This window comes from Pseudomonas sp. NFX15 (genome assembly GCF_049132105.1).
Taxonomy (GTDB): Bacteria; Pseudomonadota; Gammaproteobacteria; order Pseudomonadales; family Pseudomonadaceae; genus Aquipseudomonas.
Window position 1 is genome coordinate 1 of record NZ_JAFMPV010000022.1, and the last position, 101,468, is coordinate 101,468.

Annotated in this window: 84 protein-coding genes, 3 tRNA genes and 1 other RNA gene; 35 read left to right on the forward strand and 53 right to left on the reverse strand. The window is 59.8% G+C overall.

The annotated features are described in order from the left end of the window. The first annotated feature begins 138 nt into the window (after positions 1–138). From J1D76_RS20735 to J1D76_RS20745, 3 genes are read left to right on the forward strand one after another with little or no spacing between them, the layout of a single operon-like run. Entirely contained in the window at positions 139–513 is a 375-nt protein-coding gene (locus tag J1D76_RS20735) for a septal ring lytic transglycosylase RlpA family protein (RefSeq protein WP_421140228.1), read from the forward strand. A gap of 50 nt (positions 514–563) precedes the next feature. Next, a complete protein-coding gene (locus tag J1D76_RS20740) occupies positions 564–1,625 on the forward strand; it encodes a calcium/sodium antiporter (RefSeq protein WP_421140230.1) in 1,062 nt (353 codons plus the stop codon). Continuing rightward, on the forward strand, positions 1,622–2,002 hold the full coding sequence (locus J1D76_RS20745; protein ID WP_421140232.1) for a carboxymuconolactone decarboxylase family protein: 381 nt from the start codon (positions 1,622–1,624) through the stop codon (positions 2,000–2,002). Before J1D76_RS20740 ends, J1D76_RS20745 begins: the two co-directional genes overlap by 4 nt. 109 nt (positions 2,003–2,111) lie before the next feature. Here the strand turns inward: J1D76_RS20745 and J1D76_RS20750 are convergent, their stop codons facing one another. From J1D76_RS20750 to J1D76_RS20790, 9 genes are all read right to left on the reverse strand, one after another. Beyond that, positions 2,112–3,053 carry an AEC family transporter gene (locus tag J1D76_RS20750; RefSeq protein ID WP_421140233.1) on the reverse strand — a complete coding sequence of 314 codons (942 nt, stop codon included), beginning with the start codon at positions 3,051–3,053 and terminating at the stop codon, positions 2,112–2,114. Between the two features lie 160 nt (positions 3,054–3,213). After that, positions 3,214–4,767 (reverse strand): galactarate dehydratase, encoded by a 1,554-nt coding sequence (garD, locus tag J1D76_RS20755; RefSeq protein ID WP_421140234.1) that lies wholly within the window; start codon positions 4,765–4,767, stop codon positions 3,214–3,216. Between the two features lie 11 nt (positions 4,768–4,778). Next, the gene (locus tag J1D76_RS20760) at positions 4,779–6,140 is read right to left on the reverse strand and encodes an MFS transporter (protein WP_421140235.1); all 1,362 of its coding nucleotides are present in this window, start codon (positions 6,138–6,140) and stop codon (positions 4,779–4,781) included. A gap of 180 nt (positions 6,141–6,320) precedes the next feature. Beyond that, positions 6,321–7,766 carry an aldehyde dehydrogenase family protein gene (locus tag J1D76_RS20765; RefSeq protein ID WP_421140237.1) on the reverse strand — a complete coding sequence of 482 codons (1,446 nt, stop codon included), beginning with the start codon at positions 7,764–7,766 and terminating at the stop codon, positions 6,321–6,323. A 59-nt stretch (positions 7,767–7,825) separates the two neighbouring features. Beyond that, positions 7,826–8,737 carry a 5-dehydro-4-deoxyglucarate dehydratase gene (kdgD, locus tag J1D76_RS20770; RefSeq protein ID WP_421140238.1) on the reverse strand — a complete coding sequence of 304 codons (912 nt, stop codon included), beginning with the start codon at positions 8,735–8,737 and terminating at the stop codon, positions 7,826–7,828. Between the two features lie 376 nt (positions 8,738–9,113). Then, a complete protein-coding gene (locus J1D76_RS20775) occupies positions 9,114–9,863 on the reverse strand; it encodes a FadR/GntR family transcriptional regulator (RefSeq protein WP_421140239.1) in 750 nt (249 codons plus the stop codon). 175 nt (positions 9,864–10,038) lie between these two features. After that, a complete protein-coding gene (locus J1D76_RS20780; RefSeq protein WP_421140240.1) occupies positions 10,039–11,766 on the reverse strand; it encodes an ABC transporter ATP-binding protein/permease in 1,728 nt (575 codons plus the stop codon). A 97-nt stretch (positions 11,767–11,863) separates the two neighbouring features. Continuing rightward, positions 11,864–12,424 (reverse strand): response regulator transcription factor, encoded by a 561-nt coding sequence (locus J1D76_RS20785; RefSeq protein ID WP_093226751.1) that lies wholly within the window; start codon positions 12,422–12,424, stop codon positions 11,864–11,866. Beyond that, complete coding sequence (locus J1D76_RS20790) at positions 12,417–13,679, reverse strand: ATP-binding protein (RefSeq protein ID WP_421140241.1); 1,263 nt, start codon at positions 13,677–13,679, stop codon at positions 12,417–12,419. Before J1D76_RS20790 ends, J1D76_RS20785 begins: the two co-directional genes overlap by 8 nt. 450 nt (positions 13,680–14,129) lie before the next feature. Here J1D76_RS20790 and J1D76_RS20795 point away from each other — a divergent pair, with 450 nt between their 5' ends. The 9 genes from J1D76_RS20795 to J1D76_RS20835 all read left to right on the forward strand — a co-directional run bounded on the left by J1D76_RS20795 (position 14,130) and on the right by J1D76_RS20835 (position 26,049). Further along, on the forward strand, positions 14,130–14,846 hold the full coding sequence (locus J1D76_RS20795; protein ID WP_421140242.1) for an SIMPL domain-containing protein: 717 nt from the start codon (positions 14,130–14,132) through the stop codon (positions 14,844–14,846). 446 nt (positions 14,847–15,292) lie between these two features. Then, entirely contained in the window at positions 15,293–16,918 is a 1,626-nt protein-coding gene (locus J1D76_RS20800) for an ABC transporter substrate-binding protein (protein ID WP_421140243.1), read from the forward strand. A gap of 302 nt (positions 16,919–17,220) precedes the next feature. Beyond that, on the forward strand, positions 17,221–18,822 hold the full coding sequence (locus J1D76_RS20805; protein ID WP_421140245.1) for an ABC transporter substrate-binding protein: 1,602 nt from the start codon (positions 17,221–17,223) through the stop codon (positions 18,820–18,822). Between the two features lie 174 nt (positions 18,823–18,996). After that, positions 18,997–20,409, forward strand: coding sequence for an OprD family porin (locus tag J1D76_RS20810; RefSeq protein WP_421140246.1), 1,413 nt, complete (start codon positions 18,997–18,999; stop codon positions 20,407–20,409). A gap of 78 nt (positions 20,410–20,487) precedes the next feature. Beyond that, the gene (locus tag J1D76_RS20815; protein ID WP_421140247.1) at positions 20,488–22,083 is read left to right on the forward strand and encodes an ABC transporter substrate-binding protein; all 1,596 of its coding nucleotides are present in this window, start codon (positions 20,488–20,490) and stop codon (positions 22,081–22,083) included. Between the two features lie 74 nt (positions 22,084–22,157). Further along, positions 22,158–23,168, forward strand: a complete 1,011-nt coding sequence (locus J1D76_RS20820) for an ABC transporter permease subunit (protein ID WP_421140248.1) — start codon at positions 22,158–22,160, stop codon at positions 23,166–23,168. Positions 23,169–23,178: 10 nt separating this feature from the next. Further along, positions 23,179–24,090, forward strand: coding sequence for an ABC transporter permease subunit (locus J1D76_RS20825; RefSeq protein WP_421140249.1), 912 nt, complete (start codon positions 23,179–23,181; stop codon positions 24,088–24,090). 10 nt (positions 24,091–24,100) lie between these two features. Beyond that, positions 24,101–25,069, forward strand: coding sequence for an ABC transporter ATP-binding protein (locus tag J1D76_RS20830; protein ID WP_421140250.1), 969 nt, complete (start codon positions 24,101–24,103; stop codon positions 25,067–25,069). Beyond that, a complete protein-coding gene (locus tag J1D76_RS20835; protein WP_421140251.1) occupies positions 25,069–26,049 on the forward strand; it encodes a peptide ABC transporter ATP-binding protein in 981 nt (326 codons plus the stop codon). Before J1D76_RS20830 ends, J1D76_RS20835 begins: the two co-directional genes overlap by 1 nt. A 191-nt stretch (positions 26,050–26,240) precedes the next feature. On the opposite strand, the gene J1D76_RS20840 is transcribed toward J1D76_RS20835, so the two are convergent. Both J1D76_RS20840 and J1D76_RS20845 read right to left on the reverse strand, forming a co-directional pair. Further along, positions 26,241–26,498 (reverse strand): hypothetical protein, encoded by a 258-nt coding sequence (locus J1D76_RS20840; protein WP_421140252.1) that lies wholly within the window; start codon positions 26,496–26,498, stop codon positions 26,241–26,243. A 326-nt stretch (positions 26,499–26,824) separates the two neighbouring features. Then, on the reverse strand, positions 26,825–28,408 hold the full coding sequence (locus tag J1D76_RS20845; RefSeq protein WP_421140253.1) for a peptide chain release factor 3: 1,584 nt from the start codon (positions 28,406–28,408) through the stop codon (positions 26,825–26,827). 356 nt (positions 28,409–28,764) lie between these two features. Between J1D76_RS20845 and J1D76_RS20850 the strand changes: the two genes are divergently transcribed. The 5 genes from J1D76_RS20850 (at position 28,765) to J1D76_RS20870 (ending at position 33,994) form a co-directional block, all read left to right on the forward strand. Continuing rightward, positions 28,765–29,454, forward strand: coding sequence for an ABC transporter permease (locus tag J1D76_RS20850; RefSeq protein WP_421140303.1), 690 nt, complete (start codon positions 28,765–28,767; stop codon positions 29,452–29,454). A gap of 20 nt (positions 29,455–29,474) precedes the next feature. After that, entirely contained in the window at positions 29,475–30,368 is an 894-nt protein-coding gene (locus tag J1D76_RS20855) for a glycine betaine ABC transporter substrate-binding protein (protein WP_421140254.1), read from the forward strand. Between the two features lie 12 nt (positions 30,369–30,380). Further along, complete coding sequence (locus J1D76_RS20860) at positions 30,381–31,034, forward strand: ABC transporter permease (RefSeq protein WP_421140255.1); 654 nt, start codon at positions 30,381–30,383, stop codon at positions 31,032–31,034. After that, complete coding sequence (locus tag J1D76_RS20865) at positions 31,031–32,188, forward strand: betaine/proline/choline family ABC transporter ATP-binding protein (RefSeq protein ID WP_421140256.1); 1,158 nt, start codon at positions 31,031–31,033, stop codon at positions 32,186–32,188. Before J1D76_RS20860 ends, J1D76_RS20865 begins: the two co-directional genes overlap by 4 nt. A gap of 642 nt (positions 32,189–32,830) precedes the next feature. Further along, entirely contained in the window at positions 32,831–33,994 is a 1,164-nt protein-coding gene (locus J1D76_RS20870) for a type III PLP-dependent enzyme (RefSeq protein WP_421140257.1), read from the forward strand. 174 nt (positions 33,995–34,168) lie between these two features. Here J1D76_RS20870 and J1D76_RS20875 read toward each other — a convergent pair whose 3' ends face one another. Together J1D76_RS20875 and J1D76_RS20880 are read right to left on the reverse strand one after the other, a co-directional pair. Continuing rightward, positions 34,169–34,939, reverse strand: a complete 771-nt coding sequence (locus J1D76_RS20875; RefSeq protein WP_421140258.1) for a tetratricopeptide repeat protein — start codon at positions 34,937–34,939, stop codon at positions 34,169–34,171. Next, entirely contained in the window at positions 34,940–35,620 is a 681-nt protein-coding gene (locus tag J1D76_RS20880; protein WP_421140259.1) for a Fe2+-dependent dioxygenase, read from the reverse strand. A gap of 208 nt (positions 35,621–35,828) precedes the next feature. Between J1D76_RS20880 and J1D76_RS20885 the strand changes: the two genes are divergently transcribed. Both J1D76_RS20885 and J1D76_RS20890 read left to right on the forward strand, forming a co-directional pair. Continuing rightward, on the forward strand, positions 35,829–38,156 hold the full coding sequence (locus J1D76_RS20885) for a TonB-dependent receptor (RefSeq protein WP_421140260.1): 2,328 nt from the start codon (positions 35,829–35,831) through the stop codon (positions 38,154–38,156). 241 nt (positions 38,157–38,397) lie between these two features. After that, positions 38,398–40,926 carry a PepSY domain-containing protein gene (locus J1D76_RS20890; RefSeq protein WP_421140261.1) on the forward strand — a complete coding sequence of 843 codons (2,529 nt, stop codon included), beginning with the start codon at positions 38,398–38,400 and terminating at the stop codon, positions 40,924–40,926. Positions 40,927–41,133: 207 nt separating this feature from the next. Here J1D76_RS20890 and J1D76_RS20895 read toward each other — a convergent pair whose 3' ends face one another. Genes J1D76_RS20895 through ptsP form a run of 3 tightly spaced genes read right to left on the reverse strand, consistent with a single transcriptional unit; the run spans position 41,134 to position 46,687 of the window. Beyond that, on the reverse strand, positions 41,134–42,873 hold the full coding sequence (locus J1D76_RS20895; RefSeq protein ID WP_421140262.1) for a PTS fructose-like transporter subunit IIB: 1,740 nt from the start codon (positions 42,871–42,873) through the stop codon (positions 41,134–41,136). A gap of 11 nt (positions 42,874–42,884) precedes the next feature. Continuing rightward, positions 42,885–43,826, reverse strand: coding sequence for a 1-phosphofructokinase (pfkB, locus tag J1D76_RS20900; RefSeq protein WP_421140263.1), 942 nt, complete (start codon positions 43,824–43,826; stop codon positions 42,885–42,887). After that, positions 43,826–46,687 (reverse strand): phosphoenolpyruvate--protein phosphotransferase, encoded by a 2,862-nt coding sequence (gene ptsP, locus J1D76_RS20905; protein ID WP_421140264.1) that lies wholly within the window; start codon positions 46,685–46,687, stop codon positions 43,826–43,828. The genes pfkB and ptsP overlap by 1 nt, the downstream gene beginning before the upstream one ends. A 289-nt stretch (positions 46,688–46,976) precedes the next feature. On the opposite strand from ptsP, the gene cra reads away from it, so the two are divergent. Beyond that, a complete protein-coding gene (gene cra / locus J1D76_RS20910; protein WP_421140265.1) occupies positions 46,977–47,972 on the forward strand; it encodes a catabolite repressor/activator in 996 nt (331 codons plus the stop codon). Between the two features lie 3 nt (positions 47,973–47,975). Then, entirely contained in the window at positions 47,976–48,752 is a 777-nt protein-coding gene (locus tag J1D76_RS20915) for a TatD family hydrolase (protein ID WP_421140266.1), read from the forward strand. On the opposite strand, the gene J1D76_RS20920 is transcribed toward J1D76_RS20915, so the two are convergent. From J1D76_RS20920 to ampD, 4 genes are all read right to left on the reverse strand, one after another. After that, positions 48,753–49,142, reverse strand: a complete 390-nt coding sequence (locus J1D76_RS20920) for a hypothetical protein (protein WP_421140267.1) — start codon at positions 49,140–49,142, stop codon at positions 48,753–48,755. A gap of 244 nt (positions 49,143–49,386) precedes the next feature. Then, a complete protein-coding gene (locus tag J1D76_RS20925) occupies positions 49,387–51,417 on the reverse strand; it encodes a methyl-accepting chemotaxis protein (protein WP_421140268.1) in 2,031 nt (676 codons plus the stop codon). A gap of 221 nt (positions 51,418–51,638) precedes the next feature. Further along, positions 51,639–52,475, reverse strand: a complete 837-nt coding sequence (gene ampE, locus J1D76_RS20930; protein ID WP_421140269.1) for a regulatory signaling modulator protein AmpE — start codon at positions 52,473–52,475, stop codon at positions 51,639–51,641. Beyond that, a complete protein-coding gene (ampD, locus tag J1D76_RS20935; RefSeq protein WP_421140270.1) occupies positions 52,472–53,032 on the reverse strand; it encodes a 1,6-anhydro-N-acetylmuramyl-L-alanine amidase AmpD in 561 nt (186 codons plus the stop codon). The genes ampE and ampD overlap by 4 nt, the downstream gene beginning before the upstream one ends. A 191-nt stretch (positions 53,033–53,223) precedes the next feature. On the opposite strand from ampD, the gene nadC reads away from it, so the two are divergent. After that, on the forward strand, positions 53,224–54,072 hold the full coding sequence (gene nadC, locus J1D76_RS20940; protein WP_421140271.1) for a carboxylating nicotinate-nucleotide diphosphorylase: 849 nt from the start codon (positions 53,224–53,226) through the stop codon (positions 54,070–54,072). Between the two features lie 91 nt (positions 54,073–54,163). Here nadC and J1D76_RS20945 read toward each other — a convergent pair whose 3' ends face one another. The 17 genes from J1D76_RS20945 to rlmE all read right to left on the reverse strand — a co-directional run bounded on the left by J1D76_RS20945 (position 54,164) and on the right by rlmE (position 70,166). Further along, a complete protein-coding gene (locus tag J1D76_RS20945) occupies positions 54,164–54,469 on the reverse strand; it encodes a DUF6388 family protein (protein WP_421140272.1) in 306 nt (101 codons plus the stop codon). 134 nt (positions 54,470–54,603) lie between these two features. Continuing rightward, positions 54,604–54,679: transfer RNA gene (locus J1D76_RS20950), tRNA-Thr, on the reverse strand. Positions 54,680–54,818: 139 nt separating this feature from the next. Then, on the reverse strand, positions 54,819–56,924 hold the full coding sequence (pnp, locus tag J1D76_RS20955; RefSeq protein WP_016986494.1) for a polyribonucleotide nucleotidyltransferase: 2,106 nt from the start codon (positions 56,922–56,924) through the stop codon (positions 54,819–54,821). Between the two features lie 205 nt (positions 56,925–57,129). Continuing rightward, on the reverse strand, positions 57,130–57,399 hold the full coding sequence (rpsO, locus tag J1D76_RS20960) for a 30S ribosomal protein S15 (protein ID WP_011332409.1): 270 nt from the start codon (positions 57,397–57,399) through the stop codon (positions 57,130–57,132). 142 nt (positions 57,400–57,541) lie between these two features. Then, positions 57,542–58,459 (reverse strand): tRNA pseudouridine(55) synthase TruB, encoded by a 918-nt coding sequence (truB, locus tag J1D76_RS20965; RefSeq protein ID WP_421140273.1) that lies wholly within the window; start codon positions 58,457–58,459, stop codon positions 57,542–57,544. Positions 58,460–58,462: 3 nt separating this feature from the next. Further along, complete coding sequence (rbfA, locus tag J1D76_RS20970; RefSeq protein ID WP_421140274.1) at positions 58,463–58,864, reverse strand: 30S ribosome-binding factor RbfA; 402 nt, start codon at positions 58,862–58,864, stop codon at positions 58,463–58,465. 159 nt (positions 58,865–59,023) lie between these two features. Next, complete coding sequence (gene infB, locus J1D76_RS20975) at positions 59,024–61,552, reverse strand: translation initiation factor IF-2 (protein WP_421140275.1); 2,529 nt, start codon at positions 61,550–61,552, stop codon at positions 59,024–59,026. Between the two features lie 27 nt (positions 61,553–61,579). Continuing rightward, positions 61,580–63,061 carry a transcription termination factor NusA gene (gene nusA, locus J1D76_RS20980; protein ID WP_007933547.1) on the reverse strand — a complete coding sequence of 494 codons (1,482 nt, stop codon included), beginning with the start codon at positions 63,059–63,061 and terminating at the stop codon, positions 61,580–61,582. Positions 63,062–63,120: 59 nt separating this feature from the next. Next, complete coding sequence (gene rimP / locus J1D76_RS20985; protein ID WP_007973115.1) at positions 63,121–63,579, reverse strand: ribosome maturation factor RimP; 459 nt, start codon at positions 63,577–63,579, stop codon at positions 63,121–63,123. Positions 63,580–63,717: 138 nt separating this feature from the next. Continuing rightward, positions 63,718–63,794 (reverse strand) — tRNA-Met (locus tag J1D76_RS20990). A gap of 97 nt (positions 63,795–63,891) precedes the next feature. After that, positions 63,892–63,977 (reverse strand) — tRNA-Leu (locus J1D76_RS20995). Between the two features lie 22 nt (positions 63,978–63,999). Continuing rightward, a complete protein-coding gene (gene secG / locus J1D76_RS21000) occupies positions 64,000–64,383 on the reverse strand; it encodes a preprotein translocase subunit SecG (protein WP_017336473.1) in 384 nt (127 codons plus the stop codon). Between the two features lie 4 nt (positions 64,384–64,387). Further along, entirely contained in the window at positions 64,388–65,143 is a 756-nt protein-coding gene (gene tpiA / locus J1D76_RS21005; RefSeq protein ID WP_421140276.1) for a triose-phosphate isomerase, read from the reverse strand. 66 nt (positions 65,144–65,209) lie between these two features. Further along, entirely contained in the window at positions 65,210–66,547 is a 1,338-nt protein-coding gene (gene glmM, locus J1D76_RS21010; RefSeq protein ID WP_421140277.1) for a phosphoglucosamine mutase, read from the reverse strand. 16 nt (positions 66,548–66,563) lie between these two features. Then, positions 66,564–67,415 (reverse strand): dihydropteroate synthase, encoded by an 852-nt coding sequence (folP, locus tag J1D76_RS21015; protein ID WP_421140278.1) that lies wholly within the window; start codon positions 67,413–67,415, stop codon positions 66,564–66,566. A gap of 8 nt (positions 67,416–67,423) precedes the next feature. Then, the gene (gene ftsH / locus J1D76_RS21020; protein WP_093226796.1) at positions 67,424–69,334 is read right to left on the reverse strand and encodes an ATP-dependent zinc metalloprotease FtsH; all 1,911 of its coding nucleotides are present in this window, start codon (positions 69,332–69,334) and stop codon (positions 67,424–67,426) included. Positions 69,335–69,536: 202 nt separating this feature from the next. Continuing rightward, a complete protein-coding gene (gene rlmE, locus J1D76_RS21025) occupies positions 69,537–70,166 on the reverse strand; it encodes a 23S rRNA (uridine(2552)-2'-O)-methyltransferase RlmE (RefSeq protein ID WP_421140279.1) in 630 nt (209 codons plus the stop codon). A 101-nt stretch (positions 70,167–70,267) separates the two neighbouring features. Between rlmE and J1D76_RS21030 the strand changes: the two genes are divergently transcribed. Beyond that, complete coding sequence (locus J1D76_RS21030; RefSeq protein WP_421140280.1) at positions 70,268–70,576, forward strand: YhbY family RNA-binding protein; 309 nt, start codon at positions 70,268–70,270, stop codon at positions 70,574–70,576. A 9-nt stretch (positions 70,577–70,585) separates the two neighbouring features. On the opposite strand, the gene J1D76_RS21035 is transcribed toward J1D76_RS21030, so the two are convergent. The 8 genes from J1D76_RS21035 to grpE all read right to left on the reverse strand — a co-directional run bounded on the left by J1D76_RS21035 (position 70,586) and on the right by grpE (position 81,053). Then, a complete protein-coding gene (locus J1D76_RS21035; RefSeq protein WP_421140304.1) occupies positions 70,586–70,990 on the reverse strand; it encodes an MFS transporter in 405 nt (134 codons plus the stop codon). Between the two features lie 28 nt (positions 70,991–71,018). Continuing rightward, on the reverse strand, positions 71,019–71,495 hold the full coding sequence (gene greA / locus J1D76_RS21040) for a transcription elongation factor GreA (RefSeq protein WP_034148383.1): 477 nt from the start codon (positions 71,493–71,495) through the stop codon (positions 71,019–71,021). 2 nt (positions 71,496–71,497) lie between these two features. Further along, positions 71,498–74,719, reverse strand: coding sequence for a carbamoyl-phosphate synthase large subunit (carB, locus tag J1D76_RS21045; protein WP_421140281.1), 3,222 nt, complete (start codon positions 74,717–74,719; stop codon positions 71,498–71,500). Between the two features lie 118 nt (positions 74,720–74,837). Then, a complete protein-coding gene (carA, locus tag J1D76_RS21050) occupies positions 74,838–75,974 on the reverse strand; it encodes a glutamine-hydrolyzing carbamoyl-phosphate synthase small subunit (RefSeq protein ID WP_007988689.1) in 1,137 nt (378 codons plus the stop codon). Positions 75,975–76,233: 259 nt separating this feature from the next. Beyond that, positions 76,234–77,037 (reverse strand): 4-hydroxy-tetrahydrodipicolinate reductase, encoded by an 804-nt coding sequence (gene dapB, locus J1D76_RS21055; RefSeq protein WP_421140282.1) that lies wholly within the window; start codon positions 77,035–77,037, stop codon positions 76,234–76,236. A 10-nt stretch (positions 77,038–77,047) separates the two neighbouring features. Continuing rightward, positions 77,048–78,172: a molecular chaperone DnaJ gene (gene dnaJ, locus J1D76_RS21060; protein WP_421140283.1), complete on the reverse strand. Its 1,125-nt coding sequence runs from the start codon at positions 78,170–78,172 to the stop codon at positions 77,048–77,050. Positions 78,173–78,467: 295 nt separating this feature from the next. Beyond that, positions 78,468–80,384: a molecular chaperone DnaK gene (gene dnaK / locus J1D76_RS21065; RefSeq protein WP_421140284.1), complete on the reverse strand. Its 1,917-nt coding sequence runs from the start codon at positions 80,382–80,384 to the stop codon at positions 78,468–78,470. Positions 80,385–80,486: 102 nt separating this feature from the next. Then, a complete protein-coding gene (gene grpE, locus J1D76_RS21070) occupies positions 80,487–81,053 on the reverse strand; it encodes a nucleotide exchange factor GrpE (RefSeq protein WP_421140285.1) in 567 nt (188 codons plus the stop codon). 240 nt (positions 81,054–81,293) lie between these two features. Between grpE and recN the strand changes: the two genes are divergently transcribed. Continuing rightward, complete coding sequence (gene recN, locus J1D76_RS21075; protein WP_421140286.1) at positions 81,294–82,967, forward strand: DNA repair protein RecN; 1,674 nt, start codon at positions 81,294–81,296, stop codon at positions 82,965–82,967. A gap of 75 nt (positions 82,968–83,042) precedes the next feature. On the opposite strand, the gene fur is transcribed toward recN, so the two are convergent. Then, on the reverse strand, positions 83,043–83,447 hold the full coding sequence (fur, locus tag J1D76_RS21080) for a ferric iron uptake transcriptional regulator (protein WP_003197684.1): 405 nt from the start codon (positions 83,445–83,447) through the stop codon (positions 83,043–83,045). Positions 83,448–83,544: 97 nt separating this feature from the next. Here fur and J1D76_RS21085 point away from each other — a divergent pair, with 97 nt between their 5' ends. Further along, a complete protein-coding gene (locus J1D76_RS21085; RefSeq protein ID WP_421140287.1) occupies positions 83,545–84,072 on the forward strand; it encodes an outer membrane protein assembly factor BamE in 528 nt (175 codons plus the stop codon). Positions 84,073–84,133: 61 nt separating this feature from the next. Here J1D76_RS21085 and J1D76_RS21090 read toward each other — a convergent pair whose 3' ends face one another. From J1D76_RS21090 to J1D76_RS21100, 3 genes are read right to left on the reverse strand one after another with little or no spacing between them, the layout of a single operon-like run. Continuing rightward, the gene (locus tag J1D76_RS21090) at positions 84,134–84,448 is read right to left on the reverse strand and encodes an RnfH family protein (RefSeq protein ID WP_421140288.1); all 315 of its coding nucleotides are present in this window, start codon (positions 84,446–84,448) and stop codon (positions 84,134–84,136) included. After that, entirely contained in the window at positions 84,441–84,875 is a 435-nt protein-coding gene (locus tag J1D76_RS21095; protein ID WP_421140289.1) for a type II toxin-antitoxin system RatA family toxin, read from the reverse strand. The genes J1D76_RS21090 and J1D76_RS21095 overlap by 8 nt, the downstream gene beginning before the upstream one ends. Positions 84,876–84,882: 7 nt before the next feature. Beyond that, positions 84,883–86,286, reverse strand: coding sequence for a sodium-dependent transporter (locus J1D76_RS21100; RefSeq protein ID WP_421140290.1), 1,404 nt, complete (start codon positions 86,284–86,286; stop codon positions 84,883–84,885). A gap of 118 nt (positions 86,287–86,404) precedes the next feature. On the opposite strand from J1D76_RS21100, the gene smpB reads away from it, so the two are divergent. Then, positions 86,405–86,887, forward strand: coding sequence for an SsrA-binding protein SmpB (gene smpB / locus J1D76_RS21105; RefSeq protein WP_007993569.1), 483 nt, complete (start codon positions 86,405–86,407; stop codon positions 86,885–86,887). 143 nt (positions 86,888–87,030) lie between these two features. Here the strand turns inward: smpB and J1D76_RS21110 are convergent, their stop codons facing one another. Next, positions 87,031–87,798: an FCD domain-containing protein gene (locus tag J1D76_RS21110; RefSeq protein ID WP_421140291.1), complete on the reverse strand. Its 768-nt coding sequence runs from the start codon at positions 87,796–87,798 to the stop codon at positions 87,031–87,033. 262 nt (positions 87,799–88,060) lie between these two features. Between J1D76_RS21110 and J1D76_RS21115 the strand changes: the two genes are divergently transcribed. From J1D76_RS21115 to ssrA, 8 genes are all read left to right on the forward strand, one after another. Further along, the gene (locus J1D76_RS21115; protein ID WP_421140292.1) at positions 88,061–89,755 is read left to right on the forward strand and encodes a lactate permease LctP family transporter; all 1,695 of its coding nucleotides are present in this window, start codon (positions 88,061–88,063) and stop codon (positions 89,753–89,755) included. Between the two features lie 151 nt (positions 89,756–89,906). After that, positions 89,907–90,731: a (Fe-S)-binding protein gene (locus J1D76_RS21120; protein WP_421140293.1), complete on the forward strand. Its 825-nt coding sequence runs from the start codon at positions 89,907–89,909 to the stop codon at positions 90,729–90,731. Next, positions 90,728–92,182, forward strand: coding sequence for a LutB/LldF family L-lactate oxidation iron-sulfur protein (locus J1D76_RS21125; RefSeq protein ID WP_421140294.1), 1,455 nt, complete (start codon positions 90,728–90,730; stop codon positions 92,180–92,182). Before J1D76_RS21120 ends, J1D76_RS21125 begins: the two co-directional genes overlap by 4 nt. Beyond that, positions 92,182–92,853, forward strand: a complete 672-nt coding sequence (locus tag J1D76_RS21130; RefSeq protein WP_421140295.1) for a LutC/YkgG family protein — start codon at positions 92,182–92,184, stop codon at positions 92,851–92,853. Before J1D76_RS21125 ends, J1D76_RS21130 begins: the two co-directional genes overlap by 1 nt. Next, positions 92,850–95,660 (forward strand): FAD-binding and (Fe-S)-binding domain-containing protein, encoded by a 2,811-nt coding sequence (locus J1D76_RS21135; RefSeq protein ID WP_421140296.1) that lies wholly within the window; start codon positions 92,850–92,852, stop codon positions 95,658–95,660. Before J1D76_RS21130 ends, J1D76_RS21135 begins: the two co-directional genes overlap by 4 nt. A gap of 202 nt (positions 95,661–95,862) precedes the next feature. After that, complete coding sequence (locus J1D76_RS21140) at positions 95,863–96,138, forward strand: hypothetical protein (protein ID WP_421140297.1); 276 nt, start codon at positions 95,863–95,865, stop codon at positions 96,136–96,138. Between the two features lie 241 nt (positions 96,139–96,379). Then, a complete protein-coding gene (locus J1D76_RS21145; RefSeq protein WP_421140298.1) occupies positions 96,380–96,658 on the forward strand; it encodes a hypothetical protein in 279 nt (92 codons plus the stop codon). Positions 96,659–96,752: 94 nt separating this feature from the next. Beyond that, positions 96,753–97,149, forward strand: a transfer-messenger RNA (tmRNA) gene (gene ssrA / locus J1D76_RS21150). A gap of 92 nt (positions 97,150–97,241) precedes the next feature. On the opposite strand, the gene J1D76_RS21155 is transcribed toward ssrA, so the two are convergent. Genes J1D76_RS21155 through J1D76_RS21165 form a run of 3 tightly spaced genes read right to left on the reverse strand, consistent with a single transcriptional unit; the run spans position 97,242 to position 99,657 of the window. Then, a complete protein-coding gene (locus J1D76_RS21155; protein WP_421140299.1) occupies positions 97,242–98,441 on the reverse strand; it encodes a type II toxin-antitoxin system HipA family toxin in 1,200 nt (399 codons plus the stop codon). Next, positions 98,438–98,689, reverse strand: a complete 252-nt coding sequence (locus J1D76_RS21160; protein WP_421140300.1) for a helix-turn-helix domain-containing protein — start codon at positions 98,687–98,689, stop codon at positions 98,438–98,440. Before J1D76_RS21160 ends, J1D76_RS21155 begins: the two co-directional genes overlap by 4 nt. 47 nt (positions 98,690–98,736) lie before the next feature. Next, positions 98,737–99,657, reverse strand: a complete 921-nt coding sequence (locus J1D76_RS21165; RefSeq protein ID WP_421140301.1) for a YeeE/YedE thiosulfate transporter family protein — start codon at positions 99,655–99,657, stop codon at positions 98,737–98,739. A gap of 141 nt (positions 99,658–99,798) precedes the next feature. Between J1D76_RS21165 and J1D76_RS21170 the strand changes: the two genes are divergently transcribed. Continuing rightward, positions 99,799–101,205: a DUF2252 domain-containing protein gene (locus J1D76_RS21170; RefSeq protein ID WP_421140302.1), complete on the forward strand. Its 1,407-nt coding sequence runs from the start codon at positions 99,799–99,801 to the stop codon at positions 101,203–101,205. Positions 101,206–101,468: the final 263 nt, after the last annotated feature.

The following is a 101,468-nucleotide window of genomic DNA, read 5'->3' on the forward strand; positions in this document are numbered from 1 at the left end:
AATGGAGCCGGTTTTTAAGCCTGGCTCAAAACCTTGTAGGAGCGAGCCTTCTCGCGATGGAGTGTCAGTCGACATCGGTGCAGCTGACACACCATCGCGAGCAGGCTCGCTCCTATAGTTGTTTCGGGAAACCTTCGAATGAAACGTCTGCTCGGCGCCTGCGCCCTCCTCTCGCTGCTCGCCGGTTGTGCCAGCAACGACACCGTCGATCCGCAGGGTTACGACAAAACCGGCATTGCCTCGTATTACGGCGCCAAACACCAAGGCAAACGCACCGCCAGTGGCGAGCGTTTCGACAAGAATTCCATGACCGCCGCCCACCGCCAGCTACCCTTTGGTACACGGGTGAAAGTCACCAACCTCAATAACGACAAATCCTGCGTGGTGCGCATCAATGATCGCGGGCCGCACACCCGTGGCCGCCTGATCGACCTGTCCCACGAAGCGGCCGCCCGCCTGGGCATGCTCGGTAGCGGTACTGCGCGCGTGCGCGTCCAGGCCCTCGACGACTGACCGATGGAGCCCCGACCATTTTCGGATTAGCCGATATACCCCTGATCAGCGTGATCGAGCTGCTCAGCGGATTGTTCCTGCTGATTATCGGCGCCGAATTGATGGTGCGCGCCGCCGTGCGCATTGCCGCGCGATTGCACATACGACCGCTGATCATCGGCCTGACCATCGTCGCCCTCGGCAGTAGCGCCCCGCAAATGGCGGTCAGCCTGCAAGCGACCCTGGCACACAACGCCGACATCGCCGTCGGCAGCGTCATCGGCGGCAGCATTTTCAACATCCTCGTCACCCTCGGCTTGTCCGCGCTGATCATTCCCTTGCGGGTGTCGCGGCAACTGGTGCGCCTGGACATTCCGTTGATGATCGGTGCCAGCCTGCTGGTGTTCGTCCTCGCCTGGAACGAAGAACTGACCCGTGTCGATGGCGTGTTGTTGCTGACGGCACTGGCGGTTTACCTGGGGTTGTTGCTGCGCCAGTCACGGCATTCCGCGCGTCCGCTATCGAGCCATGGCCACCACGCGCAATCGCCCTGGTTCACCAGCCTGCTGATGATCGTTGCCGGGCTGGCGATGTTGGTGTATGCCGGGCACTTGCTCTTGGGCGCGGCCGTCGCCGTGGCCACTGACCTTGGGCTGTCGGAACGCATCATCGGCCTGACCATCGTCGCCGTCGGTACCTCGCTGCCAGAACTCGCCACCTCCTTGATTGCAGCCCTGCGCGGTGAACGCGATATCGCCGTGGGCAACGTGATCGGCAGCAACCTGTTCAATCTCCTGGGTGTGCTCGGCTTTACCGCGCTGGTGGCGCCATCGCCACTGTCGGTGTCGCCCAACGCGCTGGATTTCGACCTGCCGGTGATGCTCGGTGTCGCCGCGTTGTGCCTGCCGGTGTTCTACTCCGGCTACCGCGTGACCCGCGCCGAAGGCTTGCTGTTTCTGGGTTTGTACGTGGCCTATGGGTTGCACATGGTGTCGTTCACCACCGGCATGCCGCTGGCCGGCAAGCTCGAACACGTGATGCTGTTTTTTGTCCTGCCACCGCTGCTGGCGTTTTTGCTGTTCACGTCGCTGCGCGCCTGGCGTCGCCAACACCATAAGAGGGAAGTGCCATGACCGAGAATAAAAAACCCGGCGTTGAAGTTCGTCGCCAAGTGATGGGCGATGCCTTTGTCGACCGCGCATTGGGCAACGCCACCGAGTTCACCCAGCCGTTGCAGGCGTTCGTCAACGAGCACGCCTGGGGCGCCGTGTGGAATCGCGAAGGCCTGCCACTGAAAACCCGCAGCCTGATCACCCTCGCCGCACTGACCGCGCTCAAGTGCCCGCAGGAATTGAAAGGTCATGTACGCGGTGCGCTGAACAACGGCTGCACGGTCGATGAGATTCGCGAGGCGCTGCTGCATTGCGCGGTGTATGCCGGCGTGCCGGCGGCGATCGATGCGTTTCGGGCGGCGCAGGAAGTGATCGACACTTACCAGAAGCCTGAGTGACTGATCAGACGCTTTCGCGAGCAGGCTCGCTCCTACAGGTAGATGCATTTCGAATGTAGGAGCGAGCCTGCTCGCGATGAGGCCCGACGGGGCACCACAACCCCAGAGGTCAGATCCACCCGCCCCACTGCAAAAAGAAGATCCCGATGTTGGTGGTGATCGCCGCCATCAGCGTGGTGATCACAATGATCGCCGCCGCCAGTTCATGATTACCCTCAGCCTGTCGCGCCATGACGAAACTGGCCGCCGCCGTCGGACTGCCGAAGTACAGGAACAGAATCCCCAGTTCAGCTCCGCGAAAGCCCCACAGCCACGCGCCCAGCGTCGCCAGCACCGGCAGGCCGATCATCTTCACCAGGCTGGAACTGAGCGCCATGCTGCCGCTTTTGCGCAGCGCTGCCAGCGACAGCGTACCGCCGATGCAAATCAGCGCCAGCGGCAAGGTGGTTTGCGCCAGGTACTGGCCAGAGGTCTCCAGCCAGCCCGGCAAGCCGATCTTGAAATAAGCGAACGGCGCCGCCGCAATCACGCTGATGATCAGCGGGTTGCTGAATACGCTTTTGCAGATGCTCCACGGATCGGACTTGATCACCGGGCTGTACACCGCCAGGACGATGGTCGACAGCGTGTTGTAGAACAGGATCACCAGCGCCGCGAGGATCGCCCCGAGGGAAATCCCGTAGTCGCCGTACATGCTGGCCGCCAGTGCCAGGCCGATCACCCCGTTGTTACCGCGAAAGGCGCCCTGGGTGTAGATCCCACGGTCTGCCCGCGGGCACTTGAAGATCGCCCAGCCCCAGGCGATGGCAAAACACACCAGCGTCGCTACAGAGAAGTAGATCAGCAGCGCCGGCTGCAACGCCGCGTGCAGGTCGGCATGCAGGATGCCCAGGAACAGCAGCGCCGGCATGGTGACGTTGAACACCAGGGCCGAGGCCGTGTGAATGAAGTTGTCGTTGATCCAGTCGATGCGCTTGAGCAACACCCCCAGAAATAGCATGGCAAACACCGGCGCGGTGATGTTCAGGGTTTCGAGGAAAATTGCCAGCATGCCGGGAGGACCTTGGGGGTGGGCGTCGTTAGGGGGCTAATGATAAGCCACTGGACACTTTGGCGCCTGCTGGATCGCCTTGGCTGGCAAGCCAGCTCCTACAAGGGATTGCGCTTAACCTGTAGGAGCTGGCTTGCCAGCGAAGAACGATAACGCGGCCTCAGGTGATGGGCGCCGGGTTGAATAGGGTGATGTCGTTGTGCAGCTTGTGCTGCTCGGCCCACGTCTGTTTCTTGCCGCTGGCCACGTCCAGGTAGTAGTGGAACAACTCCCAGCCCAACTCCTCGATCGAAGCACGCCCGGTAGCAATGCGCCCGGCGTCGATGTCGATCAGGTCCGGCCAGCGCTGCGCCAGTTCGGTCCGGGTCGAGACCTTCACCACCGGCGCCATGGCCAAACCATAAGGCGTGCCGCGACCGGTGGTGAACACATGCAGGTTCATCCCCGCCGCCAGCTGCAAGGTGCCGCAGACAAAGTCACTGGCCGGGGTCGCGCAGAAGATCAGGCCTTTGCGCTTGAAGCGCTCGCCAGGGCCGAGCACGCCATTGATCGCGCTGCTGCCAGACTTGACGATCGAGCCCAACGACTTCTCGACAATGTTCGACAACCCGCCCTTCTTGTTGCCCGGCGTGGTGTTGGCGCTGCGGTCCGCTTCGCCCTTGGCCAGGTATCGGTCGTACCAGTCCATTTCGCGCACCAGTTCCTGGGCGACGTCTTGGTTTTCCGCTCGGGAGGTCAGCAGGTAAATGGCATCGCGCACTTCGGTGACTTCGGAAAACATCACCGTCGCACCGGCCCGCAGCAACAGGTCCGAGGCATAACCGAGCGCCGGGTTAGCGGTAATGCCGGAGAACGCATCGCTGCCGCCGCATTGCATGCCAAGGATCAGTTCGGACGCCGGCACGGTTTCCCGGCGACGCTGATCGAGCTTCTTCAGGCGAGTTTCGGCCAGCGCCATGATCTGCTCGATCATCTCGGTAAAACCGTGGCTGGAGTCCTGCAAGCGATACAACCAGGGCTCGCTCAAATCCACCGAACTGTCGTTCTCGTGCATCACCTGCCCGGCCTGCAATTTCTCGCAGCCCAGGCTGATCACCAGCGCTTCGCCACCCAGGTTCGGGTTGCGCGCCAGGTTGCGCACGGTGCGGATCGGGATGTACGCGTCGGTGGCGGTGATGGCGACGCCACAGCCGTAGCTGTGGGTCAGCGCCACCACGTCATCGACGTGCGGGTACTTGGGCAGCAACTCATCCTTGATGCGCTTGACCGCGTGGTCGAGCACGCCGGTCACGCATTGCACGGTGGTGGTGATGCCGAGAATGTTGCGCGTACCGACGGTGCCGTCGGCGTTGCGATAACCCTCGAAGGTGAAGCCTTCCAGCGGTGCTTGCGCGGCTGGCACGTCGGTGGACAACGGCAGGCTGTCCAGCGGTGGCGCGGTCGGCATGCGCAGTTGATCTTCCTTGACCCAGCTGCCACGGGGAATCGGCTGCAAGGCGTAGCCAATGACCTGGCCGTAACGAATCACCTCGCCACCCTCGGGAATGTCTTGCAGGGTGACCTTGTGGCTCTGTGGCACGAAATCCACGGTGACCAGGCCATCGGCGAATTCGGTACCGGCCGGTACGCCCTGATCATTGACCACGACCACTACGTTATCCCGCTCGTTAAGGCGGATGTAGCGCGGCGAGTCGGAATGTTCAATCAACTGCATGACGCCGCTCCTCAGGAATGCGCTTGAGAGTATTTGTTGTTGATTTCAGCACCGCCAACAGGCGGCTCTTTGAGTACCACACGCTTGATCGGACCGACGATCACCAGGTAACTGAACACCGCGACCAGCGCGTTGCAACCGACGAACACCAGCGCCCATTTGAACGAACCGGTGGAACTGATGATGTAGCCGATCACGATCGGCGTGGTGATCGAGGCAATGTTGCCGAACATGTTGAACAGGCCGCCACTCAAACCGGCGATCTGCTTCGGCGAAGTGTCGGACACCACCGCCCAGCCCAGCGCGCCCACGCCTTTGCCGAAGAACGCCAGGGCCATGAAGCCCACGACCATCCATTCGATATCGACATAATTGCAGGCGACGATGCTGCTGGATACCAGCAGGCCGGCAATGATCGGTGCCTTGCGGGCAAACGTCAGCGAGTGGCCCTTGCGCAGCAAGTAGTCGGAAATCACCCCGCCCAACACACCGCCGATGAAACCGCAGATTGCCGGCAAGGACGCGATGAAACCGGCCTTGAGGATGGTCATGCCGCGCTCCTGCACCAGGTACACCGGGAACCAGGTCAGGAAGAAATAGGTGATGGCGTTGATGCAATACTGGCTCAGGTACACGCCGAGCATCATGCGGTTGGTCAGCAACTGGCGGATGTAATCCCATTTCGGGCCATCGACCTTTTTGCCTTTGCCCTGATCCAGGTCGACCATGCCGCCGTTGTCGGCAATGAACTGCACTTCGGCCTCGTTGGCCATCGGGTGTTGACGCGGGCTGTGGATAACCTTCAGCCAGACCAGCGAGAACACAATGCCGAACAGGCCCATGACGATGAACACGTGCTGCCAGCCGAACGTGTAGACGATCCAGCCCATCAGCGGTGCGAACAACACTGTGGCGAAATATTGAGCGGAGTTGAAAATCGCCGATGCGGTGCCGCGTTCAGCGGTGGGGAACCAGGCCGCGACGATACGTGCGTTACCCGGGAAGGAAGGCGCTTCGGCCAGGCCCACCAAAAAGCGCAGCATGAACAGCGCCACGATGGCCGTCGACACGCCAAACTCGCCGACGTAGCCCTGCAGCACGGTGAACAGCGACCAGGTGAAGATGCTCAGTGCGTAGACTTTTTTCGAACCAAAACGGTCGAGCAGCCAGCCACCGGGAATTTGCCCGGCCACGTAGGCCCAACCGAATGCGGAGAAGATGTAGCCGAGGGTGACGGCGTCGATGCCCAGGTCTTTTTGCAGGCTGGAACCGGCAATGGCGATGGTCGCGCGGTCGGCGTAGTTGATCGTGGTCACCAGGAACAGCATGAGCAGGATCAAATAGCGGACGTGAGTCGGCTTGGTCGATGGCATGTAGATGTACTCCCACTGATTATTTTTATGCGGGTAATAACGGTGTACTGCAGGCGCTGGTTTTTTGTGGGAGCCGGGCTTGCCCGCGATGCAGGCACCGTGGTGTGTCAGTCACACCGCGGGGATGCATTCGCTGGCAAGCCAGCAGCCACAGGGGGTGGCGCCTACGGGTGTTACGTTTTACGAACCGATGTAGCTGGTTTTCACCACGGTGTAGAACTCTTGCGCATAGCGACCTTGCTCACGTGATCCATAGGATGAACCTTTACGCCCACCGAACGGAACGTGGTAATCCACACCGGCGGTCGGCAGGTTGACCATCACCATCCCGGCCTGGGAGTGGCGCTTGAAGTGGTTGGCGTATTTGAGCGAGGTGGTGGCAATGCCTGCCGACAGACCGAACTCGGTGTCGTTGGCCATGGTCAGTGCGGCCTCGTAATCGGCTACGCGCACGATGTTGGCCACCGGGCCGAAGATCTCTTCGCGGCTGATGCGCATCGATGCTTCACTGTCGGCAAACAGTGTTGGCGCGAGGAAGTAGCCTTCGGTGTCACAAGTCACCAGGCCACCGCCGCTGACCAGGCGCGCACCTTCGGACTGGCCGATGTCGATGTACTTCATGTCCTGCTCAAGCTGAGCCTGGGACACCACCGGACCGATGTCGGTACCGGCCTTCAACGCGTGGCCGACCTTGATCGACTTCATGCGCTCGGCCATGGCTTCGACGAACCGGTCGTGGATGCCGGCGGTGACGATGAAACGGCTGGAAGCGGTGCAACGCTGGCCAGTGGAGTAGAAAGCGCTCTGTACCGACAGTTCGACCGCTTGCTTGAGGTCGGCGTCGTCGAGAATGATCTGCGGGTTCTTGCCGCCCATTTCCAGTTGGACCTTGGCCTGGCGCGATACGCAATTGATTGCGATCTGACGGCCGACACCCACCGAACCGGTGAAGCTGATGCCGTCGACTTTCGGGCTCTGCACCAGCGCATCGCCAACCACACGACCGCTGCCCATCACCAGGTTGAACACACCGGCCGGGAAGCCTGCGCGAGAGATGATTTCGGCCAGGGCCCAGGCGCAGCCCGGTACCAGGTCCGCAGGTTTCAACACCACGCAGTTGCCGTAGGCCAGGGCCGGGGCAATTTTCCAGGCCGGGATGGCAATCGGGAAGTTCCACGGGGTGATCAGACCGACCACGCCCAAGGCTTCGCGAGTCACTTCGACGTTGACGCCAGGACGCACCGACGGCAGATAGTCGCCGGACAGGCGCAGGCATTCACCGGCGAAGAACTTGAAGATGTTACCGGCGCGGGTCACTTCGCCGATGGCTTCGGGCAGGGTCTTGCCCTCTTCCCGGGCCAGCAGGGTGCCGAGCTCTTCGCGACGGGCGAGGATTTCAGTACCGACTTTATCCAGGGAGTCGTGACGCGCCTGAATGCCGGACGTGGACCAGGCCGGGAATGCGGCGCGGGCGGCGTCGATGGCAGCGTGAACCTGACCCAGGTCAGCCTTGGCGTAGTCGCCGATGGCGTCGGTCAGTTCGGACGGGTTGATGTTGGTCGAATAGTCGCCGCCAGCAACCCACTCGCCGTTGATGTAGTTATCAAAACGCTTTGAATCAGCCACTGAAATCTCTCCTCACGCAAAAAGCCGCCGATCGCTCAGCGGCCTTGGTTTGTCGGGTGTTATTGAGCGCCCTGCTTGTCGATCAGCGCGGCGAGCATTTCGTACTCTTCGCCGGTCAGGTCGGTCAGCGGTGCACGCACGGGACCGGCGTCGTAGCCGGCAATTTTTGCCCCGGCCTTGACGATGCTCACCGCGTAACCGGATTTGCGGTTACGGATGTCCAGGTACGGCAGGAAGAAGTCGTCGATAATCTTGCCAACGGTGGCGTGATCTTCACGGGCGATGGCGTGGTAGAAGTCCATCGCGGTTTTCGGGATGAAGTTGAACACCGCCGAGGAGTAGACCGGCACGCCTAGCGCCTTGTAGGCCGCGGCGTAGACTTCGGCGGTCGGCAGACCACCCAGGTAGCTGAAGCGATCACCGAGGCGGCGACGGATCGACACCATCAACTCGATATCGCCCAGGCCATCCTTGTAGCCGATCAGGTTCGGGCAGCGCTCGGCCAGACGTTCCAGCAGCGGCGCGTTCAGGCGGCAGACGTTGCGGTTGTAGACCACCACGCCGATGTTGACCGATTTGCACACGGCTTCAACGTGGGCGGCAACGCCGTCCTGGCTGGCTTCGGTCAGGTAGTGCGGCAGCAGCAGCAGGCCCTTGGCACCTAGGCGCTCGGCTTCCTGTGCGTATTCGATGGCCTGGCGGGTCGAACCGCCCACGCCGGCCAGGATTGGTACGCTGGAAGCGCAGGTGTCGACGGCAGTCTTGATGATTTCCGAGTATTCGCTGGCCGCCAGGGAGAAGAACTCACCGGTGCCGCCCGCGGCGAACAAAGCCGAGGCGCCGTAGGGGGCCAGCCATTCGAGACGCTTGATGTAGCCCGCGCGATGGAAGTCGCCCTGAGCATTGAAATCGGTGACCGGGAAAGACAGCAGACCGGCAGAAAGGATGGACTTCAGTTCTTGTGGATTCATTATTCGAACACCCTGGGTAGCGACGTTGTGTGAGTAAACGGTTCAGCCTGCGCCGAAGTTGTAGGTCATCGTACAACTTAAAATACAACCGTCAACTGCATTTCATCGCGGCGGGGGGAAATTGTTCGACAGGAATGGGGTGAGCCCCTGGTTTATTGGGCTTTGGCGTGGGAAACGGGTGATGTGACCGCTGGATAAACGGTGTTCAGGAGATACGTTGTCGGAGGAGGACTGAACATTTTTTGGCGTGGCAAGCGTCCTCTTCGCGGGCAAGCCCGCTCCTACAGGGGATGTGCCTCGTACACAAATCAACTGTAGGAGCGGGCTCGCCCGCGAAGGCAATCTGTCACCCCACACAGCATGGCAATCAGAACCCTCAGCCCCGCTGCGCCTCAGCCTCTTCATGCGCATGGCGCAACCGCTCACGGCTGTTGGTCAGGTGCAAACGCATCGCCGCCCGCGCTGCATCGGAATCCTGGCGGGCAATGGCGTCGTAGATTTCTTCGTGCTCACGGCTCAGGCGACTCATGTAGTGCTGCTGATCGTCGTGGGCCAGGCGCGCAGAGTTCAGCCGGGTACGCGGAATGATGCTGGTGCCCAGGTGGGTCATGATGTCGGTGAAGTAGCGGTTGCCGGTGGACAGCGCGATTTCCAGGTGGAAGGCGAAGTCCGAGGCCACGGCATCGCTGGCGTGCGCGGCGCTTTCATTCAAGGCATCGAGGGCCGCGCGCATGGTCGCCAGTTGCTCGGGGCTACGGCGTTGCGCCGCCAGGCCGGCCGATTCCACTTCAAGGCTGATGCGCAGTTCGAGAATGGCCAGCACGTCGCGCAAGGTCACCACGGTCGCCGGGTCGATACGAAAACCGCTCGGGCTCGGCGTATCCAGCACGAAAGTGCCGATGCCGTGGCGGGTTTCCACCTGGCCGGCCGCCTGCAAGCGGGAAATCGCCTCACGCACCACGGTGCGGCTGACCCCGTGGGCATCCATGATCGCCGACTCGGTGGGCAACTTGTCACCACGCTTGAGTTGACCATCGCGGATCTGCTCGGACAGCACCGTCACCAGTTCCTGAGCGAGGCTGCGCCGCTTGCGTGGGAGACGTGGTGCGTCGTTCGGGTTTTCCATGGTGAACATCTGTCTCGAAAATTCGGCTGAAACCGCATAATAGCGCAACGCGGTTGTACGATCACCACACCTCCTGTAGGAGTGAGCCTGCTCGCGATGGCCACGACGCGGTTTGTCTGGAAAACCGCGTAATCGTTCATCGCGAGCAGGCTCACTCCTACAGGATTTGTGGTGTTCAGGCGGTCACGCCCTGGTCCACCAGATGGCCGTTCTCGATGCGAATGTGCCTTGGGTGGAACCGCTTGAGACTGCTGCGATGGCCGACGCTGACAATGCTTAGCCCCGGCAATTCATCGATCAGCGCCTGATACAGCAAGGCCTCGTCTTCTTCGTCCATCGCCGACGTCGCTTCGTCCATGTACAGCCATTGCGGTGAATAAAGCAGCGCACGGGCAAAGGCCAGGCGTTGTTGCTCACCGGGCGAGAGCATGCGCTGCCAGTGATTGGCTTCGTCGAGACGGGCAATCAGGTGCGGCAAACGGCAGGTTTCCAGTACGTGCACGTAGCGCTCAGGCGGGTAGGTATCGCCGGCCTGTGGATAACTGAGCACATCACGCAGGGTGCCAATCGGCAGATAGGGTTTTTGCGGCAGGAACAGGTAACGCGCCGATGGCAAACGAATACTGCCGTGACCCCTAGGCCACAGATGCCCCATCGCCCGCAGCAAGGTCGACTTGCCGCTGCCGGAACGACCGCTGAGCATTACCCGCTCGCCCTCCTCCACGGTCATGTCGGCGTTGGTCAGCAGGTGGCGACCCTCAGCCAGGTCGAGGCCGAGGTTGTGCACTTTCAGGGCCGAGCCCGAATTCTGTACGTCGATGGCCGGCGCGCGCTCTTCGTTGTCACGCATGGCCTGGTGGAAACTCAACAGACGGTCGCACGTGGCGCGCCAGGACGCGAGGCTCTGGTACGCACTGATGAACCAGCTGAAGCTTTCCTGCACATTGCCGAACGCCGAGCTGATCTGCATCAGCTCGCCCAGTTCGATCTTGCCGGCGAGGTAACGCGGCGAGGCGACGATGAACGGGAAGATGATGGCCGCCTGGCTGTAACCGGCAGTGAAGAAGGTCAGGCGCTTGGACACCTTCATGATGTCCCAGAAGTTATGCCAGACCATCCCGAAGCGACTGCTCAAACGGCGATTTTCGTTCGGTTCGCCGTTGTACAACGCGATGCTTTCGGCATTTTCGCGAATCCGCACCATGGAGAAACGCAGGTCGGCTTCGAAGCGTTGTTGTTGGTTGTTCAGGCCGATCAAGCGACGACCGATCAAGTGCGTCAGCCAACTGCCAACCACGGCGTACACCAGCACGCACCAGAACATGTAGCCGGGAATGGTGATGCCGAACACTTCAATGCTGCCCGACACGCCCCACAGAATGATCGAGAACGACACCAGGCTGACAATATTACGCAACAGCCCGATACCCAGTTCGAGGGTGTTGGAAGTGAAGTTATTGAGGTCTTCGGAAATCCGCTGGTCCGGGTTATCGGTGTAGCCACCCTGCTCCAGCTGGTAGTAGTTCTTGTCGGCGAGCCAGCGCGCAAAGTGCTTTTCGGTCAGCCATGCCCGCCAGCGGATGGTCAGCATCTGGGTCAGGTAGAGCCGGTACACCGCACCGACAATCGCCACCGCGGCAATCGCGCAGAAGTACAGGATCAGTTGCCAGAACGCAGCCTCGTCCTTCTTTTGCAGGGCGTTGTAGAAATCCTTGTACCAGGTGTTGAACCATACCGAGATCCCTACGCTGATCAGCGACAGCGCGATCACCGCGATCAACAGGGTCCAGGCCTTGCCCTTCTCTTCACTGCGCCAGTAAGGCGTGATCATCGCCCACACTTTGCGAAAAAACTGCCCGCGCACGGCGTCATTGACCGCGCAGTACTCAGCGTTCTGATTCATGGATAAGGCTCGATAAAGAAAAGAACACGCACGAACCGATCATAGATGATCGGTTCGGTTTGTCGCGAGAGGCGGCCCGCATTCGTTCAGCGCGGGTTCAGCGGCGAACGGGACGCTTCTGCAGTTTGCGCTGCAGGGTGCGCCGGTGCATGCCCAGGGCGCGGGCCGTGGCGGAGATGTTGCCTTCGTGCTCGGTCAACACGCGCTGGATGTGTTCCCACTGCAGGCGGTCCACGGACATCGGGTTTTCCGGCACCAGGCTGTCGAGGTCGGCGTGTTCGGACAGCAGCGCCGCCAGCACGTCATCGGCGTCCGCCGGTTTGCACAGGTAGTTGCACGCGCCGCGCTTGATCGCCTCGACCGCGGTAGCAATGCTCGAATAGCCGGTGAGGATCACCACGCGCATTTCCGGGTCCAGCTCCAGCAGCTTGGGCAGCAGCACCAGGCCCGAATCGCCGTCCATTTTCAGGTCCAGGGCGGCGTAGTCCGGCAGGTCGGCCTGGGCGATGACCAGGCCTTCCTCGGCGGAACCGGCGGTGCTGACCCGGAAACCGCGGCGGGCCATGGCGCGGGCCATGACGCGGGTGAAGGTGGCGTCGTCATCGACCAGCAGCAAATGCGGCAGTTCTTCGCCTTCGACTTGGATCTCGTCACTCATGTTCGTCTCCTCGTGCGCCATGGGGCAGGCGCAGCTCGGTGAGCGTGCCGCCTTCCTCATGACTGTAGAGTTTCACTGAGCCGCCGGCGCGTGTCACGCTGGCCTTGCTCAAAAACAGGCCCAGGCCGAAGCCTTTGCCTTTGGTGGTAAAAAATGGCTTGCCGATTTGTTCGGCAATCGCCAACGGCACACCCGCGCCATGGTCGCGAATGCTGATGGTGAGGTTTTCCCAGTCCCAATCCAGCGTCACTTGCAGCCCCTCGGGGCAGGCGTCGGCGGCGTTGTTCAACAGGTTCAGCAACGCCTGGGTCAAATCCGGCGGCGGCGCCATGCGCGGTACTGGGCCCTGGCCCAGGCGCTGGAAGCGATAACTGGCTTCCGGTCGCATCAAGTGCCAGCGATTGAGGGCTTCGTCGAGCCAGTCGGTGACGTCCTGCATCTCCACGGCCAGCCGGCGATTGGCCTCGGCGGCGCGCACCAGATGTTGCAAGGTCTCTTTGCACAGCTTGACTTGGTCCTGCAGCACGCTCAGGTCATCCTGCAACAGCGGGTCGAGATGATCCTGGCGCATTTCCTTGAGCAATACGCTCATGGTCGCCAGCGGTGTGCCCAGTTCATGGGCCGCACCGGCTGCCTGGGTGGCGACTGCCAGCAGTTGCTGATCACGCAGGCCTTCTTCGCGGCGAATGGCGCGCAGTTCTTCCTGACGGCGCAGTTCTTCAGCCATGCGCGCGGCGAAAAAGGTAATCACCGCCGCGGCGAGGGCAAAGCTCAGCCACATCCCGTAGACCTGCAGGTTTTCCCGGGCGATGGGGAAGGTTTGCAGCGGATAGAACTGCGCCAGCAGCAGGGTGTACATCGCCAACGCGATGCCCGACAGAATCACCGAATAGCGCCAGGGCAGCGTCACCGCGGCAATGGTCAGCGGCACCAGGTAATAAGAGACGAAGGGGTTGGTCGAGCCGCCAGAGAAATACAGCAGGGCACTGTGGATAAACAGGTCGCAGGCCAGTTGCACGGCGTATTCGAGCTCAGTCACCGGCCATGAGGTGCGCAGGCGAATCGCCGTGAACGCACACAGCAGCATCGAGCAACCGAGGGTCGCGGCCAATTGAAACCAGGGCAGCGGCAACAATTCGAACCAGTAGGCCAGGCCGACGGAACCGGCCTGGGCGGCCAGCACCAGGGTGCGGATGAACGTCAGCCGCCAGAGGTTCTGGCGAGTGGCGGAAGTGATTTGAACGGGGGCGAGCATGAGCTCTCCTGATGAGCGCTCCAGGCGGATCGCACGGAGTATAACCAAGCGCGGGGGCCGACAGGCAAAAGTGCGGCAAACCGCCACACGCCAAGCGACCCTTGTAGGAGCTGGCTTGCCAGCGAAAGCGGTGGAACATCTAACATGTGCGTTAACTGACACACCGCCTTCGCTGGCAAGCCAGCGCCTACAAGGGATCGAGGGTGTACACCGATGTGTGTCTGGCAAAAATCAACTGTAGGAGCTGGCTTGCCAGCGAAGGGGCCGGCACATTCAACATCGATGTCGGCTGACCGGGCGCTTTCGCTGGCAAGCCAGCGCCTACAAGGGCCAGTGCACAATGCCATCTGTATAGAAGTTGTAACTGGGCGAACCGGATCATGAACGCTACAGTCTGATGGGTTCACGCAGGCTCGGACCATCACCCTGCGCACCTTTCAAGGAGCTTTCATGCACACATTTCGCCGCAGCGCCGCCCTCCTCGCCCTGAGCGTTGGCACCGTTGCCAGTCTCCCGGCCCTGGCCGCCGACGAGCTGCATTACAACCAGATTTCCCTGCGCGCCGAAGTCAGCCAGGAAGTGGCCCGCGACCTGATGATCGTGACCCTCTACACCGAAGAACAGAACAGCGACCCGGCCAAACTCGCCGCCGACATCAGCACCACCCTGAACAAGGCACTGGCCCAGGCCAAGCAAGTCAAGGACATCACCTTGCGCCAGGGCAGTCGCAACAGCTACCCGATCTACGACACCAAGGGCCAGAAAATAACCGGCTGGCGTGAACGCGCCGAACTGCGCCTGGAAAGCTCGGACTTCGCCGCCCTGTCGAAACTCACCGGCGAGTTACTCAACGACCTGAAGATGGGCGGCATGGACTTCGCTATCGCCACGCCGACCCGCAAGGCCAGCGAAGACGCCCTGCTCAAGGATGCCGTGGCGGCCTTCAAGGCCCGTGCCCAACTGGCCACCGACGCCTTGGGTGGCAAGAGCTACAAAATCGTCAACCTGAACCTCAACAGCAACGGTTATCCACAGCCGTACCTGCGCGCGCCGATGATGATGAAAGCCGCCGCCATGGACGCCGCGCCCGTGACGCCTGAGGTTGAGGCCGGTACCAGCCAGGTCAGCATGAGCGCCGATGGTTCGATTGAAGTGTTGATGCCTTGATTTGATAGCGGCTGAAAAAAAACGGCGATTTCCACAGGGATCGCCGTTTTTTTGCCGCTGTTTTTGGGCGTGAGCTATAAATGAATAGGCACGGGTTGAATGTCACGGGTTGCACCTTATGACGCTCACCAATAACCAGTCGCAATCAGGCCATACTCACCCGCCGATCAAGGGTTTATATAAGTAACACCCGCCCCAGACGGGAGCAGGAATTGCCGGGTAACGCACCAAAAAAGGGCGCAACTTGCACTGCAAAACCCCTGCGCAAACGATCAAATGCGTCAACTTTTATACAAATGCGACATTAAGGTACGTTCGTGCCACCGTTTAAGACCTGTAGTCGCTCAAGATCTTGCATTGGGTATGCCCCCTGCATAAGTATCCGCAGGCACGACTCACGAGGTCGTCCTCAAAATCAAAAAATGACAACAAATCATGAGGCCACCATGCTTAAACACGCGGTCATTCCGTTTTTAGTTGGCGCAAGCTTGTTAGCCAGCGCACCGTTCGCCCAAGCAGCGACTAACCTGGTGTTCTGCTCCGAAGGGAGCCCGGCCGGTTTCGATCCAGGTCAATACACCACCGGAACCGACTTCGACGCCTCTGCCGAAACCATGTTCAACCGCCTGACGCAGTTCGAGCGCGGCGGCACCGCCGTGATTCCTGGCCTGGCGACCAGCTGGGACGTCTCCGATGACGGCCTGACCTACACCTTCCACCTGCGTGAAGGCGTCAAGTTCCACACCACCCCGTACTTCAAGCCGACTCGTGAGTTCAACGCCGACGACGTGCTGTTCACCTTTAATCGCATGATTAACAAGGATGACCCGTTCCGCAAAGCGTACCCGACCGAATTCCCGTACTTTACCGACATGGGGATGGACACCAACATCACCAAGATCGACAAAGTCGACGACAAGACCGTCAAGTTCACTTTGAAAGAAGTTGATGCTGCGTTCATCCAGAACATGGCCATGAGCTTCGCCTCGGTCCAGTCCGCCGAGTACGCTGCCCAGCTGCTCAAGGAAGGCAAGGCCGCCGACATCAACCAGAAGCCGGTCGGCACTGGTCCGTTCGTGTTCAAGAGCTACCAGAAAGACTCCAACATCCGCTACACCGGGAACAAGGACTACTGGAAGCCTGACGACGTCAAGATCGACAACCTGATCTTCGCCATCACCACCGACCCGTCGGTACGTATCCAGAAGCTGAAGAAGAACGAGTGCCAGGTCACCCTGTTCCCTCGTCCAGCCGACCTGAAAGCACTGAAAGAAGACAAATCACTGAAAGTGCCTGACCAGGCTGGTTTCAACCTGGGCTACATCGCCTATAACGTGATGGACAAGGTCAAGGGCAGCAACGAACCAAACCCGCTGGCGCAACTGAAAGTGCGTCAGGCACTGGACATGGCGGTCAACAAGCAACAGATCATCGACTCTGTGTACCAGGGCGCGGGCCAACTGGCCGTCAACGCCATGCCACCGACCCAGTGGTCCTATGACACCACCATCAAGGACGCCAAGTACGACCCTGAGAAAGCCAAGGAGCTGCTCAAGGAAGCCGGCGTCAAGGAAGGTACAGAAATCGTTCTGTGGGCGATGCCGGTACAGCGTCCTTACAACCCGAACGCCAAGCTGATGGCAGAAATGCTGCAGTCTGACTGGGCCAAGATCGGTCTCAAGGTCAAGATCGTCAGCTACGAATGGGGCGAGTACATCAAGCGGTCCAAAGGCGGCGAGAACCAGGCCATGCTGATTGGCTGGAGCGGTGACAATGGTGATCCCGATAACTGGCTGAACGTGCTGTTCGGCTGCGACTCGCTGGAAGGCAACAACTTCTCCAAGTGGTGCGACAAGAAGTTCGACGGCATCGTAAAAGAAGCCAAGCGTACAACCGACCAGGCCAAGCGCACCGAACTGTACAAGCAGGCGCAACACGTCCTCAAAGATGCAGTTCCCATGACACCTATCGCTCACTCGACGGTGTTCCAGCCTATGCGCGACAACGTGCAGGACTTCAAGATCAGCCCATTTGGCTTGAACTCCTTCTACGGCGTCAGCATCAGCAAGTAAGGTGTTGCAACGGCGGCGTCCCAGACGTCGCCGTTGCTTTATCTACCGAGAAAGCAGGAATTTGCCTACATCCAAATCCGCGGCTGGCTACAGCATCGGGTTAGGACGCGTCGCCATTTCCTACGAGTCTTTAGGACTCTACGTATTTACTGCCGGACCCGCGGCTCATACCGTCGGGATCCGACCAGTGCATGCGTGGGTCATCGGTTATTGCTGCACGCATGGATTGAAATCAATGATGCCTCGACCTCACGGACGAGACGGCGGCGCATTGACAACACTTTGAGAGGAAAGGGAGCGTTATGCGCCATACCTTGGTTTTATCCGCATTGCTGGGCACCGGCCTGCTGGCCGCCACCTCCATCAGCCAGGCCGCCAACAACAGCCTGGTGTTCTGCTCCGAAGGCAGCCCCGCCGGTTTCGACACGGCGCAGTACACCACTGCGACCGACAACGACGCCGCCGAGCCGCTGTACAACCGGTTGGCAGAGTTCGAGAAAGGCGCGACCAACGTCGTACCAGGCCTGGCTACGCGCTGGGATATTTCCGAGGACGGCCTCACGTACACCTTCCACCTGCGCGAAGGGGTGAAGTTTCACACTACCCAGTACTTCACGCCGACCCGCGACTTCAACGCCGATGACGTGCTGTTCACATTCAATCGCATGCTCGACCCGCAACAACCTTTCCGTAAGGCTTATCCGACCGAGTTCCCCTATTTCAACGGCATGAGCCTGAACAAGAACATCGCCAAGGTCGAAAAGACCGGGCCGCTGACCGTGGTCTTCACGCTCAACAGCGTCGACGCCGCGTTCATCCAGAACATCGCCATGAGCTTCGCGGCCATCCTGTCCGCTGAGTACGCCGACAAACTGCTGGCCGAAGGCAAGCCAAGCGACATCAACCAGAAGCCGATCGGCACCGGGCCGTTCGTGTTCAAGAGCTACCAGAAAGACTCGAACATCCGCTACACCGGCAACAAGCACTACTGGGACCCGAGCCGGGTCAAGCTCGACAACCTGATCTTCGCCATCAACACCGACGCTTCGGTGCGCGTGCAGAAACTCAAGGCCAACGAGTGCCAGATCACCCTGCACCCACGCCCGGCCGATGTCGCCGCGCTGAAGAACGACCCGGCGCTCAAGCTCATCGAGAAGCCCGGCTTCAACCTCGGCTACATCGCCTACAACGTGCGCCACAAGCCGTTCGACCAGCTTGAAGTGCGCCAGGCGCTGGACATGGCGGTGAACAAACAAAGCATCCTCAACGCCGTGTACCAGGGCGCAGGGCAACTGGCGGTCAACGCCATGCCGCCGACCCAATGGTCCTACGACGACACGATCAAGGACGCCGCCTACAACCCGGAAAAAGCCAAGCAATTGCTCAAGGCCGCCGGCGTCAAGGAAGGCACCGAAATCACCCTCTGGGCCATGCCGGTCCAGCGTCCGTACAACCCCAATGCCAAGTTGATGGCCGAGATGCTCCAGGCTGACTGGGCGAAGATCGGCCTCAAGGTCAAGATCGTCAGCTATGAGTGGGGCGAGTACATCAAGCGCACCAAGAATGGCGAGCACGACATCAGCCTGATCGGCTGGACCGGTGACAACGGTGATCCGGACAACTGGCTGGGCACGCTGTACAGCTGCGATGCCATTGGTGGCAACAACTACTCCATGTGGTGTGATCCGGCTTACGACAAGCTGATCAAGCAGGCCAAGGTCGTCACTGACCGTGACCAGCGCACCCAGCTCTACAAACAGGCGCAGCAGTTGCTCAAGCAGCAAGTGCCGATCACGCCCGTCGCCCACTCAACGGTCAACCAGCCGCTGAGCGCCAAAATCGAAGGGTTCAAGGTGAGCCCGTTCGGCCGCAATGTGTTCTCGGGTGTCAGCATAGAAAAATAACCGATTAGCCAGAAATGCCGGGGGGCGGATTTTCCGCCCTCACGCAGACGCTTTGCCGTTATTCGCCAATTTGGCGGACAGCAAACGTTTGCGATGCCGTGAATGAGTTCTACACCAATAGCCGGATCACAAAAAAAGACCGGCATAAAAAAAAGAAAGTAAGGAGCTTTACCCATGAAACTGAGCAATTCCGCGTTATTGGCCCTGGCCATCAGCAGCGTAACCGCCACGGCTTACGCAGAAACCCAAAGCCAGGCGTTCACCCCGGTGACCGTCAACGAAAAAAGCGCTCAAAGCGAAGCCACCGGCTTCGTCGAAGGCCAATCGATCACCGGCACCACGCGTAACTGGTACGCCAACGAGCAACTCAAACGCGGTGGCAAGTTCACTTACCGCAAAGACGGTGTAGCGACCCCGACTGATCGTCGAATCAACTGGGTCCAGGGCACCATCGTCAAGTACAACTCAGGCTTCACCGAAGGCACTGTCGGCTTCAGCACTGAAGTGGCCGCCTACAACGCCGTCGCGCTGGAACGTGATCGCGAGAACCTGGCCTCCAACAACGGTGGCGCACCGGGCTCTCGTCCAGGCGCGGGCAACAACCGGACCCTGACCAAAGAAGGCGGCGACGCCCAGGGCCAGTGGAGCAAACTGGGTCTGGCCAACGTCAAGGCCCGTGTCTCCAACACCACCCTGACCGCCGGCCGCATGAACTTCAGCAGCCCGCAAGTCGATGTCATCGGCAACCGTGCCCTGCCTTCGAGCTTCCAGGGCGTCGCGGTCCACAGCGAAGAGCTGAACAACCTGGCTTTCGACCTGGGGACCTTTGACCGCGTTTCGCCGCGTACCGAAGAAAGCCTGAGCAAGTTCCGCTCCGAGTACGGCAACAGCAGCGCCGAGGCCGATCACGTGAACACCGCCGGTATCACCTACCAGCCGTTCGCCAGCCTGACCACCAGCCTCTGGGGCACCCAGGCCGAAGACCTGTGGAACCAGTACTACTTCGGCGCCAGCCACGTGTTGGGTGACAGTTCGGTACTGAGCCTGACCACCGGCCTGAACTACTACAAGACCGTCGACGAAGGTAAGAGACTGCTGGGCGAAATCGACAACCAGGCCGGTTCCCTGTCGTTTGGCCTGACTCACCAGGCTCACACCCTGACCTTCTCGTACCAGGAAATTAACGGTAACGAGTACTTCGACTACCTGCACGAAACCAACGGCATCTACCTGGCCAACTCCCTGCTGTCGGACTTCAACGGCCCGAACGAGAAATCCTTCCAGATCGCCTACGGCCTGAACATGGCTGAATACGGCGTGCCAGGCCTGAAGTTCAACATCTACCAGGCGCGTGGCTGGGGCATCGACGGTACTCACTACACCGGTACCGCCTATGACGTGAAAAACATGGACGGCGAAACCCACTACGAATACGGCATCGGTTCGACGTACGCCATTCAGAGCGGCCCACTCAAGGCCACCACTGTTCGCGCGACCTACACCGCTCACCGCGCCAGTGAAAACCAGGGCGATGGCAGCATCAACGAGTTCCGTCTCGTGACCACCATTCCGTTCAACATCCTGTAATGCCCGTGCCGAACGGCTGATTCAATGACGAATCGGCCGTTCGGTTTTTGTCCTTCAACTGATTGCAGAGGGTTCTTGATGAAAATGCTTCCCCTACGTGCGGCCATCGCGGCCGCGTTGCTCAGTGTCGCTGTCGGTGTCTCGGCCAAGCCCCTGGTGGTGTGTACCGAAAACAGTCCGGAAGGCTTCGATACAGCCCTGTACACGACTGCAGTCACCGCCGACGCCGCGGCTGAAACCATCTTCAACCGCCTGGCCGACTTCAAGCCCGGCACCACCGAAGTGATTCCGGCGCTGGCCGAGTCCTGGGACATCAGTGACGACGGCTTGAGCTACACGTTCCACCTGCGCAAAGGCGTCAAGTTCCACACCACCGAATACTTCAAGCCGACCCGCGACATGAATGCCGACGACGTGGTCTGGAGCTTCCAGCGTCAGCTGGACCCGAATCATCCGTGGCACAAGCTGTCGAGCGTGGGCTTCCCGTACTTTGAAAGCATGGGCTTCAAGGAACTGCTGAAAAGCGTCGAGAAAGTCGACGACCACACGGTCAAGTTCACCCTGACCCGTCGTGAAGCGCCGTTCCTGGCCGACATCGCCATGGCTTTCTCATCGATCTACTCCGCCGAATACGCCGACCAGTTGCTCAAGGCCAACAAGACCGGTGATCTGAACAACAAACCGGTCGGCACCGGCCCGTTCGTGTTCCAGCGCTACAACAAGGACGCCCAGGTTCGCTTCAAGGCCAACCCGGACTACTTCCGCGGCAAGCCGCCGGCTGACGCACTGATCCTGGCCATCGCCACCGACAACAACGTGCGCCTGCAAAAGCTCAAGGCCAACGAGTGCCAGGTCGCGCTGTACCCCAAACCCGATGACATTCCGAGCATCAAAAAAGACTCGAACCTGAAAGTCGACGAGATGAACGCGATGACGGTTTCGTACATCGCCATGAACACGTCACACAAGTACATGAGTGACGTGCGGGTGCGCAAAGCCATCGACATCGCCTTCGACAAGGAAGCGGCGGTCAACGCGCTGTTTGGCAAGGGCAACGCCACCGTGGCGGTCAACCCGTACCCTGACACCCTGCTGGGCTACAACCACAGCCTGAAAAACCCGGCCCACGACCTCGACAAAGCCCGCGCCCTGCTCAAGGAAGCCGGCGTGCCGGAAGGCACCGTGTTTACCCTGTTCACCCGCAACGGTGGCGGTGCGACCAACCCGAACCCGATGCTCGCTGCACAAATGATGCAAGCCGACCTGGCCAAGGTCGGGATCAAGCTCGACATCCGCGTGATGGAGTGGGGTGAGATGCTCAAGCGGGCGAAAAACGGTGAACACGACATGGTGGCCGCCGGATGGGCGGGCGATAACGGTGATCCGGATAACTTCCTGACGCCTATGCTCAGTTGTGAAGCGGCCAAGAACGGGGAAAACTACGCACGCTGGTGCAATGACAAGTTCCAGGCACTGCTTGACCAGGCCCGCGAGAAGACCGACCCGGCCGAGCGAGCGGCGCTTTATGAGCAGGCACAGGTTATTTTTAACCAGGACCAGCCATGGATCAGCCTCGCACACACTAGAATGTTTACCGCAATGCGCAACAACGTAGAGGGCTATCACATTAGCCCCCTCACCACGAATAACTTCGCCACCACCCAGGTGAAGTAGATAAGAAAACTCCCGGCATTCCTGAACACAGAAATGCCGGGCACGCCTAACCGGCTGATGAGGTACACCTTACGATGTTTAGTTTTATTGCCCGCCGACTGGGATTACTGATCCCCACGTTTTTCGGCATCACCTTGCTGACATTCGCGTTGATTCGCATGATCCCTGGCGACCCCGTGGAAGTCATGATGGGCGAACGCAGAGTCGACCCCGAAATGCACGCTCAGGCAATGGAACGCCTAGGTCTGAACAAACCCCTGTATGCCCAGTACCTGGATTACATCGGCAAACTGGCCCACGGCGACCTCGGGGAATCCCTGCGTACCCGTGAAAGCGTCTGGACCGAATTCACCTCCCTGTTCCCCGCGACCCTGGAACTGTCCATGGCCGCCCTGTTGTTCGCCGGCGTCCTGGGACTGTTGGCCGGGGTGATCGCGGCACTCAAGCGAGGGTCCCTGTTCGATCATGGGGTCATGGGTATCTCACTCGCGGGATACTCGATGCCGATCTTCTGGTGGGGCCTGATCCTGATCATGTTCTTCTCGGTAGGCCTGGGCTGGACGCCAGTGTCCGGGCGCATCGACCTGCTCTACGACATCGAGCCGCGCACCGGCTTCATGCTGATCGACACGCTGCTGGCCGATGACGTCGGCGCGTTCTTCGACGCCCTGCATCACCTGATCCTTCCGGCCATCGTGCTGGGTACCATCCCGCTGGCGGTGATCGCCCGGATGACCCGCTCGTCGATGCTCGAAGTGCTGCGTGAAGACTACATCCGCACCGCCAAGGCCAAGGGCCTGTCACCTTCGCGCGTGGTGTTCGTGCACGGTTTGCGTAACGCGCTGATTCCGGTACTGACCGTGGTCGGCCTGCAAGTCGGCACCCTGCTGGCCGGTGCGGTCCTGACCGAAACCATTTTCTCGTGGCCCGGCATCGGCAAATGGCTGATCGAAGCCATTGGCGCCCGAGACTATCCCGTCGTGCAAAACGGCATCCTGTTAATCGCCTGCCTGGTGATCCTGGTGAACTTCGTCGTGGACATCCTCTACGGCTTTGCCAACCCACGCATCCGTCATCAGCGCTGAGATCATGACCATGACCACTCCAATTCCATCGGTAGCAGTCGATCAAAGCCTGCTGTACCCGTCCCCGTACAAAGAATTCTGGCAAGCGTTCTCCAAGAACAAAGGCGCCGTCGCCGGCCTGATGTTCATGTTGCTGGTGATTTTCTGCGCCATCTTCGCCCCGTGGGTCGCCCCGCACGATCCAAGCGAGCAGTACCGCGACTTCCTGCTGACGCCGCCAGCCTGGCTGGAAGGCGGGCAACTGCAATTCCTGCTCGGTACTGACGAACTGGGCCGCGACTTGCTGTCGCGCCTGATCCAGGGTTCGCGTTTGTCGCTGCTGATCGGCTTGTCGTCAGTGGTGATGTCGCTGATCCCGGGCATCCTGCTGGGCCTGTTCGCCGGCTTCTACCCGCGCGTGCTCGGCCCGACCATCATGCGCCTGATGGACATCATGCTGGCCCTGCCATCGCTGCTGCTGGCGGTGGCGATTGTCGCCATCCTCGGCCCTGGCCTGATCAACACCATCATTGCTATCGCCGTGGTGTCCCTGCCGTCCTACGTTCGTCTGACCCGCGCGGCGGTGATGGGCGAGCTGAACCGCGACTACGTGACCGCTGCGCGCCTGGCCGGTGCCGGCCTGCCGCGCCTGATGTTCGTCACCGTGCTGCCCAACTGCATGGCGCCGCTGATCGTTCAGGCCACCCTGAGCTTCTCCTCGGCGATCCTCGATGCCGCCGCCCTGGGCTTCCTCGGCCTTGGCGTACAACCGCCAACCCCTGAGTGGGGCACCATGCTGGCTTCGGCCCGCGACTACATCGAACGCGCCTGGTGGGTGGTGAGCCTGCCTGGCCTGACCATTTTGCTCAGCGTGCTGGCAATCAACTTGATGGGTGACGGCCTGCGCGATGCGCTGGACCCGAAACTCAAGAACGCCGCCTGAGGAGATTCCCATGTCACTGTTAGAAATCAAGAATCTCAACGTTCGCTTCGGCGACAAGAACGCCACGCCAGTGGTCGACGGCCTCGACCTGAAAGTCGACAAGGGCGAAGTCCTGGCCATCGTTGGCGAGTCCGGTTCCGGCAAGTCCGTGACCATGATGGCGCTGATGGGCCTGATCGAGCACCCCGGCATCGTTACCGCCGACGCGCTCAGCTTTGACGGCAAGGACATGCTCAAGCTGAACAATCGCCAGCGGCGGCAGATTGTCGGCAAAGACCTGTCGATGGTCTTCCAGGACCCGATGACCGCGCTGAACCCGAGCTACACCGTCGGTTTCCAGATCGAGGAAGTGCTGCGCCTGCACCTGAAGATGTCCGGCAAGGCCGCCCGCAAGCGCGCCATCGAACTGCTGGAAAAAGTTGAAATCCCGGGCGCGGCCAGCCGCATGGACGCCTACCCGCATCAGCTCTCCGGCGGTATGAGCCAGCGTGTCGCCATCGCCATGGCGATTGCCGGCGAGCCGAAACTGCTGATCGCCGACGAACCGACCACGGCACTGGACGTGACGATTCAAGCGCAGATCATGGACCTGCTGCTGGCGTTGCAGAAAGAGCAGAACATGGGCCTGGTGCTGATCACCCACGACCTCGCGGTCGTGGCCGAAACCGCCCAGCGCGTGTGCGTGATGTACGCCGGCCAAGCGGTCGAAGTCGGTCAGGTGCCACAACTGTTCGACATTCCCGCGCACCCGTACAGCGAAGCGCTGCTCAAGGCGATTCCGGAACACAGCCTCGGTGCCTCGCGCCTGTCGACTCTGCCCGGCATCGTGCCCGGTCGCTACGACCGTCCGCAGGGTTGCCTGCTGTCGCCGCGCTGCCCGTACGTCAAAGACAATTGCCGCCAGCAACGCCCGGCCCTTGACCCGAAAAGCAACAGCCTCGCCCGCTGCTTCTACCCGCTGAACCAGGAGGTGGCGTAATGGCCGTCGTTCTTACCGCCCGCGACCTGACCCGTCACTACGAAGTGTCCCGCGGCATGTTCAAGGGCCACGCCACCGTGCGCGCCCTCAACGGCGTGTCGTTCGAACTGGAGGCCGGCAAGACCCTCGCCGTCGTCGGTGAGTCGGGCTGCGGCAAATCCACCCTGGCCCGCGCCCTGACGCTGATCGAAGAGCCGTCCTCCGGCTCCTTGAAAATCGCAGGACAAGAAGTCGCCGGTGCCGACAAGGCCCAGCGCAAGCAACTGCGCAAAGACGTGCAGATGGTGTTCCAGAGCCCGTACGCGTCGTTGAACCCGCGGCAGAAAGTCGGTGACCAACTGGCTGAACCGCTGCTGATCAACACCAACCTTTCCGCCGCCGAACGTCGCGAAAAAGTCCAGGCGATGATGAAGCAGGTGGGCTTGCGTCCTGAGCACTACCAGCGTTATCCGCACATGTTCTCTGGCGGTCAGCGCCAGCGGATCGCCCTGGCCCGGGCGATGATGCTGCAACCGAAAGTGCTGGTGGCGGACGAACCGACCTCGGCACTCGACGTGTCGATCCAGGCGCAGGTGCTGAACCTGTTCATGGACCTGCAGCAAGAGTTCAACACCGCCTACGTGTTCATCTCGCACAACCTGGCGGTGGTGCAGCACGTGGCTGATGATGTGATGGTGATGTACCTCGGCCGCCCGGTGGAAATGGGTCCGAAGAACGACATCTACGAGCGCCCCCTGCATCCGTATACCCAGGCGCTGCTGTCGGCCACACCGACCATTCACCCGGACCCGAACAAGCCGAAGATCAAGATCGTCGGCGAGTTGCCAAACCCGTTGAACCCGCCACCGGGCTGCGCATTCCACAAGCGCTGTCCGTACGCCACCGAGCGTTGCAGCACTGAAGAACCGGCCCTGCGCCTGCTCGACAACCGGCAGGTGGCTTGCCACTACGCCGAGCAATTCCTCGACGGCGCGGCATAAAAACTGTGGGAGCGAGCCTGCTCGCGAAAAACGTCCAGACGACGCGGACATCCATAGGTCCCGCGTTATCGTTGACGTCCATCGCGAGCAGGCTCGCTCCCACAGGGTTACTTAAGCGTTAACCAACCCCTTCCCACCCGGCTGCGCATCAGTCAGGTAGAAGGGGTTTTCTTTGCTCCGCAATTGAGCGACTACGACTGGCTGTCGCCGTCGTCTTCATCATCGGAATCGGGCTCGTCGGTGGTCGAATCATCACCGTTGTCGGAACCACCCTGCCCCTGATCTCCAGGTTCGGATTCAGACTTGGCAAGCATCAGCCCCGCGTAACCCGCCTGCCCGCTCGACGCCTGCTCCCCATGCTGGGTGCACTCGGCCCACGCCATCGAGGATCCGAGCGAGAGCATCACCAACACCTTCAACAGCAGTAAAACGCGAAACAACCTGTTCATAGCCGATTCCTTCCTTTCGTGAAGTGCCTGTCTGGCGCTGAATGAAATCTAGTTCCGATCAGCCGGGTTCTCCAGATTGGACGCTATCGAGTTGGGAAAAATGCGTTGGGCTGGGAGATTGGTTTGGAATAAGGGTTATTCACGATTCCACTAACTGTAGGCGCGAGCCTGCTCGCGATAGACGCTAACGATGACGCGCTCCGTCTGGATTAACGCAGCGCGGCTGGAATCATCGCGAGCAGGCTCGCTCCTACAGAGAATTGCGCCAGGTAATAAACAACCCCGCAGCTTTCGCAACGGGGCTTTTGGGTATTTCAACTCAGCGCTTAATGGTGCTCACGCGTCGCACGGAATTTCACGTCCGGCCAGCGCTCTTCCATCAGGGCCAGGTTGACACGCGTTGGCGCGAGGTAGGTCAGGTGACCGCCGCCGTCCAGTGCCAGGTTTTCCACGGCCTTGTTGGAGAATTCCTCGAGCTTCTTCTTGTCGCTGCATTCGATCCAGCGTGCCGAGTAAACGGTGATTGGCTCGTACGAGCACTCGACCTTGTATTCCTCTTTCAAGCGGCTGGCGACCACATCGAACTGCAGCACACCGACGGCGCCGAGGATGATGTCGTTGCTGCGTTCCGGGAAGAACACCTGGGTCGCGCCTTCTTCGGCCAGTTGTTGCAGGCCTTGGCGCAGTTGCTTGGATTTCAGCGGATCTTTCAGGCGTACGCGACGGAACAGTTCCGGGGCGAAGTGCGGGATGCCGGTGAAACCCAGGACTTCGCCTTCGCTGAAGGTGTCGCCGATCTGGATGGTGCCGTGGTTGTGCAGACCGATGATGTCGCCGGCAAACGCTTCTTCCAGTTGCTCACGCTCCGAGGAGAAGAAGGTCAGCGCGTCGCCGATCCGTACGTCCTTGCCGGTACGCACGTGGCGCATCTTCATGCCTTTCTCGTACTTGCCGGAGCAGATACGCATGAAGGCGATGCGGTCGCGGTGTTTGGGGTCCATGTTCGCCTGGATCTTGAAGATGAAGCCCGAGAACTTCTCTTCCACCGGCTCCACGGTGCGCTCGTTGGCCACCCGGGCCAGTGGGCGTGGTGCCCAATCGACGACGGCGTCGAGCACGTGGTCGACTCCGAAGTTGCCCAGCGCGGTACCGAAGAACACCGGGGTCAGTTGACCGTCGAGGAACTCCTGCTGGTTGAATGCGTGGCAGGCGCCCTGCACCAGCTCCAGCTGCTCGATGAAGCGCTCGTATTCGTCACCCAGGTGCGCGCGCGCCTCGTCGGAGTCGAGTTTCTCGATGATTTTGGTTTCAGTGCGTTCGTGGCCGTGACCGGCGGTGTACACGATGATGTAGTCATCGGCGAGGTGGTACACGCCTTTGAAGTCACGGTAGCAACCAATCGGCCAGGTGATCGGCGCAGCCTTGATCTTCAAGACCGCTTCGATTTCGTCGAGCAGTTCGATCGGGTCGCGGATGTCACGGTCGAGTTTGTTGATGAAGCTGACGATCGGCGTGTCACGCAGACGGCAGACGTCCATCAGGGCGATGGTCCGTGGCTCTACACCTTTACCGCCGTCAAGGACCATCAGTGCCGAGTCGACCGCGGTCAGGGTGCGGTAGGTGTCTTCGGAGAAGTCTTCGTGGCCCGGGGTGTCGAGCAGGTTGATCATGTGCTCGCGATACGGGAACTGCATGACCGACGTGGTAATGGAAATACCCCGTTGTTTTTCCATTTCCATCCAGTCGGAGGTGGCATGGCGGTCGGACTTACGCGACTTCACCGTACCGGCTACCGCAATCGCCTTGCCCATCAGCAGGAGCTTCTCGGTGATGGTGGTCTTACCGGCATCGGGGTGGGAAATGATGGCGAAAGTGCGGCGTTTCGCGACTTCGGCGGCCTGTTTGGTCATGGGAAATCGCCTGGCAGGTGATTCAAAAAAGGGCGCAGATTATAGCCCAAGTTTGTCCAGGAACCGAACCGTTGAGCACATTAAGGGTGGCCAAATGCTGCCGCAGATGGGAACCTTTTAAAGCACGGAGACGTCCATTCCCTCGTTACGACCACTCGTCGGGGGCTAGAAACACCTGCAATTCAGCCTGACGAGGCTGTGCTCATGGTTCGTTTTCATGCCGCTTTGCCGGCGCGGGCGAGCTGCTTATCGCGATCATTTTTCCGGCAGCCAGGAATGGCGTTGCCACACGGAAAAGTGTTCGCCGACTGAAAAAAAGGAGTCCGCCTGTGGCTATCCGCTATGGCAAAGGGCTGATGGGAGGCGCGCTGGTAATCGCTCTCCTGGCCCTGCTGATCCATTGGATCGGCATCAACACGATCGAACACTACCGCGACGATTTGTTGTTTTACCTGCAAGCTCATCTGATTCTCGTCCTCGCCTCCATGCTGGCGGCCCTCGTCGTGGGCATTCCTGCCGGCATCTTCCTCAGCCGCCCCTCGATGGTTGGTCGCGCTGAACGCTTCATGCAGTTCTTCAATATCGGCAACACCGTTCCACCCCTGGCCGTCCTGGCCATCGCCCTCGGCATCCTCGGCATCGGCAGTGGCCCGGCCATCTTCGCCTTGTTTCTCGCTTCGTTGCTGCCCATCGTGCGCAATACCTATGAAGGCCTGAAAAACGTCCAGGGCTCACTCAAGGAGGCCGCCGTCGGCATCGGCATGACGCCGCGCCAGGTGCTGTGGAAAGTCGAGTTGCCGAACGCCGTGCCGATCATCATCGGTGGCGTGCGCGTGGCCTTGGCGATCAACGTCGGGACGGCGCCGCTGGCGTTCCTGATCGGCGCCAACAGCCTTGGCAGCCTGATCTTCCCCGGCATTGCCCTGAACAATCAGCCGCAGTTGCTGCTCGGCGCCGCGTGTACCGCGTTGCTGGCCTTGTTGCTGGACGGCTTGGTCACCCTCGGCAGTCGCCTCTGGCTCGAACGCGGCTTGCGCCCGTCTTAAGCCCCGGCAAAGGAATCGTCATGAAAACATCGAGCTTTTTACTAGGCTGCGTCCTGCTGTGCGCAGGATTTGCCCAGGCTGCGGAAAAACCGCTGATTCGCATCGGCGCCCGGGTGTTCACCGAACAGACCCTGCTGGCGGAAATCACCGCCCAATACCTGCGCACCCAGGGTTATGACGCTCAGGTCACCGGTGGCCTGGGCAGCAACCTGGCCCGCAGTGCCCAGGAAAGTGGTCAACTGGACATGGTCTGGGAATACACCGGTGTGTCGCTGGTGTCCTACAACCATGTCACGGAAAAACTCGACAGCCAGCAGTCGTTGGCCCGGGTCACTGAGCTGGACGCGAAGAAAGGCCTGGCCTGGCTCTCGCCATCGAAATTCAGCAACACCTACGCACTGGCGCTGCCGGAAAAAATCGCTGCCGAGTACCCGCAGGTCCAAACTATCAGTGATCTCGACCGCGTGTTGCGCGCCGAGGCCAAGGACAATCCGCTGGTGGCGCTGGACACCGAGTTTGCCAATCGCTCCGACGGCCTGGCCGGCATGGTCAAGCTCTACGACATGGACCTGACCCGCAAGAACATCCGGCAGATGGACGCCGGCCTGGTCTACACCGCCCTGCGCAATGGCCAGGTGTTTGCCGGTCTGGTCTACACCACCGACGGTCGCTTGAGCGCGTTCAAGCTCAAGCTGCTGGCAGACGACAAGCACTACTTCCCCGACTACACCGCCGCGCCAGTGATACGTCAGGCGTATCTCGATGCGCACCCGAAACTCGCCGAACAACTCAAGCCACTGGCCGAGCTTTTCGACGACGAAACCATGCGCCAACTCAACGCCCGGGTCGACGTCGACCACCAGAGCCCGTCATCCGTTGCCGCCGATTTCCTGCGCCAACATCCACTGAACTGAGGAGCAGACGTTATGGATTTTCTCAACGCCTTTTCCCATCTCGACTGGGGGCAAGTGCTGCACCTGACCTGGCAACACATCACCCTGGTTGGGGTCGCCGTGAGCCTGGCGATCCTGGTCGGCGTGCCGCTGGGCATCCTGATGACGCGGTTCCCGGCGCTCGCCGGTCCGTTGCAGGCCAGCGCCACGGTGCTGCTGACGATCCCGTCGATTGCGTTGTTCGGCTTGCTGTTGCCCGTGTACTCGACCTTCGGCCAAGGCCTGGGGCCGATGCCGGCGATCACCGCCGTGTTCCTTTATTCATTGCTGCCGATCATGCGTAACACCTACCTGGCGCTGACCAGTGTCGAGCCGGGCATCCGCGAAGCTGCACGCGGCATCGGCATGACTTTCGGCCAGCGCCTGCGCATGGTCGAGTTGCCCATCGCCGTGCCGGTGATCCTCGCCGGTGTGCGCACCGCGGTGGTCATGAACATCGGCGTGATGACCATCGCTGCCACCATTGGTGCCGGTGGCCTCGGTGTACTTATCCTCGCGTCCATCAGCCGTAGCGACATGTCGATGCTGATCGTCGGTGCGGTGCTGGTCAGCGTGCTGGCGATCATCGCCGACCTCGTGCTGCAAGTGCTGCAACGCCAGTTGACTCCAAAAGGACTCCTGAAATGATCGAACTTCAAAACCTCAGCAAGACTTTCCAAAGCAACGGCAAAGATGTGAAAGCCGTGGACTCGGTGAGCCTGACCGTCAATGAAGGCGAAATCTGCGTGTTCCTCGGGCCATCGGGTTGCGGCAAAAGCACCACGCTGAAAATGATCAACCGCCTGATCAAGCCGACCTCGGGCAAGATTCTGATCAACGGCGAAGACACCACCGGCCTCGACGAAGTGACGCTGCGCCGCAACATCGGCTACGTGATCCAGCAGATCGGCCTGTTCCCGAACATGACCATCGAAGAGAACATCGTGGTCGTACCGAAGCTGCTCGGCTGGGACAAACAGAAATGCCACGACCGCGCCCGCGAGTTGATGAGCATGATCAAGCTCGAACCCAAGCAGTACCTGCATCGCTATCCACGGGAATTGTCCGGTGGCCAGCAGCAGCGGATCGGCGTGATTCGCGCCCTGGCGGCGGATGCGCCGCTGCTATTAATGGATGAACCGTTCGGTGCGGTCGACCCGATCAACCGCGAGATGATCCAGAACGAGTTCTTCGAGATGCAGCGGGCGCTGAACAAAACCGTGATCATGGTCAGCCATGACATCGACGAAGCGATCAAGCTCGGCGACAAGATCGCGATCTTCCGTGCCGGCAAGCTACTGCAAATCGATCATCCGGACACCTTGCTCGCCCACCCGGCGGATGAGTTTGTCAGCAACTTCGTCGGCCAGGACAGCACGCTCAAACGCCTGTTGTTGGTCAAGGCCGAGGACGCGGCGGACAACGCGCCGTCAGTCAGCCCGGAAACGACTGTTGCCGAAGCGCTGGAGTTGATGGACGAGCATGACCGCCGTTATGTGGTAGTCACTTGCGCCGAGAATAAAGCCTTGGGCTATGTAAGACGTCGCGACCTGCACCGTCAGACTGGCACCAGCGCGCAGTACTTGCGCGAGTTCAACGCCACCGCCGCCTACGACGAGCATTTGCGCATCCTGCTGTCGCGCATGTACGAGTTCAACCGGGCCTGGTTGCCGGTGATGGATGCCGAGCGGGTGTTCCTTGGCGAGGTGACGCAGGAGTCGATTGCGGCTTATTTAAGTTCAGGACGCTCGCGAGGGATGAAAACCAGCATCGTTTCGCCGGCCGAGGTAGTCGCCAGCTAGGACATTAAACCTGTAGGAGCCGGCTTGCCGGCGAAGGCGATGGACAAGACGATAAAGATTTCGCCTGCCAGATCGCTTTCGCCGGCAAGCCGGCTCCGACAGGGGGGTGTTATTCGGCGATTTTTTTGTGTTGAGCAGACCGGAAAAAAATATCAACACACACTCGCGCAAAAGCCCCCCTGAAACGCCAGTCGCAAAAGCTGAAACACACTCCGAAATGCCCTTCTCGCACCTAACATCGCCGAAGTTGCAGCCAATGTACTTTCAAGCGACTTGGCGAGCAAAAGCTGCGAACGTGCAGGTATGTTTAACACTTCACAATTGTTCGGGAACATCCGACTGTCATCTGAGTCGGTTACAAAGGGTGCTGCCCGTCACGCGCGTCAGAAGAGTGCAAAAACGCGACATTTTTTGTTGATCTCAGGCCCCTCACGCCCTAAAGTTCGCGCCGAACGTCCATGCTGGAAACGATCCATCCGGCTCAAGTACTGACGACGAGACAGCAAGGCCAAGGGCGCAACTCCCATGGCCTTTTTGCTTTCGGCGACATGCCTTGGGAAGTAGGCGAACCAAAGTGGGGATACGGAGGACGTTCATTTGCACCCATTGTTTTTACTCGTTTGCCATTAGGAGCTCCCAAGTATGTCGATCCAGGTCGAAGACTATTTCGCGCGCGAAACCTTTCAGAAAATGAAGGCGTTCGCCGACAAACAGGAAACCCCGTTCGTGGTGATCGACACCGCGATGATTGCCCAGGCCTATGACGACCTGCGTGCCGGTTTCGAATTCGCCAAGGTTTACTACGCGGTCAAGGCCAACCCGGCCGTCGAGATCATCGACCTGCTCAAAGAGAAAGGCTCGAGCTTCGACATCGCCTCTATCTATGAGCTGGACAAAGTGCTGGATCGCGGCGTCAGCGCCGACCACATCAGCTACGGCAACACCATCAAGAAATCCAAGGACATCCGCTACTTCTACGAGAAGGGCGTGCGCCTGTTCGCCACCGATTCCGAAGCCGACCTGCGCAACATCGCCAAGGCCGCGCCTGGCTCGAAAGTCTACGTGCGCATCCTGACCGAAGGCTCGACCACCGCTGACTGGCCGCTGTCGCGTAAATTCGGCTGCCAGACCGACATGGCCATGGACCTGCTGATCCTCGCTCGCGACCTGGGCCTGGTGCCTTACGGCATCTCGTTCCACGTCGGCTCGCAGCAGCGCGACATCAGCGTCTGGGACGCGGCGATCGCCAAGGTCAAAGTGATCTTCGAACGCCTGAAAGAAGAAGACGGCATCCACCTGAAGCTGATCAACATGGGCGGCGGCTTCCCGGCCAACTACATCACCCGCACCAACAGTCTGGAAACCTACGCCGAGGAAATCATCCGTTTCCTCAAGGAAGACTTCGGTGATGACCTGCCGGAAATCATCCTCGAGCCGGGCCGTTCGTTGATCGCCAACGCCGGCATCCTGGTCAGTGAGGTGGTATTGGTTGCCCGTAAATCCCGCACCGCCGTCGAGCGTTGGGTGTACACGGATGTGGGCAAGTTCTCCGGCCTGATCGAAACCATGGACGAAGCGATCAAGTTCCCGATCTGGACCGAGAAGAAAGGCGAGATGGAAGAAGTGGTCATCGCCGGCCCGACTTGCGACAGCGCCGACATCATGTACGAAAACTACAAGTACGGCCTGCCGCTGAACCTGGCCATCGGTGATCGCCTGTACTGGCTGTCGACCGGTGCGTACACCACCAGCTACAGCGCCGTCGAATTCAATGGCTTCCCGCCGCTGAAATCGTTCTACGTGTAAGTACTTCACGCAAAAATCAAAAAGCCCATGACGCGTCATGGGCTTTTTTGTGCCTGTCATTTTGTTTGCACATCCCACCTGTAGGAGCTGGCTTGCCAGCGAAGGCGGCCAACGATGGCGCGTTTCTGCAGGTTGTATGCGATGTTCTTTAGATTATCGCTGGCAAGCCAGCTCCTACAGAGGGCCGTGATCCTGTCCGAGTTGAGTGGCGCGCTCGAGATACTCAGCCGCCAGCGCACCAATTCGTGGATCGTTCGCACTGGCCAGCGACTGGCTCGCCACCTGCAAAAACTTCAGGTTGCCGCCTGCCAACGCCTTGCGCAACCAATCCAGTGCTTCATCGATCTGCCCGGTGTAGGCCAACACCGCGGCATAGCTGAACTGCCCGCGAAAATCCCCGCCTTCAGCCGAGCGTCGATACCAGTCACGAGCCCCGCGCAAATCCAGCGGACACACCCGCCCCTCTTCCAGATACCGACCCAGCAGGTTCATCGACTTGGCATGCCCCAGGTGAGCTGCGCGCTCATAAAAGCTGAACGCCAGCGCCGGATCCTGGTTGACCCCGCGCCCGGTGGCTAACAGGTTGGCGTAGTTGTACATCGCCCAATCCAGCCCGCCCTGCGCTGCGACGCGATAATGCCGGGCCGCGACCGCCGCATCGGCGGTGCAACCCCAGCCGTGCTCATGACAACGGCCGAGCATGTTGCGCGCCATCAGGTGCCCCTGGCGCGCGGCGATGCCGAACCAGCTCAGCGCCAGCGGCGGGTCCTGGGCGATGCCCTGGCCGTCGAGCAGGATCTGCCCGAGCAACGCTTGCGCCTCGACTTCACCTTCACGCGCAGCGATCACGATCGCCTGCGCCGCTCGGGCCGGGCTTTCGTCGAGCATCGAGCGCAGGCGCTCACCGTCAAGCACTTCTTCGCGGCGTAACCGAAAATCCGCCACTTACACCTCGACCCAACGGCGCAACAGGTTGTGATAAGTCCCCGTCAGGCGCACCAGCGATGGATGATCGGGCAAGTCGCTGGTCAGTTGCTGGATGGCCCCGTCCATCTCGAACAGCAAGGCGCGCTGGCTGTCTTCGCGCACCAGGCTTTGGGTCCAGAAGAACGAAGCGAATCGCGTACCACGCGTCACCGCATTGACCTTGTGCAGGCTGGTGCCGGGGTACAACACCATGTCGCCGGCGGGCAGCTTCACCCGTTGGGTGCCGAAGGTGTCCTGGATTTCCAGTTCGCCGCCGTCGTAATCCTCGGGCTCGCTGAAGAACAGCGTGGCGGATAAATCCGTGCGCACCCGTTCGATGCTGCCCTTGGGTTGACGCACCGCGTTGTCGATGTGGAAGTCAAAACTGCCGCCGGCGGTGTAGCAATTCACCAGCGGCGGAAAGACTTTGTGCGGCAGCGCTGCCGACATGAATTGCGGGTTATTCCACAGCCGCTCCAGCAGCGCCGCGCCGATCTCCTTGGCCAGTGGATGCCCTTCCGGCAGCTGCAAATTGTGCTTGGCCTTGGCCGACTGATAGCCGGCGGTGATCTTGCCATCGGCCCAATCAGCTTGTTCCAGAGCCTCGCGGATGCGCCGCACTTCGTCTTTTTCGAACAGGCCGGGAATGTGCAACAGCATGGCAATGACACCTGACAAACAAGGAGTGCCAATGGTATTGATTCTTATTGCCCATGTAAAACACTGTGGACGGATGAGTCAGCAAAAACCGTAAGGACAAATTGTAAAGAATGTAAATTCAGTGCAAATAGTAATATTTCGCAATTGTTACGAATACCTATTTACCCTATATTTCGCCGCCTCAAATCCTGGGGGAGGGGTCACTCAAATGTCACGTCAACAACCACAAGTACCGGTCAGTTCACCACGTTTGCTCGCATCGGCCATCGGCATGGCGATCACTGCCGGTTCCGCGGGCCACATGGTATTCGCGGCGGAAAAAACCGACGAAAAAGCACCGAGTAATGTGATTTCTCTGGGCGCTACCGCCATCACCGGCGAAGCCCAGGACGAGACGACCTACAACGTCGAGAAAGCCTCCTCGCCCAAGTACACCGCACCGCTGGTCGACACGCCGCGCTCAGTGACCGTGGTTCCACAGCAGGTGTTGAAAGACACCGGCTCGCTCAACCTGCAAGACGCCTTGCGCACCGTTCCGGGCATCACCTTCGGTGCCGGTGAAGGCGGCAACCCCCAGGGCGACCGTCCGTTCATCCGCGGCTTCGACGCCCAGGGCGACACCTACCTCGACGGCGTGCGCGACACCGGCTCCCAGAGCCGCGAGATCTTCGCCGTGGAATCGATCGAAGTCAGCAAGGGTCCGAACTCCGCCATCGGCGGCCGTGGCGCAGCCGGCGGCAGCATCAACCTGGTCAGCAAGAAAGCGCACCTGGGCGATTCGCTCGACGGTGGTTTCACCTGGGGTTCGGACCAGACCCAGCGCTACACCTTCGACGGCAACTACCAGTTCACCGACACCGCCGCTGGCCGCCTGAACCTGATGAGCCACGAGAGTAATGTCGCCGGTCGCGACAGCGTCGACTACGACCGTTGGGGCGTGGCACCGTCCCTGGCCTTCGGCCTGGGCACCGACACCCGCGTCAACCTCGACTACTACCACCTCGAAAGCAACGACACGCCGGATTCGGGCATTCCGTACTCCATTCCGGTCGGAGGCTCGGCTGCGCGTACCAAGTCCAACCCGGACAAACCGAGCACCGGTGGCGGCAGCGACAGCAATTTCTATGGTCTGACCGACCGCGATTTCCGCAAGGGCCGCACCGACACCGCGACGTTCGCCATCGAGCACGACCTGAGCGACGCGCTGACCATCAAGAACACCCTGCGCCACGGCACCAGCATGCAGGACTACATCCTGACCCAGCCGGACGACAGCAAGGGCAACGTCAACAACGGCAGCGTCTGGCGCCGGGCGAACACCCGCGTGAGCAACACCGAGACCACCACCAACCAGACCGACCTGTTTGGTGATGTGTACATCGCTGGCTTCAAGAACAGCTTCTCCACGGGCGTTGAATACACTCACGAGGAAGCTGATAAGTCCTCGTACAACGTCAACACCGACACCACGCCGGGTACGGCAGCGGTGACCACCAACTGCTCCCCTGCCCTGATCGGCGCGCCAAGCGGCTACAACTGCACGTCGCTGTCCAATCCGACCCAGAACGACCCGTGGAACGGTGCCATCTCGCGCAACTACGCCGGCACCGACACCAAGGCCGACACTTACGCACTGTACGTGTTCGACACCCTGACGCTGTCCGAGCAGTGGCTGGTGAACATGGGCCTGCGCTATGACCATTTCAGCACTGACTACAAAACCTTCAACGGTTCGAGCGTGACCACGTCCAAGGGCGATGACACCAGCGAGTTCGTGACCGGTCAGTTCGGTGTGGTGTACAAACCTGCTGAAAACGGCAGCATCTATGCGTCCTTCGCTACCTCTGCCACGCCACCAGGCAACACCTTGGGCGAAGGTTCCGAGGGCAACCCGCTGGGCGGCACGCCAGATCGCAACGGCAACCTGCTCAACAGCGACCTGGAGCCGGAAACCACCAAGAACTACGAAATCGGTACCAAGTGGGACCTGCTCAATAATCGCCTGTCGCTGACCGCCGATATCTTCCGCACCGAAAAAGACAACGCACGTGTGCAGACCGACACCACGACCTATGAAAACGTCGGTAAGACCCGCGTCCAAGGTGTCGAGTTGTCGGCCAGCGGCAAGCTCACCGACAAATGGCAAGTCTTCGCCGGTTACGCCTACATGGACAGCGAGCAAGTGGACGGTGGCGACCTGCCGGCAAACGCGGCCAACGACGGCAACGAACTGCCTAACACGCCGAAAAACAGCGCCAGCCTGTGGACGACCTACCAAGTCACGCCGAAGCTGACCATCGGTGGCGGTGCGTTCTATGTCGACGACGTATTCGGCAGTGCCGCCAACACCACCATGGTCGATTCCTACGTTCGCTACGACGCAATGGCCGCCTACAAACTGAGCAAAAACGTCGACCTGCAACTGAACGTGCAGAACCTGACCAACGAAACCTACTACGACAAAGCGTTCTCGACTCACTTCGCCAACCAGGCGGCCGGTCGTACCGCCTTGCTGAGCACCAACTTCCACTTCTGATGCAGTCCCTGTAGGAGCGAGCCCGCTCGCGAAGGACTCAAGTACGGCACGGTGAATCAGGTTTACCGCGTTAACGTTAACGACCTTCGCCAGCAAGCTGGCTCCTACAGAGATGGGTGGGTTGACCAGGCCCCGTTCATACCGTGAACGGGGCCTTTGTGCGTAAAAAAGAATGTTTCTCGACAACCCACGGCATAATGCGCGCCGTGACGAATTAATTTGAACGAACAAGGCGAGCGACGTGTTGAAGAAAACCCTGTTCCAGTTGCACTGGTTTTTCGGCATCAGCGCCGGGCTGGTCCTGGCCCTGATGGGCATCACCGGGGCGACGGTGTCGTTTCAGGATGAAATCCTGAGTGCGCTCAACCCGTCCGTGTTGCAGGTCGAAAAACAGGTCGCCGGCGTGCTGCCGCCTGCCGAACTGGTGGAGCACATCGAAACCGCGTCGGGCAAAAAAGTTTCGATGCTCTCCGTGGAGACCGACAACGGTAACGCCGCCCGCGTCTGGTTCACCCCGCCACCGGGCGAGCGCCGCGGCGAGATGCGCTACTTCAATCCGTACACCGCCGAGTTCCTCGGCGATGCCACCGGCCAGGACTTTTTCGGCCTGATGCTGCAACTGCACCGCTTTCTCGCTATGGGTGACAGTGGTCGGCAGATTACCGGTGCGTGCACGCTGATTTTGGTGTTCTTCTGCCTGTCCGGCCTGTACCTGCGCTGGCCTCGCCAATGGAAAAACTGGCGCGCCTGGCTGACCCTGGACTGGAAGAAAAAGGGTCGCAGCTTCAACTGGGACCTGCACTCGGTGGCCGGCACCTGGTGCCTGGTGTTTTACCTCCTGGCGGCGCTGACCGGTTTGTCCTGGTCTTACGAGTGGTACAACCAGGGCCTGACCCGCTTGCTCTCCGACTCCCCGCAGAACGAACGCGTTCGTGGCGGACGCGGCCCGGCGCCGCAAGGTCCGGCACCGACCGCCGATTACGCGGCGATGTGGAGCAGCATCTACAGTAACGCCGGCCCGCAACTGAGCAGCTACAACATCCGCATGCCGCCCGTGGCCGGGCAACCGGCGACAGTCTTTTACCTGCTCAAAACTTCGCCCCACGACCGTGCGCTGAACCAGATCACCCTCGACCCGGCCACCGGCGTGGTCAAGCGGGTAGACCGCTACAGCGACAAGAGCCTCAAGGCGCAATTGCTGACCAGCCTCTATGCGCTGCACGTCGGCAGCTACTTCGGTATCGTCGGGCGAATCATCCTGACCCTCACCGCGCTGACCATGCCGCTGTTCTTCGTCACCGGCTGGTTGTTGTACCTCGATCGTCGACGCAAGAAACGCCAGATCAAGGACGCTCGCCAAGGTCTGGTCCAACCAGGCAGCAATGCGCCGGCCTGGCTGGTCGGTTTCGCCAGCCAGAGCGGCTTCGCCGAGCAACTGGCGTGGCAGACCGCGGGCCAATTGCAGGCAGCGGGCCTGCCGGTGAAAGTGCAGCCGCTGGCGGATCTCAGCGAGCGGGACTTGCAGGACTCCAGCAACGCACTGTTTGTCGTCAGCACCTTCGGCGACGGCGAAGCACCCGACAGCGCCAGAGGCTTCGAACGCAAAGTCCTGGGCCGCACGCCGAGCCTGGAACGCCTGAACTATGCAATCCTCGGTCTCGGTGACCGGCAGTACCAGCACTTCTGTGGTTTCGCCAAACGCCTGCACAGCTGGCTCGGCGAACACGGCGGCAAGACCCTGTTCGCGCCGGTGGAAGTCGACAGCGGCGACCCCTACGCCCTGCGTCACTGGCAACAGCAACTGGGCCTGCTGACCGGTCACGCGCCCGTCGACACCTGGCAAGCACCGAGCTACGACAACTGGACCTTGCTGCGTCGCGAGTTGCTCAATCCGGACAGCAGCGGTTCGCCGGTGTACCTGTTGGGCCTCAAGCCACCGACCAGCAGCAGCTGGCTGGCCGGCGACCTGGTGGAAGTGCTGCCGCGCAATTGCCCGTGGGTCATTGAGCATTTCCTCGATGGCCTGGGCATTCACGGTGAGACCAAGGTGCAGCTCAACGGCCTGGAGGAAACCCTCGAACAGGCCCTGGCCAGCCGCCAGCTGCCGCAGAACCGCGCCCAGCTGGTCGGCCTGCACGCACAGGCGCTGGCCGAGGCGCTGGTGCCGTTGGCGATGCGCGAATACTCGATTGCGTCGATCCCGGCCGATGGCGTTCTGGAATTGATCGTACGCCAGGAAGTGCATGCCAATGGCAACCTCGGTGTCGGCTCCGGCTGGCTGACCGAACATGCGCCAGTGGGCAGTTCCATCAGCCTGCGTGTGCGGCGCAACAGCGGTTTCCATCTACCGGCGCAGCCGGTGCCGATGATCCTGCTGGGCAATGGCACCGGACTGGCCGGGTTGCGCAGCCTGCTCAAGGCTCGGATTGCCGATGGCCAGCAACGTCAATGGCTGCTGTTTGGCGAGCGCAATCGCGAACACGATTACCTGTGCCGACAGGCGCTGGAGGAATGGCTGATCAACGGTGATCTGGCAAGGCTCGACCTGGCGTTTTCCCGCGACCAGGCACAGAAGATTTACGTACAGGATCGTCTGCGTGAATCCGCTGCCGAGCTCAAGCAGTGGCTGGCGGACGGTGCGGTGATCTACATCTGCGGCAGCCTGCAAGGCATGGCTTCGGGGGTGGATCAGGTACTCAATGAGGTACTGGGCGCCGCCGAAGTGGAGCGCCTGATCGAACAGGGCCGCTACCGCCGCGACGTGTACTGATTCACTGCTTTCCCTATAGGAGCAAGGTGTCGGGCACCAAAGCATGGCCGGATGAAGTCGATGTGACACACACCGAACTCTGTGGCGAGGGGGCTTGCCCCCGTTGGACTGCGCAGCAGGCCCCCTTTCTGTTGGTGAAGAGGGGTCGCTCCGCGCCCCAACGGGGCAAGCCCCCTCGCCACACATCATGGGCCCAAGGGTTTTGCGTCAGGCCTTGGCCGGTTCCAGCGCCATCTCCACCGTCTCCGGGCGCTTGACCAGCGCATACGTCACTGCCGTCAACAGGCTCCCCGCGATAATCGCCAGCAAGTACAGCAGCGCATGGTTGATCGCATTCGGAATCGCCAGCACAAACAACCCACCGTGGGGTGCCATCAATTTGCAGCCGAAATACATCGACAGCGCACCGGTCAACGCACCGCCGGCGATGCTCGCCGGAATCACCCGCAACGGGTCTTTTGCGGCAAACGGAATCGCCCCTTCGGAAATAAAGCACAGCCCCAACACCAACGCAGCCTTACCGGCCTCGCGCTCGGTCTGGGCGAACTTGCGTCGGGCTATGAACGTAGCAATGCCCAGACCAATCGGCGGCACCATGCCGGCGGCCATGGTCGCCGCCATCGGCGCGTAACTCTGCGACGCCAGCAAGCCCACCGAGAACGCATAGGCCGCCTTGTTGATCGGCCCGCCGAGATCGACGCACATCATGCCGCCCAGCAGCACACCGAGCAGAATTGCGTTGGTGGTACCCATGCTGTCGAGGAAATGCGTGAGCCCGGCGAGCATCCCGGCCACCGGTTTGCCGACCACGTAGATCATCACCAGTCCCGTGAACAGGCTCGCCAGCAATGGGATGATCAGGATCGGTTTCAGCGCCTCGAGGCTCTGCGGCAAACGCGCATAACGGTTGATCGCTTTGGCGGCATAACCGGCGAGGAAACCGGCAATGATCCCGCCAATAAAACCGGCGCCCAGGGTGCTCGCCAGCAACCCGCCGATCATCCCCGGCGCAAGGCCCGGACGGTCGGCGATGGAATAGGCGATGTAACCGGCCAGCAGCGGCACCATCAACTTGAACGCCGTGTCGCCACCGATCTGCATCAGCGCCGCCGCCAGCGTGCCCTGTTCCTTGAACGCGGTGATGCCAAAGACGAACGACAAGGCGATCATCAAGCCGCCGGCGACCACCATCGGCAACATGAACGACACGCCGGTCAGCAGATGTTTATAGATGCCGGTTTTTTCGGATTTGGCCGGACCGTTGGCGCTACCGGCAGCGCTTTCCAGCTGGCCCTCGGCCAAGGCTTTGTTCAGGGTCGCCTCGGCTTGCTTGAGGGCAATGCCAGTGCCGCAGCGATAGATTTTCTTGCCGGCGAAACGCTCGGTAGCGACTTCGATATCGGCCGCCAGCAGCACCACGTCGGCCTCGGCGATGGCTTGCGCGCTCAATGGATTGCGCGCACCGACCGAGCCCTGGGTTTCCACTTGCAGGTCATAGCCCAGGCGCTTGGCCGCTTGTTGCAGGGCTTCGGCGGCCATGAACGTGTGAGCCACGCCCGTCGGGCAGGCGGTAACCGCCACCAGTCGAGTGACGTTCTGAGCAACGCCAGTCGGTTCGGCATTGGCGGCCGCTGCCACATAAACCTGCGCCTCCTGCGCCCCACGCCGCAGCACCGCTTCCACGTCTTGCAGCGCCTGGGCCGGGGTGCTCTGGAACACTCGCTTGCCGACAAACCGCGACATGTCTACCGGTGCGCTGGTCACCAGCAGCACCCACTCGGCGGCATCGAGGGTGACGGCCGACAGTTGCTTTTCGGGGTGCGCGGCATCGCTGATTTCGACACTGGTGCTCCAGCCCTGGCGCTGGGCCGCGGCATCGAGCAGCCGCGCGCATAGCACGCTGGTGACCATGCCGTTCGGGCAGGCCGTAACGATGGCTAACTTCATGACAAACCCTCTTATTGTTCTGTCAGGGGACGCACGCGTACACCCTGTTCGAGCTGCGCCAGTTGCGCTGCATCGCCAATGCCGAAACCGATCTGGGTCACCGCCATCGCCGCAATCGCCGTGGCGGTGCGCAAGGTTTGCTCCGGTGTATCGGCACTGAGCAAACCGTGGAGCATCCCTGCCAGCAATGAGTCGCCCGCGCCCACGGTGCTGGCGACATTGACCCTGGGCGGCGCGGCGTGCAGGGCCGAACCGACGGTGAACCAGTTCACGCCCTCGGCACCGTGGGAGATCACCACATGCTCAATGCCCTGAGCGTGCAAGCGCTGCGCTGCGAGAGCCTGGGCGCTGACAGAAACAACCTCGCAATCCAATACGTCGGCCAGCTCTTCAGTGTTGGGTTTGATCAGCCACGGACCGGCCTTGAGTGCCTCACGCAACGCTTCGCCGCTGGTGTCCAGGGCGACGTTCAGTCCCAGTGTCTTCAAGCGCAAAATCAGTACCTTCAACCACTGCGCAGTGACGCCCAACGGCAAACTGCCGGCGACCACCACCGCATCGTGCCCCGGGGCAATCTGCTCCAGCCGCGCCATCAACGCCTGTTGCGCCGCTTCGCTGACGTGCGGCCCCGGCCCATTGATGTCGGTGATGCGGCCATCGCTTTCGGCCAGTTTGATGTTGCTGCGGGTCTCGCCCGGCACGCGGATGAACGCGTCGACAAAACCGCGTTTGGCGAACAATGTTTCGAACGCTTGCAGGTTGTCCTCGCCGAGAAAGCCACTGACGGTCAGCTGGTGCCCGAGGTCCGCCAGCACTTGCGCCACGTTCACGCCCTTGCCTGCGGCGTGGGTGTGCATCGCATCGCTGCGGTTGACCTGGCCGGCGTCAAGGTGCGGCAACTGGACGGTCAGGTCCAGCGCCGGGTTGAGGGTCAGGGTGAGAATCCGGGCCATTACAGGGCCTCCACTAATGCACGCACTTCATCGGCGCTGCCCACGGCCAGCGCCTGTTGGGCAAGGGTTTGAGTCTGAGTGAAGCCCAGTTCGCGTATCCGCGCCTTGACTTCGGCAATGCTGCGCGCACCGACGCTGAGCTCATCCACGCCGAGGCCGACCAGCACCGGCACCGCCAGCGGATCGGCTGCCAGCTCGCCACACACACCGACCCATTTGCCGTGGGCATGGGCGGCGCGCACGGTGATGTCGATCAGTTGCAGCACCGCCGGGTGCAAGCCATCGGCCTGGGCCGACAGTGTCGGATGACCACGGTCGATGGCCAGGGTGTATTGGGTCAGGTCGTTGGTACCAACGCTGAAAAAGTCGACTTCCCTGGCCAGCACCGGTGCCAGCAATGCCGCCGACGGCACCTCGATCATGATCCCCAATTGCAGGTCGGCGACCGGGATGTCCAGGCGCAGGCGCTCAGTCATGTCCCGGGCCTGACGCCATTCGTCAACGCTGCCCACCATCGGGAACATGATCCGCAGCGGGCGGTTGTCGGCAGCCCGCAGCAAGGCGCGCAACTGCGCTTCCATGACCTGTGGACGCTGCAACGTCAGGCGAATGCCGCGCACGCCGAGGAAGGGATTTTCTTCCTTGGGAATCGGCCAGTACGGCAGCGGTTTGTCGCCACCGACATCGAGGGTGCGCACCACCAGCGGCCGCCCGGCGAGGCCGTCGAGCACGCGACGGTATTCGGCTTCCTGAGTCGCTTCATCGGGCGCTTGCGGGTGGGCCATGAAAATCAGTTCGGTGCGCAGCAGGCCAATGCCTTCGGCGCCCTGCTCTACCGCGCTCGTTACACCAGCGCTTTCCCCAAGGTTGGCGAACACTTCGACGGCATGACCATCGCGAGTCAGTGCCGGCTGATGACGCTGCTGCGCGGCCGCCTTCAAGCGTTGCTCACGACTATCGCGTTCGGCGCTGGCACGTTGCTGGGTCGCCGCGTCAGCCTCCACATACAGGCGCCCGCGCTGGCCATCGAGCAGCAACGGCGTGCCCGGCGCCAGCAGCAACACACCAGGGCCGGCACCGACCAATGCCGGAATACCCAACGCCCGGGCAACGATCGCACTGTGCGCCGTCGCGCCACCCCGGGCAGTAAGAATTCCCGCCACACGAGCCGGATCGAGCCGTGCGACATCCGATGGCCCGACCTCGTCCATCACCAGAATGTACGGCTGCTCCGGTTCGCCTGGGGTTTCGATGCCACTGAGCTGCATCAATACCCGGCGCCCGATGTCGCGCAAGTCGGCGGCGCGCTCGGCGAGCAAGGCGTCCTGCAAAGCTTCCTGTTGCCGGGCCGCCACTTCGATCACCGCCATCCACGCCGCCTCGGCGCTTTCACCCTGCTTGAGACGCGTATCGACCTCATCGGTCAGCTCCGGGTCATCGAGCATCTCCTGGTGGGTGATAAATATCTCGCGAATGGCTTTGCTCTTGCTGCGCTCGATCAGCCCCTGGATGTCACGACGCACCTGCGCCAAGGCTTGCTGGAGGCGTTCGCGCTCGATGCCGGCGGACTCGCCGCGCAACGGATAATCGATGGTTTGCAGCACTTGAATATGTGCCGGGCCGATGGCGATTCCCGGTGCGGCGGCAATGGCCTGGACCACGCTGCCGGATGCCGGGGCGAAGACCACGTCGGCCATATCGGCTACGATTTCCCGTGTCTGGCTGACCGGCGGCAGCGGTTCGACTTCTTCACCGAGGCCTTCTTCGATGGCGGCCAACAACGCCGGAAGTGCATCGGCGGCAATGCCCGGCTCGGCGATGATTTCCAGCACCTGCCCGCGACGGGCGCCCAGGCTGAGCAACTTGCTCAAGCTCTTCACCGACACCGCGTTGTCCTGGCCATCGACGATGCGCACGCGGATCTCACCTTCAAAACTTTTCGCCAATTGCGCGAGAACCTTCGCCGGCCGTGCATGTAAACCGTGGGCGTTGGCCAGCGCAATGCGTGCACTGGGCCAGTCGGCGGGCACGTCACCACCGAGCACTTCGAGGACTTTGCGGCGGCTGGTGGCGCGGCCCAATTCATGCCCGCGCCCTTCGATCAGCAACGCGCACAGACGCTCGAGCAGGGCTTGATGGGCCTCACCGAGGCTGGCCAGGCAGAACAGTCCAGTGAGGGGCTGGCCGAGATAGCGCAACGGTTTGTCCGGAGTGACGAATGCCAGACCCGGGCGTTTCACCGTTTGTTCGCTGTGCAGCCACCACAGACCGTCGCCCAGCGGCAGCGCTTCGACCTGCTGCAATACGGCAGAAAACCCGTTGCTCACACAATCGGCCTGACGCAGCAAACGCGCGCCACGCCAAACCAGTTCTTCGAAATCTTCGGCGGCCACACCGAGGCCGATCATCTGCGCATCCAGTGCCAGTTCCTGCGGCGCGCCTTGCAGCAACTTCAGCAATGCTTCGGCAGAGCCAGCACGGCGCAAGGCCTGGCCGAGGTCAGTCTCGCCGAGGGCGCGGGTCAGCAGTTGCAACAGGCGCAAATGCTCATCGGATTTGGCAGCAATACCGATCGCCAGGTAAACGATATTCCCATCACCCCAATCAACGCCTTGAGGGAACTGCATCAGGCGCACACCGGTAGTGAACACCTGGTCGCGGGTTTCGGGGGTTCCGTGGGGGATGGCAATACCTTGGCCGAGAAAGGTCGAGCCCTGGGTTTCACGCGCCTGCAAACCAGCGAGGTAACCCTCGGCCACCAGGCCGTCGGCAACCAGATGCCCGGCTAGCAATTGCAGGGCAGCGGACTTATCCACGGCCATCTGGCCCATGGATATCTGCTCAATGGTGAGCTCGAGCATGCTTTCTCCTTTTTGGCACCTTGAGGTGCCAGGTATTGTTTTGAATGAGCCAGCATAGGCGCTTGGTGGTCATTTTTGGCGGTTTCACGGCAGAACCGACAAAGGCGCCTAAAGCGTAGAAAATACGCCTGCTGAAACGTTTAATCTAGAATGAATGGCACGTTACTCGATAATGACCCATCCTTGAAGCTCAACTGGTCGGATGCGTTGCGACAATGGTCGCCTGCCTTAATCGGTTAGGATTGAGGAAAATGTCGAGGCAATCTCGAAAAAACAAGGAAACAGCGGGTTGAAACTCAGTGATATTGCCCAGTTGGCCGGTGTGTCCGTCACCACCGCCAGCTATGTCATCAATGGCAAGGCCGAACAGCAGCGCATCAGCAGCGCAACCGTCGAACGCGTGCGCGCGGTCGTCGAACAACATGGCTTCACGCCTAACCCACAGGCCGCCGGCTTGCGTAGCCGTCACACGCGCACATTGGGCTTCATTCTGCCGGATCTGGAAAACCCCAGTTACGCACGAATCGCCAAATTGCTGGAACAAGGCGCGCGTGCCCGCGGTTATCAATTGCTGATCGCCAGTTCCGACGATGCCCCGGACAGTGAGCGGCAATTGCTGAAACTGTTCCGCGCCCGGCGTTGCGACGCGCTGATCGTTGCCAGCTGCCTGCCGGACGGCGACGACAGTTATCTGCAATTGCAGGCCAAGGGCATTCCGATCATCGCCATCGACCGGGTCATGGAACCCAAGCATTTTTGCTCGGTGATCAGCGACGACCGCGAGGCCAGCCTGCAACTGACCCGCAGCCTGCTCGAACCATTGCCCCGGCAGATCGCGCTGATCGGCGCCCGCCCGGAGCTGAGCATCAGCCGCGAACGAACCGCAGGCTTCAAAGAAGCCCTGGCCGGGTTCAACGCAGAGGTGCTGATCGAAGAAGGTGAATCCTTCAGCCGCGAGTGCGGCAAACAATTGATGGACGACTTGTTGCAGCGCCTGGGCCATTTGCCCGATGCGCTGGTGACCACCTCCTACGTGTTGCTTCAGGGTGTGTTTGACGCGCTGCACGACTTCCCGCTGAAAAACCGCCCCCTGCGCCTCGGCACGTTCGGCGACACCCAGTTGCTGGACTTCCTGCCGCTGCCGGTCAACGCCATGGCCCAGCAACACCAGTTGATCGCCGACAAGGCCCTCGCACTGGCCCTGGCGGCTATCGAGCAGTCGGATTACCAACCCGGCGTGCAGGCGATCCCGCGGACGTTCAAGCAGCGTATTCGTCAGGACTGAACCGTGGAGCTGATCGACACCCACACCCATCTGGATTTTCCGGACTTCGATGCCGACCGCCAGGCGTTGCTGACCGAAAGCCGTGCCCTCGGGGTGCGGCGGATCGTGGTGCTGGGGGTTTATAAGGCCAATTGGCAGCGCGTCTGGGAGCTGGTGCAAAGCGATCCCGACCTGCATGCGGCGTTCGGCTTGCACCCGGTGTATCTGGACGATCATCGCCCGCAGCACCTGAGCGAACTCGCTGACTGGCTGACCCGTTTGGCTGGCCATCGACAATTATGTGCGGTGGGCGAGATCGGCCTGGACTACTTCATCGAAACGCTCGACCGCGAACGCCAGCAGGTATTGTTCGAGGCGCAATTGCAACTGGCGGCAGACTTTAACCTGCCGGCGTTGATCCATGTGCGGCGTAGCCATGCGGCGGTGATTGCCACCCTCAAGCGCTTTCGCCTGAAACGGGCCGGCATCATCCACGCCTTCGCCGGCAGCAAGGAAGAAGCCCGCGAGTACATCAAGCTGGGTTTCAAGCTCGGCCTGGGCGGCGCCCCGACCTGGCCGCAGGCGCTGCGCATGCACCGTGTGCTCGGCGAACTGCCGCTGGATTCGGTAGTCCTGGAAACCGACTCGCCAGACATGGCCCCGGCCATGTTCCCCGGCCAGCGCAACAGCCCGGCGCATTTGCCGGCGATTTGTGGGGCGCTCGCACAATGGATGGCGGTCAGCCCGGAACGCCTGGCGGCGGCCAGCACGGCCAACAGCTGCAAAGTGTTCGGTTGGTAATCAGTCGGCGTGAGCCCTGGCGGTTTCCAGGATCAGCGTCAGGTGCTGGCGTCGGCGGAAGTAACGGATCACCACGAAGTACACCAATATTAAAATCAGCGAAGCATTGAGCTGTTCGATGACGCTGAGCATGCCTAGCCATTCCATCACCAACGCGACCAGCAAGGCCGTGCAAACCATCACGCGCAGGCTGGCACGCAACAGGGCAAACGAATCGAGAGACTTGAAGCGCTTGATCTGTTTCGGGCAACGCAGCTCAACGGTTTTCTGGCAATGGGCGCAGGCGAACGCTTCATTGATCGAAATGGCATTCAGTTGCCAGGGTTGAAGCCGCAAGGTGCGCTGACAATGCGCGCAGTGGCCCTGGACCCCTTGGGTTGCAACAGACATAAGCCAATTTCTCCATGCGGTAAGCCACGTCACTCTTCCCTGATCGAAACCCGAAATCCAGAACACGAAGGGAATCAGGAAGATTCCCACCCGGAAAGGAAAAAATTACTACGAAACTTTCCGACAACACCTCGGCCCCTGTAGGAGCTGGCTTGCCAGCGAAGACGGTGGCCCATTCAACATCAATGTGCCTGACAGACCGTTTTTCGCGAGCAGGCTCGCTCCTACAAGGTCCTACGGACCTTTAAACGCGAAATGCGCTGATCAGCTGTTTCAACTCCACCACCTGAGCCGACAATGCGCGGCTGGCGTCCTCGGTCTGATGCGCGCCTTCGGCTGTCCGCTCGCCAGCGCGGTTGATCTCGACGATGTTCTGGTCGATGTCGTGGGCCACGGCGGTTTGTTGCTCCACGGCGGCGGCAATCTGCTGGTTCTGGTCGACGATCATGCCCACCGCGCCGAGGATGTTTTCCAGCGCCCGCTGGACCTTTTCCGACTGGCCCACCGTGCCGCTGGCCATTTCATGGCTGGTGCCCATGGCCTTGACCGCCGCACCGACACCGCCGTGGAGCTTGGCGATCATCTGCTCGATTTCTTCAGTCGATTGCTGGGTGCGTTTGGCCAGGGTCCGGACTTCATCCGCCACCACGGCGAATCCACGACCCTGCTCGCCGGCCCGTGCAGCCTCGATGGCGGCATTGAGCGCCAACAGGTTGGTCTGCTCGGCGATGCTCTTGATCACTTCGAGCACGCGGCTGATGGACTGGCTGTCGCTGGCCAGTTGATTGATCACCAGCACCGATTGATCGATCTCATTGGCCAGCGCGGCGATGCTACCCTGCTGGGATTCCACCAGGCCACGCCCACTGATGGTTTCGTCGTTGACGCTGTGGGCGCTGCTGACCGCCGCAGCGGCACTGCGCGCGACCTCCTGGGACGTGGCGGTCATCTGGTTCATCGCCGTGGCCACCTGTTCGATCTGCGTGCGCTGCCCGGCCACGGCCTGGTTGCTCTGCGCAGAAACGTTCTCCACCTGGCCGGCCTGGCGTTCGACTTCGCTGACGGTCTGCCCCACCCGCTCGATCAGGTCATGGATTTTCTTCACCGTGCCATTGAACACTTCCCCCAACTCGCCCAGTTCGTCGCGGCTGTGGGCGCTGAAGGTCACGGTCATGTCACCGGCCGCCACCTTGTCCATCACCCCGCCCAGACGCTTGAGGGTGGTGCGGGTCGAGGCATAGAAACCGCCGTAGAGATAGAAAATCAGCACGAACACCACTGACAACGCCACGGCCTGCAAGATCATATGGGTACGGTTCTGGTCCAAGCGCTGCTGCAATTGCGGGCCGAGATACTTCAGGGTCGCTTCATTGAGTTGGTAAGTCTGGTCCATCAGGGCCGAGACCTGATCGTAGAAACCCTGCCACGGCGCATCGAGGGTGTCGGCCATGACCACTTGTTCTTCGAACAACTCACTGGCTTTCTTCAACGATGTCCGGCTGAGTTCGGCTTGCGCAGCCAAGGTCTCACGCGCCGCCTTGCTTGAAGCCAGGGCATCTTGCAGCTTCAGGCCATATTCGCTTTGCAGTTTTTCGATCTGCGCCAACAACTCATCGAAACGGGTACTCGACGCCGAGTTGATGAAACCCTGCCCCAACGAAAACGACCCCATGGCCCGGCCTTCGCCGAGGATCTGCGTGACGCGTGGGGTCACGAGGGTAATCAACTCGCTCAATTGGCGCATGTCGCTCTGGTTGTCGCGACTGAGGCCAGCCTGGCTGGTAACGAGTTGGCTGAAAATCTGCGCGCTGCCCACCAGCTTGCCGATCAGGGCGCTTTTGCTTTGCAGGGAGGTTTCCGCTTGCTGGGCCTTGAAGGCTGCAATCATTTCATCGCGCTTGCCGTCGAACATGGCGATTTGTTCCGGGTCGCTGGCCATCGCCGCCAGCCCTTGCAGCCGCGCCAGGATGGTTTGCTCAAGCGTGCTGATTTTAGATTCGACGTTGCTGGCCTTGCCCGACTGGCCAAGGCTGACGTTGATCTGCACCAGGTTGTTCAGGGTTTCCAGATCCCGTCGTAGCGCCAGGCTGTTGCCCAACAGATCGAGGCTTTGCAGTTCGATGCGCGTGCCCTGGAATTCGCGGTAGGAGTCACGCACCAGATAGAAGTTGGTCACCAGCATCGGCACCAGGAACAGTACGCTGATCAGGCTGAACTTCATGCCGAAGCTCAGGCGGTTCATCAGTGCGACAGCGGGATAGAGCAAGCTCTTCACTGGATGTCTCCCTTCAATTTTTTATTTTTTTTTTTTGGCAGGCGCAGACAGAAAGCAGATAGCCACTATTCGGCGCTATCTCTGTATAACTTAAATCGGCAGGAGGTTTTGTAACTTAAGGTTAACGACAGGCTTCATCCGCGCAGGTGAGTGAACCCTGTGGTGAGGGGGATTGCCCCCTCACCACAAGATCCCTCTCCATAATGACCCTGGCTAGAGCGCTAAGGCAGGACCGTCCACAACGCAAACCCGGCATACCAGAGCACCGCGGCGCGCAGGAGCAGTTCCCAGATGCGGTCCAGGTTATGGACACCTTCGGCGCCGGCCACCGGCGCCGGAATTTCACCGGCCACCAGCCCGACTTTCTCGATCAATTGCGCGGCGCTGATATTCCAGTTCAGCAGCTCATGGAGCATGACCCGGCTGACCGCGACAAAATTGCCGACCAACGCAAGGCTTGCCGCCAGCAGACGCACCGGCACCCAGTCAAAAGCGTGGCGCAGTTGCCCGGCACGTTCGACCACTGCCGGGTTTTTCCCGTGTTCTTCGGCCAGCGCCAGCAGCCGATAGCTCAGCGCCGCCACCGGGCCCAGCAGGAAGTACCAGAAAATAACCGCAAAAAAACTGTGATAGGCCTCCCACAACAAGTGCCCTTCGACCCGTTCCAGCAATTGGTCGCCATTGTCGGCGCAGATATCCAGGTCGCGCTTGGCGACGTGGGCCGCCGCTTGCAGGTCTTCCCGACGCCAGGCATCGCGGAACGGCCCGAGGTCGCCCAGCAGGTCACCGCGGCCCAGGCTGTAAATCACCACCAGCAAATGGATGGGCAGGGCCAGCAAACCATAGGCCACCGGGTCAATGACGATCAACAGCAAACCCAGCAGCGCCACCGGCAACAAGACCAGGATTGACAGCACCAACCACGGGCGGGCCGAAAGCCGCGGGTTGGCCTCAAGCTTGTTCAGCTCGTGAATCCAGCCATTGTCACGCTGGACCCGATGGCGCAGGGCCGAGAATTTCTCGATCCACACCGCCAACAACAACACCAGAAAACTCATTGCCCTTCTCCCTGTGCCAGGGCGGCACGATAGCGTGCCCAATCGAACGCCGGCCCCGGATCGGTTTTACGCCCAGGCGCAATGTCGCTGTGCCCGCAGATCCGTTCGGTGGTAATCGCCGTGAACGTCTGCTGCAACTGGCGGGTCAGGACCGTCAACGCGCTGTACTGCGCGTCGGTGAACGGCAGATCATCGGTGCCTTCGAGCTCGATGCCCAGTGAAAAATCGTTACAGGTTTCCCGCCCCTCGAAAATCGATACACCGGCGTGCCACGCACGCTCGAGGCAGGACACAAACTGGGTAACGGTACCGTCGCGTTCGATCAGAAAATGCGCGGACACACGCAAATCCGCGATCCCAGCAAAATAGGGATGTTCAGTGACATCCAGGCGATTCTGGAAAAACTCCTGCACCTTGCCGGTGGCGAACTGCGCCGGCGGCAGGCTGATGTTGTGGATCACCAGCAGGGAAATTTCGTCCGTGGGGCGCGCATTGAAGTTGGGTGAGGGGCAGACAAGCGCACCCTGAATCCAACCGCGCGCGGGGTCCAACTGCATACCGATTCCTTCAACGTCGACTGTGTTTTGCACAGTATGCCGCGAGAATCCCCCAAGGCGCGATCATTTGCCGTGTTTGAGGCACCTGAGCTTGCCCGTCAGTGCCGCCGATGCCAAAGGAGCGTGCTTGTGCCTTGGGTTGGTCCACGCCATGGCCCTATAATCGAGCCACTTTGTTTGTGGAGTCCGTTATGCCGAATCTACGTCTCGCCGATCTGACCGCCGAAATAGAAGCCAACGTGCGCCGTGCGCTGCGCGAAGACATCGGCAGCGGCGACATCACCGCGCAATTGATCCCGGCCGAACGCCTGGCCAAAGCCACCATCATTACGCGTGACGCCGCCGTGATCAGCGGCACCGCCTGGGTGGATGCCGTGTTCCGGCAACTGGACCCGCGGGTGGCGGTGCACTGGCAGGTTGCCGACGGTGAGCGCGTGACACCCAACCAGGTGTTGTTCCACCTCGAAGGTCCGGCGCGCTCGTTGCTGACCGGCGAACGCAGCGCCCTGAACTTCCTGCAAATGCTGTCTGGCGTGGCCACCCGCGCGCAGTACCTGGCGGACTTCGTGTCCGAGACTCAGGTCAAGCTGCTCGACACCCGCAAAACCTTGCCGGGCCTGCGTATGGCGCAAAAGTACGCCGTGACCTGCGGTGGCTGCCACAACCACCGCATCGGCCTGTACGACGCCTTCCTGATCAAGGAAAACCACATCGCCGCCAGTGGCGGCATTGCGCAAGCCATCGCCGCTGCGCACAAGATTGCGCCTGGCAAGCCGGTGGAAATCGAAGTGGAAAGCCTGGATGAGTTGAAAGAGGCCTTGGCGGCCGGTGCCGACATCATCATGCTCGATGAGCTGAGCCTGGACGACATGCGCGAAGCCGTGCGCCTGAACGCCGGCAAGGCCAAGCTGGAAGCCAGCGGCGGGATCAACGAAAGTACGTTGCTGCCGATCGCACAGACCGGGGTGGACTACATCTCGATTGGTGCGATGACCAAGGATGTGAAAGCGGTGGATCTGTCGATGCGTCTCAGTATCTGACAATCCTGTAGGAGCCCGGCTTGCCGGCGAAAGCGTCCTTGAGATCGCTATCGCCGGCAAGCCGGGCTCCTACAAATGCTTGAATATACGTTTAAACCACCAGATTGTTCATCTCGCAGTATTCTTCCCACTCGACGCCCAGCACCTCGGCCGCTTCCTTGTGCAGCTCAAGGCGTTTGCTCTCGAACTCTTCTGGCGTCGACGTGTACTTGAGGGTCAACTCCCACGGCTGCAAGCCCTGGGCTTCGGCCTCATCCTCGAACGCCCACTGAATCTGGTCTTTCTGATCATCAGGACTCAGGTCCTTGATCTCTTCCATCAGTGCCGGGGCATCCAGCACGTACTTCTTCAGCGCTTCTTCGTGTCGCGCTTCCTGGCTCAATTCTTTAACGGTCATGTCGTTCTCGTTGATCTGGGGAATGGAAGATGGATCTGGATCATCAAGGATCTCTCTGACGCAAAAAACCGCTTGGACCTCGGTTTGTCTGGCCTTCAGAACCATTCGGGATCATTTGAAAACAAAGGTGCTACTGGTGCCCGAGACAGGAATCGAACCTGCGACCTTCGCGTTACGAGTGCGCTGCTCTACCGGCTGAGCTACACGGGCGGTGGGCTAAACCTAGCACTGACCATGGAGTCAGGCAACTTCACAAGCACCTCAATTTCTCGCAGGCAAAAAAATACCCCGCAGCTTTCACTGCGGGGCATTTTCTACAACGTTGAAGCGGTCAAACCAACGGGGATAATTAAACGCCCGAAGCCTTGGCTGCTGCTACGTCCTTGATGGACAGCTTGATACGGCCGCGGTTGTCCACGTCCAGTACCAGCACTTCCACTTCCTGGCCTTCCTTCAGGATGTCGGTCACTTTCTCGACGCGAGCATCGCTCAGCATGGAGATGTGAACCAGACCGTCCTTGCCCGGCAGGATGTTGACGAATGCGCCGAAGTCGACGATGCGCTCAACCTTACCAACGTAGATCTTGCCGATCTCGGCTTCCGCGGTGATGCCCAGGACGCGCTGACGAGCAGCTTCAGCGGCTTCCTTGGTTTCGCCGAAGATCTTGATCGAACCGTCGTCTTCGATGTCGATCGAAGCCTTGGTTTCTTCACAGATCGCACGGATGGTCGCGCCGCCTTTACCGATGACGTCACGGATTTTGTCGGTGTCGATCTTCATCGCGATCATGGTCGGAGCGTTGGCCGACAGTTCGGTACGCGACTGGCCAATGATCTGGTTCATCTGGCCGAGGATGTTCAGGCGCGCTTCCAGGGCTTGGCCCAGAGCGATCTCCATGATTTCTTCGGTGATGCCCTTGATCTTGATGTCCATCTGCAGCGCGGTAACACCTTTAGCGGTACCGGCTACCTTGAAGTCCATGTCACCCAGGTGGTCTTCGTCACCCAGGATGTCGGTCAGGACGGCAAACTTCTCGCCTTCTTTAACCAGACCCATGGCGATACCGGCAACTGGCGCCTTCATTGGTACGCCAGCGTCCATCAGGGCCAGGGAAGCACCGCAAACGGAAGCCATCGAGCTCGAACCGTTGGACTCGGTAATTTCCGACACCACACGGATGGTGTACGGGAACACGTCAGCGGCTGGCAGCATGGCCGAAACCGAACGACGGGCCAGACGGCCGTGACCGATTTCGCGACGACCAGCGCCACCCATGCGACCACACTCGCCCACCGAGAACGGAGGGAAGTTGTAGTGCAGCATGAACGGATCTTTTTTCTCGCCTTCCAGGGTGTCCAGCAGCTGTGCATCACGGGCAGTACCCAGAGTTGCAACGACCAGGGCCTGGGTTTCGCCACGGGTGAATAGAGCCGAACCGTGAGTCTTCGGCAGAACGCCGACTTCGATGTTCAGCGGACGTACGGTCTTGGTGTCGCGACCGTCAATACGTGGCTTGCCGTTCACGATGTTTTCGCGAACGGTGCGGTATTCAATTTCGCCGAAAGCCGCTTTGACTTCGCTGGAAGAAGGCTGGCCTTCTTCACCGGACAGCTTGGCAACAACCTGATCCTTCAATTCGCCCAGGCGAGCGTAACGGTCGGCCTTGACGGTGATGGTGTAGGCCTGGGAGATCGCATCGCCGAACTCGGCACGGATAGCGCCCAGCAGTTCGGTGGCTTCTGGCGCAGGAGCCCAGGTCCAGGTTGGCTTGGCAGCTTCAGCGGCCAGTTCTTTAACGGCGTTGATCACAACCTGGAATTCGTCGTGAGCGAACAGTACCGCGCCCAGCATCTGGTCTTCGGTCAGCTCTTTGGCTTCCGATTCAACCATCAGCACGGCGTCAGAAGTACCGGCAACGACCATGTCCAGGCTCGAAGCAGCTTGCTGCTCGTAAGTCGGGTTCAGCAGGTAGCCGGTGCTTTCGTGGAAGGCAACGCGGGCAGCGCCGATCGGGCCATCGAAAGGAATGCCGGAGATGGCCAGGGCAGCCGAGGTACCGATCATCGCAGCGATGTCCGGATCGGTCTTCTTGCTGGTGGAAACGACGGTGCAGACAACCTGCACTTCGTTCATGAAGCCTTCTGGGAACAACGGACGGATCGGACGGTCGATCAGTCGGGAAGTCAGGGTTTCTTTCTCGGAAGGACGGCCTTCACGCTTGAAGAAACCGCCAGGGATCTTACCGGCAGCGTAAGTTTTTTCCTGGTAGTGAACCGACAGAGGGAAGAAGCCCTTGCCTGGATCAGCTTGTTTAGCACCGACTACCGTCACCAATACGCTGACGTCGTCGTCAACGGTGACCAATACTGCGCCGGAGGCCTGACGGGCGATACGGCCAGTCTCGAGGGTAACGGTCGATTGACCGAACTGGAATTTTTTGATTACCGGGTTCACGGTGTCCTACCTTCTTTGTGGCTCTTGGGGGAACTGGTTTCTTGCGAATTCTTGGGCAATGTCGGGAATCGGCCCGACCGTTGTCCGGGGTGTACACACGGGTAAAACAGGTATCCAGATAAAACTTGAGGCTGGAAGCCTGCCATGCGCTGGCGGGAAACCCGCTGACGCACGACAAACAACCAACCTCTAGCGCAATCGCTTATTAGCGACGCAGACCCAGGCGAGCGATCAGAGCGCTGTAACGGCTCACGTCCTTGCCTTTCAGGTAGTCCAGCAGCTTACGGCGCTGGTTAACCATGCGGATCAGACCACGACGGGAGTGGTGGTCTTTACCGTTGGCCTTGAAGTGACCTTGCAGTTTGTTGATGTTGGCGGTCAGCAGTGCAACTTGCACTTCTGGCGAGCCAGTGTCACCAACAGCTTGCTGGTAGTCAGCAACGATTTGAGCTTTTTCTTGAACGTCGAGAGCCATGAGGCAATCCTTTTATCAGGAAACTGTTTCAGAAAAACAGTTTCAACAGGCCAGGGACAAATCCCTGTATCTAAAAATGAGTAGTGACCGTGCCTGCTAACAGCCACCCTCGCCAGCCTGCTTTGACACAGACCGGTTCCGGTCATTCTGACCGAATCAGTCGACGCGGCGCGATGCGCCCGTCTTCGCTCACTTCACCGATACCGATGAAGCGACCATTGTGATCCTGTACCCGCACCATGCCGAACTTCGGAGCATCCGGGGCACGTACCGGCTGGCCGTTGAGCCAGTAGAACGCACTCGCTTCGGAGAACTGCAACAGTGGCCAATCCAGCAGGCCGCTGTCCGATGGCATCAGGAAGCGATCGACCGCTTCGTTGCCGCCTTCGGCATGGACCGCTTCCAGCTCTTCGAGGGTAACCGTCTGCGCCAGAGTGAATGGCCCGGCCTGGGTACGTCGCAGTTCTGCAACGTAAGCGCCACAACCGAGTTGCTCACCGATATCCTCCACCAGGGTGCGGATATAGGTGCCTTTAGTGCAATCCACCGCCAGCCGCGCAGTATCACCTTCGAAGGCCAGCAATTCCAAGCGCGTAATAGTAACAGAACGCGGTTCGCGCTCCACTACTTCGCCTGCACGCGCCAGCTTGTACAGCGGCTGGCCATCACGCTTGAGTGCCGAGTACATCGGCGGTATCTGACTGATTTGCCCACGAAATTTCGGCAGCACAGCCTCGACATCGGAGCGACCAACGGTCACCGGGCGCTCCTGCAAAACCTCACCCTCGGCGTCCGCCGTGGTGGTGGTCTTACCCAGTTGCGCCAGGGTTTCATAACCCTTGTCGGAATCGAGCAGGTATTGCGAGAATTTGGTCGCCTCGCCAAAGCACAGCGGCAACACGCCGCTGGCCAGGGGATCGAGGCTGCCGGTGTGGCCGGCCTTCTCGGCGTTCAGCAACCAACGAACCTTCTGCAAAGCCGCGTTGGAGGTGAACCCCAGCGGCTTGTCGAGCAGGATGATGCCGCTGACGTTACGACGGATACGTTTGACCTGAGCCACCGATTACTCCTTGGTGTCTTCAGGTTCAGCTGCCACCAGGTGCTGATTGTCTTCAGCCACTGCGCGCTCGATCAATGCCGACAGGTGCGCACCACGCACGACGCTTTCGTCGTAGTGGAAGTGCAACTGTGGAACGCTGCGCAGCTTCATCTCGCGCGCCAGTTGCATACGCAGGAAACCCGCGGCAGCGTTCAGCACCTTGATGCTTTGGGCGATTTCTTCGCTGCTGTCCTGGCCCATCACGGTGATGAAAATTTTCGCGTGACCGACGTCACGGCTGACTTCCACTGCGGTAATGGTGACCAGGCCGACGCGCGGGTCTTTGACTTCACGACGGATCAGCTGTGCCAGCTCGCGCTGCATCTGATCGCCGATACGTTGGGTACGGCTATATTCTTTTGCCATGTCTTGTTACCTGTTACTGCCCCACGGTGAAACCCGTGTGGTCTGAAAGCGGCAAACGCCCGGCCTGACAAAAGCCAGACCGGGCGTTGCGTTTAGAGTCCGGGCGACGAACTGCGCATTTGCATGCAGCTGCCCATCACGGCTCTTGAAGTGCGCGAGTTAGAGGCTGCGAGCAACCTGCACCTTCTCGAAGACTTCGATCTTGTCACCGACCTTGACGTCGTTGTAGCTCTTCACACCGATACCGCATTCCATGCCGGCACGTACCTCGGAAGCGTCATCCTTGAAGCGGCGCAGGGATTCCAGCTCGCCTTCGAAGATAACGATGTCTTCACGCAGTACACGGATTGGACGGTTACGGTGAACGACACCTTCGATCACCATGCAACCGGCGATCGCGCCAAACTTCGGCGAACGGAACACGTCACGCACTTCGGCGATACCCAGGATGTTCTCGCGAACATCACTGCCGAGCATACCGGTCAGGGCTTTCTTGACGTCTTCGATGATGTCGTAGATCACGTTGTAGTAACGCATATCCAGACCTTCCTGCTCGACGATCTTGCGCGCGCCAGCATCGGCACGCACGTTGAAGCCGAACAGTACAGCGTTGGACGCCAGCGCCAGGTTGGCATCGGATTCGGTGATACCACCGACGCCGCCACCGACCACACGCACTTGCACTTCGTCGTTGCCCAGGCCGTTCAAGGCACCGTTCAACGCTTCCAACGAACCACGAACGTCGGATTTGAGGACGATGTTGAGCGTCTTCTTCTCTTCCTGGCCCATGTTTTCGAAGATGTTTTCCAGCTTGCCGGCGTGAGCGCGAGCCAGTTTGACTTCGCGGAACTTGCCTTGACGGAACAGAGCCACTTCACGGGCTTTCTTCTCGTCGGCAACCACGCTCATCTCGTCGCCAGCGTCCGGGGTACCGTCCAGGCCGAGGATCTCGACAGGGATGGCCGGACCGGCTTCCTTGATTGGCTTGCCGTTCTCGTCGAGCATGGCGCGAACACGGCCATAGTTCGAACCGACCAATACCATGTCGCCTTGACGCAGGGTACCGTCCTGAACCAAAACAGTTGCCACCGGGCCGCGGCCCTTGTCCAGACGGGACTCAACCACGACACCACGACCAGGGGCCGATGGGGTTGCAGTCAGTTCCAGAACTTCGGCTTGCAGCAATACGGCTTCGAGCAGTTCGTCGACGCCAGTACCCATCTTCGCCGAGACCGGTACGAATGGCGTGTCACCACCCCACTCTTCCGACGTCACACCGTGTACCGACAACTCGCTACGGATGCGATCGAGATCGGCGCCCGGCTTGTCGATCTTGTTCACGGCAACAACCAGTGGAACGCCGGCCGCTACTGCGTGCTGGACAGCTTCAATGGTCTGCGGCATGACGCCGTCGTCCGCTGCAACCACCAGGATCACGATGTCGGTCGCCTTGGCACCACGGGCACGCATCGCGGTAAACGCGGCGTGACCAGGGGTGTCGAGGAACGTCACCATGCCACGGTCGGTTTCAACGTGGTAAGCGCCGATGTGCTGGGTAATGCCGCCGGCTTCGCCAGCTGCAACCTTGGCACGACGGATATAGTCGAGCAGGGAAGTCTTACCGTGGTCAACGTGGCCCATGACGGTTACGACTGGCGCACGGGAAACGGCTTCACCTTCAAACTTCAGGGACTCGGCCAGGGAATCTTCCAGGGCGGTGTCGCTGACCAGGGTCACTTTGTGGCCCAGCTCTTCGGCAACCAGTTGAGCAGTTTCCTGATCGAGTACCTGGTTGATGGTCGCTGGAGTACCCAGTTTGAACATGAACTTGATGATTTCAGCAGCCTTGACCGACATCTGCTGGGCCAGATCGCCCACAGTGATGGTCTCGCCGATCTTCACTTCACGCACGACAGGGCCGGTTGGGCTCTGGAAACCGTGAGCGTTGCGTTTCTTCAGCTTGGCCTTGCCGCGACCACCACGACGGAAGCCATCGCTTTCTTCGTCGGTAGTACGTGGGGCAACGCGTGGCGCTGGGGCCTTTTCCTTGACCGAAGCACGATGCGGAGCGTTTTTGCGCTCGCCGTCGCCGCCGCCACTGCGACGATTGTTGTCGTCGGCACGTGGTTTGTCCGGACGACGTTGTTCGTCGCGCTTGCGAGCATCGGCCGCAGGAGCGGGAGCCGCTGCCACCACCGGAGCGCTTTCGCGCACAGGCTCAGCCACTGCAGCAGGCGCTGCAACAGGTTCGGCAGGAGCGGTCGGCGCAGCAGCAGGCTGGCGACGCGCTTCTTCTTCGGCGCGACGCTTGGCTTCTTCTTCAGCCTTCTGACGAGCAGCATTTTCTACTGCGCGACGTTCATCCAGTTCACGCTTGCGCTCGGCTTCGATTTCTTCCGGGCTGCGCTGTACGAAGACTTTCTTCTTGCGTACTTCAACGCTGATGCTTTTGCTGCCAGCAACCCGCAGGGTGCTGGTGGTTTTACGCTGCAGCGTAATCTTGCGTGGTTCTTCCACTTTCGCCTTGTGGCTGCTTTTCAAGTGAGTCAGCAACGATTGCTTCTCACTGTCAGTCACACTTTCTTCGGCGGCGGTGTGCGGCAGACCTGCCTCACGCATCTGCTGCAACAGGCGCTCTACCGGTGTTTTGACCTCATCGGCCAGTTGTTTCACCGTGACTTGCGTCATGCACTTCTCTCCTCAGGCCGCGCCTAATTACTCGAACCAGTGGGCTCGGGCGGCCATGATCAACTTGCCGGCACGATCATCGTCAATGCCGTCGATGTCGAGCAGGTCGTCAATAGACTGCTCGGCCAGGTCTTCGCGGGTAATTACGCCGCGCACCGCCAGTTCCATCGCCAAATCCTTGTCCATACCCTCAAGCGAGAGCAGGTCTTCGGCCGGATGGGCGTCTGCCAGCTTTTCCTCAGTAGCGATGGCTTTGGTCAACAAACGATCCTTGGCACGAGCGCGAAGCTCGTTGACGGTTTCTTCGTCAAAGCCGTCGATGTTGAGCATTTCTTCCAACGGTACGTAGGCAATCTCTTCCAGGCTGGTGAAGCCTTCATCTACCAGCACCTGTGCCAGATCTTCGTCGACTTCCAGCTCGTCGATGAAGTTGCGCAGGATGTCGCCGGTTTCTGCTTGCTGCTTAGCCTGGATGTCCGATTCGGTCATCACGTTCAGGGTCCAGCCAGTCAACTGGCTAGCCAGACGCACGTTCTGACCACCGCGACCGATGGCCTGAGCCAGATTGTCTGCGCCAACGGCGATGTCCATTGCATGGGCATCTTCGTCAACGATAATTGCCGCAACCTCAGCCGGGGACATGGCGTTGATCACGAACTGAGCCGGGTTGTCGTCCCACAGAACGATGTCAACACGCTCACCGCCCAACTCGCCAGACACTGCCTGGACGCGCGAACCGCGCATACCAATGCAAGCGCCCTGCGGGTCGATGCGTTTATCCTTGGAGCGGACGGCGATCTTGGCGCGCGATCCCGGATCACGGGACGCAGCCATCACTTCGATCAGGCCTTCGGCAATTTCCGGCACTTCGATGCGGAACAACTCGATCAGCATTTCCGGCGCGGTACGCGACAGGATCAGCTGCGGGCCGCGGTTCTCGGTGCGGATTTCCTTGAGCAGCGCACGCAGGCGCACGCCAACCCGGAAAGTTTCGCGAGAAATGATGTCTTCACGAGCCAGCAACGCTTCTGCGTTGTTGCCCAGGTCAACGATCACGTTGTCGCGGGTGACTTTTTTCACGGTGCCGGAGATGATTTCACCCAGGCGTTCGCGGTAAGCATCGACCACTTGAGCGCGCTCGGCTTCGCGAACTTTCTGCACGATGACTTGCTTGGCAGTCTGTGCAGCGATACGACCGAATTCGATGGACTCGATTTTCTCTTCGACGACATCACCGACCTTGGCGCCAGGGTGCGTTTGCGCAACCTTGCTCGGCCAGGTTTCGATAGCCGGATCATCCAGGTCCGCTTCTTCGACGACCGTCCAGCGACGGAATGTCTCGTAGGCACCGGTGTGGCGATTGATTTCCACACGCAGATCAACTTCGTCTTCAAAACGCTTTTTGGTCGCAGTGGCCAGGGCCAGTTCCAGCGCTTCAAAAATAACGTTCGCCGGTACACCCTTTTCGTTGGATACCGACTCAACAACCAGCAGTACTTCTTTGCTCATCGTACGCCTCGCCTTTCGCAAGCCATTGGATCCGCGGGATCCGCAGTATCTGGCACGCCTCAGTCAAAACTGGGAATAATGTTGGCCTTGTCGATCATATCGATCGGCAACAGGAACTCATGGTCTTCTACCTGCACCACGACATCCTGCTCTTCTACGCCGCGCAGAAGGCCCTGAAAGTTGCGTCGTCCTTCAAAAGGCGAGCGCAGCTTGATCTTCACTTGTTCACCGGCAAATTTTGCAAACTGCTCAAGAGTGAACAGAGGGCGTTCCATGCCAGGCGAGGAAACTTCAAGGGTGTACTCAACGGAGATTGGATCTTCAACATCCAGCACACCGCTGATCTGGCGGCTGACGATGGCACAATCGTCCACCAGCACGCCGCCCTCTTTATCGATATAAACGCGCAACATCGAGTGACGACCCTGAGCCGAAAACTCGATACCCCAGCATTCATAGCCTAGGGCCACGACCACCGGGGCCAGCAAGGCCTGCAACTCTTCTAGCTTGCTCGACACCTGAACCCCCTAGTGCATGTATGTGCATGCTATGCAAAATAAAAAAATGGGCGAAACGCCCATCCTTGAAACGCCGTCGAACAGCGGCGTTGAAAGTGTCCAGCTAACAAAAAGCCCCTCAAAAGGGGCTCCTTAAACTGGTTGCGGGGGCCGGATTTGAACCGACGACCTTCGGGTTATGAGCCCGACGAGCTACCAGACTGCTCCACCCCGCGACAAAGCTGGGGCGGAAGTATACGACCGATCCCCTACAGGGTCAATGTAACCTTCCACCTGCAAGAAAGCCCGCAACAGCGGGCTCTCCTGACTAATTGGTACCGAGAAGGGGACTCGAACCCCTACACCCTATGGGCACAACCACCTCAAGGTTGCGTGTCTACCAATTCCACCACCTCGGCAATACTACGTTTGAAACCCTTCTTACTTCTGCTCTTGAGCTGGAGGTACGTCAGTCGCTGGAGTAGCCGACTTTTGCTCTTGAAGCACCGGAACATCATCAGAAGCCGGTTGTTGCTTTGGAACTTCCAACACCGCTGGGTTTGGGAGACCTACTTGAGTCAGCTGGTGAGCCTTCTCTTTAGCAAAGTAACCTAACCCCAAGCTGGTTATGAAAAAACCTGCGGCGAGTATAGCAGTAAACTTACTAAGAAAGGTAGAGGAACCTTGGCTTCCGAACACAGTATTTGAAGCACCTGCTCCGAAAGACGCGCCAGCGTCCGCACCTTTACCCTGCTGCAGCAAAACCAGAGCTACTACGCCCAATGCACCCAGCAGATGAAAAACGACTACGACTGTTTCCAGCATTTTTTCAGTTTCCCGCGGCGCGAATGATCGCACCGAACTCATCTGCATTCAGGGAAGCCCCACCAATGAGACCCCCATCGATATCCGGCATGCCGAACAGTTCGACCGCATTGGCCGCCTTCACGCTGCCGCCGTATAGAAGCCGCACACCTTGTGCGATTTCAGAATTCTCTGCCGCCAACTGGGCGCGGATGGCTGCATGCACATCCTGCGCCTGTTGCGGCGTTGCCGTCAGCCCGGTGCCAATTGCCCAGACCGGCTCGTAAGCGATCACTGCCTTGGCAAAGACACCAACACCCAGCTCCTCGATGATGCTGCCCAGCTGACGCGAGACAACTTCAAGAGTTTTTCCGGCTTCACGCTGCTCCAAGGTTTCCCCTATGCACAACACCGGAGTCAAGCCATTTGCCTGTGCCGCTGCGAACTTGCGGATCAGCATACCGTCCTGCTCGCCCATGATCTGGCGGCGTTCGGAGTGCCCGACAAGCACCAGGGAACATCCTGCATCCACCAACTGACTCGGTGCAATCTCACCGGTCAACGCACCTTGTTCGGATTCCACCGCAGAATTCTGCGCGCCGACCGAAATCGACTTGCCTTCCAGGCCATCAATCACTTGATTGATATGCAACGAAGGCGGGAATACCGCGACATCAACACTGCTCGGCAAGGCCAAGTCACGAAGGCCGTTGATCAGCTCAGCGACGCTGGCGCGGGTACCGTGCATCTTCCAGTTACCAGCTACCATAGGGCGACGCATGCTGTACCTCGTCGGTCAAAGTGGGCGCAGATGTTACCCAACACAATCAAGGCTGGCAAGCCGAATTCAGGCAGAAACTTCAGTAACCAGTTTTGCCAGCTCTTCGGCATAGCCGCGAACCACGATTTCGTCTTCGCCTTCGACCATCACGCGCACCAACGGCTCAGTCCCGGACTTACGCAACAGCACACGCCCACGGCCCGCCATCGCCTTGGTCACACGCTCACTGGCTTCCTTGACCGACGGATGCTCGAGAGGATTTGCGCCACCACCGAAACGTACATTGATCAATACCTGAGGGCATTTACGCAGCGTCTGCCGCGCCTGGGCCAGGCTCTCGTCACGCGCATTCAGCGCCATCAACACCTGCAGCGCGGCAATGATGGCATCACCCGTGGTGGTATGGCTGAAGCATACGACATGCCCGGAGTTTTCACCGCCGACGATCCAGTTGCGCTCGAGCAATTCGGCAATCACGTAGCGGTCGCCGACATTGGCGCGCACAAACGGAATGCCCAGATCAGCCAGGGCCAGCTCCAACCCCAGGTTACTCATCAGGGTGCCGACCACGCCGCCTTGCAGCTTGTCACGCTCATGCAGATCGCGAGCGATGATGTACAGCAACTCGTCGCCATCGACGACGGCCCCGGTGTGATCGACCATCTGCACGCGGTCGCCATCGCCATCGAAGGCAATACCCAGGTCAGCCTTCTCAGCCACGACAGCCGCCTGCAATTGCCCCATGTGGGTCGAACCGCAGTTGTCGTTGATGTTCAGCCCGTTCGGCTGCGCGGAGAGCACGACAACGTTGGCACCCAATTCGCGAAACACGCTCGGCGCCACTTTGTAGGTTGCGCCATGCGCGCAATCGATCACGATTTTCAAACCTGAGAAACTGGTGCCGGTCGGCACGCTGCTCTTGCAGAATTCGATATAGCGACCAGAGGCATCGTTGATTCGCGAGACCTTGCCGATCTTGCTCGACTCCACCACAGTCATTGGCGTATCGAGCAACTCTTCGATCATCAACTCCACTTCATCCGGAAGCTTGGTGCCTTTACCGGAGAAAAACTTGATGCCGTTGTCATCATGCGGGTTGTGCGAGGCACTGATGACGATGCCAGCCTCGGCATGGAAAGTGCGCGTCAGATAGGCGATAGCCGGCGTTGGCATCGGCCCGAGTAGCATCACGTCGGCGCCTGCCGAGGTAAGGCCCGCTTCCAGTGCCGACTCAAACATGTAGCCGGAGATGCGGGTGTCCTTGCCGACCAGCACCTTGCAGGCGCCCATCTTGCGAAAAGCCATGCCTGCCGCCCAGCCGAGCTTGAGCATGAAATCAGGAGTAATCGGGTAAGTACCCACCCGACCACGAATACCGTCGGTACCAAAATATTTCTTACTCATAAATGCTCCATGATTCTTATTCGGCTGATTGCACAGCGGCAATCATTCTCACCACATCAACTGTTTCGGCCACATCGTGGACACGCAAGATACGCGCGCCCTTCTGCGAGGCCAACGCCGCGAGGGCAAGCCCCCCACACAAGCGCTCGCCAACAGGACGATTCAAGGCCTGACCTATCATGCTTTTGCGCGAAACGCCGACCAGCAGCGGCCGCCCAAAGGCATGCAGGGCTTCCATATGCTTGAACAAGCTTAGATTGTGCTGCAAGGTTTTGGCGAAGCCGAAGCCAGGATCAAGAACGATCCGCTCAGCCGGAATGCCTGCCAGCGAACACTGATGCATGCGCTCGGCGAGAAACTCGCCAACCTCCCGGGTGACATCCTGATACTGCGGATTATCCTGCATATCGCCAGGCTCTCCCAGCATATGCATCAGGCAGACCGGCAGCCCGGTGGCCGCCGCCGCATCCAGCGCGCCATCACGCCGCAACGAACGCACGTCGTTGATCAAGCCAGCCCCCAGGCGCGCAGTTTCGCGCATGACGGCGGGGGTCGAAGTGTCGACCGAGATGATCACATCCAGTTCGCGATTGATGCGCTCGACAATGGGGGCTACACGCTCCAGCTCTTCGAGCGGCGATACTGCCCTGGCGCCGGGCCGGGTAGATTCGCCACCGACATCGATTAGCGTCGCGCCAGCCGCCACCATGGCTTCGGCGTGACGCATGGCCGCGTCGAGTTGGCTGTATTGGCCACCATCGGAGAAAGAATCGGGAGTGACATTGAGAATGCCCATGACATGCGTCTGGGCCAAATCAAGAACCCGGTTGCCGCAAGGCAACCGGGTCGAGGACTGAACAGAAGTCATTTCAAACCTTATACGTCAGCAGCAGGACCGCCAATCGGTGTTTCCGGACGCTCGTCCTGCACCACCGGAGGGGTGCCGGAAGTCCCCGTGCCACCCGACCAGTCGCGCGGTTCACGAGGTGGACGACCCGCCATGATGTCGTCGATCTGCTCGGCATCGATCGTCTCGTACTTCATAAGGGCATCGGCCATCGCATCAAGCTTGTCGCGGTTGTCCGTAAGGATCTGCTTCGCCGTGCCATAGCACTGGTCGATGATGCTGCGCACTTCGGAGTCGATCAGCTTGGCGGTCTCGCCAGAGAAACTGGCATTCTGACCGCCGCCACCACGACCGAGGAACACTTCGCCCTCTTCTTCGGCGTACATCAGCGGACCGAGCTTCTCGGAAAGCCCCCACTTGGTCACCATGTTCCGCGCAATCTGGCTGGCACGCATGATGTCGTTGGAAGCACCGGTGGTCACGCCATCGAAGCCCAGTGTCATTTCTTCAGCGATACGACCGCCGTACAGCGAACAGATCTGGCTGATCAGTGCACGCTTGGACAGGCTGTAGCGATCTTCTTCCGGCAGGAACATGGTCACACCCAGCGCACGACCGCGCGGGATGATCGACACTTTGTAGACCGGATCATGCTCAGGCACGACGCGACCGACAATAGCGTGGCCTGCTTCGTGGTAAGCCGTGTTCTGCTTTTCTTTCTCGGACATGACCATGGATTTGCGCTCGGCGCCCATCATGATCTTGTCTTTGGCCAGTTCGAACTCTTTCATCTCGACAATGCGCTTGCCGGCACGGGCTGCGAACAACGACGCCTCGTTGACCAGGTTGGCCAAGTCAGCACCGGAGAAGCCGGGCGTACCACGAGCAATCACGGCCGGAGCAACGTCGTCGCCCATTGGCACTTTGCGCATGTGTACCTTGAGGATCTGCTCGCGGCCACGAATGTCCGGCAGACCAACCACAACCTGGCGGTCGAAACGGCCCGGACGCAGCAAGGCAGGGTCCAGTACGTCCGGACGGTTGGTCGCGGCAATCACGATGATGCCGTCATTCATTTCGAAGCCGTCCATCTCTACCAGCAACTGGTTGAGGGTCTGCTCGCGTTCATCATGACCGCCACCCATGCCAGCGCCACGATGGCGACCAACGGCATCGATTTCGTCGATGAAGATGATGCACGGCGCGTGCTTCTTGGCCTGCTCGAACATGTCGCGAACACGGCTGGCACCGACACCGACGAACATTTCGACGAAATCGGAACCGGAAATGGTGAAGAACGGTACCTTGGCTTCACCAGCAATGGCCTTGGCCAGCAAGGTTTTACCGGTACCCGGAGGACCGACCATCAGTACACCGCGAGGAATACGGCCGCCCAGACGCTGGAACTTGCCTGGATCACGCAGGAACTCAACCAGCTCACCGACTTCTTCCTTGGCTTCGTCGCAACCGGCAACGTCAGCCAGGGTGGTTTTCACCTGGTCTTCGGAGAGCAGGCGTGCCTTGCTCTTGCCGAAGCTCATCGGTCCGCCCTTGCCACCCGCGCCGCCCTGCATCTGCCGCATGAAGAACATGAACACGGCGATGATCACGAGGATCGGGAAGCTGGCGACCAACAGTTGGGTCCAGATGCTTTGCTGTTCAGGCTGCTTGCCTTCGACCACGACGTGGTTGTCCACCAGGTCACCGATCAGGCCGTTGTCCTGGATTGCCGGACGAATGGTCTTGAAGCTGTCGCCGTCGTTGCGCTTGCCGGTAATCACGTAGCCGTCAACCGCTACGCGCTCGACCTTGCCATCCTTGACCTGCTGGATGAAGTCGGAATAGTTGAGGGTCTGCGGCTCGTTAGGGCTGGAGAAGTTGTTCATCACCGTCACCAGGACAGCCGCGATGATCAACCACAGGATCAGATTCTTTGCCATATCGTTCAATTAACTACCCTCTGAAGCAAGCGCCGCTGATGGCGCGCGCTTCGCATGATATTCACCGGCCTAACTTACTACATTACCCACAACTTGGCAGGCGCCGTCTGTAACCCTTTGTGAAACACTTTCTACACAATATTCGCTAAAGCGCCCGGGGCGAAATGCGAAAAACCTATCACCGCGCAAGAAAAACCTCGTTTTACTCGCTACGACCGCGATACCCCCAGGCCAGCATGTACTGCTCGCGGGAGCTGCCACGGGAAGAGTCCGGCTTGATCATCTGGATCTTGTCGAATTTCTTGCGAGCATCCTTCAGGTAAGTATCAAACCCTTCGCCCTGAAAAATCTTGATCACGAAATTACCACCCGGCTTGAGTATCCGCTCCGCCAAATCAAGGGCCAGCTCACAAAGGAACATGGCTTTTGGCATGTCCACTTCGGGTGTACCACTCATATTGGGGGCCATATCGGAAATCACAAGGTCCACCTGCGAATTACCCACCGCTTCAAGGATCTGCGCGAGCACTTCATCCTGGGTGAAGTCACCCTGGATGAAATTCACGTCCGGAATGCTGTCCATTTCCAGGATGTCCGAGGCGATCAGACGCCCCTGGCCACCGATCAGCCGGCTAGTGACCTGCGACCAGCCACCCGGCGCAGCGCCCAGGTCGACAACGCTCATACCCGGACGGATCAGTTTGTATTTCTCCTGGATTTCCAGGAGCTTGTAACTCGCACGCGAGCGGTAGCCATCCTTCTGCGCCTGCTTCACATACGGATCATTGACATGTCTTTTCAGCCAACCAAGGCTTGTCTTGGAACGCGCCATTGGGCACCTCGATGATAAGGGTCGTGATTAATTGGGCGGATCCACGAACCCTCGGGTAAAATGGCCGCCATTTTACAGAATCCAGACGAAAGGGTCAGATTATGCCGCTCACTCAAGAGCAGAAGAAACAGTACAAATCCATTGGCCACCATCTGAAACCAGTATTGATTGTGGCTGACAACGGTTTGACTGAAGGTGTGTTAGCCGAATTTGAACGCGCTTTGGCGGATCACGAGTTGATCAAGATCAAGCTCAACATTCTCGATCGTGAATCGCGCCTGGCGTCCATTGCAGAGTTGTGCAAGGTCGGCAAAGCGGATCTGGTTCAAGTCATCGGCAAGATGGCACTGCTGTACCGCAAGAACTTCAGCGTCAACAAGCAGCTGTCGAACGTCCATCGCTTCAAGTGATGGCAAGGGTCAAGGGTGTGCTTCGCGCACCCTGCCACTCCATCCCGGCATCGGCTGCAACACCAGTACCAGCCCGGTAAAACCCAGAACAAGATAGCTGAACGCCTGCCAACGAACGGCATCTGGCCAACCGAAGCGCACCACGAAGTACATCGCGCACGCATACAGCGCCATCAACAGCAACTGCCCGCGAATATCCCGCCATAGACTGACGAGGCCCTCGGCCTTTATCAGCACCAAAGCTTGAAAAATTACACACGCCGTAGCAAATCCCACTACCAGCGTATCGAGCGTGCCTGCGATTTCATCGATCAGCAGCGGCGCCAGGCCAATTCGCCCCAGCACCGGCAACAGACCAATCTGCAACAACCACAAGCCGCCGACCCACAACATCTGGGTCAGCTGCCAAAGCATGGCGCCCGCACGAAACGGGCGCTTGCCGTTAGATGTGGCGAACTTCGACAATCTCGTACTCGATAACGCCGCCAGGCGTTTTCACGGCGACGACGTCACCCTCTTCCTTGGCAATCAAGGCACGAGCCAGTGGGGAGCCGACCGAAATCTTGCCGAGTTTGAAGTCGGCTTCGTCCTCACCCACGATGTGGTAAGTGACACGCTCATCCGTCTCGACGTTGGCAATCTCGACGGTGGTGCCGAAAATCACTTTGCCGGTATGTGGAATGGTCGTGACATCAATGATGACCTGATTCTGAATCCGGCCTTCGATGTCTCGGATCCGCGCCTCGACCATACCTTGCTGCTCACGAGCAGCGTGGTATTCGGCGTTTTCCTTCAAGTCACCCAGCTCGCGGGCCGTACCGATGTCCTGGCTCAGCTTCGGACGTACGACCTTGGTCAGGTGAGTGTGTTCTTCTTCCAGGGCGCGAGCGCCCTGAACGGTCATTGGGTATTTCGTTATGCTCATGCCTTCAATCCTGCGTGTAGATCCTGCAAGCGGCGCACGGTCTTCTCGGGACCGAACTTCAGCGCTTCGCAGATGGCTTCGCCAGCAGCAATGGTGGTGGTGCAGTAAATCTTGTGCTGCAGGGCATTACGACGAATGGAGTACGAATCAGCGATCGACTGACGACCTTCGGTGGTGTTGATGATCAGCGTGACTTCGTCATTCTTGATCATGTCGACCACGTGCGGACGACCTTCGGTCACCTTGTTCACACGGCGCACTTTCAGGCCAGCAGCCTCGATCAGCTTGGCAGTACCGGCAGTGGCAACCACTTCGAAGCCCAAGTTGATCAGATCACGGGCCACGCCCGCAACCAGTGGCTTGTCGTCGTCACGCACGCTGATGAACGCAGTACCGCCGGTCGGCAGCACTTCGCTGGCACCCATCTGGGCCTTGGCGAACGCTTCACCGAAGGTATCGCCCACGCCCATTACTTCACCGGTCGACTTCATCTCTGGGCCGAGGATCGGGTCAACGCCAGGGAATTTGGCGAACGGGAACACCGCCTCTTTCACGCTGTAGAAGTTCGGGATGATTTCCTTGGTGAAACCGATTTCCTTCAAGGTCTTACCGGCCATGACGCGAGCCGCGATCATTGCCAGGGAAACACCGATGCACTTGGACACGAACGGTACGGTACGGGAAGCGCGCGGGTTGACTTCGATGACGTAGATGTCGTCGCCCTGCAGCGCCAACTGCACGTTCATCAAGCCGACCACGCCCAGTTCCAGGGCCATTTTCTTGACCTGTTCGCGCATCTCGTCCTGGATGTGCGCCGGCAGCGAGTAAGGCGGCAGCGAACAGGCGGAGTCACCGGAGTGAACGCCAGCCTGCTCGATGTGCTGCATGATCGCGCCGATGACGACATCTTTGCCGTCGCAGACTGCGTCGACGTCCATTTCGATGGCGCAATTGAGGAAGTGGTCCAGCAGCACCGGACTGTCGTTGGACACTTGAACCGCTTCACGCAGGTAGCGCTTGAGCTCTTCTTCTTCGTAGACGATTTCCATCGCACGACCGCCCAGTACGTAGGACGGACGCACCACCAGCGGGTAACCGATCTTGCTGGCGGCACGAATCGCTTCGTCTTCGCTGCGTACGGTGGCGTTTGGCGGCTGACGCAGGTTCAGGCGCTGGACCATCTGCTGGAAACGCTCACGGTCTTCGGCACGGTCGATGGCGTCAGGGCTGGTACCGATGATCGGCACGCCGGCAGCTTCCAGGGCACGCGCCAGTTTCAGCGGAGTCTGGCCGCCGTACTGGACGATCACACCTTTTGGCTTCTCGACGCGCACGATTTCCAGCACGTCTTCCAGGGTTACTGGTTCGAAGTACAGGCGATCGGAGGTGTCGTAGTCGGTGGATACGGTTTCCGGGTTGCAGTTGACCATGATGGTCTCGTACCCGTCTTCGCGCAGGGCCAGTGCCGCGTGTACGCAGCAGTAGTCGAACTCGATGCCCTGGCCGATACGATTAGGACCGCCGCCCAGGATCATGATCTTGTCGCGACCTGACGGCGCCGCTTCGCACTCTTCTTCGTACGTCGAGTACAGGTAGGCAGTGTCGGTGGCGAACTCGGCCGCGCAGGTGTCGACGCGCTTGTAGACCGGGAAGATTTCCAGCTTGTGACGGTGAGCGCGCAGGCTTTTCTCGGTCACACCCAGCAGCTTGGCCAGGCGCATGTCGGAGAAGCCTTTACGCTTGAGGCGGAACATCAAGTCGCGGTCGATGCTGGTCAGGCCCAGGGTCTTGACCTTCTCTTCGTCCTTGATCAGGTCTTCCATTTGCACCAGGAACCAACGATCGATCATGGTCATGTTGAAGATGTCATCAACGCTCATGCCGGCGCGCATTGCGTCCGCCACATACCAGATACGCTCGGCGCCCGGCACGGTCAGCTCGCGCTTGAGCACGCTCATGCTTTCCGGGTTGGCCAGGTCAACCTTCTCGTCCAGACCACAAACTCCGACTTCCAGACCGCGCAGGGCTTTCTGCAGGGATTCCTGGAAAGTACGGCCGATAGCCATGACTTCACCGACCGACTTCATCTGAGTGGTCAGGCGCGCGTCAGCCTTGGAGAACTTCTCGAAGGCGAAGCGTGGCAGCTTGGTGACGACGTAGTCGATGGACGGTTCGAAGGACGCCGGGGTCTTGCCGCCGGTGATGTCGTTCGACAGCTCGTCGAGGGTGTACCCGACTGCCAGTTTGGCCGCGACCTTGGCAATCGGGAAACCGGTGGCTTTCGAAGCCAGCGCCGAGGAACGCGATACACGCGGGTTCATCTCGATCACGACCATGCGACCAGTGTCCGGGCAGATACCGAACTGCACGTTCGAACCGCCGGTTTCCACGCCGATCTCACGCAGCACCGCCAGGGAGGCGTTACGCAGGATCTGGTATTCCTTGTCGGTCAGGGTCTGTGCCGGAGCCACGGTGATCGAGTCACCGGTGTGCACGCCCATCGGGTCGAAGTTTTCGATGGAGCAGACGATGATGCAGTTGTCCTTCTTATCGCGGACAACCTCCATTTCGTATTCTTTCCAGCCGATCAGCGATTCGTCGATCAGCAGCTCTTTGGTTGGCGACAGGTCCAGACCGCGAGCGCAGATTTCTTCGAATTCTTCACGGTTGTAAGCAATACCGCCACCGGTGCCGCCCATGGTGAAGGAAGGACGAATGATGCACGGGAAGCCCAGCTTCTCGAGGACCGCGTTAGCCTCTTCCATGCTGTGGGCGATACCGGAGCGCGGGCAGTCCAGGCCGATGGACTTCATCGCCTTGTCGAAACGCGAACGGTCTTCAGCCTTGTCGATGGTGTCAGCGTTGGCACCAATCATTTCTACGCCGAACTTCTCCAGAACGCCTTCGCGCTCCAGGTCCAGTGCGCAGTTCAGGGCGGTCTGGCCACCCATGGTCGGCAGCAGTGCGTCCGGACGCTCTTTCTCGATGATCTTGGCAACGGTCTGCCACTTGATCGGCTCAATGTAGGTGGCGTCGGCCATGGCCGGGTCGGTCATGATGGTGGCCGGGTTGGAGTTCACCAGGATGACGCGGTAACCCTCTTCGCGCAGGGCCTTGCAGGCCTGGGCGCCGGAGTAGTCGAATTCGCAGGCCTGGCCGATCACGATCGGGCCAGCGCCGAGAATCAGGATGCTTTTAATGTCTGTACGTTTTGGCATGGGTTTGTCACTCAAATCCGCAGGTCAGTCGGCAAGCCGTCTTGATCAATCTCTGAAGCCTCGAGGGGGCCGCCGGTGTGGGGGCCACCCTCAAGCTTTGCTACATCAGGGCGAGCGATCAGCGTCGCTTGGCCATCTCGTTGATGAAGCGATCGAACAAAGGTGCTACGTCGTTCGGGCCAGGGCTGGCTTCCGGGTGACCCTGGAAGCTGAAGGCGCTCTTGTCAGTACGCTCGATCCCTTGCAGGGTGCCATCGAACAGCGATTTGTGGATCGCGCGAACGTTGGCTGGCAGGGTTGCTTCGTCTACCGCAAAACCGTGGTTCTGGCTGGTGATCATCACCACGCCGCTGTCCAGGTCCTGGACCGGGTGGTTGGCACCGTGGTGGCCGTGGCCCATTTTCAGGGTCTTGGCGCCGGAGGCCAAGGCCAGCAGTTGATGACCGAGGCAGATGCCGAACACCGGGATCTCGGTTTCCAGCACGTCCTTGATCGCCTGGATCGCGTAGTCGCAAGGCTCCGGATCACCAGGGCCGTTGGACAGGAACACGCCGTCCGGCTTCAGCGCCAACACATCGGCAGCCGGGGTTTGCGCCGGCACGACGGTCACGCGGCAACCGCGCTCGACCAGCATGCGCAGGATGTTCACCTTGACGCCGTAGTCGTAGGCCACGACGTGGTACGGCAGCTCGGAGGCTTCGATGGTGGCGTGACTGTCGGTCTTCAGATCCCAGACAGTCGAACGCCACTCGTAGCTTTCCTTGGTGCTGACGACTTTCGCCAGGTCCATGCCTTTCAGGCCCGGGAAACCTTGGGCAGCGGCGATGGCGGCTTCTTCGGAAATGTTGTCACCGGCCATGATGCAGCCATTCTGCGCGCCTTTTTCACGCAGGATGCGCGTCAAGCGGCGGGTGTCGATACCGGCGATGGCCACAACATTGTTGGCCTTCAGGTAGTCGGACAGGGACATCGTGTTACGCCAGTTGCTCGCCACCAGCGGCAGGTCACGGATGACCAGGCCAGCGGACCATACGCGGTTCGACTCGGCGTCTTCCGGCGTGGTGCCGGTGTTGCCGATGTGCGGGTAAGTCAGGGTAACGATCTGTTGGGCGTAGGAAGGATCGGTAAGGATTTCCTGATAGCCGGTCATTGCGGTGTTGAACACCACCTCACCAACGGTTTGACCGTCGGCTCCAATGGCTTCGCCGCGAAAAATGCTGCCATCAGCAAGGGCGAGTATGGCTGGCTTAGTCAAGAAGACCTCCCGTAAATAAAGCCTGAAAGGGCGATCGCAGGTTGTAAAAAAGCGGAGTGACGTATGGACACGTCACCCCGCTTCTTCACTGAATTATTCTGCGCGCTTTTAGTGGACACACTAAAGCTGTAGCTTACAGAAAAAGGCCTTTTTGGTCTACCGCCAATGAGCCTTAAAGGCTGAGGAATGCGACAGGACGTCGCCTGGCGGAGCAAAACCGGGCTCGAACGCTGTGCGTGAGCCCGGTTTCGGGTGCATCTTAACGCAGGTCGAGCACGTCTTGCATGTCGTAAAGTCCAGGCTCGCGCCCGTCCAGCCACAACGCTGCACGCACTGCGCCCTTGGCGAAGGTCATGCGACTGGACGCCTTGTGAGTGATCTCGACACGCTCGCCATCGGCGGCAAACAGCACCGTGTGATCACCGACGATGTCGCCGGCCCGCACGGTCGCGAAGCCAATGGTTTCACGCTCACGGGCACCGGTCTGGCCTTCACGACCATACACCGCCACTTTCTTCAGGTCGCGACCCAACGCATCGGCAATCACTTCCCCCATGCGCACGGCAGTGCCGGACGGCGCATCGACTTTATGCCGATGGTGAGCTTCGGTGATTTCGATATCGACATCGTCGCCCAACACGCGAGCGGCGGTATCGAGCAACTTCAGGCACAGATTGACGCCGACGCTGAAGTTGGCCGCGAAGACAATCGGAATGTCCTTGCCCGCCTCTACCAGCAACTGCTTTTCTTCAACGCTGAAACCCGTGGTCCCGATGATCATGGCCTTGCCGTGCTTACGGCAGAACGCCAGGTTCTTCAGGGTCACGGTCGGGTGCGTGAAGTCGATCAGCACGTCGAACTCATCGACTACCCGATCCAGGTCGCCAGACAGTGGTACGCCGATGCGACCAATCGCCGCCAGCTCGCCCGCGTCCGCACCAACCAGCGTGCTGTCAGGACGATCGACCGCCGCGGTCAGGCCCGCGCCCGGCGCTTGCTGAACCGCTTCGATCAGGGTCTTGCCCATGCGCCCGGCGGCGCCCATCACTGCAATACGTCGCATGCCTGCCTCCTTACAAATCGCCGAAGAAGCGCTTCACGCCTTCGAACCAACCGGTGGTCTTCGGCGAATGACTGTTGTCGTCCGCCAGCGAATTACGGAACTCTTCAAGCATTTCACGCTGGCGACGGCTCAGGTTGACCGGCGTCTCGACCGCCACGCGGCACATCAAGTCACCCGCACCACCGCCACGCACAGGAGCAACGCCCTTGCCACGCACACGGAACTGCTTGCCGGTCTGCGTCCCCTCAGGGATCTTCAGCTTGACTCGACCATCGAGGGTCGGAATCTCCAGCTCACCACCCAATGCCGCATCAACGAAACTGATTGGCACCTCGCAGAACAGGTGCTTGCCATCCCGCTGGAAGATCGAGTGCTCGCGCACATTGATCACCACGTACAGGTCGCCCGTCGGGCCACCCTGAGCACCCGCCTCGCCTTCGCCAGACAGGCGAATGCGGTCACCGGTGTCGACGCCAGCAGGCACTTTCACCGACAGGGTCTTGTACTCTTCGACACGACCTTCGCCGTGGCAGGAATCGCACGGATCAGAAATGATCTTGCCCTGGCCATGGCAGCGCGGGCAGGTCTGCTGCACCGAGAAGAAGCCTTGCTGCATGCGAACCTGGCCGATACCGCCGCAAGTCGGGCAAGTGACCGGCGAAGAACCTTTCTTGGCACCGGAGCCGTCGCACGGCTTGCAGTTGACCAGTGTCGGAACGCGGATATTCACCGTTGTGCCGCGAACAGCCTCTTCGAGATCCAGCTCCAGGGTGTAGCGCAAATCACTGCCGCGCTGGGCACCGCCACGGGAACCGCCGCGACCGCCACCGAAGAAGTCACTGAAGACATCGCCAAAGATGTCGGAGAAGTTTTGCCCGCCAAACCCGGCACCGCCGCCACCCATGCTCGGATCGACACCGGCATGGCCGTACTGGTCGTACGCGGCGCGTTTGCTGGAGTCGGACAGCACTTCGTAGGCCTCATTGGCCTCCTTGAACATTTCTTCCGACGCTTTGTCATCGGGATTACGGTCCGGGTGATGCTTCATCGCCAGGCGACGGTAGGCCTTCTTCAGGTCTGTTTCGCTTGAGCCGCGCTCAACACCCAACACTTCGTAATAGTCACGCTTTGCCATAAGTCTTTGCACTCTTAAGGACGTCCGGCACAACCCTCCTGAGTTTGCCGAACTCGTTGAGCCCCAATACAGGCCCGGACCCAACTCACGTCAATTCAACGATCCTGGTCTTTGATTCTTGCGGTACTTGCGGCGCGAAAAGCAGGAGCATCTCCGGCCATACCACCAACATCCGAACGCTGTCGCATGCTGTAAAAATTCGCGTATTCCAGATACGCCAACGCGGGAGCAAGCTCCCGCGCGGCGACATCCTACCAGTCACCGCCCAAAGGCAGTCAACCGGCCGACCAACAACTTACTTGTGGTCTTTGACTTCTTCGAACTCCGCGTCGACAACGTCGTCAGCCTTTTCAGCTTTTTCGTCGTGCGGTGCCGCGCCTTCAGCAGGCTGAGCCTGTTCGGCGTACATCTTCTGCGCCACTGGAGCGGAGACTTTCGACAGCTCTTCAACCTTGGCGTCGATAGCAGCCTTGTCGTCGCCTTTAACGGCGGCTTCCAGGGCAACTACAGCGGCTTCGATTGCAGTCTTCTCTTCAGCAGTCACTTTGTCGCCAGCATCGGCAACCATTTTGCGCGTCGAGTGAACCAGCGCATCGCCCTGGTTACGGGCAGCGGCCAACTCTTCGAACTTGCGGTCTTCCTCGGCGTTGGCCTCGGCATCACGCACCATGCGCTCGATTTCTTCGTCGGACAGACCGGAGTTGGCCTTGATCACGATCGACTGAGTCTTGCCGGTTGCCTTGTCTTTCGCACCGACGTGCAGGATGCCGTTGGCGTCGATGTCGAAGGTCACTTCGATCTGCGGCACACCACGTGGCGCAGGTGGAATGTCGGCCAGGTCGAACTTGCCCAGGGACTTGTTCTGTGCGGCTTGCTTACGCTCGCCTTGCAACACGTGAATGGTCACGGCGCCCTGGTTGTCGTCGGCGGTCGAGAACACTTGCGATTTCTTGGTAGGAATCGTGGTGTTTTTCTCGATCAGCGCGGTCATCACGCCACCCATGGTTTCGATACCCAGGGTCAGCGGGCTGACGTCGAGCAGCAGAACGTCCTTCACGTCACCGGCCAATACCGCGCCCTGGATGGCAGCACCCATGGCAACCGCTTCGTCCGGGTTGACGTCTTTACGTGCTTCTTTACCGAAGAACTCGGTCACCAGCTTCTGAACCAGCGGCATACGGGTCTGACCGCCAACCAGGATCACGTCGTTGATTGCACCGACGTCGATACCGGAGTCTTTCAGAGCGATGCGGCAAGGCTCGATGGTGCGTTGAACCAGATCTTCAACCAACGCTTCCAGCTTGGCGCGCGAGATTTTCACGTTCAAGTGCTTAGGACCGGTGGCGTCTGCAGTGATGTACGGCAGGTTCACATCGGTCGACTGAGCGGAAGACAGTTCGATCTTGGCTTTTTCAGCGGCCTCTTTCAGGCGCTGCATGGCCAGCGGGTCGCCCTTGAGGTTCATGCCGCTTTCTTTCTTGAATTCGTCGACGAGGTAGTCGATCAGACGAATGTCAAAGTCTTCACCGCCCAGGAACGTGTCACCGTTGGTGGCCAGCACTTCAAACTGGTGCTCACCATCGACTTCAGCGATCTCGATCACGGAAACGTCGAAAGTACCGCCGCCCAGGTCATAAACGATCACGGTGTGATCGCCCTTGGCCTTGTCCATACCGTAAGCCAACGCGGCTGCGGTTGGTTCGTTGATGATACGTTTTACGTCCAGACCGGCAATGCGGCCGGCGTCTTTGGTCGCCTGACGCTGGCTGTCGTTGAAGTAGGCCGGAACAGTGATCACCGCTTCGGTCACGGACTCACCGAGGTAGTCTTCGGCGGTCTTCTTCATTTTCTTCAGAATTTCAGCCGAGATTTGTGGCGGCGCCATTTTCTGGCCGTTCACTTCAACCCACGCGTCGCCGTTGTCAGCCTTGGCGATCTTGTAAGGCACCATCTGGATGTCTTTCTGTACGACTTCTTCTTCAAAGCGACGACCGATCAGACGCTTCACCGCATAAAGGGTGTTGTGCGGATTGGTCACTGCCTGACGCTTGGCCGACTGACCCACCAGGATCTCGCCATCGTTGGCATAAGCGATGATCGATGGCGTGGTACGCGCGCCTTCGGCGTTTTCGATAACTTTGGCTACGCCGTTTTCAAGTACGGAGACGCAGGAGTTGGTAGTCCCCAGGTCGATACCGATAATTTTGCCCATGTTCACTCTCCCGAAACTTTGGATTTGGTTGCCGCAGCAGTGGTGGCTAACTGCGGTAGCACTTAAACGCTTGACTTCTAAATGGGGGCCTTGCGGCTAATTTCAAGCCTGCTCATCAATAGAAGGCGAAACTGGCGCAGGCGCCTTGCTGACCACGACCATGGCCGGGCGAAGCAAGCGACCATTGAGCTGATAGCCCTTCTGGAACACCTTGAGAACGCTGTTAGGCTCCATGTCCGCGCTTTCCTGCATGGCCATTGCCTGATGCTGAACGGCGTTGAACGGTTCGCCATGCGGATCGATCGCTTCAAGCTGATAACGCTTGAGAGTGTCCTGGAACATTTTCAGCGTCAGCTCGATGCCTTCGCGCATTGGGCGGATGCTTTCATCGTCCGGATTGGACAACTCCAGGCCACGCTCCAGGCTGTCAATGATCGGCAGCAGGTCGCCAGCGAACTTCTCCAGCGCAAATTTATGAGCCTTCTCGACATCCTGCTCGGCGCGACGGCGGACGTTCTGCAGATCGGCGGCAACACGCAAAGCCTGATCCTGAGCGCCTGCCAGTTGCTCTTCGAGCACTTGTACACGAGCCGCCAGGTCATCGCCCGAAGCCTCGGGCGCCTGGTTGGCGTCTGGGTTTTGCGTATCCACTGTCTGTTCGTCAGCCATAGATTTCTCCTTTCAATATCGTCCGCGAGCTCAACTCGCGCTTCTGCCCAGCTATATGGGGCCGCAAAACCCGGCTTCAAGGGGTACCTATCATTAACCCCACAAAAAATAACTGCATTGTCATTTCCGGGCGGACTAAGGGTTTCGTCGGATTGAACAAAACGAGCTAACGAGGGGCATTGTCAGCCAGAAACAAAACACTGTATAAATAACCAGACCTAACACCTGGGAGCGGCCCATATGCTGGTGCACCTGTCCGTACACAACTACGCCATCGTTGAACATCTCGATCTCGAACTTGATCGCGGGATGAGCGTGATCACCGGTGAAACCGGCGCGGGCAAGTCGATCATGCTCGACGCGCTGGGCCTGACCCTGGGCGATCGCGCCGACAGTGGCGTGGTCCGCCCCGGTGCTGACAAGGCCGATATCCTCGCCACTTTCGATTTGGCCGATATTCCGGAAGCCAGTACCTGGCTGGCCGAACGCGACCTCGAAACCGATGGCCCGTGCATCCTGCGCCGGGTGATCACCTGCGAAGGGCGCTCGCGCGGCTACATCAACGGCACGCCGTGCCCGCTCGGCGACCTCAAGTCGCTGGGCGAGTTGCTGATCGACATTCACAGCCAGCACGAGCACCAATCCCTGCTCAAGACCGATACCCACCGCCGCCTGCTCGATGAATACGCTGGCGCGACGGATCTTGCCCGCCAGGTGCAACTTGCCGCCCAGCGCTGGCGCCAGACCCGCCAGGAACTGGAGCGACTCTCCAACTCCGGTGACGAGCAACGTGCCCGCCATCAATTGCTCAGCTATCAGCTTGAAGAGCTGGAAAACCTGGGCCTTGGCGATAACGAACTGGAACAGTTGGAGCAGGAACACAAGAACCTGACCAACGCCGAAACCCTGCTGGGCATCTGCCGACAAGTCGTCGAGCAATGTAGTGAAAGTGATTCCGGAAATGTCCTGAACGCCCTCACCGCCAGCCTCAATCGCCTGTCGAGCGTCAACAGTTCGATCGGCGCACTGGGCGAAGCCAGTAGCTTGTTGACCAGCGCGCAGATCCAGGTTGAAGAGGCCGTCGGTGAACTGAACCGCTTCCTCGACAACTTCGATGCCGATCCGGCGCGACTTCAATACCTGGAGGAACGTCTCGACGCGATTTACACCATGGCGCGCAAACATCGCATTCAGCCGACCGAGGTCGCGGAGATGCAACAGCGCCTACTGGATGAAATCGAAACCTTGAATGCCAACGACGAATCCATCGAGCGACTGAGTGATGAGTTGTCGTCCTATGCTCGTCACTATCAGGAAAAGGCCCGGGAACTCAGCGATCTGCGGCATCAGGCTTCCGGCAGCCTGTCCAGCGCCGTGGAGCAGGAAATCCAGCGATTGGGCATGCCTGGCGGCCGCTTCACCATTGAACTGCGCCCCAACAGCAGCGACGAGTTACTGCCCAATGGCCTGGAGCAGGTAGAGCTGTTGGTCAGCGCCAACCCCGGCCAGCCGCTCAAGGCCTTGGCGAAAGTCGCCTCCGGCGGTGAGCTGTCGCGGATCAGCCTGGCGATCCAGGTGATCACTGCGCAAACCTCACGCGTCCCGACCCTGGTGTTCGACGAAGTCGACGTCGGCATCGGCGGCCCGACTGCAGAGATCGTTGGCCAGCTGCTGCGCAGGCTTGGCGAACGAGGACAGGTTCTGACCGTAACTCACCTGCCGCAAGTGGCCGCGCAAGGTCATCAGCATCTGTTTGTGCATAAAGTGCGCGGAGAAGACGCGACCCGCACGGCCGTCTCCAAGCTGAGCAAGAATGAGCGCGTCGAGGAAGTCGCCAGGATGCTCGGCGGCATCGATCTCACCAAGGAGTCCCTGGCCCACGCGAAGAAAATGGTCGTCGCCGCTAAAGCTTAAAGATGGCAGAAAGCACGAAGGCGACCCTAAGGTCGCCTTCGTTCGTTTCGCGAACCTCAGGTTCGCGCGACATGCTTACTTTTTCTTGCGCACGTACAGCACCAGGTTGTGATCAACCATCTCGAAGCCATACTTGTCGACGATGGCTTTCTGCAGGCGCTCGATTTCTTCGTCGAAGAATTCGATCACTTCACTGGTTTCGACGTTGACCATGTGGTCGTGATGCTTTCCGTCGTCCAGTTCGAAGACCGCGTGGCCTCCGTCGAAGTTGTGCCGCACCACAAGGCCAGCTGCCTCGAACTGGGTCAGTACACGGTAAACCGTGGCCAGACCGACGTCCTCACCAGCCTCCATAAGGGCCTTGTAGACATCCTCGGCACTCATGTGGCGCTGCTCGGCGGAGTCGAGCATTTGCAGAATTTTGACCCGTGGCAGGGTCACTTTGAGGCCGGCTTTGCGTAGTTCGCTATTTTCAACCATGGTCAGCTTTCTCGCGATGCTGCTTCGCAGCTTCTCTTAATGCGGGTATGATCGGCGTTTACGTTGTCCCAGCCAAGATAGTGGAAGTCGCCCACCGATGCAAAACACCAAGCTCTTGCTAACCAGTTTCACCTTTGTGGGACTGCTCGCACTCGCCGGTTGTTCATTCCCCGGGGTTTACAAAATCGACATCCAGCAGGGCAATGTCGTCACGCAGGACATGATAGACCAGTTACGCCCGGGAATGACCCGTAAGCAAGTACGGTTTATCATGGGCAACCCTCTGCTGACTGACACGTTCCATGCCGATCGCTGGGATTATCTGTACAGCCTGCAACCTGGTGGCGGTGAACGCCAACAGGAACGCATGACGGTTATCTTCAACTCAAATGATCAGCTTGTCAGCCTCTCTGGTGATTTCCGGCCAGGCGTGAGCCGTGACGACGCCATTCTGGGCAAGGATAGCGGTACGAAAGTGGCTGAACCTGTGCAAAACGTCGAGAAGCCGAAGCCGGAAAAACCGGTCAAGCCAGGATCGTTGCTCGATCAGATCCAGAAGGACGTCGACGGTGTAGAAACCGTTCCGGTCCCGACGCCGCAACCGTTGGAGACCTCGCCGCAATAATTTGCGACGCAATAAAAAACCCGGCATGTCCGGGTTTTTTATTGCCTGGCGTAAAAGCCTCTCACTGATTCCGGGCTTTGGCCTCGGCAGCCTTTGCCGCTCGCAGTCGGCGCACCTCTTTTGGATCAGCCAACAAGGGTCGGTAGATCTCAATACGATCCCCCGCCTGAACGACCCGGCCCTGCGGATCGGCAACTACCTTGCCGAAGATCCCCACAGGGCAATGGGCCAGATCCAGATCCGGAAACGCTTCAGCCACCGCCGACCTGAGCAAGGCCGCCCGTACGGTCGTACCCGCCGGCACGGCCACTGTCAGCAGTAACTGACGGTCTACGGCCGCATGGACCACCTCGACATCAATCATGAGCTCAGCCATGAATCTGCTTGGCGCGTTGGCAGAACGCATCCACCAGCGTGTTGGCTGCCTGATTGAACAGCGGCCCAAGCGTGGCGCGAACCAACGGCCCGGCATAGTCGAACGACAGATCGAGGCTGATCTTGCAGGCCTTGTCGGTCAACGCCTTGAATACCCAGACACCGTGCAATTGGGTAAAAGGCCCCTCTTCGAGGTTCATTTCGATCGACTGGCCCGGAACCAGCGTGTTGCGCGTGACGAAATGCTGGCTGAGTCCGCCCTTCGCTACCCCGACGCTCGCGCGCATGTGCTCTGGGGAGCTTTCCAGGACTTCGGCCGTCGAGCACCACGGCAGAAACTCCGGATAGCGCGTTACGTCGTTGACCAGGTCATACAGGGCCTGGGCCGGGTACGGCAGCAAGGCAGAACGTGCAATGTGTGTCGTCATTTCAGCGTCACTTCCACAGCTGGGCGGCAAACACTACGAGAATGCCGATGGGCGCCACATAGCGCATCAAGAACAAGGACAGGTTGAACAGCACTGGGTTGCGAATCGACAATTCATCACGCACCGCTTCGCGCCCCATGATCCAGCCTGCAAACACCACGAAACACAAACCGCCCAGCGGCAGCATGAGCCTTGAGGTGAAAAAATCGATCACGCCAAAGAAGTCGAGACCGCCAGCGGCTCCCCACTGGTAGAGATGAAACATCCCGCCTTCGTTCACGAAAAACTTGGCCTCCTTCCAGATATTGAAGGAGAACACCGTGCCCAGACCAACAAACCAGCAGCTGAACGCCAGCCAGAACGTAACCCATGCACGACTCACTTTAGTGCGCTCGACCAGGTAAGCCACCATCGGCTCCAGCAACGAAATCGCCGAACTCCAGGCCGCGACCGCTACCAGCACGAAGAACACCACGCCCATCAATTGACCGAACGCCACGTTACCGAAGGCAAACGGCAGGCTGACAAACATCAGTCCCGGGCCTTCGCTTGGATTCAGGCCCGCCGCGAAAACAATCGGAAACAATGCCAGGCCGGCGACCAGGGAAACGAAGGTGTCGAGCAGGGCTACGCCGACGACCGTCCCGGAAATCGACGAATTCTTTGGCATGTAGGCGCCGTAGATCATGATCGAGCCGACGCCCACGCTCAGAGAAAAGAACGCGTGTCCCATCGCGGGCAGCAAGCCATCGAGGACTTTTTCCGGGTGGAAGTCGAACATGAAGTGCACGCCTTCCATGAAGTGCCCGGTGGTCATGCTGTAGCCCAGTAGCACCAGGATCATCACAAACAACAGCGGCATCATGATGCGCAGGCTGCGCTCAAGCCCGGCGACCACGCCTTTGGCAATCACCACCGCCGACAACAGCATGAAAATCGTATGCCAAAGTGTCAGGCGCCAGGGGTCGGCAATCACATTGCCGAAATAAGCCCCCACCTGATCCGGCGTCACACCCTGGAAGTCGCCGCGCCCCATGTCGATGATGTAATCCAGCGACCAGCCGCCCACCACGCTATAGAAGGACAGGATCAGCAAGGCGGTGATCATCCCGGCAAAGGCCCCCCAGGACCATTTCGCGGAGTGCCCAGCCTCTACCGCCAATATCTTCAGGGCATTGGCCGGACTCTGCCGCGCGCGCCGGCCGATCAAGGTTTCAGCCAGCATGACCGGCACACCGATCAACGCGATACAGGCCAGGAACATCAGCACGAAGGCGCCGCCGCCATAGACGCCGACCATGTACGGGAATTTCCAGATACTACCCAGCCCCACGGCCGAACCGGTCGCGGCGAGTATGAAGACCCAGCGGCTAGCCCAACTGCCGTGGACAGAAACCTTGTCTGTCGACATCGTTATCACGCCCAAGCGTTCAAAAAAGAGGCCGCATTGTCCGGGATTCAATCAACCTGCTCAAGCACGTAGCAACACCGTAGCCGACTCGCGTGCAACTCCCTATAATGCCGCCCCTATGGCTAAACAGAAGAAACACCCAACAGGGACCATCGCGCAAAATAAAAAGGCGCGACACGATTACTTCATCGAGCATCGGTTCGAGGCTGGTCTGGTCCTGGCCGGCTGGGAAGTAAAGAGTCTGCGGGCAAGCAAGCTGCAGCTGGTTGACAGCTACGTCCTGCTCAAGGATGGCGAAGCCTGGCTGCTTGGCAGTCACATCACGCCCCTGACGACCGCCAGTACCCACGTCATTGCTGACCCGGTGCGCACCCGTAAATTGCTGCTCAACCGCCGCGAACTGGAAAAACTCGCCGCCGCCGTGCAGCAAAAGGGTTACGCCTGCGTGTGCCTGTCCTGGTACTGGAGCAAGCACATGGTCAAGTGCGAAATCGCGCTGGGCAAGGGCAAGAAGGAATACGACAAGCGCGATACCGAACGCGAACGCGATGCCGGTCGCGAGTTGCAGCGCGCGGTGCGCAACAAGGGCAAGGAAGAGTAATTCTTTCGCCTTGATGTCCCCTTCGCGGGCGAGCCCGCTCCCACAAGATCTCTGGATACCGATATTGATGCGGCTGACCTTGAATCTGTGGGAGCGGGCTCGCCCGCGAATGCAATCTTGCAAGCACTACAAAACCAGCTGACTCACATCCCCTTGCGCCGCTCCGCCCGAGCCATGCGCTGCACTTCCTGACGCACTTCTTCCAGCACTTCCTGCACATACAGAATGTGTCGACTGGACACTTCCCGCGCCTGCTCTGCCCGTCCTTCGATAATCGCCTGATACAACTCCCGGTGCTGGGTGATCAGCATGTCGCGCGTTTCCGTGCGCTGCTTATACATGCCGCCGATGTTGGTCACCACGTTGCGCTTGAGCAGGTCGAACAGCCCGCGAATGGTGTGCAGCAACACGGCGTTATGGCTGGCTTCGGCAATCGCCAAATGAAATTTTGCATCCGCCGCGCCCTCTTCGTCACGACTCACCTCTTCATGACGCGAATAACAGTCCTGCAATTGATTGAAGGCCGCCGTCAGCCGCTCGCGATCCACATCCGTGGCACGCAGCGCCGCGTAATAGGCGCAAGACGCCTCCAGCGTATGGCGAAACTCCAACAAATCGCGCTGCGCCTCGGGGTTGCTTTCCAGCAGTTGCAGCAAGGGATCGCAGAAGGTCGTACCCAACGATTCCACCACATAGTTGCCGCCACCCTGACGACTGACCAACAGGCCCTTGGCAGTCAGCTTCTGAATGGCTTCGCGCAACGACGGGCGTGACACGCCAAATTGTTCGGCCAACGCGCGCTCGGCCGGCAGGCGCTCACCCGCTTTCAGCGTGCCCTCGAGGATCATGCCCTCAAGCTGCTCGACAATATCGTCAGACAAACGGCGCTGACGAATCTGATCAAACCCCATAACTCGATTACTCCACGATCCGACGACTCGCCGGAGCTCTATTCTGGCCTATCGGCGCCGCGTCAGCACCTGCCACTGCGCATTGGCCCGGACCGGGCAAACAGGCCGAGCACACGGACATTCGACAAAAGTTTTAGGGCGGCAAATTGACACACCGCCTACAAGGCTTTTACCCTAGCCAACAGCGATTGTAAATTGGTCTTACCAATTGTCCAAGAACGCTGATCAGTGCCTGACCAACAACAATTAGGGGCCACCCCATATGCAAACCTGGCAACAGCTGTATACCCCGCTCGGCAGCCTCGGCCTGTCCGCACTCGCCGCCGTCATTCCCATCGTGTTTTTCTTTTTGGCTTTAGCCGTGTTCCGCCTCAAGGGGCATGTGGCCGGCAGCATCACCCTCGCCTTGTCGATCATCGTGGCGATCTTCGCTTTCCAGATGCCGGTCGATATGGCGTTTGCCGCCGCCGGGTATGGCTTCGCTTATGGCCTGTGGCCGATTGCGTGGATCATCGTGGCAGCGGTGTTCCTCTACAAACTGACGGTCAAGAGCGGCCAGTTCGAAGTCATCCGCAGTTCGGTGCTGTCGATCACCGATGACCAGCGCCTGCAGGTCTTGCTGATCGGTTTCTGCTTTGGCGCCTTCCTCGAAGGCGCCGCCGGTTTCGGTGCACCGGTGGCGATTACCGCCGCCCTGTTGGTGGGACTGGGCTTCAATCCGCTGTACGCCGCTGGCTTGTGCCTGATCGCCAACACCGCGCCAGTCGCGTTCGGCGCCCTGGGCATTCCGATCATCGTGGCCGGGCAAGTGACCGGTATCGACGCCTTCAAGATCGGCGCCATGACCGGTCGCCAACTGCCGCTGCTGTCGATGTTCGTGCCGTTCTGGCTGGTGTTCATGATGGACGGCCTGCGCGGCGTGCGGGAAACCTGGCCGGCCGCACTGGTTGCCGGTTTCAGCTTTGCCGTGACCCAGTACTTCACCTCGAACTTCATCGGCCCGGAACTGCCGGATATCACCTCGGCCCTGGCCGCACTGATCGCCCTGACCCTGTTCCTGAAAGTCTGGCAACCGAAACGCGCTGCCGGCCAACACATCGCCGGTGCGGTTTCGGCCTCGGTGGTCACCGCCAGCGCCGGTGGTTTCGGCCAGAAGCGCACCACCGTGGCGTCGCCCTACAGCCTCGGGGAAATTTTCAAGGCCTGGTCGCCGTTCCTGATTCTCACCGTGCTGGTCACCCTCTGGACCCTCAAGCCATTCAAGGCCATGTTTGCCGCCGGCGGTTCGATGTACAGCTTCGTGTTCAACTTTGCCATTCCCCATCTCGATCAACTGGTGATCAAGACTGCGCCGATCGTGGCCACGCCGACCGCCATCCCAGCGGTGTTCAAACTTGACCCTATTTCCGCGACCGGCACGGCGATTTTCTTCTCCGCACTGATCTCGATGCTGGTGCTGAAGATCAACTTCAAAACTGGTCTGACCACTTTGAAAGAGACCTTCTACGAACTGCGCTGGCCGATCCTGTCCATCGGTATGGTGCTGGCGTTTGCCTTCGTCACCAACTACTCCGGCATGTCCTCGACCATGGCCCTGGTCCTGGCGGCGACGGGCGCGGCGTTCCCGTTCTTCTCGCCGTTCCTTGGTTGGCTGGGCGTGTTCCTCACCGGGTCCGATACCTCGTCCAACGCCCTGTTCAGTTCGCTGCAAGCGACCACCGCGCACCAGATCGGCGTCAACGACACCTTGCTGGTGGCGGCGAACACCAGTGGCGGCGTGACCGGCAAGATGATCTCGCCACAGTCGATCGCCGTGGCCTGTGCCGCGACCGGGCTGGTGGGCAAGGAATCGGATCTGTTCCGCTTCACCCTCAAGCACAGCCTATTCTTTGCAACGATCGTTGGCCTGATCACGCTGGCCCAGGCCTATTGGTTCACCGGCATGCTGGTGCACTAAGGACTACACGCAAAACGGCAAACACCGACGCCGGGCCACGCCCCCGGCGTCCGCCATTCATACCCCGGTCTGTAAGGCTGCTGAAAGCTTGCATCACTATATTCAGCGGCCTCGACAGACGAATAACCGGGACCACCCGGAGACACGCCTGATGAGCGAGCTTTTTTACAACGCTGTGCCGAATGCGACCCGTGTCGCCCCGCCACTGCCCGAATCCCGGCATTACCCCAGCGAAAAACCGTCGCGGGTCTACCTGTTCGGCACCTGCGTGGTCGACCTGTTCTACCCGCAAGCCGGGATGGACGCGATCCACCTGCTGGAGCGCGAAGGCATTCGTGTCGAGTACCCGCAAGGGCAAAGCTGCTGCGGTCAACCGGCCTACACCTCGGGTTACACCGAGCAGGCCCGGACCGTCGCGCGCTCGCAACTGGCGCTGTTTGCCGGGGACTATCCGGTAGTGGTGCCATCAGGTTCTTGCGCGGGCATGCTCCGCGAGCATTACGCCGACTTGTTCAAGGACGAGCCGGACACGTTGAAACAGGTCCAGGCGCTCGCCGCCCGGACCTACGAGCTGGCCGAGTTCCTGTTGTTTGTCTGCAAGGTGCAGCTCAAGGACAGCGGCGAGCCGGTAAAAGTAGCGCTGCACACGTCGTGCTCGGCACGCCGTGAAATGAACACCCACCTGCACGGTCGCGAGTTGTTGGCGCAATTGAGCAACGTCGAGCGGGTCAATCACGATCACGAAAGTGAATGCTGTGGCTTTGGAGGAACATTCAGCGTCCGTATGCCAGACATTTCCGGCGCGATGGTGGCTGACAAGACCCGGGCGTTGAAGGAATCCGGCGCGCACAAGGTGTTGAGTGCCGACTGCGGCTGCTTGATGAACATCAACGGCTCGCTGGAAAAACAGCAGGAAGCGTTACGCGGCCAACATCTGGCCAGCTTCCTTTGGCAACGAACCGGAGGTGCCCGATGAGCACGTCCGCGATTATTCCTACGGTCGCCGTAGAAGAAGACTTCCGCACCCGCGCCCATAACGCGCTGGGTGACGCGCAATTGCGAGGCAACTTTCGCAAGGCGATGGATTCACTGATGAGCAAACGGGCCGCGGCGTTCAGCGATGCCCACGAAAGAGAACATTTGCGTGCGCTGGGCAATGCTGTCCGCGCCCGTGCGTTATCCAAGTTGCCCGAGCTGCTCGAGCAACTTGAACAGAACCTGACCCGCAACGGTGTGACAGTGCACTGGGCGGAAACGGTGGACGAGGCCAATGGCATCGTCCTCTCGATCATCCGCGCTCACGAGGGGCGGCAAGTGATCAAGGGCAAATCGATGGTCAGCGAAGAAATGGAGATGAATCATTTCCTCGCTGATCGGGGCATTGAATGCCTGGAATCGGACATGGGCGAGTACATCGTCCAGCTCGACCACGAGAAGCCTTCACACATAATCATGCCGGCGATCCACAAGAATGCCGGTCAGGTCGCGTCCTTGTTCCACGACAAGCTAGGGGTGGAATACACCAAGGACGTTGACCAACTCATCCAGATCGGTCGCAAGGTGTTGCGGCAGAAGTTCTTCGAAGCGGACATCGGTGTCTCCGGCGTCAACTTCGCCGTGGCCGAAACCGGCACCCTGCTGCTGGTGGAAAACGAAGGCAACGGTCGCATGACCACCACCGTGCCGCCCGTGCACATCGCCGTCACCGGCATCGAAAAAGTCGTGGAAAACCTGCGTGACGTAGTGCCGCTGCTGTCATTGCTGACCCGTTCAGCCCTGGGCATCCCGATCACCACTTACGTCAACATGATCTCCGGCCCGCGCAAGGCGCATGAACTCGACGGCCCTCAAGAAGTGCATTTGGTCTTGCTGGATAACGGCCGCAGCCAGGCCTTTGCCGACAGCGAATTGCGCCAGACCCTGAACTGCATTCGCTGCGGCGCCTGTATGAATCATTGCCCGGTGTATACCCGAATCGGCGGCCACGCCTATGGGGAGGTTTACCCCGGCCCTATCGGAAAAATCGTCACCCCGCACATGGTCGGCCTGGCGAAAGTACCGGATCACCCGAGCGCCTCCTCGCTGTGCGGTGCCTGCGGTGAAGTATGCCCGGTGAAAATCCCGATCCCTGCGCTGCTGCGGCGCCTGCGCGAAGAAAACGTCAAGGCCCCGGACAGCCCACATCAAGTGATGCGCGGACAGGGCAGCAAGTATTCGCGCAAAGAGCGATTCATCTGGAATGCCTGGGCCAAGCTCAACAGCTCGCCGACGCTGTACCGCCTGTTCGGTTTCTTCGCCACGCGTTTGCGCGCCCTCACCCCGAGCAACGTTGGCCCATGGACGCAAAACCACAGCGCACCGAAACCCGCTGCCCGCTCACTGCATGACATGGCCCGCGAGCATCTGGCCAAACAGGGAGACCGTTGATGAGCGCCAAACAAAATATCCTCGCCAAGCTGCGCAAAAGCCTGACAGGCACCACGCCAGTGGCTGACAACTTTGATGTCGATCTGCTGACCCAGCCGTACACGTACACGCCTGAGCAGCGCATCCCGCAACTGCGCAAATTGATGGAAGCGGTGCACACCGAAATCCATCTGACCTGCGGCGAAGCGTGGCCGGCGCTGCTCGCGCAATTGCTGCGCGAGCGCCAGCTGCCGAGCCTGCTGATCGCACCAACGACGCCCCACGGTCAACGGATCACACAGCACTGGGCGAGTCATCCCGAGCTGCCGACGCTCAAGGCCTACGACCGGCCGATTGAAGAATGGAAAGCCGAATTGTTCAACGACACCCCGGCCAGCATCACCGGCACCCTCGGCGCCATTGCGGCAACGGGAAGCCTGATTCTCTGGCCGACCCGGGAAGAGCCGCGCTTGATGAGCCTGGCGCCACCGGTGCATTTCGCCCTGCTCAAAGCCAGTGAAATCCGCGACAACTTCTATCAAGTGCAACAAGAGTTCGAGTGGGCCCAGGGCATGCCGACCAACGCGTTGCTGGTGTCCGGCCCATCGAAGACCGCCGACATCGAGCAAGTGTTGGCCTACGGCGCCCACGGTCCGAAAGACCTGGTGGTGTTGATCCTGGAGGACCAATGAGTCTACCGGCCGCTTTCCTGCATGATGCGCAGCAGCTGATTCCTCCAGAGCGACGTTTCGACGACCCGTTGTCGACCCTGGCCTTCGGCACCGATGCGAGCTTCTATCGCCTGATTCCACAACTGGTGATCCGCGTCGAGTCCGAAAACGAAGTAGTGGCGCTGCTGCAACTGGCGCAGCGCGATCAGGTGCCGGTGACCTTCCGCGCCGCCGGCACCAGTTTGTCCGGTCAGGCCATCAGTGACTCGGTGCTGATCGTGCTGGGGGATAACTGGAACGCCCGCGAGATCCGCGGCCAAGGCACGCAAATTCGCCTGCAACCGGGGGTAATCGGCGCCCAGGCCAACGCCTGGCTGGCACCGTTCGGACGCAAGATCGGCCCGGACCCAGCTTCGATCAACGCCTGCAAAATCGGCGGCATCGTCGCCAACAATGCCAGCGGCATGTGCTGCGGCACGGCGCAAAACACCTACCACACCCTGGCCGGCATTCGTCTGGTGTTGGCTGACGGCAGTTGCCTCGATACCGAAGATACGGCCAGTGTCGCGGCGTTTCGTCAAAGCCACGCCGTGCTGCTCGAGCGCCTGGCGACGCTGGGGCGCGAAACCCGGGCGAACGCCGAACTCGCTGCGAGAATTCGCCATAAATACCGTCTGAAAAACACCACCGGCCTGTCGCTCAATGCCCTGGTGGATTTCGACGAGCCTGTGGATATCTTGAGCCACTTGCTGGTCGGCTCCGAAGGCACGCTCGGGTTTATCAGTGCGGTGACTTACGACACCGTGATTGACCACCCGAACAAGGCCTCGGCGCTGATCGTATTCCCGGATGTCGAGACCTGCTGCAACGCGGTCACCGTGTTGAAAAGCCAACCGGTGTCGGCTGTGGAACTGCTGGACCGGCGCAGCCTGCGTTCGGTGCAGGACAAACCCGGCATGCCGCCTTTCGTACAGCACCTGTCGAACAATGCCTGCGCCTTGCTCATCGAATCCCGCGCAGCATCGTCCAGTTTGCTGCACGAACAACTGGCGCAAATCATGGTGTCGCTCAAGGCATTCCCAGTAGAAAAACAAGTCGACTTCACCGAGGACCCGCAGGAAAACGCCCGCCTCTGGGCCATCCGCAAAGACACCTTCCCGGCCGTTGGCGCGGTGCGCAAGACCGGCACCACGGTGATCATCGAAGACGTGACCTTCCCGGTCGAACAACTGGCCATCGGCGTCAACCGCCTGATCGAACTGTTCGACAAACATCACTACGACGAAGCGATCCTTTTCGGACACGCACTGGAAGGCAATCTGCACTTCGTCTTCACCCAAGGCTTTAACAACCCGGAAGAAGTCGCACGCTACCAGGCGTTCATGGACGATGTGGCGCAACTGGTGGCGGTGGAATTCGGCGGGTCGCTGAAAGCCGAACACGGCACCGGGCGCAATATGGCGCCGTTCGTCGAGCTGGAATGGGGCAGCGATGCCTACCAGCTGATGTGGCAACTCAAGCGTCTGCTCGACCCCAAGGGCATCCTCAACCCGGACGTGGTGCTCAGCGAAGATCCGCAGATCCATCTCAAGCACCTCAAGCCCTTGCCGGCCGCCGACGAGATCGTCGACAAGTGCATCGAATGCGGCTTCTGCGAACCGGTCTGCCCGTCGAAGGGCCTGACCTTGAGCCCGCGGCAACGCATCGTGATCTGGCGCGACATTCAAGCGAAAAAACGCGCTGGCATCGATACCACCGAGCTCGAAACCGCGTATGAATACCAGGGCATCGATACCTGCGCCGCCACCGGCCTGTGTGCGCAACGTTGCCCGGTCGGCATCAACACTGGCGAGCTGGTGAAAAAACTCCGCAGCCGCACCGCAACCTATACGAAAACCGCCAACTGGCTTGAAGGAAATTTCGCCACGGCTATGCAAGGCGCGCGGTTCTCCCTGCATGTAGCCAACGGTGCGCGGATGTTGTTGGGGGCACCGCGATTGGCGAAGTGGTCGGCGACCTTGACGCGCCTGTCCAAGGGGCAAGTCCCACAATGGACCAACGCCATGCCGCAACCGGAAAAAGCCATTCGCTTCAGCCCGGCGGTGACGGACGCGCGCCCGCGCGTGGTCTATCTCGCGGCTTGTGTATCCCGCGCGATGGGGCCGGCAGCTGGCGACCAGGAACAGATGTCGCTATACGACAAGACTCGCGGCCTGCTGGAAAAGGCCGGCTACCAGGTGGTGTTCCCGGACAACCTGGACAACCTGTGCTGCGGCCAGCCGTTCGCGTCCAAAGGGTATGCCGAGCAAGCCGAGCACAAACGCCAGGAGCTGATCGGTGCCTTGCTGCATGCCAGCCGCGGAGGGCTCGACCCGATCTACTGCGACACCAGCCCTTGCACCTTGCGCCTGGCGCAGGACCTGGGTGAAACCCGCCTGGACCTGTACGACCCGGTGCGTTTCATTCGCACGCACTTGATGGATCGCCTCGACTTCACACCGCAGGAAGCGCCGATTGCGCTGCACGTCACGTGCAGCACTCAGCACCTTGGCGAAAGCCAGGCGCTGATCGATCTGGCGCGCAAGTGCAGCAAAAACGTGGTCATCCCCGAAGGCATTCATTGCTGCGGCTTCGCCGGCGACAAGGGTTTCACCACGCCAGAACTGAACGCGCATTCGCTGCGTACGCTCAAGGACGCGGTGCAGCAGTGCAGCGAAGGCATTTCCACCAGTCGCACCTGCGAGATCGGGCTCACGCAACATGGCGGCATTGATTACCACGGACTAGTCTATCTCGTGGACCGCGTTACCCAGGCTAGGGTGCCCTGATAGCAGGCTCTACCGGAAGGTGCATCGATGTGCCTTCCCTGCCACTTCTTGCCGGAATCGAAAGCGCTACAGCAAAAAAACAGAACCCTGAGGTGCCGCCGCAGTCCACTGATCAAGTCCCGCACACGTGGGACCTTCCCAACCCTCGGTAGCCCGATTTGATGGCCAGCCAAGCCTGGTCCCTCAGCTCAAGGAGAGACACATGAATCGTTCTGTGCTGTTAGGTTTGTTCGTTGCTGCTTCCATGATGGCTTCCACTTCGTTTGCGGCAGAAAAAGACCAGTGCGCGGTCAACCTGCAAACCATCGAAAACGCAAAGGCACAAATTCCTGCCGAAATGGCTGACCAGGTAGCGGACTCTGTCGAGAAAGCCAAAGCCGATCACGCCAAAAAAACCAAACAAGGCACTGATGATTGTGTCGCCGAGACCAATCAAACCATCATGGATCTCAAGAACGCCAACAAGGGCGGGAAGTAACGCTCAGCGCTCTCCAGTCCGAAGCAAAACAAAACCCGCCAATTGCGGGTTTTGTTGCATCAGGGGTCCGGGAATGCGTGGCATCTCGCCGGGAAAGCTCGACCCGTTGTCTGAAAAAACCGAATTCTTGCGTTGAATCGTAGTCTTTGAGTTAGGCCCATCAGATCGTGGCTGACGTTTGGCTCGGCCTGGCCGTCCGCTCGCGCGGCAGCACCGAGACCCTCAGCTCAAGGAGATACCCATGAAACACACCGTTCTCGCTGGTCTGTTGATTTGTGCGGCAATATTGGCCTCTCCCGTATTCGCGGCCGACAACAACCTCTGTACGAGCAAGTTGCAAGAGCTCCAGGGCAAAGTGAATGCGCTGCCGGCAAGCGCCGCCAATACCTCGATGGAGATCAAACGGCTAATGTCCAGCGCCGAAGCCTCAAAAGCCTCCGGGGACGACAAAAAATGCGTCACCGAAGCCACCCAGGCATTGTCACTGGCTGACAAACAAAGCAATGAACCCAACCCATGATCTGAGGTGGCCCACCTTCGGGTTGGCCTTCCGGGTCGCGTTGGCGTACACTGTGCAAGCTTGCTGCTCACTTGATTCAAAGAGCATCAGGCTCGGGGCCGTTTAGGATTCGACGCCGGTTGCGAAACTTTAGGTGCATGCCGAGTTGGTAACAGAACTCGTAAATCCACTGTTGCAACTACTTATAGTTGCCAATGACGAAAACTACGGCCAGGAATTCGCTCTCGCTGCGTAAGCAGCCTTAGCCCTGAGCTTCTGGTACCTTCGGGTCCAGCAATCACCAGGGGATGTCTGTAAACCCAAAGTGATTGTCATATAGAACAGAATCGCCGTGCAGTACGTTGTGGACGAAGCGGCTAAAACTTACACAACTCGCCCAAAGCACCCTGCCCGTCGGGTCGCTGAGGGTTAACTTAATAGACACGGCTACGCATGTAGTACCGACAGCGGAGTACTGGCGGACGGGGGTTCAAATCCCCCCGGCTCCACCAATCCAAGCTGACAAGGCCCGCCAAGTGCGGGCCTTGTTGCATCTGGGGTTTGGGCATTGCAAAACACCCTTTTGCATTCAATGGTGTTGAAACTAGCCAAACGTCAGGGCGAAAGGTGCTGCCGCGCGCTGAATTGCCTTCACCACATGAGGCGCGGATTCCCGAAACTCGGGGTAGCGATTGAGCACCGCCTCGACAGCCCCAAGCAATCGCTGAATACGCAGCTCAGGATGCTCAACCCCGCAGGTCTGGGCAAACTCCAGTAGCCCCTGACGGGACGCAAACAGAGACTTGTTACCCGCCAGATCCAGTGCCAATACATCTTCAGGGATATAGGCCGTGGTATTGACGATGTCGTAGGCCGGCGCGAGCCAGGCGTCACGCTGCGTTGGCTGCGAGTAGAGCAAGCCGAAGTTCTTCAAATGAGCATCGCCGTTCCCGACGATGCAGCTCAGCGCTACACAATCGAACAGTTGATCCAGCGACGTTCGTTGATTGCTTGCCGGGCAGAACAGACGGATCGCTTTGGCTATGGCTGCATAGCTTTTGCTGTACTTCTGATCGGCGGAGAGCCCCATCAATGCCGCCATGTCCTCGAATCCAATTGGATTAAGCTGCTCGTCCCGATCAAAGCGACGCATGACAAACAGCTTTGCATTGTCAGACAGGTAAAACTGCGGGACCAGAATGCCCGCCTCCTTGGCTATGGACATGCAAAGGAACTCATTGATGGCCAGGCCTGGAAATTCATCCCGGCCACTCTTGATTATCAAGTCAGAGGTTTTCGAGGTAGCTCGTCGCCATTCGAAATCTTGCTGCTCAGGCACCAAAACCTTCGGCTGAACACCCGATATACCTGCCCGTAGCATGTAGCGGTCAAGAAGTTCGGCGAAGACATCTTCCGCGCCATCCCACGTTAGAATTTCTTCGAGTTTTTCTCCAGGGAACTGCTGTTCACCCAGCAGGGCGTCAACGGTTTCGGAATGCACCTGAATCCTGCCAATTGGCGAACTGCTGCCAGATAGAGCAAGCAACAACATGGGATCGACGTTTACGGTTTTCGCCAGGCGATTGCGCAACTGCTCCAACAGGTAGCCCTCGGGGAGGTTCATCTGGAATACAGGATGCAGATCCCGTCGGCGAAACTCATCGGTCCGAACGGGCATCGAAAGACTGATGGCTACATTGGGTAATGCGTCTTCTTGATAGCGAAAAATGAAATCATCAGCGCTGGTGAGGATTCGACCACTGTAGCCTTCTGGCGTACTGACTTTGAGCGAAGCCGTCTTCATTCGAACAAATCCCCAAGCTCTTCAAGGGTCGGCATGGCTGCCGGTACAACGATGAGCTCGCAGTCCAAAGTGCTCAAGACTCTTGCGTAAGCATTCATGGCAACAGTATCGGCACCCTTCTCAACCGCAATGACTTTCTGCCGAGTCAAGCCGGCGAGCTCGGCAAGTCGCGCTTGTGTCAGACCGCGTCGAATACGCGTTTCGCGTATTTGGCTACCGAGTCGAGATATTAGCAGTGTGTATTCCATGTTCAGTTACCGTAACATTTGTATGTAAATGTACCGTATACAGAACATTATTGCGAATTGGCCTTACTCACCCGCCTCACCCCAACCCCCACCAAAATCCCCAACACAATCGACACCAACGGCACCGCCCCCACCCAGGTCAACGTCGGGAACACCAATAATATCTGTGAGTCATTCCCGCCCAGCATCATCGAGGCGCCAATTCCCATCAGCACGCCGGCCAGCCAATGCTTGCCCGCCGTCAACAGGCCAAAATGCTGATAACTGAAGGTGCGGCGATGCAAGGTGTAGCAGAGCATGCCCGCCAACAACATGATGAACACCGCGACACGTTGACTGCTCAGCAGGCTTTCGCCCGAGGCCCAGAACATGTGCGAGAGATCGTAGAAGAACACGCTGGGTGTCCACAGCGGTTCGAAGGTGTAGAGGGCGCTGGTGAGGGCGCCCAGCAGCAGACTCGACAGCACCAGGTGTTTGTCGCCGTGGATCCGGATTAAAAACAGCAAAATCAGCAGCACAATGCCGATGACCAGCCAGTAGTGGCCGGTGGTAATCATCGGCATTTGCAGCACCCGGTGTTCGGTCAGCATGTTCAAGCGGTGCCAGAGTACGATGCCCAGTACCCAGCCGAGGATGGTGAAACCCTTGTTGAGGTTGCCACTGGCGAGTTTGGTCAGGGTGCCGACGCTGCATCCGTCGTTGAGCACCGAGGCAAGGCCGAACAATAGCCCGCCGCCGACCAGCGACAAGTAACCGACCTCTGGAATGAACAGCGGCTGGCTAACGTCAAACCAGGCATAGAACGGTGCGAGCAACAAGCCGAACAAACCGCAGCTGACCAGCGAGACAAACAGCGTCGGCCGGCGTTTGAGCAACTGCCCCATGGCATTGACCAGGCACATGCCCATGCGCTGGGAAACCCAGCCGATGAGGAACGACAACAGCAACGCAATCACCAGTGAAAGCACAGGCCTCCCTATCTCCAGGCGCGGCATCGAAGCGATGCATGACAGATAGATTAGTCGCTGCGCAATCACTTCGGATGAACCCGCAAAGCCCTTCTACACTCAATGCGAAATCACCCTACAACACCCGTCAAATAGGCCCCCATGACCACCCTCACCGACCGTTTGAAGCAAGGCAAGGTGGCTCGCAGGAAGTGTTCGCGCAGTTCGCAAAGTGCCTTGGGTAATATCGACCGCGACCCCATTCCACTGATCAAGGCGTCGAGTGAAGGGCGCGTCAAATCGCTGGTGGAACTGCGCTACGGGCGCATGCTGGTGTCACCGTTCACCTTCTATCGCGGCAATGCGTTGGTGCAGGCCCACGACCTGGCGGGCACCTTGGACATGGGGCTGGTTTCGCCGATTTGCGGCGATTGCCACCTGATGAATTTCGGCGGTTTTGCAACGCCTGAACGCAACCTGTTGTTCAGCGTCAACGACTTCGACGAAGCCCATCCCGGGCCGTGGGAGTGGGACTTGAAACGCCTGGTGGCGAGCTTTCTGGTGGCCGCCCGCGACTTGCGTCATGGCGAGTCGGTCGAGCAAACCATCTGCCATGAGGTGGTGAGCGCCTATCAAAAAAACATGCTGGAGTGTGCTGAGCAGAGCACGCTGGAAACCTGGTACGACTCCATCAGCTATAACGACCTGCTGGCGCAAGCCAACAAAAGCACGCTCGACCATGTGGAACGCGCCATCGCCAAGGCGGAACGGCGCACCCATGCCGAACTGCTGCCCAAGATCAGCGAACGTGACGCCCACGGTCGCCTGATCATTCGCGATGACCTGCCGGAAATTTTCCACCTGCACAAGAACACCACGCTGCTGGAAGCCGATGATGACTGGTTACGGCTGTCAGACTGGCGCCCGCTCTACGACACGTTCATGCGCGACTATCGCGGCACCCTGCAAGCGGACCGCCGCGATCTGCTGTCGCGTTTTCACGTGCAGGACATGGCGTTCAAAGTGGTGGGCGTCGGCAGTGTCGGCACCCGTTGCCTGGTGGCGCTGCTGACCGACGATCAGCAGTTCCCGCTGTTCCTGCAATTCAAGGAAGCGCGCCGCTCGGTGCTCGCCGGCTACGTAAAGGCTAAATCGCGGGTGCGGCATGAAGGGCAACGGGTGGTCGACGGCCAGCGCTTGATGCAATCGGCCAGCGACTTGTTCCTCGGCTGGACCACCGGCCCCAGTGGCCGGCATTTCTATGTGCGGCAATTGCGCGACATGAAGATCTCTGCCGAACTCGAAACCTTCGATGGCGACGCGTTCGCCGCCTATGGGCGGCTCTGCGGCCGGGCGCTGGCTCGCGCCCATGCCAAGGCATCGGGCCAGGCGGCGGTGATCAGCGGCTACATCGGCAAGAGCGACGCCCTGGCCGATGCGCTCTACAAATATGCCCAAAGCTATGCCGAGCAGAACGAGCGCGATTTCGAGCGATTCCAGCAGGCCTGCCGCAAAGGCCGTTTACGCGCCCGCTCGGAAGCCGACTTTGCCGCTGATCATTTGCCGTAACCGTGGCATGCGCTCTGGTGCGGGGCTTGGGGCGATATGAATTTTTCTTCACCCCACCCAGGCGTTCCTGCCTGTACATTGCGCTCGCTCATTCAAGAAACTACGGTTTTGCCCGCCCTCCCGCGGGCTTTTTTTTGGTTCTTCACGGAATCCCGGGAAACACAGAAACAAGAACGCCGATTTGATTGATGATGTTCGTGCGAGCAAACACATCTAACAAACCGGCGTTCTTATGCGCGATATTAATACTTTCCTTCCGTTTT

Bases quoted from the DNA above. Each gene is read 5' to 3' on its own strand.
- J1D76_RS20735 (WP_421140228.1), top strand. From the start codon at position 139: ATGAAACGTCTGCTCGGCGCCTGCGCCCTCCTCTCGCTGCTCGCCGGT.
- J1D76_RS20745 (WP_421140232.1), top strand. From the start codon at position 1,622: ATGACCGAGAATAAAAAACCCGGCGTTGAAGTTCGTCGCCAAGTGATG.
- J1D76_RS20750 (WP_421140233.1), bottom strand. From the start codon at position 3,053: ATGCTGGCAATTTTCCTCGAAACCCTGAACATCACCGCGCCGGTGTTT.
- garD (WP_421140234.1), bottom strand. From the start codon at position 4,767: ATGCAGTTGATTGAACATTCCGACTCGCCGCGCTACATCCGCCTTAAC.
- J1D76_RS20760 (WP_421140235.1), bottom strand. From the start codon at position 6,140: ATGCCATCGACCAAGCCGACTCACGTCCGCTATTTGATCCTGCTCATG.
- kdgD (WP_421140238.1), bottom strand. From the start codon at position 8,737: ATGAATCCACAAGAACTGAAGTCCATCCTTTCTGCCGGTCTGCTGTCT.
- J1D76_RS20775 (WP_421140239.1), bottom strand. From the start codon at position 9,863: ATGGAAAACCCGAACGACGCACCACGTCTCCCACGCAAGCGGCGCAGC.
- J1D76_RS20780 (WP_421140240.1), bottom strand. From the start codon at position 11,766: ATGAATCAGAACGCTGAGTACTGCGCGGTCAATGACGCCGTGCGCGGG.
- J1D76_RS20785 (WP_093226751.1), bottom strand. From the start codon at position 12,424: ATGAGTGACGAGATCCAAGTCGAAGGCGAAGAACTGCCGCATTTGCTG.
- J1D76_RS20790 (WP_421140241.1), bottom strand. From the start codon at position 13,679: ATGCTCGCCCCCGTTCAAATCACTTCCGCCACTCGCCAGAACCTCTGG.
- J1D76_RS20795 (WP_421140242.1), top strand. From the start codon at position 14,130: ATGCACACATTTCGCCGCAGCGCCGCCCTCCTCGCCCTGAGCGTTGGC.
- J1D76_RS20800 (WP_421140243.1), top strand. From the start codon at position 15,293: ATGCTTAAACACGCGGTCATTCCGTTTTTAGTTGGCGCAAGCTTGTTA.
- J1D76_RS20805 (WP_421140245.1), top strand. From the start codon at position 17,221: ATGCGCCATACCTTGGTTTTATCCGCATTGCTGGGCACCGGCCTGCTG.
- J1D76_RS20810 (WP_421140246.1), top strand. From the start codon at position 18,997: ATGAAACTGAGCAATTCCGCGTTATTGGCCCTGGCCATCAGCAGCGTA.
- J1D76_RS20815 (WP_421140247.1), top strand. From the start codon at position 20,488: ATGAAAATGCTTCCCCTACGTGCGGCCATCGCGGCCGCGTTGCTCAGT.
- J1D76_RS20820 (WP_421140248.1), top strand. From the start codon at position 22,158: ATGTTTAGTTTTATTGCCCGCCGACTGGGATTACTGATCCCCACGTTT.
- J1D76_RS20825 (WP_421140249.1), top strand. From the start codon at position 23,179: ATGACCACTCCAATTCCATCGGTAGCAGTCGATCAAAGCCTGCTGTAC.
- J1D76_RS20830 (WP_421140250.1), top strand. From the start codon at position 24,101: ATGTCACTGTTAGAAATCAAGAATCTCAACGTTCGCTTCGGCGACAAG.
- J1D76_RS20835 (WP_421140251.1), top strand. From the start codon at position 25,069: ATGGCCGTCGTTCTTACCGCCCGCGACCTGACCCGTCACTACGAAGTG.
- J1D76_RS20840 (WP_421140252.1), bottom strand. From the start codon at position 26,498: ATGAACAGGTTGTTTCGCGTTTTACTGCTGTTGAAGGTGTTGGTGATG.
- J1D76_RS20845 (WP_421140253.1), bottom strand. From the start codon at position 28,408: ATGACCAAACAGGCCGCCGAAGTCGCGAAACGCCGCACTTTCGCCATC.
- J1D76_RS20850 (WP_421140303.1), top strand. From the start codon at position 28,765: ATGGGAGGCGCGCTGGTAATCGCTCTCCTGGCCCTGCTGATCCATTGG.
- J1D76_RS20855 (WP_421140254.1), top strand. From the start codon at position 29,475: ATGAAAACATCGAGCTTTTTACTAGGCTGCGTCCTGCTGTGCGCAGGA.
- J1D76_RS20860 (WP_421140255.1), top strand. From the start codon at position 30,381: ATGGATTTTCTCAACGCCTTTTCCCATCTCGACTGGGGGCAAGTGCTG.
- J1D76_RS20865 (WP_421140256.1), top strand. From the start codon at position 31,031: ATGATCGAACTTCAAAACCTCAGCAAGACTTTCCAAAGCAACGGCAAA.
- J1D76_RS20870 (WP_421140257.1), top strand. From the start codon at position 32,831: ATGTCGATCCAGGTCGAAGACTATTTCGCGCGCGAAACCTTTCAGAAA.
- J1D76_RS20880 (WP_421140259.1), bottom strand. From the start codon at position 35,620: ATGCTGTTGCACATTCCCGGCCTGTTCGAAAAAGACGAAGTGCGGCGC.
- J1D76_RS20885 (WP_421140260.1), top strand. From the start codon at position 35,829: ATGTCACGTCAACAACCACAAGTACCGGTCAGTTCACCACGTTTGCTC.
- J1D76_RS20895 (WP_421140262.1), bottom strand. From the start codon at position 42,873: ATGAAGTTAGCCATCGTTACGGCCTGCCCGAACGGCATGGTCACCAGC.
- pfkB (WP_421140263.1), bottom strand. From the start codon at position 43,826: ATGGCCCGGATTCTCACCCTGACCCTCAACCCGGCGCTGGACCTGACC.
- ptsP (WP_421140264.1), bottom strand. From the start codon at position 46,687: ATGCTCGAGCTCACCATTGAGCAGATATCCATGGGCCAGATGGCCGTG.
- J1D76_RS20920 (WP_421140267.1), bottom strand. From the start codon at position 49,142: ATGTCTGTTGCAACCCAAGGGGTCCAGGGCCACTGCGCGCATTGTCAG.
- ampE (WP_421140269.1), bottom strand. From the start codon at position 52,475: ATGAGTTTTCTGGTGTTGTTGTTGGCGGTGTGGATCGAGAAATTCTCG.
- ampD (WP_421140270.1), bottom strand. From the start codon at position 53,032: ATGCAGTTGGACCCCGCGCGCGGTTGGATTCAGGGTGCGCTTGTCTGC.
- nadC (WP_421140271.1), top strand. From the start codon at position 53,224: ATGCCGAATCTACGTCTCGCCGATCTGACCGCCGAAATAGAAGCCAAC.
- J1D76_RS20945 (WP_421140272.1), bottom strand. From the start codon at position 54,469: ATGACCGTTAAAGAATTGAGCCAGGAAGCGCGACACGAAGAAGCGCTG.
- rpsO (WP_011332409.1), bottom strand. From the start codon at position 57,399: ATGGCTCTCGACGTTCAAGAAAAAGCTCAAATCGTTGCTGACTACCAG.
- rbfA (WP_421140274.1), bottom strand. From the start codon at position 58,864: ATGGCAAAAGAATATAGCCGTACCCAACGTATCGGCGATCAGATGCAG.
- infB (WP_421140275.1), bottom strand. From the start codon at position 61,552: ATGACGCAAGTCACGGTGAAACAACTGGCCGATGAGGTCAAAACACCG.
- nusA (WP_007933547.1), bottom strand. From the start codon at position 63,061: ATGAGCAAAGAAGTACTGCTGGTTGTTGAGTCGGTATCCAACGAAAAG.
- secG (WP_017336473.1), bottom strand. From the start codon at position 64,383: ATGCTGGAAACAGTCGTAGTCGTTTTTCATCTGCTGGGTGCATTGGGC.
- tpiA (WP_421140276.1), bottom strand. From the start codon at position 65,143: ATGCGTCGCCCTATGGTAGCTGGTAACTGGAAGATGCACGGTACCCGC.
- glmM (WP_421140277.1), bottom strand. From the start codon at position 66,547: ATGAGTAAGAAATATTTTGGTACCGACGGTATTCGTGGTCGGGTGGGT.
- folP (WP_421140278.1), bottom strand. From the start codon at position 67,415: ATGACTTCTGTTCAGTCCTCGACCCGGTTGCCTTGCGGCAACCGGGTT.
- ftsH (WP_093226796.1), bottom strand. From the start codon at position 69,334: ATGGCAAAGAATCTGATCCTGTGGTTGATCATCGCGGCTGTCCTGGTG.
- rlmE (WP_421140279.1), bottom strand. From the start codon at position 70,166: ATGGCGCGTTCCAAGACAAGCCTTGGTTGGCTGAAAAGACATGTCAAT.
- J1D76_RS21030 (WP_421140280.1), top strand. From the start codon at position 70,268: ATGCCGCTCACTCAAGAGCAGAAGAAACAGTACAAATCCATTGGCCAC.
- J1D76_RS21035 (WP_421140304.1), bottom strand. From the start codon at position 70,990: ATGCTTTGGCAGCTGACCCAGATGTTGTGGGTCGGCGGCTTGTGGTTG.
- carB (WP_421140281.1), bottom strand. From the start codon at position 74,719: ATGCCAAAACGTACAGACATTAAAAGCATCCTGATTCTCGGCGCTGGC.
- dapB (WP_421140282.1), bottom strand. From the start codon at position 77,037: ATGCGACGTATTGCAGTGATGGGCGCCGCCGGGCGCATGGGCAAGACC.
- dnaJ (WP_421140283.1), bottom strand. From the start codon at position 78,172: ATGGCAAAGCGTGACTATTACGAAGTGTTGGGTGTTGAGCGCGGCTCA.
- dnaK (WP_421140284.1), bottom strand. From the start codon at position 80,384: ATGGGCAAAATTATCGGTATCGACCTGGGGACTACCAACTCCTGCGTC.
- grpE (WP_421140285.1), bottom strand. From the start codon at position 81,053: ATGGCTGACGAACAGACAGTGGATACGCAAAACCCAGACGCCAACCAG.
- recN (WP_421140286.1), top strand. From the start codon at position 81,294: ATGCTGGTGCACCTGTCCGTACACAACTACGCCATCGTTGAACATCTC.
- fur (WP_003197684.1), bottom strand. From the start codon at position 83,447: ATGGTTGAAAATAGCGAACTACGCAAAGCCGGCCTCAAAGTGACCCTG.
- J1D76_RS21085 (WP_421140287.1), top strand. From the start codon at position 83,545: ATGCAAAACACCAAGCTCTTGCTAACCAGTTTCACCTTTGTGGGACTG.
- J1D76_RS21090 (WP_421140288.1), bottom strand. From the start codon at position 84,448: ATGGCTGAGCTCATGATTGATGTCGAGGTGGTCCATGCGGCCGTAGAC.
- J1D76_RS21095 (WP_421140289.1), bottom strand. From the start codon at position 84,875: ATGACGACACACATTGCACGTTCTGCCTTGCTGCCGTACCCGGCCCAG.
- J1D76_RS21100 (WP_421140290.1), bottom strand. From the start codon at position 86,286: ATGTCGACAGACAAGGTTTCTGTCCACGGCAGTTGGGCTAGCCGCTGG.
- smpB (WP_007993569.1), top strand. From the start codon at position 86,405: ATGGCTAAACAGAAGAAACACCCAACAGGGACCATCGCGCAAAATAAA.
- J1D76_RS21110 (WP_421140291.1), bottom strand. From the start codon at position 87,798: ATGGGGTTTGATCAGATTCGTCAGCGCCGTTTGTCTGACGATATTGTC.
- J1D76_RS21115 (WP_421140292.1), top strand. From the start codon at position 88,061: ATGCAAACCTGGCAACAGCTGTATACCCCGCTCGGCAGCCTCGGCCTG.
- J1D76_RS21120 (WP_421140293.1), top strand. From the start codon at position 89,907: ATGAGCGAGCTTTTTTACAACGCTGTGCCGAATGCGACCCGTGTCGCC.
- J1D76_RS21125 (WP_421140294.1), top strand. From the start codon at position 90,728: ATGAGCACGTCCGCGATTATTCCTACGGTCGCCGTAGAAGAAGACTTC.
- J1D76_RS21130 (WP_421140295.1), top strand. From the start codon at position 92,182: ATGAGCGCCAAACAAAATATCCTCGCCAAGCTGCGCAAAAGCCTGACA.
- J1D76_RS21135 (WP_421140296.1), top strand. From the start codon at position 92,850: ATGAGTCTACCGGCCGCTTTCCTGCATGATGCGCAGCAGCTGATTCCT.
- J1D76_RS21140 (WP_421140297.1), top strand. From the start codon at position 95,863: ATGAATCGTTCTGTGCTGTTAGGTTTGTTCGTTGCTGCTTCCATGATG.
- J1D76_RS21145 (WP_421140298.1), top strand. From the start codon at position 96,380: ATGAAACACACCGTTCTCGCTGGTCTGTTGATTTGTGCGGCAATATTG.
- J1D76_RS21155 (WP_421140299.1), bottom strand. From the start codon at position 98,441: ATGAAGACGGCTTCGCTCAAAGTCAGTACGCCAGAAGGCTACAGTGGT.
- J1D76_RS21160 (WP_421140300.1), bottom strand. From the start codon at position 98,689: ATGGAATACACACTGCTAATATCTCGACTCGGTAGCCAAATACGCGAA.
- J1D76_RS21170 (WP_421140302.1), top strand. From the start codon at position 99,799: ATGACCACCCTCACCGACCGTTTGAAGCAAGGCAAGGTGGCTCGCAGG.